At 62.6% G+C, this 115,096-nt stretch carries 96 protein-coding genes and 3 pseudogenes; 52 read left to right on the forward strand and 47 right to left on the reverse strand.

Annotated features, from left to right (window positions below):
- Both Q1M07_RS09330 and Q1M07_RS09335 read left to right on the forward strand, forming a co-directional pair.
- Window positions 1-546, forward strand: a pseudogene (locus tag Q1M07_RS09330) (IS3 family transposase); the annotation flags it as partial.
- A 214-nt stretch (window positions 547-760) separates the two neighbouring features.
- Window positions 761-958, forward strand: a complete 198-nt coding sequence (locus Q1M07_RS09335; RefSeq protein ID WP_300453266.1) for a hypothetical protein — start codon at window positions 761-763, stop codon at window positions 956-958.
- Here Q1M07_RS09335 and Q1M07_RS09340 read toward each other — a convergent pair.
- Together Q1M07_RS09340 and Q1M07_RS09345 are read right to left on the reverse strand one after the other, a co-directional pair.
- Window positions 955-1,575, reverse strand: a complete 621-nt coding sequence (locus Q1M07_RS09340) for a glutathione S-transferase family protein (RefSeq protein ID WP_300453268.1) — start codon at window positions 1,573-1,575, stop codon at window positions 955-957. The two genes, Q1M07_RS09335 and Q1M07_RS09340, sit on opposite strands and share 4 nt — an antisense overlap.
- Window positions 1,576-1,624: 49 nt before the next feature.
- Complete coding sequence (locus Q1M07_RS09345; protein ID WP_300453269.1) at window positions 1,625-2,332, reverse strand: glutathione S-transferase N-terminal domain-containing protein; 708 nt, start codon at window positions 2,330-2,332, stop codon at window positions 1,625-1,627.
- A gap of 217 nt (window positions 2,333-2,549) precedes the next feature.
- Here Q1M07_RS09345 and Q1M07_RS09350 point away from each other — a divergent pair, with 217 nt between their 5' ends.
- Together Q1M07_RS09350 and ppk2 are read left to right on the forward strand one after the other, a co-directional pair.
- On the forward strand, window positions 2,550-4,883 hold the full coding sequence (locus Q1M07_RS09350) for an SUMF1/EgtB/PvdO family nonheme iron enzyme (protein ID WP_300453271.1): 2,334 nt from the start codon (window positions 2,550-2,552) through the stop codon (window positions 4,881-4,883).
- A gap of 215 nt (window positions 4,884-5,098) precedes the next feature.
- Window positions 5,099-6,367 carry a polyphosphate kinase 2 gene (gene ppk2 / locus Q1M07_RS09355; RefSeq protein ID WP_300453273.1) on the forward strand — a complete coding sequence of 423 codons (1,269 nt, stop codon included), beginning with the start codon at window positions 5,099-5,101 and terminating at the stop codon, window positions 6,365-6,367.
- A 128-nt stretch (window positions 6,368-6,495) separates the two neighbouring features.
- Here ppk2 and maiA read toward each other — a convergent pair whose 3' ends face one another.
- From maiA to Q1M07_RS09370, 3 genes are all read right to left on the reverse strand, one after another.
- The gene (gene maiA, locus Q1M07_RS09360) at window positions 6,496-7,143 is read right to left on the reverse strand and encodes a maleylacetoacetate isomerase (RefSeq protein WP_300453275.1); all 648 of its coding nucleotides are present in this window, start codon (window positions 7,141-7,143) and stop codon (window positions 6,496-6,498) included.
- Between the two features lie 75 nt (window positions 7,144-7,218).
- Complete coding sequence (locus tag Q1M07_RS09365; RefSeq protein ID WP_300453277.1) at window positions 7,219-8,241, reverse strand: fumarylacetoacetate hydrolase family protein; 1,023 nt, start codon at window positions 8,239-8,241, stop codon at window positions 7,219-7,221.
- A 96-nt stretch (window positions 8,242-8,337) separates the two neighbouring features.
- A complete protein-coding gene (locus Q1M07_RS09370) occupies window positions 8,338-8,874 on the reverse strand; it encodes a VOC family protein (protein WP_300453279.1) in 537 nt (178 codons plus the stop codon).
- Between the two features lie 210 nt (window positions 8,875-9,084).
- Between Q1M07_RS09370 and Q1M07_RS09375 the strand changes: the two genes are divergently transcribed.
- The 5 genes from Q1M07_RS09375 (at window position 9,085) to Q1M07_RS09395 (ending at window position 17,317) form a co-directional block, all read left to right on the forward strand.
- On the forward strand, window positions 9,085-9,690 hold the full coding sequence (locus Q1M07_RS09375; RefSeq protein ID WP_300453439.1) for an ATP-binding cassette domain-containing protein: 606 nt from the start codon (window positions 9,085-9,087) through the stop codon (window positions 9,688-9,690).
- A complete protein-coding gene (gene fetB, locus Q1M07_RS09380) occupies window positions 9,687-10,490 on the forward strand; it encodes an iron export ABC transporter permease subunit FetB (protein ID WP_300453281.1) in 804 nt (267 codons plus the stop codon). The genes Q1M07_RS09375 and fetB overlap by 4 nt, the downstream gene beginning before the upstream one ends.
- 352 nt (window positions 10,491-10,842) lie before the next feature.
- Window positions 10,843-15,516: a PAS domain S-box protein gene (locus tag Q1M07_RS09385; RefSeq protein ID WP_300453283.1), complete on the forward strand. Its 4,674-nt coding sequence runs from the start codon at window positions 10,843-10,845 to the stop codon at window positions 15,514-15,516.
- Between the two features lie 136 nt (window positions 15,517-15,652).
- The gene (locus Q1M07_RS09390) at window positions 15,653-16,816 is read left to right on the forward strand and encodes a fatty acid desaturase (protein WP_300453285.1); all 1,164 of its coding nucleotides are present in this window, start codon (window positions 15,653-15,655) and stop codon (window positions 16,814-16,816) included.
- 12 nt (window positions 16,817-16,828) lie between these two features.
- Complete coding sequence (locus tag Q1M07_RS09395; RefSeq protein WP_300453287.1) at window positions 16,829-17,317, forward strand: disulfide bond formation protein B; 489 nt, start codon at window positions 16,829-16,831, stop codon at window positions 17,315-17,317.
- A 39-nt stretch (window positions 17,318-17,356) separates the two neighbouring features.
- On the opposite strand, the gene dut is transcribed toward Q1M07_RS09395, so the two are convergent.
- The 3 genes from dut to Q1M07_RS09410 form a co-directional block, all read right to left on the reverse strand.
- Window positions 17,357-17,821: a dUTP diphosphatase gene (dut, locus tag Q1M07_RS09400; protein ID WP_300453289.1), complete on the reverse strand. Its 465-nt coding sequence runs from the start codon at window positions 17,819-17,821 to the stop codon at window positions 17,357-17,359.
- The gene (gene coaBC / locus Q1M07_RS09405) at window positions 17,821-19,014 is read right to left on the reverse strand and encodes a bifunctional phosphopantothenoylcysteine decarboxylase/phosphopantothenate--cysteine ligase CoaBC (RefSeq protein ID WP_300453291.1); all 1,194 of its coding nucleotides are present in this window, start codon (window positions 19,012-19,014) and stop codon (window positions 17,821-17,823) included. The genes dut and coaBC overlap by 1 nt, the downstream gene beginning before the upstream one ends.
- 136 nt (window positions 19,015-19,150) lie before the next feature.
- Window positions 19,151-19,885, reverse strand: a complete 735-nt coding sequence (locus tag Q1M07_RS09410) for a hypothetical protein (protein WP_300453293.1) — start codon at window positions 19,883-19,885, stop codon at window positions 19,151-19,153.
- A gap of 111 nt (window positions 19,886-19,996) precedes the next feature.
- Here Q1M07_RS09410 and Q1M07_RS09415 point away from each other — a divergent pair, with 111 nt between their 5' ends.
- The 11 genes from Q1M07_RS09415 to Q1M07_RS09465 all read left to right on the forward strand — a co-directional run bounded on the left by Q1M07_RS09415 (window position 19,997) and on the right by Q1M07_RS09465 (window position 34,137).
- On the forward strand, window positions 19,997-21,415 hold the full coding sequence (locus Q1M07_RS09415; RefSeq protein ID WP_300453295.1) for a coniferyl aldehyde dehydrogenase: 1,419 nt from the start codon (window positions 19,997-19,999) through the stop codon (window positions 21,413-21,415).
- The gene (locus Q1M07_RS09420) at window positions 21,412-21,915 is read left to right on the forward strand and encodes a hypothetical protein (protein WP_300453298.1); all 504 of its coding nucleotides are present in this window, start codon (window positions 21,412-21,414) and stop codon (window positions 21,913-21,915) included. The genes Q1M07_RS09415 and Q1M07_RS09420 overlap by 4 nt, the downstream gene beginning before the upstream one ends.
- On the forward strand, window positions 21,915-23,522 hold the full coding sequence (locus tag Q1M07_RS09425; RefSeq protein ID WP_300453300.1) for a GMC family oxidoreductase: 1,608 nt from the start codon (window positions 21,915-21,917) through the stop codon (window positions 23,520-23,522). The genes Q1M07_RS09420 and Q1M07_RS09425 overlap by 1 nt, the downstream gene beginning before the upstream one ends.
- 13 nt (window positions 23,523-23,535) lie before the next feature.
- Window positions 23,536-24,483, forward strand: coding sequence for an alpha/beta fold hydrolase (locus Q1M07_RS09430; RefSeq protein ID WP_300453302.1), 948 nt, complete (start codon window positions 23,536-23,538; stop codon window positions 24,481-24,483).
- A 199-nt stretch (window positions 24,484-24,682) separates the two neighbouring features.
- On the forward strand, window positions 24,683-25,141 hold the full coding sequence (locus Q1M07_RS09435; protein WP_300453304.1) for a type IV pilin protein: 459 nt from the start codon (window positions 24,683-24,685) through the stop codon (window positions 25,139-25,141).
- Window positions 25,135-25,716, forward strand: coding sequence for a GspH/FimT family pseudopilin (locus Q1M07_RS09440; protein ID WP_300453306.1), 582 nt, complete (start codon window positions 25,135-25,137; stop codon window positions 25,714-25,716). Before Q1M07_RS09435 ends, Q1M07_RS09440 begins: the two co-directional genes overlap by 7 nt.
- 11 nt (window positions 25,717-25,727) lie before the next feature.
- The gene (gene pilV, locus Q1M07_RS09445) at window positions 25,728-26,351 is read left to right on the forward strand and encodes a type IV pilus modification protein PilV (RefSeq protein ID WP_300453308.1); all 624 of its coding nucleotides are present in this window, start codon (window positions 25,728-25,730) and stop codon (window positions 26,349-26,351) included.
- Complete coding sequence (locus tag Q1M07_RS09450) at window positions 26,348-27,424, forward strand: PilW family protein (protein WP_300453310.1); 1,077 nt, start codon at window positions 26,348-26,350, stop codon at window positions 27,422-27,424. The genes pilV and Q1M07_RS09450 overlap by 4 nt, the downstream gene beginning before the upstream one ends.
- 2 nt (window positions 27,425-27,426) lie before the next feature.
- Entirely contained in the window at window positions 27,427-27,921 is a 495-nt protein-coding gene (locus Q1M07_RS09455) for a pilus assembly PilX N-terminal domain-containing protein (RefSeq protein ID WP_300453312.1), read from the forward strand.
- Window positions 27,922-27,954: 33 nt separating this feature from the next.
- Complete coding sequence (locus Q1M07_RS09460; RefSeq protein WP_300453314.1) at window positions 27,955-33,471, forward strand: pilus assembly protein; 5,517 nt, start codon at window positions 27,955-27,957, stop codon at window positions 33,469-33,471.
- An 81-nt stretch (window positions 33,472-33,552) separates the two neighbouring features.
- Entirely contained in the window at window positions 33,553-34,137 is a 585-nt protein-coding gene (locus Q1M07_RS09465) for an energy transducer TonB (RefSeq protein ID WP_300453316.1), read from the forward strand.
- An 81-nt stretch (window positions 34,138-34,218) separates the two neighbouring features.
- Here the strand turns inward: Q1M07_RS09465 and ispH are convergent, their stop codons facing one another.
- From ispH to Q1M07_RS09490, 5 genes are all read right to left on the reverse strand, one after another.
- Window positions 34,219-35,142: a 4-hydroxy-3-methylbut-2-enyl diphosphate reductase gene (gene ispH, locus Q1M07_RS09470; RefSeq protein WP_300453318.1), complete on the reverse strand. Its 924-nt coding sequence runs from the start codon at window positions 35,140-35,142 to the stop codon at window positions 34,219-34,221.
- A 10-nt stretch (window positions 35,143-35,152) separates the two neighbouring features.
- Window positions 35,153-35,575 (reverse strand): FKBP-type peptidyl-prolyl cis-trans isomerase, encoded by a 423-nt coding sequence (locus tag Q1M07_RS09475; protein WP_300453441.1) that lies wholly within the window; start codon window positions 35,573-35,575, stop codon window positions 35,153-35,155.
- Window positions 35,576-35,640: 65 nt separating this feature from the next.
- Window positions 35,641-36,153, reverse strand: coding sequence for a signal peptidase II (gene lspA / locus Q1M07_RS09480; RefSeq protein WP_300453320.1), 513 nt, complete (start codon window positions 36,151-36,153; stop codon window positions 35,641-35,643).
- Window positions 36,140-38,968, reverse strand: a complete 2,829-nt coding sequence (gene ileS / locus Q1M07_RS09485) for an isoleucine--tRNA ligase (RefSeq protein WP_300453322.1) — start codon at window positions 38,966-38,968, stop codon at window positions 36,140-36,142. Before ileS ends, lspA begins: the two co-directional genes overlap by 14 nt.
- A gap of 8 nt (window positions 38,969-38,976) precedes the next feature.
- The gene (locus Q1M07_RS09490; RefSeq protein ID WP_300453324.1) at window positions 38,977-39,900 is read right to left on the reverse strand and encodes a bifunctional riboflavin kinase/FAD synthetase; all 924 of its coding nucleotides are present in this window, start codon (window positions 39,898-39,900) and stop codon (window positions 38,977-38,979) included.
- Between the two features lie 262 nt (window positions 39,901-40,162).
- Between Q1M07_RS09490 and Q1M07_RS09495 the strand changes: the two genes are divergently transcribed.
- The 10 genes from Q1M07_RS09495 to Q1M07_RS09540 all read left to right on the forward strand — a co-directional run bounded on the left by Q1M07_RS09495 (window position 40,163) and on the right by Q1M07_RS09540 (window position 49,360).
- A complete protein-coding gene (locus Q1M07_RS09495) occupies window positions 40,163-42,625 on the forward strand; it encodes a heavy metal translocating P-type ATPase (RefSeq protein WP_300453326.1) in 2,463 nt (820 codons plus the stop codon).
- A complete protein-coding gene (gene ccoS / locus Q1M07_RS09500; protein ID WP_300453328.1) occupies window positions 42,625-42,831 on the forward strand; it encodes a cbb3-type cytochrome oxidase assembly protein CcoS in 207 nt (68 codons plus the stop codon). Before Q1M07_RS09495 ends, ccoS begins: the two co-directional genes overlap by 1 nt.
- 326 nt (window positions 42,832-43,157) lie before the next feature.
- Complete coding sequence (gene ccoN / locus Q1M07_RS09505) at window positions 43,158-44,585, forward strand: cytochrome-c oxidase, cbb3-type subunit I (protein WP_300453330.1); 1,428 nt, start codon at window positions 43,158-43,160, stop codon at window positions 44,583-44,585.
- A 12-nt stretch (window positions 44,586-44,597) separates the two neighbouring features.
- On the forward strand, window positions 44,598-45,212 hold the full coding sequence (gene ccoO, locus Q1M07_RS09510; protein WP_300453333.1) for a cytochrome-c oxidase, cbb3-type subunit II: 615 nt from the start codon (window positions 44,598-44,600) through the stop codon (window positions 45,210-45,212).
- Between the two features lie 8 nt (window positions 45,213-45,220).
- Complete coding sequence (locus Q1M07_RS09515; protein WP_300453335.1) at window positions 45,221-45,412, forward strand: cbb3-type cytochrome c oxidase subunit 3; 192 nt, start codon at window positions 45,221-45,223, stop codon at window positions 45,410-45,412.
- Window positions 45,412-46,308, forward strand: a complete 897-nt coding sequence (gene ccoP, locus Q1M07_RS09520; RefSeq protein ID WP_300453336.1) for a cytochrome-c oxidase, cbb3-type subunit III — start codon at window positions 45,412-45,414, stop codon at window positions 46,306-46,308. The genes Q1M07_RS09515 and ccoP overlap by 1 nt, the downstream gene beginning before the upstream one ends.
- Before the next feature lie 199 nt (window positions 46,309-46,507).
- A complete protein-coding gene (gene ccoG, locus Q1M07_RS09525) occupies window positions 46,508-47,923 on the forward strand; it encodes a cytochrome c oxidase accessory protein CcoG (RefSeq protein WP_300453337.1) in 1,416 nt (471 codons plus the stop codon).
- The gene (locus Q1M07_RS09530) at window positions 47,920-48,474 is read left to right on the forward strand and encodes a FixH family protein (protein ID WP_300453339.1); all 555 of its coding nucleotides are present in this window, start codon (window positions 47,920-47,922) and stop codon (window positions 48,472-48,474) included. Before ccoG ends, Q1M07_RS09530 begins: the two co-directional genes overlap by 4 nt.
- A gap of 3 nt (window positions 48,475-48,477) precedes the next feature.
- Window positions 48,478-48,618, forward strand: a complete 141-nt coding sequence (locus tag Q1M07_RS09535) for a DUF3149 domain-containing protein (protein ID WP_300453341.1) — start codon at window positions 48,478-48,480, stop codon at window positions 48,616-48,618.
- A gap of 64 nt (window positions 48,619-48,682) precedes the next feature.
- Window positions 48,683-49,360, forward strand: coding sequence for a TonB family protein (locus Q1M07_RS09540; RefSeq protein WP_300453343.1), 678 nt, complete (start codon window positions 48,683-48,685; stop codon window positions 49,358-49,360).
- Here the strand turns inward: Q1M07_RS09540 and Q1M07_RS09545 are convergent.
- Window positions 49,340-49,897 (reverse strand): NUDIX hydrolase, encoded by a 558-nt coding sequence (locus Q1M07_RS09545; protein WP_300453345.1) that lies wholly within the window; start codon window positions 49,895-49,897, stop codon window positions 49,340-49,342. The two genes, Q1M07_RS09540 and Q1M07_RS09545, sit on opposite strands and share 21 nt — an antisense overlap.
- Window positions 49,898-50,086: 189 nt before the next feature.
- Between Q1M07_RS09545 and motA the strand changes: the two genes are divergently transcribed.
- Both motA and motB read left to right on the forward strand, forming a co-directional pair.
- Complete coding sequence (gene motA, locus Q1M07_RS09550; RefSeq protein ID WP_300453347.1) at window positions 50,087-50,944, forward strand: flagellar motor stator protein MotA; 858 nt, start codon at window positions 50,087-50,089, stop codon at window positions 50,942-50,944.
- A gap of 27 nt (window positions 50,945-50,971) precedes the next feature.
- Entirely contained in the window at window positions 50,972-51,937 is a 966-nt protein-coding gene (gene motB / locus Q1M07_RS09555; RefSeq protein ID WP_300453349.1) for a flagellar motor protein MotB, read from the forward strand.
- A gap of 118 nt (window positions 51,938-52,055) precedes the next feature.
- Here motB and Q1M07_RS09560 read toward each other — a convergent pair whose 3' ends face one another.
- Window positions 52,056-52,664, reverse strand: coding sequence for a glutathione S-transferase (locus Q1M07_RS09560; protein ID WP_300453351.1), 609 nt, complete (start codon window positions 52,662-52,664; stop codon window positions 52,056-52,058).
- 124 nt (window positions 52,665-52,788) lie between these two features.
- Here Q1M07_RS09560 and purB point away from each other — a divergent pair, with 124 nt between their 5' ends.
- The 4 genes from purB (at window position 52,789) to Q1M07_RS09580 (ending at window position 55,421) form a co-directional block, all read left to right on the forward strand.
- The gene (gene purB, locus Q1M07_RS09565) at window positions 52,789-54,156 is read left to right on the forward strand and encodes an adenylosuccinate lyase (protein ID WP_300453353.1); all 1,368 of its coding nucleotides are present in this window, start codon (window positions 52,789-52,791) and stop codon (window positions 54,154-54,156) included.
- Window positions 54,156-54,488 (forward strand): hypothetical protein, encoded by a 333-nt coding sequence (locus tag Q1M07_RS09570; RefSeq protein ID WP_300453355.1) that lies wholly within the window; start codon window positions 54,156-54,158, stop codon window positions 54,486-54,488. The genes purB and Q1M07_RS09570 overlap by 1 nt, the downstream gene beginning before the upstream one ends.
- A gap of 11 nt (window positions 54,489-54,499) precedes the next feature.
- Window positions 54,500-54,820, forward strand: coding sequence for a DUF2322 family protein (locus Q1M07_RS09575; RefSeq protein ID WP_300453357.1), 321 nt, complete (start codon window positions 54,500-54,502; stop codon window positions 54,818-54,820).
- 145 nt (window positions 54,821-54,965) lie between these two features.
- The gene (locus tag Q1M07_RS09580) at window positions 54,966-55,421 is read left to right on the forward strand and encodes a cytochrome c (RefSeq protein WP_300453359.1); all 456 of its coding nucleotides are present in this window, start codon (window positions 54,966-54,968) and stop codon (window positions 55,419-55,421) included.
- A 68-nt stretch (window positions 55,422-55,489) separates the two neighbouring features.
- Here Q1M07_RS09580 and Q1M07_RS09585 read toward each other — a convergent pair whose 3' ends face one another.
- From Q1M07_RS09585 to Q1M07_RS09655, 15 genes are all read right to left on the reverse strand, one after another.
- Window positions 55,490-56,191, reverse strand: a complete 702-nt coding sequence (locus Q1M07_RS09585) for a cytochrome b/b6 domain-containing protein (RefSeq protein ID WP_300453361.1) — start codon at window positions 56,189-56,191, stop codon at window positions 55,490-55,492.
- A 128-nt stretch (window positions 56,192-56,319) separates the two neighbouring features.
- Entirely contained in the window at window positions 56,320-57,264 is a 945-nt protein-coding gene (secF, locus tag Q1M07_RS09590; RefSeq protein WP_300453363.1) for a protein translocase subunit SecF, read from the reverse strand.
- 12 nt (window positions 57,265-57,276) lie between these two features.
- The gene (secD, locus tag Q1M07_RS09595) at window positions 57,277-59,148 is read right to left on the reverse strand and encodes a protein translocase subunit SecD (RefSeq protein ID WP_300453364.1); all 1,872 of its coding nucleotides are present in this window, start codon (window positions 59,146-59,148) and stop codon (window positions 57,277-57,279) included.
- A gap of 58 nt (window positions 59,149-59,206) precedes the next feature.
- Window positions 59,207-59,533 carry a preprotein translocase subunit YajC gene (gene yajC, locus Q1M07_RS09600; protein WP_300453366.1) on the reverse strand — a complete coding sequence of 109 codons (327 nt, stop codon included), beginning with the start codon at window positions 59,531-59,533 and terminating at the stop codon, window positions 59,207-59,209.
- Window positions 59,534-59,581: 48 nt separating this feature from the next.
- On the reverse strand, window positions 59,582-60,697 hold the full coding sequence (gene tgt, locus Q1M07_RS09605; RefSeq protein WP_300453443.1) for a tRNA guanosine(34) transglycosylase Tgt: 1,116 nt from the start codon (window positions 60,695-60,697) through the stop codon (window positions 59,582-59,584).
- A 208-nt stretch (window positions 60,698-60,905) separates the two neighbouring features.
- Complete coding sequence (gene ppdK / locus Q1M07_RS09610) at window positions 60,906-63,635, reverse strand: pyruvate, phosphate dikinase (protein ID WP_300453368.1); 2,730 nt, start codon at window positions 63,633-63,635, stop codon at window positions 60,906-60,908.
- Window positions 63,636-63,799: 164 nt separating this feature from the next.
- On the reverse strand, window positions 63,800-65,422 hold the full coding sequence (locus tag Q1M07_RS09615) for an NAD(P)-binding protein (protein ID WP_300453370.1): 1,623 nt from the start codon (window positions 65,420-65,422) through the stop codon (window positions 63,800-63,802).
- Window positions 65,422-66,435 carry a thiamine pyrophosphate-dependent enzyme gene (locus Q1M07_RS09620; RefSeq protein WP_300453371.1) on the reverse strand — a complete coding sequence of 338 codons (1,014 nt, stop codon included), beginning with the start codon at window positions 66,433-66,435 and terminating at the stop codon, window positions 65,422-65,424. The genes Q1M07_RS09615 and Q1M07_RS09620 overlap by 1 nt, the downstream gene beginning before the upstream one ends.
- A gap of 11 nt (window positions 66,436-66,446) precedes the next feature.
- The gene (gene porA / locus Q1M07_RS09625; protein ID WP_300453372.1) at window positions 66,447-67,700 is read right to left on the reverse strand and encodes a pyruvate ferredoxin oxidoreductase; all 1,254 of its coding nucleotides are present in this window, start codon (window positions 67,698-67,700) and stop codon (window positions 66,447-66,449) included.
- On the reverse strand, window positions 67,693-68,289 hold the full coding sequence (locus Q1M07_RS09630) for a 2-oxoacid:acceptor oxidoreductase family protein (protein WP_300453374.1): 597 nt from the start codon (window positions 68,287-68,289) through the stop codon (window positions 67,693-67,695). The genes porA and Q1M07_RS09630 overlap by 8 nt, the downstream gene beginning before the upstream one ends.
- Before the next feature lie 108 nt (window positions 68,290-68,397).
- Window positions 68,398-69,456, reverse strand: a complete 1,059-nt coding sequence (locus Q1M07_RS09635; protein ID WP_300453376.1) for a MaoC family dehydratase — start codon at window positions 69,454-69,456, stop codon at window positions 68,398-68,400.
- Between the two features lie 36 nt (window positions 69,457-69,492).
- Window positions 69,493-70,536 (reverse strand): CoA ester lyase, encoded by a 1,044-nt coding sequence (locus Q1M07_RS09640; protein ID WP_300453377.1) that lies wholly within the window; start codon window positions 70,534-70,536, stop codon window positions 69,493-69,495.
- Window positions 70,537-70,606: 70 nt separating this feature from the next.
- Complete coding sequence (locus tag Q1M07_RS09645) at window positions 70,607-71,827, reverse strand: 2-methylfumaryl-CoA isomerase (protein ID WP_300453379.1); 1,221 nt, start codon at window positions 71,825-71,827, stop codon at window positions 70,607-70,609.
- A 22-nt stretch (window positions 71,828-71,849) separates the two neighbouring features.
- Entirely contained in the window at window positions 71,850-73,076 is a 1,227-nt protein-coding gene (locus Q1M07_RS09650) for a CoA transferase (RefSeq protein ID WP_300453381.1), read from the reverse strand.
- Between the two features lie 23 nt (window positions 73,077-73,099).
- Complete coding sequence (locus Q1M07_RS09655; protein WP_300453445.1) at window positions 73,100-74,287, reverse strand: CoA transferase; 1,188 nt, start codon at window positions 74,285-74,287, stop codon at window positions 73,100-73,102.
- A 389-nt stretch (window positions 74,288-74,676) separates the two neighbouring features.
- Between Q1M07_RS09655 and Q1M07_RS09660 the strand changes: the two genes are divergently transcribed.
- Window positions 74,677-75,531 carry an acyl-CoA dehydrogenase gene (locus Q1M07_RS09660; RefSeq protein ID WP_300453382.1) on the forward strand — a complete coding sequence of 285 codons (855 nt, stop codon included), beginning with the start codon at window positions 74,677-74,679 and terminating at the stop codon, window positions 75,529-75,531.
- Between the two features lie 99 nt (window positions 75,532-75,630).
- Here the strand turns inward: Q1M07_RS09660 and Q1M07_RS09665 are convergent, their stop codons facing one another.
- From Q1M07_RS09665 to Q1M07_RS09735, 15 genes and pseudogenes are all read right to left on the reverse strand, one after another.
- Window positions 75,631-76,080, reverse strand: coding sequence for a MaoC family dehydratase (locus Q1M07_RS09665; protein ID WP_300453384.1), 450 nt, complete (start codon window positions 76,078-76,080; stop codon window positions 75,631-75,633).
- A gap of 289 nt (window positions 76,081-76,369) precedes the next feature.
- Entirely contained in the window at window positions 76,370-77,347 is a 978-nt protein-coding gene (locus Q1M07_RS09670) for an NADPH:quinone oxidoreductase family protein (protein ID WP_300453385.1), read from the reverse strand.
- 107 nt (window positions 77,348-77,454) lie between these two features.
- The gene (locus tag Q1M07_RS09675) at window positions 77,455-77,994 is read right to left on the reverse strand and encodes a CBS domain-containing protein (protein WP_366984054.1); all 540 of its coding nucleotides are present in this window, start codon (window positions 77,992-77,994) and stop codon (window positions 77,455-77,457) included.
- A pseudogene (gene ccrA / locus Q1M07_RS09680) lies at window positions 77,977-79,209 on the reverse strand (crotonyl-CoA carboxylase/reductase); the annotation flags it as partial. The pseudogene ccrA and the gene Q1M07_RS09675, both read right to left, overlap by 18 nt.
- 10 nt (window positions 79,210-79,219) lie before the next feature.
- Window positions 79,220-80,323, reverse strand: a complete 1,104-nt coding sequence (locus Q1M07_RS09685) for a methylmalonyl Co-A mutase-associated GTPase MeaB (RefSeq protein WP_366984050.1) — start codon at window positions 80,321-80,323, stop codon at window positions 79,220-79,222.
- On the reverse strand, window positions 80,250-82,268 hold the full coding sequence (locus Q1M07_RS09690; RefSeq protein WP_300453389.1) for a protein meaA: 2,019 nt from the start codon (window positions 82,266-82,268) through the stop codon (window positions 80,250-80,252). The genes Q1M07_RS09685 and Q1M07_RS09690 overlap by 74 nt, the downstream gene beginning before the upstream one ends.
- A gap of 2 nt (window positions 82,269-82,270) precedes the next feature.
- The gene (locus tag Q1M07_RS09695) at window positions 82,271-83,452 is read right to left on the reverse strand and encodes a MaoC family dehydratase (protein ID WP_300453391.1); all 1,182 of its coding nucleotides are present in this window, start codon (window positions 83,450-83,452) and stop codon (window positions 82,271-82,273) included.
- Between the two features lie 41 nt (window positions 83,453-83,493).
- A complete protein-coding gene (locus Q1M07_RS09700) occupies window positions 83,494-85,170 on the reverse strand; it encodes an acyl-CoA dehydrogenase family protein (protein ID WP_300453393.1) in 1,677 nt (558 codons plus the stop codon).
- A 34-nt stretch (window positions 85,171-85,204) separates the two neighbouring features.
- Complete coding sequence (locus Q1M07_RS09705) at window positions 85,205-86,647, reverse strand: aldolase/citrate lyase family protein (RefSeq protein ID WP_300453395.1); 1,443 nt, start codon at window positions 86,645-86,647, stop codon at window positions 85,205-85,207.
- 33 nt (window positions 86,648-86,680) lie between these two features.
- Window positions 86,681-87,073: a hypothetical protein gene (locus tag Q1M07_RS09710; protein WP_300453397.1), complete on the reverse strand. Its 393-nt coding sequence runs from the start codon at window positions 87,071-87,073 to the stop codon at window positions 86,681-86,683.
- A gap of 19 nt (window positions 87,074-87,092) precedes the next feature.
- Window positions 87,093-87,248: a hypothetical protein gene (locus Q1M07_RS09715; RefSeq protein WP_300453398.1), complete on the reverse strand. Its 156-nt coding sequence runs from the start codon at window positions 87,246-87,248 to the stop codon at window positions 87,093-87,095.
- Window positions 87,249-87,369: 121 nt separating this feature from the next.
- Entirely contained in the window at window positions 87,370-91,572 is a 4,203-nt protein-coding gene (locus Q1M07_RS09720) for a DEAD/DEAH box helicase (RefSeq protein WP_300453400.1), read from the reverse strand.
- A gap of 39 nt (window positions 91,573-91,611) precedes the next feature.
- Complete coding sequence (gene queA, locus Q1M07_RS09725) at window positions 91,612-92,643, reverse strand: tRNA preQ1(34) S-adenosylmethionine ribosyltransferase-isomerase QueA (RefSeq protein ID WP_300453402.1); 1,032 nt, start codon at window positions 92,641-92,643, stop codon at window positions 91,612-91,614.
- A 69-nt stretch (window positions 92,644-92,712) separates the two neighbouring features.
- Window positions 92,713-93,312 carry a response regulator gene (locus tag Q1M07_RS09730; protein ID WP_300453404.1) on the reverse strand — a complete coding sequence of 200 codons (600 nt, stop codon included), beginning with the start codon at window positions 93,310-93,312 and terminating at the stop codon, window positions 92,713-92,715.
- On the reverse strand, window positions 93,309-95,309 hold the full coding sequence (locus Q1M07_RS09735) for a PAS domain S-box protein (RefSeq protein ID WP_300453406.1): 2,001 nt from the start codon (window positions 95,307-95,309) through the stop codon (window positions 93,309-93,311). Before Q1M07_RS09735 ends, Q1M07_RS09730 begins: the two co-directional genes overlap by 4 nt.
- Window positions 95,310-95,515: 206 nt before the next feature.
- On the opposite strand from Q1M07_RS09735, the gene Q1M07_RS09740 reads away from it, so the two are divergent.
- The 3 genes from Q1M07_RS09740 to Q1M07_RS09750 all read left to right on the forward strand — a co-directional run bounded on the left by Q1M07_RS09740 (window position 95,516) and on the right by Q1M07_RS09750 (window position 98,606).
- Window positions 95,516-96,529: a TRAP transporter substrate-binding protein gene (locus tag Q1M07_RS09740; RefSeq protein ID WP_300453408.1), complete on the forward strand. Its 1,014-nt coding sequence runs from the start codon at window positions 95,516-95,518 to the stop codon at window positions 96,527-96,529.
- 80 nt (window positions 96,530-96,609) lie between these two features.
- Window positions 96,610-97,326, forward strand: coding sequence for a TRAP transporter small permease (locus Q1M07_RS09745; protein ID WP_300453410.1), 717 nt, complete (start codon window positions 96,610-96,612; stop codon window positions 97,324-97,326).
- Window positions 97,323-98,606 carry a TRAP transporter large permease subunit gene (locus Q1M07_RS09750; RefSeq protein WP_300453412.1) on the forward strand — a complete coding sequence of 428 codons (1,284 nt, stop codon included), beginning with the start codon at window positions 97,323-97,325 and terminating at the stop codon, window positions 98,604-98,606. Before Q1M07_RS09745 ends, Q1M07_RS09750 begins: the two co-directional genes overlap by 4 nt.
- A 657-nt stretch (window positions 98,607-99,263) precedes the next feature.
- Here Q1M07_RS09750 and Q1M07_RS09755 read toward each other — a convergent pair.
- Window positions 99,264-100,417, reverse strand: a pseudogene (locus tag Q1M07_RS09755) (transposase).
- 210 nt (window positions 100,418-100,627) lie between these two features.
- Here Q1M07_RS09755 and Q1M07_RS09760 point away from each other — a divergent pair.
- The 11 genes from Q1M07_RS09760 to Q1M07_RS09810 all read left to right on the forward strand — a co-directional run bounded on the left by Q1M07_RS09760 (window position 100,628) and on the right by Q1M07_RS09810 (window position 112,725).
- On the forward strand, window positions 100,628-102,583 hold the full coding sequence (locus Q1M07_RS09760) for an acyltransferase family protein (RefSeq protein WP_300453414.1): 1,956 nt from the start codon (window positions 100,628-100,630) through the stop codon (window positions 102,581-102,583).
- A 259-nt stretch (window positions 102,584-102,842) separates the two neighbouring features.
- Entirely contained in the window at window positions 102,843-103,271 is a 429-nt protein-coding gene (gene ndk / locus Q1M07_RS09765; protein WP_300453415.1) for a nucleoside-diphosphate kinase, read from the forward strand.
- A 19-nt stretch (window positions 103,272-103,290) separates the two neighbouring features.
- Window positions 103,291-104,406 carry a 23S rRNA (adenine(2503)-C(2))-methyltransferase RlmN gene (rlmN, locus tag Q1M07_RS09770; protein ID WP_300453417.1) on the forward strand — a complete coding sequence of 372 codons (1,116 nt, stop codon included), beginning with the start codon at window positions 103,291-103,293 and terminating at the stop codon, window positions 104,404-104,406.
- Complete coding sequence (gene pilW / locus Q1M07_RS09775) at window positions 104,403-105,206, forward strand: type IV pilus biogenesis/stability protein PilW (protein WP_300453419.1); 804 nt, start codon at window positions 104,403-104,405, stop codon at window positions 105,204-105,206. Before rlmN ends, pilW begins: the two co-directional genes overlap by 4 nt.
- An 80-nt stretch (window positions 105,207-105,286) precedes the next feature.
- Window positions 105,287-106,108, forward strand: a complete 822-nt coding sequence (locus Q1M07_RS09780; RefSeq protein WP_300453421.1) for a RodZ domain-containing protein — start codon at window positions 105,287-105,289, stop codon at window positions 106,106-106,108.
- Between the two features lie 23 nt (window positions 106,109-106,131).
- Complete coding sequence (gene ispG, locus Q1M07_RS09785) at window positions 106,132-107,376, forward strand: flavodoxin-dependent (E)-4-hydroxy-3-methylbut-2-enyl-diphosphate synthase (RefSeq protein ID WP_300453423.1); 1,245 nt, start codon at window positions 106,132-106,134, stop codon at window positions 107,374-107,376.
- Window positions 107,373-108,668 (forward strand): histidine--tRNA ligase, encoded by a 1,296-nt coding sequence (gene hisS, locus Q1M07_RS09790; protein WP_300453425.1) that lies wholly within the window; start codon window positions 107,373-107,375, stop codon window positions 108,666-108,668. Before ispG ends, hisS begins: the two co-directional genes overlap by 4 nt.
- A gap of 2 nt (window positions 108,669-108,670) precedes the next feature.
- Window positions 108,671-109,354 carry a tetratricopeptide repeat protein gene (locus Q1M07_RS09795; protein WP_300453427.1) on the forward strand — a complete coding sequence of 228 codons (684 nt, stop codon included), beginning with the start codon at window positions 108,671-108,673 and terminating at the stop codon, window positions 109,352-109,354.
- Window positions 109,354-110,496 (forward strand): outer membrane protein assembly factor BamB, encoded by a 1,143-nt coding sequence (bamB, locus tag Q1M07_RS09800; protein ID WP_300453429.1) that lies wholly within the window; start codon window positions 109,354-109,356, stop codon window positions 110,494-110,496. Before Q1M07_RS09795 ends, bamB begins: the two co-directional genes overlap by 1 nt.
- On the forward strand, window positions 110,493-111,965 hold the full coding sequence (gene der / locus Q1M07_RS09805) for a ribosome biogenesis GTPase Der (RefSeq protein WP_300453431.1): 1,473 nt from the start codon (window positions 110,493-110,495) through the stop codon (window positions 111,963-111,965). Before bamB ends, der begins: the two co-directional genes overlap by 4 nt.
- 250 nt (window positions 111,966-112,215) lie before the next feature.
- Window positions 112,216-112,725: a low molecular weight protein-tyrosine-phosphatase gene (locus tag Q1M07_RS09810; protein ID WP_300453433.1), complete on the forward strand. Its 510-nt coding sequence runs from the start codon at window positions 112,216-112,218 to the stop codon at window positions 112,723-112,725.
- 162 nt (window positions 112,726-112,887) lie between these two features.
- Here the strand turns inward: Q1M07_RS09810 and Q1M07_RS09815 are convergent, their stop codons facing one another.
- Window positions 112,888-113,694, reverse strand: coding sequence for a formylglycine-generating enzyme family protein (locus tag Q1M07_RS09815; protein WP_300453435.1), 807 nt, complete (start codon window positions 113,692-113,694; stop codon window positions 112,888-112,890).
- 419 nt (window positions 113,695-114,113) lie between these two features.
- On the opposite strand from Q1M07_RS09815, the gene Q1M07_RS09820 reads away from it, so the two are divergent.
- Window positions 114,114-114,731: a hemolysin III family protein gene (locus Q1M07_RS09820; protein WP_300453437.1), complete on the forward strand. Its 618-nt coding sequence runs from the start codon at window positions 114,114-114,116 to the stop codon at window positions 114,729-114,731.
- Window positions 114,732-115,096 lie beyond the last annotated feature (365 nt).

Raw genomic sequence — 115,096 nt, forward strand, 5'->3', positions numbered from 1 at the left:
CTGGTGCGCGAACGGCGAAGGCGTGGTTTCCCGGCGAGCAAGGAGCGGGGAGAGAGGTTGAGGCGCGAGAACGGGATTCACGCCCGTCACAAGCGCCGCGACAAGGTGACGACGGATTCGCGCCATGCCCTGCCGGTGGCAGACAACCTGTGGGCTCGCCAGTTCACAACCACCGCACCCCATCAGCTCTGGACCTCGGACATCACGTATTTATGGACGGATGAAGGCTGGCTGTACCTGGCTATCGTGCTGGATTTGCTCAACCGGGAAGTCGTGGGCTGGTCACTCAAACCCCGCCTGACGGCAGGCATCGTGACTGACGCCCTGACCATGGCGTGCTTCCGCCGCCGGCCTTTCCCGGGTCTGATGCCTCACTCCGACCGCGGTAGCCAGTACGCCAGCCCTGCGTTTCAGGACGAGCTCAAGGCGTACGGCATGGTCTGTTCGATGAGCCACCAGGGCAATTGCTGGGATAACGCGTTCACCGAGAGCGGATTCAACCGCTTCAAGAAGGAGCGGGTACATGGCGTACGTCATGCCAGCCATGCCGCCATGAAGGCCACCCGCGTTGAAAAACAGGTAGCATGAACCCCACCCTTTGGAAGACGAAAAACCGAGGGAAGCTCACCCGGCAAGCACTGGTGCAAGCGGCCGAGCTCTTCGCACAGGCCATGCGCGCGCTCGCCGTCGGCGACCGGGTGGCCGCCCGACGCCAGCTCGACGCCAGCTCGACGCGTCCTTGTCCTTGCGCAGGCAGCGATTGGGCGAGGCGATTGGCCAGTGGCTCGATCTCGGCGCGACCGAAGACGGGAGTCGGGAGGCGGCCGGCAGGCCAGCGCCAGAGCAGCCGCTCGTCGCCCAGTCCGGCGACATCGGAGTGGATTGGCCCGACCAGAGCGACGCGATGGTGCTGAGCGCGTCGGCCGGCGAGTCCGGTTTCTCGTCGCGCCGGCCCTAGGCGGCGGCGCTGCGGCGTTCGGCGATGCGCTCCCGGTAAGCTTGCAAGTGCGGCATGCCTTCCTCGCCCGGGCGGAACTTCATCAGCCCGCGCGCGAACTCCAGCGCGCAAAAGGCGGTGATGTCGGCAATCGTGAAGCGCTGTCCGGCAAGGTACGGCTGCGTGGCGAGTTCGCGATCAAGCCAGTGCGCCACCGCGCGCAGCTTCTCGCCCTGCGAGCGACCGAAATCGGGAAACTGCGGCTGCTCGAGCGGTGCCAGTCCGGGGTGGCAGTGACGGATCCAGTTGGCGATACCGCCAAACAGATAAAGTTCGACGCGACGATCCGCCATCTCGATGAATGCCCGCTCTTCGTAGTCGCGCCCCATCAGGTTGGGGTCCGGTGCCAGACCCTCAAGATAGGTGCAGATGGCACGCGTTTCGCCAAGACAGCGGCCGTCGTCGAGTTCGAGAACCGGAACCTTGGCCAACGGGCTCTTGGCGCGAAATTTGTCGCTCCGGTGCTCGCCAGTGGTCAGGTCGACGACTTCGTGCGTGATGCCGGACAAGCCTTTCTCGGCAATGAACATCAGTACACGGCGTGGGTTGGGTGCTCTGGGTGAGACGAAAAGCTTCATGGTGTCCTCGCGGCTGGCAGACCTGCTTTGTGAATCGGAAAGTGTCGCTTCAGACGCCGGCGTCGCGTGATTGACCGGTTTCGACCATGCGGCGTGCCTCGGCGGCGAATTTTAGCGCTTGCTCGCCGTCGGCGTCGCGATCGAGAGCCGACGGCGGCGTGCTGATCCCTCTTTGTACGGCCGGACGCGAACGAATCTGGCGGCACCAGCGGGCGAGCTGCGGCAAGTCGTCGATCTCGATGCCCGACCAGCGATGCGTGCGCACCCAGGCCCAGTTGGCGATATCGGCAATCGAGTAGTCATCGGCCAGATACTCGTGTTCCTTGAGATGGCCGTCGAGCACCCGGAACAGCCGCTTGCATTCGCCCTGATAGCGGTCGATCGCGGGCTGGATCTTCTCTAGAAAATAGCGGAAAAACACGTTGGCCTGGCCCATCATCGGGCCGATGCCGCCCATCTGAAACATCAGCCACTGGATGACGCGCGACCGACCCTTGGGGTCCGGCGGCAGAAGCTGGCCGGTCTTCTCGGCGAGGTAGAGCAGAATGGCGCCGGATTCGAAAACGGCGAAGTCGTCTGCGTCCCGATCGACGATCGCCGGAATGCGCCCGTTCGGGTTGATCGCCAGAAACCAGGGCTGCTTCTGCTCGCTGGCCGCCAGATTCAGCTCGTGTACCGCATAGGGCAGCGCGAGTTCCTCGAGGGCAATCGAGATTTTGTGCCCATTCGGGGTGGCCGCGGTGTAGAGATCGATCATGGTCATTGCCTCCTGATGGAAATAGGCACGCCAGCCAAGCGCTGCGTAGCGGGGGCATGATCGAGCAATGTCGTCGCGTTGGCAACTCCTGCCACCGGCCGCTGGCCGAGCAGGCGTTGCCATTCGGTAGAGCCTTCGGTCTGCGCGCCGTGTTCTTTCACCGGCCGATCTTTCGGGCTATCATCGTCGCAGGATGTTGCCGGAGGCTCGATCGCCAATGAGTTCGATGACTGCGCCGTCAGGCCGTGCCAGCGCCAACGTTCGGGAAGCCCTCTCGTTGCCGGCTGGGGCGGGCGCACCGGCGGACACTTCCGGCAACCCCAATCCCTACCCAGGTCTTGCCGCGTACAAACCGGAGGCGCACCACCTCTTCTTCGGGCGTGACGAGGACGTCGCGCGTGCGAGCGAACGCTTGGCACGGACTCGACTGCTCAGCGTCGTTGGCCGCTCAGGTACCGGAAAGTCGTCACTGGTCGCCGCCGGCATCGTCCCTCGCTTGCGCGAAATGCTCGGCGACATCGCCTATCGGCGCTGCGAGCCGCAGGCCGATCCATGCCGGCAGCTCGCCGAAGCGCTGTGTCGTGAGTTGCCGCGGAGTGAACGCGAGCAACAGCGCATCGACGAACTGCGGCGGGCAGTCAACGGCATCGTCGACATCGGCGCTCCCAATTCGTCCGAAGAACGTCTGGCGTCTGCCATCGAACACTTCTTCGACCAGCCCGGTGAGCGGCTGGTCTTGCTGATCGACCAGTTCGAAGGGCTTTTCACTCACGCCCCGGCTGCCTCGGGGCGGCGTTTTCGCGACCTGCTCGATGCCCTGCTCAGGGTCGATCGCCTCTATCTGGTACTGACGCTGCGCAGCGAATTCACGGCCCGCTTGATGGAGTGGCTGGGGGAGGAGCTTTTCCGCGAGTCTCTCATGGTGCTCGAGCCGATCACCGGGCGAGAGCAGTTGCACGCCATCATCACCGGTCCGGCTGAGGCGTATGGCGTGCCGGTACAGAAGGAACTGCTGGCCCGACTCGTGATGGCGGCGAGCGTCAGCAGCGGCGCGTTGCCGCTGATTGCTCTCAGTCTCGAGAAACTGTTCGAGCAGCGCGACCCCGAGCGGGGCCTGACGCTCGAAGCCTACCAGCAGATGGGTGGCCTGGAGAGCATCGTCGAGAGCGCCGCAGCGAGCATCGAGCGATTGATCGTCAGTGAGCCCGAGTTGGAGCTTGCTTGTGTTCGCCTGTTCGCCGAGCTGGCGACCGTGGTCGACGAACTGCCGACCCGCCGTACCGTCGAGATCGCGCCGCTGCGAGCCGATCCGCTGCTCGGTCGGTTGGTCGATGCCTTGCGCAGCCAGGGCTTTCTGGCCGATCCCGACGACCGGCACGTCGAGCTTGCCCACGAAACGTTGCTCAGCCATTGGCCACGCCTGCGTCAATGGTGCGACCGCTATCGTGCCAGTCTGGCGCTGCGCCGGCAGGCGAAACAGGCGGCGAGGGACTGGCTGCAGGCGGTCGAGCACGACGAGGCGTTGCCCGCCAGCGGTCAGGCCCGGCGCGCCGACGCGCTGCGTTGGGGCTGGGAAAGGCAGAGGCCGGTGCTGCTCGCCTTGCTCGATCTGGGCAACCGGTCGGCGCCCGTCGAACCGGACTTCGACGATTCCGGCATCGACGCCTGGCGGGTGCTCGAGAGCAGCTTGGAGAAAGGCTTGCGCCGTTTTCTCCAGCCGGAGCCGCTGACGCTGCTCGACGAACTGAGCGGTGACGAGACGGCGCATCATCGACGCGAGGAAATCGGTTTGCGGCTCAATCAGATGGGGGATCCGCGGCGCGGCGTCGGTTTGGCGGCCAGCGGTCTTCCCGAAATCGCCTGGGTCGACGTGACGGCCGGCGAAGTTCAGCTCGAAGGCAAAGGTAGTCAGGTTTTCGCGGTCGACGCGTTGCGTATCGCGCGATATCCGGTCACCTGGCAACAGTACAATGCCTTCGTCAATGCGGAAGACGGCTATCGTGACCGGCGCTGGTGGCGAAAACTGAAGCAAAGGAAGCAGCCCGGCGAGGCGCGCTGGGGTTTTCTGAACTACCCGGCGATCAACGTCTGCTGGAGCGACGCGATCGCCTTTTGCCGCTGGCTCAACGAGCAGTTCGGGTCGCACGGGCCAGATGTCATTCGCTTGCCGACCGAATGGGAATGGCAATGGGTTGCCCAGTCCGGCGCCGCCAGGCGGAAGTACCCATGGTCCGAAGAATGGAATCCAGCACGCGCCAACAGCCACGAAAGCGGCGTTGGCCGGACGATGGCCGTCGGCATGTATCCCGCGGGGGCGCCGGACGGATCGCTGGTGGCTGATCTGGCTGGAAACGTGTGGGAATGGTGTCTCAACGAGTATCACCAGCCGGCCAACACGCAGATTGGTGGTGATCAGCCGCGAGCGATGCGCGGAGGTTCCTGGCTCGACTATCCGGGTGATTTGCGGGCGGCCAAACGCGAGTATTTTGCGCCCGACGACCGCGACGGCGACATCGGCTTTCGCATCGTTCTGGCGCCGCCGCTTGACTAGCGCCGCGCGCGTGACGGGTGTGGCCGGCGACCCGGCGGATCGCCGGGGGGTTTTCTGCTCGTCTGCCGGAGCAACGCGAAAAAAATCTCCCAAAGACCCCTTCGATGACCGGCAAGCGATTGAACTTTCTGAGTTATCGGCGCTATCATGATAAATGCCGCCGATCGTCGATCAGGCGACAGATCTGTAGAACATATCCACTTGGAGAGAGATAGATGGACAAGAGAACGCCGCCGCCCGCACCTTCTTCCGACAGCGTCACGTCGGGCGGGACTGCACCCGTCGACGCCGTCGAGACACCGGTCGGCAAGCCGGCAGGGCGAGCGCCGAGGGCGCGCGCCGCTTCGGCGGCCACGCGGGCGGCGCAGCCACGCCGGGCGTCGGCCGGCGACGTGGCTCCGGCGCGTACGCCGGCCGCCATGGAGGCGTATGACGTTGCCGAAGCGGCCAGTTCGGCCATCGAGCAGAAGAAGGTGGCCCTGAGCGACATCATCGCCCATGTCTCGGTGGGCGATACGGCATCATTGGCCAAGACGCTGGAAGCGATCATGACCGGCTCGTCGCCGGACGATGCGCAGGCCTTGCGCAAGGCGCTGCTCGGCAAGGAAGAAGCGCCGGCGGCGAAACCGGCGAGCAGCCCGGACGACGAACTGGCGACGAGCTGGCGCGACACGAATTCCTACCCCTACCGCAACCTGATGTCGCGCCGGGCCTACGAGAAGCAGAAATACCGCTTGCAGGTCGAACTTCTCAAGCTGCAGAACTGGGTCAAAGAGACCGGGCAACGTGTCGTGATCATCTTCGAAGGGCGCGATGCCGCCGGCAAGGGCGGCGCCATCAAGCGCTTCACCGAGCACCTCAACCCGCGCGGCGGACGCGTCGTGGCGCTCGAGAAGCCGAGCGAACTGGAGCGTGGCCAGTGGTATTTTCAGCGCTACGTCAAGCATTTGCCAACAGCCGGCGAGATCGTGTTCTGCGACCGCTCGTGGTACAACCGGGCCGGCGTCGAGCGCGTCATGGGCTTTTGCACGGACGACGAGTATACCGAGTTCATGCGCCAGACGCCCGAAGTCGAGCGGACCCTGGTGCGTAGCGGCATCCACCTGATCAAGTTCTGGTTCTCGGTCAGCCGCAAGGAGCAGCGGCGTCGCTTCAAGGAGCGCGAAGTGCATCCGCTCAAGCAGTGGAAACTGTCGCCGATCGACCTTGCCTCGCTCGACAAGTGGGACGACTACACCAAGGCCAAGGAGGCGATGTTCTTCCACACCGACACGGCCGAAACCCCCTGGACGGTGATCAAGTCGGATTGCAAGAAACGCGCTCGATTGAACGCGATGCGTTACGTGCTGCATAAGCTGAACTACGTCGGCAAGGACGTCGACGCCATCGGGCCGATCGACCCGCTGCTCGTCGGTCGCCCGCACGTGGTTTACGAGCCCAGCGGTTCGGCGCTGCCGGCCGGCACGCATACGCCGATCCTGTAGTCCCGACGCTTGGTCTTGCAATGGGCATCCGGGGCGCGGGCGCGCTTCCGATGCCCGTCGTCGTTGGGCGTAGCGGCCACGATGCCAGCGTGAAGGCGCTTCCGCTGGTCTTCTTGCCCCGCGCTGGTTTATTCGCTGTCGGGTTGGCGTGCCGGGTGTGCCGCCGCAAAAGCTTCCAGTTCGACACAAAGGCGATTGATGCGGCGGATCGTCGGGTAGGGAGTCAAGTCCACCGAGAAGCGTTCGGCGTTGAAAACCTGGGGGATCAGGCAGCAGTCGGCGAGCGTCGGCTGGTCGCCGTGGCAGAAGTCGCCGGTGTGCTCGTCGCGCGCCAAATGCGTCTCGATGGCGCGAAACCCTTCCTCGATCCAGTGCCGGTACCAGGCCGCCTTTTCTTCCTCGGACACCCGCAGCGTGTTACCGAGATACTTGAGGACGCGTAGATTGTTGATCGGATGGATATCGCAGGCGACGATCAGCGCCAGCGCGCGGACTCTCGCCCGCCCCGCTGGGTCGGCCGGGAGCAGCGCTCTGCCGGGGTAAGCTTCGTCGAGGTAGTCGAGAATCGCCAGCGACTGGCTGATTGTGATCTCGCCATCCTGCAGGCAGGGCAACAGGGCCCCCGGGTTGATAGCGCGGTAGCCGGCTTGCAGGTGTTCGCCGCCGTGGCGCAGCAGATGCACCGGCATGGTTTCGTAGGCCAGATCCTTGAGTTGCAGTCCGAGGCGCACGCGGTAGGCGGCAGAGCTGCGGAAGTAGCTGTAGAGCTTGAGCATGGCCGTTCCTTGCTGGTCGATGGGTGTGGCGCCGGGCGGCCTCCCGGCGCAGGGTGCTGGCGCGGCGTGCCCGTTTCACTGCGCCGCCGCCCAGGGCGCCACGGCCTGTTCGATGGCGCCGAAAACGCTGCGACCGTCGCGGTCGAGCATCTCGATCCGGACACGGTCGCCGAACTTCAGGAAGCCGGTCTGCGGAGCGCCTTTTTCCAGGGTTTCGTACATCCGCAACTCGGCCAGGCAGCAATAGCCGACGCCGCCGTCGCCGATGCTCGAGCCATGCGTCGCCATCTGCCGGTTGGAGACCGTTCCCGACCCGATGATCGACCCGGCCTCCAGCTCGCGTGTCCGGGCGGCGTGCGCGATCAGTCGGGTGAAGTCGAATGTCATGTCGAGGCCGGCATTCGGCTGGCCGAAGAGCCGGCCGTTGATATGCACCAGCAAGGGCAGATGGACCTTGCCGCCGTGCCAGGCGTCGCCCAGTTCGTCGGGTGTCACGGCCACGGGCGAGAAGGCGGTGGCCGGTTTCGACTGGAAGAAGCCGAAACCCTTGGCCAGTTCCTCAGGGATCAGATGGCGCAGCGACACGTCGTTGGCCAGCATCAGCAGGCGGATGGCCGCCGCGCATTCGTCTGCCCCGGCGCCCATCGGCACGTCGCCGGTGATGACCGCCAATTCCGCCTCGAGATCGATTCCCCAGTCCTCGGAGAGCGCCCGTATCGGGTCGCGCGGACCGACGAAGGAATCGGATCCGCCCTGGTAGATCAGCGGGTCGCTGCGCAAAGAAGCCGGCAGTTCGGCTCCACGCGCCCGGCGCACCAGTTCCACGTGGTTGATGTACGCTGATCCGTCGGCCCATTGGTAGGCCCGCGGCAGCGGCGAATGGCAGCGCTCCTCGGCGAAAGGCTGGGCGTGCCGCGCGGCGCCGTTGTTCAGGCCGACATAGACCTCGCTTAGCTGCGGCGCGCAGTCCGACCAGTCGTCGAGGGCTTGCTGAAGCGTGCGGGCGATGCCTGCAACCGGCTGGCAGCGAGTCAGGTCACGGCTGACCACGACCAGCGTGCCATCGCGGCCGCCCGATTTCAGGGTGGCAAGTTTCATCGCTCGATTCCTCCGTTGTCTCGTCTGCTGTCCGAGGTACGGCAGCAGAGCCCTGCGCCGCCCGGCGCGGCGCACGCTCGGACCCGCGGGCGCCGCTCAGGCGCCATGACTGCCGTCGTGCATCCAGGCGGCGTGTTTCGGTGCCCGGCGCGTCCTCGCCCATTCGTTCAACATCTCCCACTTGACGGCGTCCAGCCGCTGCATCATTTCCGGCGTCGCGGTGTTCCAGGCCAGTTCGAGGCGATGGCCGCTCGGGTCGAAGAAATAGATCGACTGGAAAATCGTGTGGTTGGTAACGCCCACCACCTCGATGCCATCCGCCATCAGGCGCTCCTTGGTGGCCAGGAGTTCGTCGTGCGATCCGACCTCGAAAGCGATGTGCTGCGTCCAGATCGGCGTGTTGCGGTCGCGGTCCATCGGCGGCTTGGTCGGCAGTTCGAAGAAGGCGAGGACGTTGCCGTCGCCGGCGTCGAGAAAGACATGCATATAGGGGTCCGGTTCGCCCGTCGAGGGCACCTTGTCCTCCGCGATGGCGAGGATGAAATCCATGCCGAGGTACTTGCCGTACCACTCGACGGTCTGTTTGGCGTCGCGGCAGCGGTAGGCGACATGATGGATCTTGCGCAGCTTCATCTTCTTCTCCCGTGACGGTTGGTCGGCGCACAATCAGGCGGAATGCGGAGCGGGCGAAATCCGGTACGCGGCATTTGCCGCTCAGCCCATTAATACCGAACTCGAGTTCGGATGGCAACGTTTACGCCTACAATCGTCGCTCGCGCCGATCTGCCCGGCAAGTTCGCCGGCGCTTCGACCTTTTTTCCATCGCTTCGGGAGCACCGAGACTTGGCTGCCTTGCGTCTTCGTCAGTTCGTCACGCGGCACGTTGGTCCGATCGAACTTGCGGTCGCGGGTGGCGAATGCGTCTGTATCGAGGGGGCTTCCGGAAGCGGCAAGACGCTTTTGTTGCGCGCCATCGCCGACCTTGATCCCTGCCGCGGCGAAGCGTCGCTCGACGGCACCTCCTGCGCCAGCGTGCCACCCCCGCTCTGGCGGCGTTCGGTGGCGCTGGTCGCGGCCGAGAGCCAGTGGTGGTCGGAACGCGTAGGCGACCATTTCGAACACGGGCTAGACCCGGTTTGGCTGGAACAGCTCGCTCTGCCGGTGGCTTCGCTGGACTGGGAGGTTGGCCGTTGCTCGACCGGCGAGCGGCAACGGCTGGCCCTTTTGCGAAGCTTGATGCTCGGTCCGGCGGCCTTGCTGCTCGACGAACCGACCGCGAGTCTCGACCAGGATACGACGCGACGCGTCGAAGCCTTGCTCGACGACTATCGCCGCCAGCGGCAGGCGGCTGTGCTATGGGTCAGCCATGACGCCGGTCAGATTGGACGTGTGGCACAGCGTCGCTTCATCCTGCGCGATGGCCGGCTGGAAGAGGGCGGGTCGGCATGAAAGCGATCGTCCTGGCGCCCGTCGACCTGGCTCTTGCCGCATTGCTGATCGTTGCCCTCGCTGGGCTGTCGCGCCGAATGCGACTCGGCATCGAAGGGCAGTTGCTGTCCTCGGCGGCGCGCAGCACGATTCAGTTGCTGCTCATCGGACTGGTGCTCAAGGTTCTGTTCGACAATGCCCACTTGGCTTGGGTGGCGCTGATGGCGGGGGTGATGATCGGCGTTGCCGGGCGCGAGGTGATGGTCCGTCAGAAACTCCGATTCCTTGGCTGGTGGGGATTCGGCCTGGGAAGCCTGGCGATGTTCGTTTCCTCCTTCACGGTTACCGTGCTGGCCCTGGTGCTGGTGATCGGTAGCCACCCGTGGTATGCACCACAATACGCCATACCGCTGCTCGGCATGATTCTCGGCAACACGATGAACGGAATTTCCTTGGCGCTCGACCGTCTGACCCAGGAGGCACTACAGAAACGTCAGATCATCGAGACCCGGCTGGCGCTCGGGCAGCCCTGCCGGCAGGCGATTTCGGACAGTCGTCGCGAAGCGATCCGGGTCGGCCTGATTCCGATCATCAACGCCATGGCGGCGGCCGGCATCGTCAGCCTGCCGGGCATGATGACCGGCCAGATACTTGCCGGAACGCCACCGGTAGAAGCGGTCAAGTATCAGATTCTGGTCATGTTCCTGATCGCCGGCGGTACTGGATTCGGCACCGTGGTGGCGGTCAGCCTGGCCGCCCGACGGCTGTTCGACGAGCGCCAGCGCTTGCGCATCGATCGCCTGCGCCAGCCCGGAAGTTGATTCGGCGACGTCGACCCGCCGGTTGCTGAATGGCATCGCCTGCTGCGCGTTTGGCCGCTTGTCGGCCGGCCCCGGCGCCGGCCGGCGGGGCGAAAACGCTCCCGAACCGAAAATTGCCTTACAGTTACGGCCTGTCGCATCGTCCCGACTGCTGGAGGAGATTACGTTTGGATGGCAGATCGATCGTCGGCCCGGTGTCCGCTAGGCTTTTCGCCGCCGAGTCATCGTTCCGAATGTGCACCGCGCGGCGGCCTGCAGGCGCCTGATGGTCGCCGCGCACCGCTCACTTGAGGGCAGATCGTCGGCCCGCCCATTGTGGTCGTGGTTGGCGTGGCGATTCGCGGCGGCGGCGATGCTGCCGCTCCTGCTGGTCGCCGTGCTCGTCTTGTGCGTTCTGCTGCCACAGTTGCGGGTAGACATCGAAGCACGTCATCAGTCGCTGGCGCGCGCCGTTGCCGCGCAGATTGAAGCGCAACTGTTCGGCGCGGGACGTGAACTGTCGGCGCTGGCGGCCTATCTCGGTCGGCGAGGCGAGCGTTCGGCGTCCGTCTGGTACGAACCGCTCGATGCACATACCGGATCGGGCGACGTCTTCGCGGCGATCTACATCGTCGGCCCGGATGGTCGGGTCAATGCCGTCGGCCTGCCATCGAGGCAGCGCGACCGGCGGGCTGATCTGGTGGGCACCGACTTGTCCCGCTGGGCGGCGCTGAGCGAAGCGCGCGGGCAGCGCAAGGCGGTATGGTCCGAGGTCTTCCGGTCGACGATCAGCGGCCGGCTGGTGACGAGTTTGACGATTCCGTTGGCCGACGACGTACTGGTCGGCGAGGTCGCCATCGATCATCTGACCGAGTTTCTCCGCCGCTTGCCGAGCGCGGTGGCGAGCTTGACACTCGTTCTTGACCGCCGCGGTCAGGTCATCGCGCATTCCCAAAGCGATACCCGTGTCCAGGACATCGATCCATCTTCCCTGCCGGTGCTCGGCAACGCCCTGCTCGAGCGACTGGCGACGCAGGAACTCGAACTCGACGGCGTGCCTTTCGTCGGGACGCGGATTGCTGTGCCGCAACTTGGCTGGACTGTGCTGGTCGCGCAGACGCGGTACGAGGCGCTGAAGCCCTTTCTGTCGACCTTGTGGGTACTGGCTGCCGGTGCGCTGGTCGCCGTACTTTTGGCGGCGACTGGCACGCTGATCCTGGTGCGCGGCCTGGCTCGGCGTATCAGCGGCTACACCGATCAGGCGCAGGCGATTGCCGATGGCGACTACGACCAACCGTGGCCCGCCTCACGGATCCGTGAGTTCGAACGTCTGGCCGACGAACTCGATCGCATGTCGCGGGCGATTCGCCAGCGCGAAGGGGAACTGGCGGCCAGCGAGGCACGCTACCGGTCGGTGATCAGCAACGCGCCCGTGGTGATTTTTCAGTTTGACGAGGACGGGGTGTTCTCGCTCAGCGAAGGCAAGGGCCTGGCAAGCGTCGGCCTGGTGGCGGGGCAGGTGGTAGGCCGGTCGTTGTTCAGCCTCTACCGGGACTACACCGAGCTTTGCGAACAGGCCAGACGTGCCATCGCCGGAGAAACGCGGCACCACGTCTTGCGCATCGGCGATACCGTTTTCGATACCTATCTCAACCCAGTGCGCGATGCCGCCGGAGCAATCCAGGTGATGGGTGTCGCGGTGGACATCACCGGGCGTCTGAGGGCCGAGGAGGAACTGCGGCAAGCGAACCTGGTGGTCGAGAACAGCCCGGCGATACTGTTCCGCTGGCGGGCCGTGGAGGGTTGGCCGACGGTATTCGTGTCGCGCAATGTGAGCCAGCTTGGCTACTCGCCCGAAGACTTGCTGAACGGTTCCACCTCCTTCGTCTCGCTGATACACCCCGATGACCGGCAGCGGGTTGCCGACGAAGTGCGAGCCCATGCCGACAGCCGGACCGATCATTTCGAGCAGGAGTATCGGATTGTCACCCGTAACGGCGCCGTGCGCTGGGTGGACGACCGTACCGCCGCCGAACGGAATGCCGCTGGCGAGATCACGCACTATCAGGGTATTCTGATCGATACCAGCGAGCGCAAACGGGCCGAGGAAGCACTCCGCCAGGTCAATCGGCAGTTGCGGATGATGAGCGACTGCAACCAGGCGCTGATTCGCAGCAGCGACGAGACCGACCTGCTGAATACGGTTTGCCGGATCGTCGTGCAGACCGGTGGCTATCGGATGGCTTGGGTAGGCTACGCGCAGTACGACGCGGCACGGACGGTCGAGCCGGCGGCCTGGGCCGGTCACGAGGAGGGCTATCTCGAGGGTCTCGACACGACGTGGGGTGACGACGAACGCGGGCAAGGCGGCAACGGCACGGCGATTCGCAGCGGGATGCCTTGTGTGATTCAGAACTTGGCCAGCGATCCGCGCTTTGCGCCGTGGCACGCGCGCGCCGCCGAGCGCGGCTATGGCGCCCTGTGCTCCTTGCCGCTGCGGGCGGCGGGGCTGATTTTCGGCGCCTTGAGTATCTATTCGTCGGCCCCCGACGCATTCGATACTCAGGAAGTCGTGCTGTTGAGCGAACTGGCGGGCGATCTGGCCTTCGGCATCAACGTGCTGCGCACCCGGAACGAACGCGAACTGGCCGATCGGGCACTGCGCGAAAGCGAACTTCTGCTGCGCAGGTCGCAAGAGGTCGGCGACCTTGGCTCGTTCTGCCTGGACGCCGACTCCGGAAGGTGGGTGAGTTCGGAGAAGCTCGATCGGATCTTCGGCATCGACGAGTCTTTCCCCAAAACGCTGGACGGATGGATGGCACTGGTTCATCCCGACGAACGAGAGGAGATTCGGCAGTATCTGACTGCTCACGTTCTTGCCGGGTGGCAGCGCTTCGATCGGGAGTACCGCATCATTCGCCGACACGATGGCGACGAACGCTGGGTGCATGGACTCGGCGAAGTCGAGTTCGACGACCGAGGGGTGCCGGTCAAGATGATAGGCACGATCCGCGACATCACCCAGAGCAGGCTGGCGGAGCAGGCCCTGCATGAGAGCGAGGCGCGCTACCGCGTGCTGTTCGACAGCAATCCGCACCCGATGTGGGTCTATGACCTGAAGACGCTCGCTTTTCTGACCGTCAACGATGCCGCCGTGCGGCGCTACGGCTATTCGCGCGACGAATTCCTGCGCATGACCATCATGGATATCCGGCCACGAGAGACCATCCCACTGTTACTCGAGGATGTCGTTGCCGTCGAAGAAGGGATCGGTGACGCGGGTTTTTCCCAACACATCCGGAAGGACGGCTCGCTGGTCGATGTCGAGATTACTAGCCATACACTGACTTTCGAGGGACGACCGGCCGAACTGGTGCTGGCCAACGACATTACGGAGCGGTTGCGCTATGAGCAGGCCTTGCTACAAAGCGAGCTGAAGTATCGCGAGCTCGTCGAAAACGCGAATAGCATCATCCTGCGCTGGAACCAGCGGGGTGAGATCACTTTCATCAACGAGTTCGGACTGAAGTACTTCGCTTATCAGGAAGACGAACTGCTGGGTCGGCACGTCGTCGGCACCATCGTCCCGGGCGATGATAGCGACGGTACGGATCTGCGCCGGCTGATGGACGAAATCTGTGCCCATCCCGAACGCTTCGAGCACAACATCAATCAGAACATGCGTCGCGATGGCGAGCGCGTCTGGGTTTCGTGGACCAACAAGGCGATCCTCGATGCCAGCGGACAGGTGTGCGAGGTTTTCAGCATCGGCTCGGATATTACCGAGCGCAAGCGGGCGGAAGCCGCTTTGCGCGAAAGCGAGGAGCGCTTCGCCACGGCTTTCCGCGCCAGCCCGGCGCCGATGGCGATCACGGACATCGAGACCGGTCGTTTCATCGACGTGAACGCACAACTGCAGCGCATGTTCGGCTATGCCCGGGAAGAGTTGATCGGCCATACGTCGCGCGAACTCGGTGTTTGGGCCGACGCCGGACATCGCGAAAGGATGGTCGCCCAGTTGCGTGCCGAAGGCTTCGTCCGCGAGGCGCCGACGCGCTTCGCCACCCGCACCGGGGATATTCGCGAAGCGCTCTGGTCGGGCGAAGTGATTCGGCTTGGCGATCAAGACGTCATGTTGTCCCTGATCTTCGACATTACCGAGCGGCGGCACGCCGAGGAGCAACTCCGGCAGTACCGTGAGCACCTGGAGGAACTCGTGGCCGAGCGAACGACCGAATTGCAGCGCGCCAACGAGGAGTTGCGCCAGGCGATGGCGCAACTCGTGCAGGCCGAAAAGCTGGCGGCGCTCGGCAATCTGGTCGCCGGAGTGGCGCACGAACTGAGCACGCCGTTAGGCAATACGCGGGTCGTTGCCAGCCTGCTCGGCGAACAGTTGAGCGAATTCGCCGGTGCCGTCGAGGCGGGTGCCTTGCGTCGTTCGCAGGTCGAGGCGTTTCTTGGTCGAAGCCGCGAAGCGGTCGACTTGCTCGAGCGCAATTCGGCCCGCGCCGCCGACCTGATCGGTCACTTCAAGCAAGTGGCGGTGGACCAGAGCAGTGCGCGGCGCCGCTGCTTCGACTTGCGCCAGACGGTCGAGGAAATGCTGGTCACGTTGCGACCGTCGTTCAAGGGTTCTCGCCATCGAATCGAGGTGGACATCGCCGACGGGCTGCAAATGGACAGCTATCCGGGTCCGCTCGAACAGGTCGTCGCCAATCTCGTCGGCAACTCGCTGACGCATGGCTTTGTCGGCATAGACGAAGGCTGCATTGAACTGCGTGCCGAAACCGCCGGTGCGACGCACGTCGCTCTCCGCTGCGCCGATAACGGCGTCGGTATTTCACCGGCGACGGTGAACCGTATCTTCGAACCGTTCTTCACCACTCGCCTCGGCCAGGGTGGCAGCGGCCTGGGTTTGTACATTGTCTACAACCTGGTGACCGGAGTACTGGGCGGTACGATCGAGGTGGACAGTTCACCGGCAGGAGGAACGGTGTTCACCCTTCTGTTGCCGCGCACAGCACCGGAATGCAAACCGACGGACTAGCCCGTCGTGCCAGCGTTGTGGGGGCCACTTCTGGCTGCCGAGAGCGCTCTTCCCCGACATTTTTTCCTCCGCGGGCCGTTTGGTTCCAGAGTCCTGTTGCCTTACAATCGAGGGTCGGATCTCGGGAGGGCAAGCTATGCACGCAGGACTGGTCGATTGGCCTTGGTGGGCCTACGTCTTGACTACACTGGCCTTGACGCACGTGACCATTGCCTCGGTGACCATCTTCCTGCACCGGCACCAGGCCCACCGCGCACTTGATCTGCATCCCGTAGTGGCGCACTTTTTTCGTCTGTGGTTGTGGTTGAGTACCGGCATGGTGACCAAAGAGTGGGCGGCCATCCATCGCAAGCACCACGCCAAGTGCGACACGGCCGATGATCCGCACAGTCCCCAGATGTTCGGCATCAACCGCGTGCTCTGGGGCGGCGTTTTCCTTTACGTCAAAGAAGCGCGGAATGCCGAAACGCTGCAGCGTTACGGCCGTGGGACGCCGGACGACTGGCTGGAAAATCACCTCTACTCCCCATGGCACAAGCTGGGCATTGTGATCATGCTGGCAATCGACACGGCGGTTTTCGGTGCACTAGCCGGGCCGCTGATCTGGGCCGTTCAGATGGTCTGGATTCCGTTCTGGGCGGCGGGGGTAATCAACGGCCTCGGACATTTCTGGGGTTACCGGAATTTCAGCCCGGCCGACGCGAGCACCAACCTCTGCCCCTGGGGGATTTTTATCGGTGGCGAGGAACTGCACAACAATCACCACACCTTCGCCACGTCGGCGAAGTTGTCTATCCACTGGTACGAATTCGACATCGGTTGGCTTTATATCCGTATCCTCGCTGCCTTGCACTTGGCTCAGGTCAAGAAGGTGGCGCCGCGGCCACGACTCGGCACGCTGCGCCCGGTGGTCGATTTCGATACCCTGCAAGCGGTGATCGTCTATCGTTACGATGTCCTTTCGCGCTATGCGGAGTCGCTGAAGCAGGTTTACCGGGAAGAACTCGCCAAGCGGCATGACGGGGATCGCTTTAGGGGTCTCAAGCGTTGGCTGGCGGCCGACGCCGGGGCGGTGCCACAGGAATTGCGGGAACGCCTCGAATCCCTGCTCGGCGAGAGTCGAGCGCTGAAAACGGCGTACAGCATGCGTCAGGAACTGGCGGCGGTGTGGGAACGTTCGAATGCTTCCGGCGAGCAGCTTGTCAAGGCGCTGCAGGATTGGTGCGAGCGGGCCGAAAGCTCGGGCGTGCGCCAGTTGCGGGAGCTGTCGATGCGCTTGCGCAGCTATGCGCCGGCCTGATTGGGGCGGCTGATGGACTTTCCTCGGCGCCTCCATTTTGGTCTGTTGGCCTTGGCCGCTGTCGGGTTGACGGGCGCCGCGCTGGTAATCGGTGAAGCGATGAAGGTGCAGCCTTGTCCGCTGTGCATCTTTCAACGCCTGCTCTACCTGCTGATCGGCGGCTTGGCGCTGGCGGGCGTCGTGTTGCCCGGTTGGTGGCGTTTGTGGAGCGCGCTGCTCGGCCTCACGGCGCTCGGTGGGTTGGCGAGCGCGGGCTACCAGAGCTGGTTGCAGTACTTTCCCAGCGCGAGCAAAGAGTGCGGTTTTGGCGATCCGACGCTGATCGAGCAGATCGTCGACTGGTTCGGTGTGCGCTGGCCGGCCATGTTCATGGCCACCGGTTTCTGCTCGAGCAAGGACTGGGTTTTCCTTGGCTTGTCGATGGCCAACTGGTCGGGCATCTGTTTTGCCGGTTTTGCCGTTGCCGCTCTGCGCCTTCTGGCGAGACCCGAGCCGCGTTGAGCCGCTGCGGAGGCGTTCAGGCGTTCGCTGCGACGCGCCTCAGGATCGACCGGTGCTGCCGAAACCACCGTCGCCGCGCGGGCTGGCGGTGAATTCTTCGACGATGTTGAACGTCGCGCGCAGCACGGGAACGATTACTAGTTGCGCCAGCCGTTCGAGGGGCTGCAGCGTAAAGGCTACCGTACTGCGGTTCCAGGTCGAGACCATGATCTCGCCCTGATAATCCGAGTCGATCAGTCCGGTCAGGTTGCCGAGAACGATTCCGTGTTTGTGGCCGAGGCCGGAGCGCGGCAGGATGATCGCGGCGAGGCCCGGGTCGGCGAGATGAATCGCGATTCCCGTGGGAATCAGCCGCGTTTCGCCGGGCTTGATTTCCACGGCCGTCGCGATGCAGGCCCGCAGATCAAGACCTGCCGCGCCGGCAGTGGCGTAGTGCGGCGGCTGCTCGTGCAGGCGAGCATCGAGCAGTTTGACGTCTATCGTCCGGTGGCCGGTACTTGGCATCAGCGTTTCTCGAGTAATGCGGCGATGCGTGCCACGAGCAGGCGCGCGAGTGCGATCTTGGGCGCCGGCGGCAAGGGGTGCTGGCCGTCGTCGTCAAACAGGGTCAGCGTATTTTGCTCTCCGCCGAAGCCGTCGGCGATCAGGTTGCCGACGATCAAGGGGATACGCTTGCTGCGCCGCTTGCTCTCGGCGTACTCGGCCAGCCTTTCGCTTTCGGCAGCGAAACCGACGCACAGCGGCGGCTGGGGAAGCGCCGCGATGTCACCGAGAATGTCCGGGTTCTGCCGCAGCTCGATGGCGGGTGGCTGGGTTTGCGCTCCTTTCTTGATCTTCTGGTCGAGCGGCCGCGCGGGACGGTAATCGGCCACCGCCGCGACGGCGACAAAAACGTCGTTGCCGGCGATCTGGCGATGAACCTCCGCATGCATTTCCAGGGCGCTGGTCACGGCAATGCGTTTGACGCCTGGCGGGCAGGACAGCGCCACCGGGCCGGAAACCAGCGTCACCTGGGCGCCGGCTTCGCGGGCGGCGCGCGCGATGGCGTAGCCCATCTTTCCGGTGGACAAGTTGGTGATGCCGCGTACCGGGTCGATCGCCTCGAAGGTCGGGCCGGCGGTCAGCAGCAGCCGTTTGCCGGCCAAGTGTTTCGGCTGGAAGTGGCTGATCACCTCGCCCAGAATCTCTTCCGGTTCGAGCATCCGCCCCGGTCCCGTCTCGCCGCAAGCCTGGTCGCCGCAGGCCGGACCGAAGATGTTGACGCCATCGGCGCGCAGCGTCGCCAGATTGCGGATCGTTGCCGGGTTTTCCCACATCTGGCGATTCATCGCCGGCGCCACGTGCAGCGCGCAGTCGCGGGCCAGAACCATGGTCGTCAGCAGGTCGTCGGCCAGGCCGTTGGCCAGTTTGGCGAGACAGTCGGCTGAGGCGGGGGCGATCAATAGCGCATCGGCTGTCCGCGAGAGCTCGATATGCGCCATGTTGTTGGCGATGCGCGGATCCCACTGGTCGGTGAACACTGGCCTGCCGGAGAGCGCCTGAAAGGTGACCGGGGTGACGAAATGGGTCGCGGCTTCGGTCATCACGACCTGAACCGAGGCCCCTTCCCGGACCAGAAGGCGAACCAGTTCGGCGGCCTTGTAAGCGGCGATGCCGCCAGTCACACCGAGGACGAGGCATTTTTCGGCGAGTTCCATGGGCGGTGATTTTCAGTTCGGTGAGAAAGCCTGGTGGCGGATTCTACCCGATTCACATCGCGCGGGCCGCCGGCCGAGGCGAAGGGGCGTGGGCAAGCCACCGTCTGCCTTGGGTTGCGGCCGGTAATCGGTCGTCCTACAGCATGGCGAAAGGGTTTGGCGTACCGGAAAAGAGGTCTGCCAACAGTGCCTGTTCCTTGCCGTCGATCGAATCGAGAAACTCGGTGGCCGAACCCATGCCGCGAAAGGCGCTGAAGCCGGAATCGAGAAAAGTGTGCAAGTCGCCTAGTCCGGCAAGGTGTGCCGGACCGCGCATCAGTTTGAGGAGGGTGCTCAACAGGGGCTTTCTGGCCAGCCTGTCGAGCGCTTCTCCGGTCTGTCGTATCAACATGATTTGCCGTTCGCGCTCGGCTCGACAACCGACCCGACGGTAAGCCGCGGCGTAGGCATCCTCATCGATGGCGTCGATCATCCCGTCCCGGCAGAGTTCGGCGACCATCGCCGAATCGAGCTGCTCGGTCAGCGCATCGACTTCGACAGCCAGTGCAACGGTGCGCAGCGCCGACGCCGGCAACATGCTGATCAGCATGGGAAGGATTCGCTCGACTTCCTGGTCGCGGCTGCTGAAGTCCTTCGGACCGTAGAGGTCGGAGAGAAAAAACTGTGCTGCCGGCCCGAAGCGTTCGCTGGCCAGCAGATCGGCGTGGCTGCGCGCCAGGCGTGCCGCCTGCCATTCACGCAGCCGCAGTCGCTTGGCCGCCGCCGCGGGATCGACGTTGGCTTGCTGGCGCAGGAGTTTGGCCGCCTTGAGGTGTCGCCGCAAAGCGTCGGCACTGTGCTGCTTGGCGTTGACGTCGGTCAGTTCGTCCATGCGACCGAATTATGCGCCGCCAGGTCTACGCTGTTTAGAGGCCAGGCACTAACAGCCGGTCGCGGCAACGCCTACACTTGCTCTCGAAGCCGACCCAGAAAGGAGCCGTGCATGCCTCATCCCGATTCGCTGGCGAACCGCTTTGCGCGCTTGCAGCTTGCTGCGCGCGGCGATCCGCATCCGCTGCGGGCGGTGCGCGAGCGCCGCTTGCTGGCACTTGACCGGCTGTTGCTCGACAACGAGGCAGCGATCGCCGATGCCGTGCGGCGCGATTTCGGTCATCGTTCGCCGGCCGAGACGCGCTTGCTCGAGCTGTTTCCGAGCCACGAGGCGATTGCTTACGCGCGCCGGCATCTGGCGCGCTGGATGCGGCCGCAGGCGCGCTCGGTGTCACTTTGGTTCCAGCCAGGCAGGGCCGAGGTACGTTACCAGCCGCTCGGCGCGGTGGGTATCATCGTTCCGTGGAACTATCCGGTTTTTCTCGCGGCAGCACCGCTCGCGGCAGCGCTGGCGGCGGGCAATCGGGTGCTGGTCAAGATGTCCGAGAACAGCCCGGCAACCGCTTCGTTGTTTGCCGAACTGGTCGCCAGGTCCTTTGCCGACGACGAGCTGTCGATCGTCGAGGGCGATGTCCGCGTGGCGCAGGAGTTCGCGCAGCTCCCCTTCGATCACTTGTTGTTCACCGGGTCGACGGCCGTCGGTCGGCACGTGATGCGCGCCGCGGCCGACAATCTGACGCCGGTGACGCTCGAACTGGGCGGCAAGTCGCCGGCCATCATCGGTCCCGGTGCGGTAGCGGCTGGTCATTTCGCCCGTGCCGTCGAACGCATCGTCGTCGGCAAGTGCCTCAACGCGGGACAAACCTGCATCGCGCCCGACTACGTCCTGTTGCCCGTCGGGCACGAGCAGGCGTTCATCGATCGTGCCCGGCAGGTCGTTGCCGCCTGCTATCCGGACATCGCGCACAGCGCGGACTATTCGACGATTGTCGATCAGCGCCAGTACGTGCGCCTCGTGAGCTACATCGACGAGGCGCGGGCGCGCGGCGCGCAGGTCGTCGATCTGGCGCCGGGCGCGCTTGCCGACCCACGGACGCGCCGGCTGCCGCCGCTGGTCTTTCTTCAGGCCGGCGACGATCTGCGCGTGATGCGTGAGGAAATCTTCGGGCCGCTGCTGCCGCTCGTTCCCTACTCCAATCTCGAGGCGGCGATTGGCTACGTCAATGGTCGGCCAAGGCCGCTGGCGCTGTACTATTTCGACCACGAGCGCGTCAACATCGAGCGCGTTCTGAACGAAACGGTTTCCGGCGGGGTGACGGTCAACGACACCATCCTGCATATTGCCCAGGACGATCTGCCGTTCGGCGGCGTCGGTCCGAGTGGCATGGGCTGCTATCATGGCCTGGCGGGCTTCGAGACCTTCTCGGTACGGAAAGCGGTTTTTCGGCAGTCGCGGCTGTCCGCCGTCGGCCTGTTCAGTCCGCCCTATGGTGCCTTGTTCGATCGCTTGACGAGGATCCTGCTGCGATGATGCTCAACCGGAGGCAGTTCATCAGGGCCGGTCTGGCCGGCAGCGCGTTGCTGGCCTTTGCCGGCTGGCTCAACGCCGCTGGGCAGCGCGCGCTGAACGACGCCGAGCGCGACATGCTGGCCGCGGTGGTCAACGCATTGCTCGACGGCGCGCTGCCGGGCGACAGCGGGCAGCGTCGCCGCTTGGTGGCCTTGACGGTAGATGGTATTGCCGTCGAGGTGGCCGGTTTTTCGCTGGCCACCCAAAAGGAGATCGGCGAGCTGTTCGGCCTGTTGGTGGCCGCTCCGGGGCGGTGGCTGTTGGCCGGTGTCGGCAAGGCGTGGCGGGAAGCCAGTGTGACGGATGTTTCCGACTTCTTGCAGGCCTGGCGGACAAGTCGTCTGGACCTTCTGCAGGGTGCCTACGCCGCGCTGCACGATCTGACCTTTGGCGCCTGGTATGCGCGTCCGGAAACCTGGGAGGCGATTGGCTATCCTGGTCCACCAAAGGGGTATTTCTGATGCAAGACCCGATCAAGCTTGGCCTGGCTGCCGGCTGGAAGCACTTCGACGCTTCGGCACTGGCCAGGAGCCAGACGATCGAAGCAGACGTCGTCATCGTCGGTAGCGGGGCTGGCGGCGGAGTGAGCGCCGACATTCTCAGCGACGCCGGGTTGCGCGTCGTGCTGGTCGAGGAAGGGCCTTTGCGCTCATCGACCGATTTCAGAATGCGCGAGTCGGAGGCCTATCCAGAGTTGTATCAGGAGTCGGGAGCGCGCAAGACGGCCGACAAGGCGATCAACATCCTGCAGGGGCGCTGTGTCGGCGGCTCGACGACGGTGAACTGGACCAGCAGCTTTCGCACTCCGCCCGAGGTCTTCGCGTACTGGCAACGGCAGTTCGGTTTGCGGCAACTCAGCAGCGAGGCGATGAGTTCGTGGTTTGCGGTGATGGAGCACAAATTGTCGGTGCGCTCCTGGGATACTCCACCCAACCCGAACAACCAGTTGCTGCTTGCCGGTGGCGAGAAGCTCGGGGTCGACGTCGGCCTTATCAAGCGCAACGTCAAAGCCTGCTGGAACCTTGGCTATTGCGGTCTGGGCTGCCCGACCAACGCCAAACAGTCGATGCTGATAACGACCATTCCGGCCGCGCTGAGCCGTGGCGCCGTACTGTATTCGCGGTTGCGCGCCGAGCGTCTGCGCTTTGCCGGCAACCAGGTGGCGGCTCTCGATTGCCAGGCGCTGCAGCCGGACGGTATCCGTCCATCGGGCAAGCGGGTGCAGTTGCGCGCTCGCCACTTCATCGTCGCCGGCGGTGCCATAGGCAGCCCGGCTTTGCTGATGCGCAGCGGGGTTCCCGATCCGTATCGGCGGCTCGGCAAACGTACCTTCTTGCACCCGGTCATCATTTCAGCGGCACTGATGCCGGATCGTGTCGATGCCTACGCCGGTGCGCCGCAGTCGATCTATTCCGATCACTTTCTGCATCAGGCACCGATCGATGGCCCGCTCGGCTTCAAACTGGAAGCCGCGCCGCTGCATCCCGTGCTGTTCGCGACGACGCTGCAGGGCTATGGCCAGGCGCATGCCCGCCTGATGCGCGAATTCACCCAGGCCAGCGTCGCGCTGGCATTGCTGCGCGACGGTTTCCATCCGGCGAGCGTTGGTGGCCAGGTGCGTTTGGGGGCCAATGGTCTGCCGGTGCTCGACTACCCGCTCGGCGACGTGATCTGGGAAGCCGCCCGGCGTGCGCTGCTGGCGATGGCCGAGATCCAGTTTGCCGCCGGAGCGCGCTGGGTCACCCCGGTGCACGAATCGACTCCGGGGTATACCAGTTGGGCCGAAGCGCGCCGGGGAATCGCCGAACTGCCGCTCAAACCCTTCGTCTGCCGGGTGGTCAGTGCGCACGTCATGGGTGGCTGCGCGATGGCTGACGCGCCACAGCGCGGTGTCGTCGACCATCGCGGGCGGCACTTCTGGCTCGGCAACCTGTCCGTCCATGACGGTTCGGTTTTCCCGACCAGCCTGGGCGTCAATCCGCAACTCTCGATCTACGGACTGGTCGCCCGCAACGCCAGCCTGCTTGCCGCCGAATTGTCGGGCCGGCCGGTGCCGGCGATTCCCTGAGGACTGCCTGGCCATGCTCGCCCGTGCTCTCCGCCTGGCGCTGCTCGTCGAGGTCACGCTCTACGTGGTGCTCGCTCGGTACGCTTGCGAAGCCTCGCCCGCCGCCGCCGGGCTGCTGGCCGTGCTGGGCGTGCTGGCGCTGCGCGCCGCCCTCGTCGGGCTGACTTATGCCTACGCCTGGGCCCATCGTTCGCCGGCGCCACGGCTTGCGTGGTGGCAATGGGTGCGCATGCTGGTCGGCGAGTATGCGGCCTTCGTGTTCACTTTCGTCGTGCTGTTTCCTCTCGCAGGCGGCTGGATGCGCGCCGACTGCCTGCGGCCAAGGGCGGTGGCGAACGGCGGGCGGTCCGGGGAGAGCCCGCCGGTCCTGCTGATTCACGGCTATGGCTGTGCGCGCCCGGCCTGGTGGTACTTGTCGCATCGGCTGCAGACTGCCGGTTGGGTGGTGGCGACGATCGATCTCGAACCGGTTTACGCCAGCATCGACGACTACCTCGCTCCGCTGGCACGCCGCATCGAAACCGTCCTCGCCGAGACGGGTGCCGACCAACTGATTCTCGTCGGACATAGCATGGGCGGGCTGGTGGCCCGTGCCTATCTGCAGCGTTTTGGCATCGCGCGCGTGGCCGGGCTGGTGACGCTGGGTACGCCGCACCAAGGCAGCCGACTGGCGCACATCGGCCTGGGCAGGAACGCGTATCAGATGCGACCAGGCAGCGCTTGGCTGCAGTCCATCGCCACTTCCCCCGTGCGATCCGACACGGTGGTCATCTACAGTCCGCACGACAATTTCGTCATGCCGCAAAGCAACCTGGTACTGCAGGGCGCGCAGAACCAGCAGATCGAAGGTCTCGGTCATCTGGCGATGCTCTATTCGCCGCGCGTCGCGCGGGCGTTGCTGCTGGCGCTGGAGTCGGGCGATAAGCAGGGCAGGGCGGCGCGCTACGGCACGGCAGCCTGATCGCGATCGACCGAAACTCGCCGGCTTCGCCCGAAGATTCCTCGGCCGCTGCCGACCTGCCATTTTCCACGCCCTACATCGCGCTTGCGCGGCGAGCCGGCAAGGGTATGATTGGACGCGCGATCATTCTCCTTGAGCGGGACAATCCTGCGGCCGACCTCGCCTTGACTTTCGCCTTTTGATGGAGTAGGTTTTTTCGATGAAACACGCCTCCCAAGCCAAGCGCTCCGGCTTTACCCTGATCGAACTGATGATCGTCGTGGTGATCATCGGTATTCTGCTGTCCATCGCCGTTCCGGCCTACAGCGATTACATCCGACGCGCCCATCGTGCCGCCGCCCAGCAGTTCCTGCTCGATGTCGCGCAACGCCAGGAGCAGTATCTGCTCGACAACCGTCAGTACGCGACGGTTTTCGGCGCCGGGGCTGGCGGACTCGGAATGACTCTGCCGGCCGACATCTCACCCTACTATGCGGCTCCCAATTTCGCCGGCGTGAACAATGCGGCGACGCCTCCGTCCTTCCTGCTGTTCATGGCGCCGGTGGTGGGTGGCAGGCTGGACGGTGACGGCAACCTGGTGATCACCAACACCACCCAGAAATGGCGCGATACCGACCTCGACAATGTCTATACCGCGGGGACGGACAAGGCATGGTAGCCTTCGGCCGGCCCGCACTGAACGGTGGCTTCAGCCTGATCGAGTTGCTGATCGTAGTCGTCATCATGGGCATTCTGTTGAGCATGGCCGCACTGCCGTTCCAGGAGTTGCTGGCCAACCAGCGGCTGCGCTCGGTGACCTCCGATCTGGTGGCCGATCTTGCCTTGGCACGCGCCGAAGCGATCAAGCGCAGCAGCCGCGTCGGCATCGCGCGCACCACCGCCGATTGGACGGGCGGCTGGCTGGTCTTCGATGACCTCAATCGCGACGGTACTTTCGATCCCGAAACCGATGGCGATGGTCTGTGCGAGGCGGGCGAGGAATGCGTCATCATCTCCCGCCCGGCGCTCAACGAAACCGTCAGGGTCTGCGGCGTCGGGGCGGCCTTCGACGTTCTGACCTTCGGTGCCGATGGCGCGGTTCGCGCCTATAACGGTGGCGCCCTTTCGGCCGTCGTGCCATCGATCGCGGTCAGTTCGACGCTGGTCTCTCCGGGCGTCCCGGCGCGTGGGCTGGAGTTCAGCCCGAGCGGTCGTGTCACGGTCGTCACCTCGGGTGTTGCCGCTTGTCCGTGAGGAAGCCGCCAATGTTTTTCCGCGATCGTTCGCAGCGTGGCTTTACCCTCCTCGAGGTGCTGATTTCCTTGCTCATTCTGCTGATCGGCCTGTTGGGCATCGCGGTCCTGATGCTCCGAGGCCAAAGAGCCTCGTTCGAGGCCTATCAGCGTCAGCAGGCACTGGCCATGGCGCAGGAAATGGTCGAGAAGATTCGGGCCAATCAGGGAGCCGCGGCGTCGTATGTGACGGGGACGACCGAAGACGCGAACCTCCCCGGCGGTGGAGCGCGATTCTCCGCCTACCAGTCGCTGTCCACCGACGGGAAGTGCTTGACCGCCACTTGTACCCCGGTACAAGTGGCGCAGAACGACGTGGCGCGATGGGATGGCGTGCTTCGTGGAGCCTCCGAGACGAAGGATGCGGCGGCGAATCGTGTGGGCGGCATCATCAGTGCGCGCGGCTGCATCGAACAGCCCGACGCGACTCAGCCGCTGTTCTGGGTCAGCGTGGCCTGGCAGGGTGAGGGCGATACCGGCGCTCCGCCGGCAACCGCCTCGACCTGCGGCGCGGGCCTCTATGGCGCCGAAACACGTCGTCGGCTGGTCACCCTCAACCTCACCACCTGCCAACTCGTTGGCGGAGCATGCTCGTGAGCCGGCGCCGACCCTGCGGCCCGGCGATATCGTCGCCTCAGTTCGGCCTGACCCTGGTCGAGGTGATGGTCGCCATGGCGGTCGGCATCATCCTGCTGCTCGCCCTGGGCACTTTGTTTGCCAATTCGACGCGTATTTTCAAGGCCAATGACGACTTCTCGCGCATGCAGGAGAACGGCGCCTACGCCCTGAACACGATTGGCGCCGATCTGCGCATGGCCGGCTTCTACGGCTACCTGGCGTCGAATGGCGTCCTTATTCCGCCTGGGGCGAGCATCACCATGACCAGCGATTGCGGGCCTGGCTGGGCGACCACCTTTGGCGAACCGCTGGCGGGTTTTTTCAATGTGTCGGCGTCGGAGGCGCACACGAAGCTGGCTTGCATTCCGGCCGCCAACTTCATCACCACGGCCGCCAACCGTCCGAGCTTCATTCTTATCGTGCGCGGTGCGGCCGGCGGGCGGGTTCTTCCGGCAGATCTCGATTTGGCAACGGTTTATGTGCAGTCGGATGCGGGTGGCGGGATCGCGTTTTATGGAAAAGAGCAGTACGAGGGCTTGGCGGTGACGGCGAAGCGTTATCTCCCCGGCGCGATCGAGGCACCGATTTTCCCGTATCACGCCAGGGCCTACTACCTGCGTCCTTGCAGTCGTCCCACGGGCACCGACGGTGTCTGCCTGGCGAGCGACGACGGCAATCAGCCGATTCCCACCTTGGTTCGCCAGGAACTCGTCGGGACGATCATGACCGAACGCGCCGTCGCCGAAGGGATCGAGGCGGCACGGATACTGTACGGCGTCGACAACGGCGGTGACGGCATTCCGGACATTTACACCGAGGCCCCGACCGCCGCCCAGTTTTCGCAGGTCGTCACGGTTCGAGTTTCGGTTCTCGTGCGCTCGCCGCAGCCGGCCAACGGATACGACGACAGTAGCCGCTCGTACGATGTCGATGGCGACGGGACTGCCGAGCTGAACTGTACGGCGGACGCGCTGCCGTGCAACTATCATCGGCACGTGTTCACGCAGTCCTTTCAAGTGCGCAATGTCGCCCAACGGCTCGAAACCTTCTGACGATGAATAACAGAGCCCATCCGCAAGACGGCGTGGTCCTGGTGACCAGCCTGATCATGCTCGTCGTCATGACGCTGCTCGTTATTTCGCTGGTACGCACGAGCGTCATCGAGCTGAAGATCGGGGGCGCCAATCAGGTGGCCGCGCAGAATCTGGCTAACGCCGAAGCGTCGATCTGGGCCTTCATGAACGCGAACCAGGGAAAGTTTGCCCACAACGCGACCTTCCACCCGGTTGGCGGTCAGGTCGATTTCTCCGGCGACTACAGCCCGAGCGTAGCCAAGTACGCCTATCTGAAATCGGATCGGCTGATCATGACGGTCACCGAGGTGGGCTGTGGTCCGGATGCTGCCCGGGGAAGCGGCCACGACCCGACGACGGCCCCGCACGCGGTCCTTTTCGATGTCCGGGCGGAGGCCCGGGACGTGGTTTTTGGCGGACGAAGCGTCGTCCATCAAGGCGTGCGATCCATTTTGCCACCCGGTTCCTGCCCTTAGAGTGCACCCATTGACTGTGAGCGAGGTCTGACCATGCGGAATACCGACCCTTCACCAGCTACCACCCTGCGGCCATGGCAACGGCGTCTCGCGTGGACGCTGGTCGCCGCGTTGACCAATCCGGCGAGCGTTCTGCCGTTCTCCTTTTATTCGTCAGTGGCTTCGGCGCGAGATACCGACATCTACCTGTCGACGACCTACGCCGGTAGTACGGCCGAGCCGGCGATCATGCTGATCCTCGACACCTCGGACTCGATGAACGTAACCGAGGGATGGCGCGAGTATCCCGGCGCCTACGACTCGCATGTCGAGTATCTGTGGAACGACATCAATGTCATCAGCAACAGCGAGGTGACGGCGGCGGACGCCAACCGGATCAGCACGGCGGCCGCGCCGGTGTTGACCACGTACGGATCGTGGGCCGGCGAGACGCTGGCGCAGCGCCAGGCGTTGTGGACCGCAGCGAAGAATTACGCCAACGCGACCGAGGCCGGTGATCCCGGCGCGCGCAACACCTATCGCAACTATAACAACGCCAACTGGATTTTCTGGTTGCCGGCCGGTACCGATGAGTCGGACAAGCGACTGTGGTCGAACGCTTTCAATCGTTGGGCCGGCGGGGTCCAGCAGAGCAATTTTCCGGCCCAGGTGCGTGGCGGCATCGATTACGGGAGCGCCAGCGATTGGCGCTCGTACAACAAGTGCACCGATTCGCTGGAGAAGCTCCTTCCCTCGACGGTTTTTGCGCCGACGCCCTATCCGCGCAATACCGGCAAGTATTTGAACCAGCAGTGGCAGCGCTGGGAACGTTTCCTCGATCTGACCGACGGGCGGGCGTTCAACGGTGACACGACCTACCCGACGACCCTTGGCGCAACGCAGATCCCGAGCGCCACCGGTACGCTGACGATATCGGCCGGCAGCACGGTCGGCTCAGTGGGCAGCAACATCCGGGCGCGCAGCGAGTTCCTGGGTACGGCGGGTGGTGTGGCGCCCTACCCGGTGCGTGACAGCTATCCGCGCTCCTCTTCCGCCACGCCGGCCCTCGGCACCTATTTCGGCAACAATACCGATATCGGTGACCAGGGGCAGCCGATTCGTACGCAAGCCACCGCCTCGCGCTCCGGATGGACCGATCTGAAGGCCGACCTGGGCGGTTTCAATTTCCAGCCGTTCGTCAATGGCCTGGCGGCCGCTCAACTGGTCAACGTGCTCAACCTCTACGACATCGCTTCCGATACGACGACGGCGAAGCACAAGGCCTGGAAAGGCAATCGCGACGCCAGTCCGGCTCCGGCTTTCGGCAAGGTGACGGGAACACCGGCTTACTACGATTTCCCGGGATCGCTGCTCAAACTGCCTGCCGGGACGTCGACCTCCACGACGCTGTGCACCCGTACCTGCGAAATCGATGCCGATCCCGTAGCCGCCGGCAAGCAGACGGTTTTTTCGGCACACGATTCGGGTACGCCGCCCAGGGATGGCGCCAACGCCACCAAGTATTGGGTCAAGAGCGGCGCCACCTGCGTCAGCACGAGTGTCTCCGGTAGCGACTGCAGCACCGAGCCGGCCGCCTGTGCGGCTATTCCCGGCCTCAACAATACGTATACGACGAGCAACGCCACCGCTTGCCAATGGTCGGGTCGCAGTTCGATCAACGTCGAGGGCGTGGGTACCTATTATTATGGCGGCACCTGCAGTGGCTCCTGTCGTGGCCAGGGTAACGTCCTTGGCGCGGCGACTTGCACGTCCGGAGCGACGAGCAGCGACTACTGCACCGAAAGCCTTCCCGACTTGACCATCGGTTCGACCGTTTACCCGAACGCGGCGCTCTCCAGTGGCAATGGCTCGACCAACGGGTGCACCGACAAGGCTGATACGACAAGCACCTGCGAGGCGCGCGAGGGTTCCCCTGCCTGTCGTTACGTCGGTTCGACCAACACCTGCGTCAACCAGGTGAGGAGCTTGACGAGCCCGGACCCCGGAACAGCCGATTACACGGTCTACCCGATGGCGGCCAGAACCGATTACCTGGAACACGATTGCAAGGCGGATAACGGAACCGCCGGCAACCCCGGCAGCGGATATCTGACCGCCGCCACCAATCGCAACTTCGGTCAGATCTGGAACGCCACCAGCTCGTCCGGTGGGACGACGGCGTCCTATACACCGAGCGACCCGTCGGCGAGCTATCCGGCGGTCGATATGTATTCGGTCAACTATCTCAACTGGAAGTTCGGCCCGAAAGGTCCGACTGGCGCTCCGATCGGCCGCAAGACGCGTTTGCAGATCGCCAAGGATGCCTTGACCGATCTGGTCACGACGACCAACGGCGTCCGCTTCGGCCTCACCGTTTACAACCGGATGCCGAACGATGTCGGAGTCAAGCTCACCGAGGGCAGCCAGGGCGGCAACGTCGCCTACGCGATCCGTCGCATGGGCGTCGACGCGGCGGACACCGACTACGGCAATCGCGCCACGCTGGCGGCCGCCATCAACGCCGTGGTGGCGACGGGAACGACGCCACTGACCGAAGTCATGTACGAAACTTACCTCTATTTCCGCGGCGAAACTCCGGCGTTCGGGACCAATACGACGGCCGCCGTCGGCGGCGGCCAGGTTTCCGCCGGCAGGGATCTGACAGCGATCGGTACCGATGGAAAATACAAGTCGCCGATGATGAGCAACCCGAATACCACGGAACCCGCGGCTTGCCAGAAGAACTATGTCGTCCTGGTTTCGGATGGCGGTCCCGAGAACGACAATCAGGCCGACACCCGGGTGCGGGCGCTGACGCAGGGCCCGCCTTTCCTCGCAGCCACGGTCAGTACGCTGCAGGCGACTACGACGCAGCAGTTCGAGGATGACTCTGGCATACCGTACGGCCCGACCGATATCGTTTACAACACGAACTACATCTGGCTGGACGAACTGACCTACTTCATGGCCAATGCCGACATGTCGCCCGGCGGAGGCTCCGCCGCTGACACACTGACTGGCCTGCAGTCGGTCAACACGTATACGATCGGTTTTGCCGGCGGCAATTCGCCTGTACTCGTCAACGCCGCGACGCGCGGCAAGGGCGCGAATTATCTGGCCGAGGATAGCGCCGCATTGGCGGCGGCGCTGACCGCCGCCATCGTCGCCATCCGCGACTGGAATCCGACTATCGCTGCACCGGCGGTGCCGATTTCGCCGACCACAGCCTCGGAAAACTCGGACGATGTCTTCCTGTCCTTCTTTGGTCCTTCCTTGCAGAAATGCTGGGACGGCACGGTCAAGAAGTTCAAGCTGAGCAACGATCCGGTGAAGTGCGGGACGGACCTCGACGGCAAAACTATTCCGTTGTGCATGATCGGGCAGACGGCCGTTTCGGGTAGCGTGATGAACGTCGTGGAAGAGTCCATCGACGCGAGCGGGAGGACGGCGAAGATACGTGATAACGCGGTGAGTTTCTGGAGCGACCCGACGAGTCCGGATGCTGGGAAAGCGAACAAGGGTGGCACCGGTCATGTGCTGAAGACGGCGGCCGGCTCAACACCCGCAACGCGAAACGTCTACACCCATCTTTCGAGCAGCGTCTCCACCGATCTGACAGCCGCCAGCAACGCGGTAGCGGAAACCAACACCGCGATTACCAAGACAGTGCTCGGCGACGGCGCGATGACCGACGAAGCCAGGGCAGGGCTGTTGAATTTCGCGCGTGGAGGAGATCCGGCAAGCGCCGCATGTAACGACGCCGACCCGTCCACCACCTGTACGGCATGGCGCCTCTGGCCGCACGGCGACGTGCTGCATTCCACGCCGGCTACCCTGGCTTACGAGAAAGACGCCGACGGTGCGCCGAGCACGGTCGATCCGGTGGTCTACCTGTTCTACCTGTCCAACGATGGCGTGCTGCACGCCGTGGATACGGAGACGGGCGTCGAACAATGGGCTTTCATGCCGGAAGAAAACCTCCCGCGATTGCAGGAGATGAAAGTGAACGCCGTAGGCGAGCATCTGATCGCGGCCGACGGCAGCCCAAGGATTTACGCTGTCGATGTCGATGGCGATGGGCGCATCACGTCTGGCGACAAGGCCTATCTGCTTTTCGGCATGCGTCGCGGTGGCCGTTCGATCTATGCGCTGGATATTTCGGAACGTGCGATACCGAAGTTCATGTGGAAGGTCGACAACACCACGACAGGTTTCGAGGAACTCGGCGAGACCTGGTCGAACCCCACTTTTGCCAGAATGCGCGCCAGCGCCGACCCGGTAGCCGTCTTCGGTGCCGGCTATGACGCGGTGGCCAATGACCAGTTGACGGTGACGCTGACGCGCACCGGAACGACGGCAACGGTCACCACTCCGGTCGATCACGGGTATCTGAATGACCAGTCCGTACAGGTGTCTGGGGCCAGGGAAGCGGCATACAACGGGGCCAAGACGATCGTCGTGACCGGAGCCCGGAGCTTTACGTTCCCGGTGTCCGGTTCTCCGGCCACACCGGCGAGCGGGACGGTGCGGGTCGAGAGCAATGTGGCCGCTACCATGGGACGTGGGGTTTACTTCGTCAATGCACGCACCGGCGTGCTGATCAGAAGCTTCACGCCGGCGGCCAGTGCGGGCGACAACACGCAGGTTCCGGGAATGGATTTCAGCATTCCGTCGGATACCAGGCCGGCGAACATGGACCTCGATGCCGTGGGTTACGTCGATCGCCTGTACCTCGGTGACCTGGGGGGGAACGTCTGGCGCTTCGACATCGACAGCGCCTCGCCGTCCGCCTGGACCGCGGTCAAGTTTGCCGACCTGACCAACGGCGCAATACCCAGGCGAAGGATTTTCTTCTCGCCCGCCATGGTCAAGCAGGATTTCCTGGGCCAGGTCTTCGATGCGGTCTACGTGGGTACCGGTGACAGGGAGAATCCCTTGCGTACCGACAACGTCGACTATATGTTCATGATCAAGGATACGAACATTGGTCTGACGATGCCGGCAACCTGGACGCCGATCGCTTTCAGCATCGGGCCGGGCAACTTCTACGATTTGACCAGCAATCTGATTCAGGTCGGCACGGCCGCCGAGCAGGCGGCCGCGCAGGAAGCACTCAAAGCTGCCAAGGGCTGGGTGATGCGACTGGAGATCGGTGGCGTCGTGGGCGAAAAGGTCGTCAATACGCCTTCGGTGTTTCGGAACGTACTGCGTTTCGGCACGTATAGCCCGTTGGCCACGTCATCTGCCTGTGTGCCGCCAGGCAAGGGAACGACCTACACCATGAGCGCGCTGGATGGCCGTATCGTCTCCGATACCAACCACGACGGCGTGGTGACGACGAGCGACTCCCGGAATAGTGCCGACTCGATAAAGGGCTATCCGTCCGATAACGTTGTCATCTTCAAGAAGAATTTCATTGACCCCGGTGACCCCGATGAACCCGGTGGCGGCGGTGGACCATGCGGTACGACGGTCTACGCTCAAGCATGTGCCGACGGTGTATGCAAGCCGGTACCGATCGGCACGGCTTGTTCGGGCCAGCGTGTTTTCTGGTTCCAGGAACCGGAGTGACGAGAGATCGGTCGTGAGTACCCGTTTGACAGGTCGCCGCTGCTGACACGCCAACTGGCGGCCTGTCTGCTTTTGTCGGCCATGCTGCATGCCGCCGTACTTTCCGGGCTGGGGCCCGCAAGGACCCCGGGCCTTCTGCTCGTCGGTCGCCTGGAGGTCAGGATCAAGGAATCCCCGCGGACAGTGCTCGCCGATCCCGAGCCGTCGGCCGAGACGGTTGCCGACCTGCCGACGCCAGCGGCGCCGAGCGTCGAAGCGGTCAGTGAAGCGCCTTCCGATTTGCCCGAGACGTCGTCACCGATCGAACTGCCGCTTCCCCCGGAGGTTTTCTTCAAGTCGTCGGAACTGGATCAGCAGCCGTATCCTTTGGTGGCCGTCAAGCCGGCCTATCCGCCACATGCCCGGGTACTCGAACTGGAGGGCTGGGTTCGGTTGTTGCTGCTGATCGACGAAACGGGACGGGTGATCCAACTCGAAGTGCTCGAAGCCAGTCCGGAAGGCATTTTCGATGAAGAGGCGCAGCTTGCCTTCCGCAGCGCGCCGTTTTCCCCAGGGCGCCGTGGAGGAGAGGCGGTCAAGAGCCGGATGATCGTCAAGGTCGAGTTCAAGAGTGAGGATAGGCAAACCGAGCGGGCGGAACAAGGCCGCCCGCGACAAGTTCCGTAGGCGAGGCAAGCGGGCTGTGTGGCGAGGCACCTCGTGGGGTGGCGGTCGGCAGGAGGGGTTACCGGATTCGGCGCCCCGTATTCAGGACTGCAATTCCCGCGGCAGCGCGAAAGTCACGTTTTCTTCCGCCCCGTCGAGCTGCGACACGCTCTCGTGATCGCCACCAGAAAGCCGCCGGGCGACATCCTCGACCAGCACCTCGGGTGCCGAGGCGCCGGCCGTGACGCCGACGCGGCTGGCGCCCGCCAGCCACGCCGGGTCGATCTGCCCAGCCTGGTCGATCAGGTAGGCGCGGGCGCCGATCAGTTCGGCAACCTCGCGCAGACGGTTGGAATTGGAACTCGACTGGCTGCCGACGACGAGGACGACATCGCTGATCTTCGCCAACTCCTTGACGGCATCCTGACGGTTCTGCGTCGCGTAGCAGATGTCGTCCTTCTTCGGGCCGACAATCTCCGGAAAGCGCTCCTTCAGGGCAGCGACGACCAGCGCCGCGTCGTCGACCGACAGCGTCGTCTGCGTGACGTAAGCCAATCGGGACGGAAACTCGACCTGCAACTGCCGGGCATCGGCCACGGTTTCGACGAGATACATGCCATCGGCGCTCTGACCCATGGTGCCCTCGACTTCCGGATGTCCCTTGTGGCCGACCATCACGATCTCGCGCCCTTCCTTGCGCATCCTGGCGACCTCGACGTGTACCTTGGTGACCAGCGGGCAGGTGGCATCGAAGACCTTGAGACCGCGTGCTGCGGCCTCTTCGAGAACGGCCTTGGCGACGCCGTGCGCGCTGAAGATTACCGTGCTGCCGGTCGGGACTTCGGCCAGCTCGTTCACGAAGATGGCTCCCTTGGCGCGCAGATTGTCGCAGACGAAACGGTTATGGACGACCTCGTGACGCACGTAAATCGGTGCGCCGAGTCGCTCGATGGCGCGCTCGACGATGGCAATGGCGCGCTCGACGCCGGCACAGAAGCCGCGCGGGTTGGCAAGAAGGATTTGCATGCCGTGCTCCTTACAGGATAGCGATGACTTCCACTTCGAAACGGATGGCCTTGCCGGCGAGCGGATGGTTGAAGTCGAAGAGCGCGCTGGTTTCGCTGACTTCGCGCAGGAAGCCCGCGAAACCACCGGTACCGCCGGGCGAGCTGAACTCGATCAGCGAGTTGGCCCGCAGTTCGATGTCCGGCGGCAGTGCGCTGCGCGCGATACGTTCGACGAGGCGCGGGTTGTGCGGGCCGAATGCCTGTTCGGCGGTGAGCTCGAAGACATGACGCCCACCTGCTGCCAGGCCGAGCAGGCAATGCTCCAGCGTTTCGGCAAGCTGACCGACGCCCATTTGCAGGGTCGCCGGCGACAGGTCGAAAGTGCTCACGTGCTCGTTGCCGTCGAGGTCCGACAGGCGGTAGTGCAAGGTCAGGAAGCTGTCCTCGCCCACCGTGTCGGTGGCTTTCGCCTCGGACTCCTCGTGGGGTGAGGCCGGCGGAACGATCGGCTGGCCTCTCACGGCTGCTCGTCCCGGCCAGCCTGGCGTTCGTCATGCCGCGCGGGTTTGGCGGCGAACTGGTCCCAGGCCATCAGGACGGCTCCGACGCTGATTGCCGAGTCGGCGAGGTTGAAGGCTGGCCAATAGAATCCCGCGGCATGCCACTGGATGAAGTCCACCACGGCGCCGAAGCGCAAGCGGTCGACGACGTTGCCAAGCGCGCCGCCGAGGATCAGCGTCAGCGCCAGCGACAGGCGGAACTCGCTGCTGTGCCGTGGCAGGAGGGTGACGATCCAGGCCGAGACGCCGAGCGCCAGGGCAGTGAAAAACCAGCGCTGCCAGCCACCGGCGTCGGAGAGAAAGCTGAACGCGGCGCCGGGGTTGAAGGTCAGAACCCAGTTGAAGAAGGGGGCGACGTAGATGCTGTCACCGGGCTGCAGCCAGGCGAGCGCCAGCCACTTGCTGATCTGGTCGAGGACGATGATGACGCCAGCCAGCCACAGCCAGCGGTCGATCTTACGCGCAGGCACGCGCTTCACCTTCGCCGTAAAGGTTGCTCACGCAGCGCCCGCACAGTCCGGGGTGCTCGGGCTGTCGCCCGACATCGTCGCGCACGTGCCAGCAGCGCTCGCACTTGGCGTGCGGCAGCGGTGCGCAGAACAATTGCTCGGTGGCGTCGTCGATCACCGCGGTCTGCGAGCAAATGAGGACGAAGCGCAGGTCGTCACGGAGCGAAGCCAGAATCGCGTATTTTTCGCCGTGGCAATGCAGGCGGACTTCGGCCTGCAGCGACGAACCGATCTTGCCGTCGATGCGAAGATCTTCGAGCGCGCGCAGAACCTCCGCGCGATAGCCGCGGATCTTGCCCCATTTGTCGAGTAAGTCGCCTTCGTTGGCTGGCGCCGGCAACGGCTGCCAGGTCTGCAGCATGATCGACGGCGCCTGGCCGCCGCCCGCGAGCTGCCAGATCTCTTCGGCGGTGAACGAAAGAACCGGCGCCATCAGCTTGACGAAGCATTGCAGGATGTGCCACAGGGCACATTGCGCCGAACGGCGCGCCGCGGACCCGGCGGCCGTGGTGTAGAGCCGGTCCTTGAGGATGTCGAGATAGAAGCCGCCAAGGTCTTCCGAACAGAAAGTTTGCAGCGACTGGACGACGCGGTGGAATTCGAACTTTTCGTAATCGGCCGTGCACTGCGCTTGCAGCTGCCGCGTCATGGCCAGCGCGTAGCGGTCGATTTCCAGCCACTCTTCGATCGCCAGCATGTGCCGCGCGGGGTCGAAGTCGGAGGTGTTGGCGAGCAGAAAGCGCAGCGTGTTGCGGATGCGTCGATAGGCTTCGACGACGCGTTTGAGAATCTCGTCGGAGATCGACAATTCGCCCGAGTAGTCGGTGGCGGCGACCCAGAGACGCAGAATGTCGGCGCCGAGCGTGTCGACGATCTTTTGTGGGGCGATCACGTTGCCCTTCGATTTCGACATCTTGAGGCCCTTGCCGTCGACCACAAAGCCGTGCGTCAGCAAAGCCTGGTACGGCGCGCGGCCATCCATCGCGCAGCCGATCAGCAGAGAACTCTGAAACCAGCCGCGATGCTGGTCGGAACCTTCGAGGTAGAGATCGGCCGGGTAGGCCAGTTCGGCCTCATGCGAGCCGCGCAGGACGCTCGAGTGCGTGGCGCCGGAATCGAACCAGACATCGAGCGTATCGTTCATCTTGCGATAGAGCGCCGCTTCGCTGCCCAACAGTTCGCTCGCTTCGAGGGCGAACCAGGCTTCGATGCCTGCCTTCTCGACACGTTGCGCGACGGCTTCGGTCAACTCCGCCGTACGCGGATGCAAGGCACCCGTTTCGCGATGCAGGAAGAAGGGCAGAGGAACCCCCCAGTTGCGCTGGCGGGAAACGCACCAGTCCGGGCGCGTCCTGATCATTGCTTCGAGACGCGCGCGGCCCCAGGTCGGGAAGAACTGCGTCTCGTCGACTGCCCGCTCGGCACACCAGCGCAGCGTCGGAGCTTCCTCATCGCAAGGTGACGACGACTCGCCGTGCGAAGTCGGCCGGTGCTCCATGCCGACGAACCACTGTGTCGTCGCCCGGAAGATGATTGGCGTCTTGTGCCGCCAGCAGTGCGGGTAGCTGTGCTGGATCTGCTCCGTATGCAGCAGGCGTCCATTGGCCGCAAGCTCCTCGATGACCAAGGGGTTGGCGTCCCAGACGCTTCTTCCCGTGAGTTCGCCGACGCTCAGGGCCGGCGTGCCAGCGACGAAGTTGCCGTCGTCGGCGACCGGGTTGTTGACCGGAAGTCCGTAGGCTTTGCCGATCAGGTAGTCGTCGGTACCGTGCGCCGGCGCCGTATGCACCAGTCCGGTTCCCGCCTCGAGCGTCACGTGTCGGCCGCAAATGATCGCCACGTCGCGCGACTGGAAAGGGTGCTTGAGCAGGATCTGTTCGAGCGCCGTGCCTTTCGCCGAACCGAGCACCATCCCGGTCAGCGAGTAGCGTTGCAGGCAGGCGCCGGCCAACTCGCGCGCCAGGATCAGCGCTCCTTTGCCGGTGTCGATCAGGTCGTAGTCGAAGTCGGGGTGGACGCTGATCGCCTCGTTGGCCGGCAAGGTCCAGGGAGTGGTCGTCCAGATCGGGGCGAAGGCCGGACCACGCAGGTGGGTCAGGCCGAAAGCCCGCGCCACCTTGTCGGCGTGATTGGCGTGGACTTCGAAGGCGACGTCGATGGCGGCCGATGTCTTGTCTTCGTACTCGACTTCCGCCTCGGCCAGCGCCGAACGGCAATCGAGACACCAGTTGACCGGTTTGAGGCCCTGGTAGAGGTAACCTTTGTCGAGGATCCGGCCGAGCGCACGGATTTCGTCGGCTTCGGTCCTGAAGTTCATCGTCAGGTAAGGCTGGTCCCAATCGCCGAGCACACCGAGGCGGATGAAATCCTTCTTCTGACGTTCGATCTGCTCGCCAGCGAAGGCGCGGCAAAGTTCGCGCACTTGCACGGCAGGCAGGTGCTTGCCGTGCAGTTTCTCGATCTGGTGTTCGATCGGCAGGCCATGGCAGTCCCAGCCCGGGACGTAGGGTGCGTCGAAGCCGGCCAGGGTTTTCGAACGGACGATGATGTCCTTGAGAATCTTGTTGACCGCGTGCCCGATATGGATGTCACCGTTGGCGTAAGGCGGACCGTCGTGCAGAACGAAGCGCGGGCGCCCCTGCGAGGCTTGGCGGATGCTCTGATAGATTTGGTTTTCCTGCCAGGCGGCGACCCAGCGCGGCTCGCGTTTGGCGAGGTCGCCGCGCATCGGGAAGGGCGTGTCGGTCAGGTTGAGGGTTTTCTTGTAGTCGGCCATAGGGGTTCTCACAACTGGAAGTAGGCTTTCGCCGCTTCGACGTCGCGCGCGATCTGCGCTTTCAGTGCGTCGAAATCGGGAAATTTTGCTTCGTCACGCAGCTTGTGCAGGAAGCGGACGTTCAGATGAGCGCCATAGATGTCGCCACAGAAGTCGAGCAGGTGGACCTCGAGCAACGGGCGAACGACCTGGTTGGCCGTTGGCCGGTAGCCCAGGTTGGCGGCACCGCGCAGGGGTCCGCCGGGGAGTCCCTTGACTTCGACGGCGAACACGCCCTGCAGCGGCGGTCGCTCGTGCTTGATGCGGATGTTGGCCGTGGCGAACCCGAGTTGCCGCCCGAATTTGTCGCCATGGACGACGCGGCCGTCGATCGAGTAGGGCCGGCCGAGCAGACGCGCGGCATGTTCGAGCCGGCCTGCCTGGAGCGCATCGCGGACCGCCGAACTCGAAGCACGCTCGCCGTCCAGCGTGACGCTCGCCATGGCTTCCACTTGAAAGCCATGGTACTCACCGGCCTCGCGCAACAGCGCGAAATCACCGGATCGCCGGGCGCCGAAACGAAAGTCGTCGCCGACGATCAGATGCCTGACGCGCAGGGAATTGACCAGCACACGCTCGATGAACTGCTCGGGGCTCAAGGCGGCAAAACTCGCGTTGAAGTGGCAGACGCAAGCCAGATCGACCCCGTCGTCGGCGATCAGTTCGAGTTTTTCCCGCAGTGTGGACAAGCGCGAAGGCGCCGATTCGGGCGCGAAGAACTCCCGTGGGTGCGGCTCGAAAGTCAGCACGGCTGCCGGCAGGCCAGCCGTCGCCGCCACGGCCGTCAGGCGGGCAAGCAGCGCGCGGTGGCCGAGATGCACGCCATCGAAATTTCCTATGGTGAGTACGGTGGCACCGGGCGCTGCCTGTGAGAAGCCACGATAGACAAGCATTGGAGGCTGGAGGCGACGGACAAAACATGCGATTATAACCGGCTTTACACGCCGCCGACGTGTATCGAGACGATGCCTCAGCGCTGCTCCGGGTGTTTCAGCACCACGGGCGGCCGGTATTTTTGTTGTCCCGCCAACGGTAACGGCGAAGCTGGACGCTCCCGACGATGAGAACCATGCCGCGTTTCGGTCATTCTGCCAAGCGCTTTTCCGCCAGTGGGCAAACGGCGTTCCCAGAGCCGCTTTGGCGGCTCGCCGATTCATGACGATTGGCAATTGTTACCATTGTGGTCAGGCCGTGCCAAGCGGCGTCGAACTTGCCGTCAACATCGACGGTGAGCAGCGCCTGGTGTGCTGCGGCGGTTGTCAGGCAGTCGCCCAGGCGATCGTGGCGAACGGGCTGGCGGACTACTATCGGCACCGTGACGCCTTGCCCGATGCGCCGCGTGAGGCGCTGCCGGCGATCGTCGACCGCCTGCAACTCTATGATCACGCCGATTTCCAGAAGAGTTTCGTGCGTCTCGTCGCGGACGGTAGCGGCGAGCGTGAGGCGGCGCTGATTCTCGAAGGAATTACCTGCTCGGCCTGCATCTGGCTTAATGAGCAGCATCTTTCTCAACTCGTCGGCGTCACCGCGGTCGATATCAACTACGCGACGCGGCGTGCCCGGGTGCGCTGGGACGAGCAGCGCATCAAGCTGTCAGCGATCCTGGCGGCGATCGCCGCGATCGGCTACCGCGCCTACCCCTACGATGCGGCAAGAAGCGAGGAACTGGCGCGCACGGAGCGACGCAAGGCGTTATGGCGGGTATTCGTCGCTGGTTTCGGCATGATGCAGGTCATGATGTACGCCGTTCCGGTGTATCTGGCCGGTGACGGTGAGATGACGCGGGAGGTCGAGCAACTGATGCGCTGGGCGAGCCTGGCGCTGACGCTGCCGGTTATCGGCTATTCAGCGGCGCCCTTTTTCGGCAATGCCTGGCGCGATCTTCGGCTGCACCGTGTGGGCATGGACGTCCCCGTTGCTCTGGGAATCGGTGCCGCCTTTGCCGCCAGCGTATGGGCGACGCTGACCGCCAGCGGGGAGGTCTATTTCGACTCCGTGACGATGTTCATCTTCTTCTTGCTCAGCGGGCGTTTTTTGGAAATGACCGCTCGTCAGCGCGCGGTCAGCGTTACCGAGTCCTTGGCCAAGCTGAGGCCGAACATGGCGACGCGCCTGCCGGGCTTTCCCGCGCGACGCGAGGGCGAGCAGGTCGTGGCGGCCGATTTGCAGCCGGGGGACATCGTTCTGGTGCGGCCCGGCGAGACGATTCCGGCCGACGGGCAGGTGCTCGAAGGCGAGAGCCGCGCCGACGAAGCGCTGCTGACCGGCGAAAGCGTACCAGTCCGCAAGCGTCCGGGGGACGCCGTGACCGGTGGTGCGCTCAACATCGAAAGCCCTTTGCTGGTCGAAGTCACGCAGGTCGGCGAGGCGACGCGTCTGTCGGCCATCGTTCGTCTGATGGAGCGCGCGGCGACCGAGAAGCCCCGGATCGTCGAGCTCGCCGACCGGATTGCCGGTCGTTTCATCGTCAGCTTGCTGGTCCTCGCGACCGTCGTGGCGATTGTCTGGTCGTACGTCGATCCGGCACAGGCGCTGTGGGTAACCGTTTCCGTTCTCGTCGTGACCTGTCCCTGCGCGCTGTCGCTCGCCACCCCGGTAGCGCTAACGGTCGCCACGGGTGCGATGGCGAGGAGCGGCTTGCTAGTGACACGCAGTCATGCCGTCGAGACGCTGGCGCGCGCCAATCATTTCGTCTTCGACAAGACCGGCACGCTGACCAGCGGCCGCATGCGATTGCTGTCCGTCCTGACGCTTGGCAAGCTCGACCGGGAGGCTAGCCTGGCGCTGGCGGCCGCTCTCGAGCAGGCGTCGGAGCATCCGATAGGCGCCGCGCTGCGGGAGGCAAGCCTGGGGCGTGACTTGCCGAAGCTCGATTCGCTGATCAACGAGCCCGGTTGCGGGATCAGCGCCATCCATGACGGTCGCCACCTTCGCCTTGGCCGGACGGATTACGTCGGTGCCTTGCACGACGAACCCCTGCCGGAGGCCGCACAGATCATGCTCGGACTGGGCGACACAGTGATCGCTCTGGGTGACGAGGCGGGGTGGATGGCGCTCTTTCGCTTGGGTGACGAATTGCGGCCGGAAGCGGCGGGCATGGTCGCGGCTTTACGGCAAGCTGGTCTGCGGGTGGCCTTGCTGACTGGCGACGCAGCGCCGGCTGCCCGCCGCGTAGCGCTGGCGCTGAGGATAGACGAGCTGCAGGCGGAGGCGTCGCCACAGGCCAAGCAGGACTACGTCCGCCGCTTGCAGGCAAACGGCGCCATCGTGGCGATGATCGGTGACGGCGTGAATGACGCGCCGGTGCTGGCACAGGCGCAGGTGTCGGTGGCCATGGGCAGCGGCTCACAGTTGGCGCGTACGCAGGCCGACCTGGTGCTGCTTTCCGAAAACCTCGATCACCTGCGCCGAGGTTTGCTCCTGGCTCGCCGGGCGCTGCGGATCCTCCGGCAGAATCTGATCTGGTCGTTCGTTTACAATCTGGTAGCACTGCCGCTCGCGATGACCGGCTTCATCACGCCATGGATGGCAGGCATAGGTATGTCTGCGAGTTCCCTGCTGGTGGTGGCGAATTCGCTACGCTTGCAGAAGATCGGTGGCCGCAGAATCGATTGCTGATGGAAACACTGTACCTGTTGATACCCATTTCGGTGCTCCTCGTCTTTCTGATCGGTATCGCGTTCTGGTGGTCCTTGCGTAGCGGTCAGTTCGACGACCTGGAAGGGCCAGCCTACCGCATCCTGATGGACGACGATCGACCGCCAACGGAATCGTCGACGGATCCGCCGGCCCAGTCGTTCGATACGCGGCGCGAAGCAGACTGAAGGCGGCCGCCGACAGCAATCGGAGCATCTCTTGACCTAGGTCAAGACCTGTCGCCGCTTGGGTCGGGATAATCCGCCCCATTGTCAGCGTCGTTGTTCCGCTTTTGGTCGCTGGGGTGGTAGAGGTCTTTCTCTGTTGGGGTTCGGGTGCGTTTCGACGCACCCCTTTTTTTGCCTGCCCGTAACCCTTGCCTTGCGGTCGGGTCGCTTGATCTGTGTCAAATTGGCTTCCTGAAGGGTAGAATAGCATCTCTAAAGTCAGTGCTCAGGATAAGGGCATTTGGGGCGGTGAAAGCCGGTTAATTGGTCGAGAAAGAGGTGAGTCCATGTCGGTAACTCAGTCAACATACAACTACAAAGTCGTGCGGCAGTTCGCCGTGATGACCGTCATCTGGGGAATTGTCGGAATGCTGGTCGGCGTCATCATCGCTGCCCAACTGGTCTGGCCCGAGCTGAATTTGGGTTGGCTGCATTTCGGTCGACTACGCCCACTTCATACCAATGCGGTGATTTTTGCCTTCGGTGGCAGCGCGCTCTTTGCGACCTCTTACTATGTTGTCCAGCGCACCTGTCACACACGGATCTTCTCGGACGGCCTGGCGGCTTTCACTTTCTGGGGTTGGCAGTTGATTATCGTTCTGGCCGCCGTGACGTTGCCGTTGGGTATCACGTCCGGCAAAGAGTATGCCGAACTCGAGTGGCCGATCGACATCCTGATCACTCTGGTCTGGGTTGCCTACGCCGTCGTTTTTTTCGGCACCATTGCCAAACGCAAGGTCAGCCATATCTACGTCGCCAACTGGTTTTACGGCGGCTTCATTCTGGCCGTGGCTCTGCTGCATGTCGTCAATAGTGCCGCCATCCCGGTTTCGCTGACCAAGTCTTACTCGGCCTACGCCGGGGTACAGGATGCGATGGTTCAGTGGTGGTATGGCCATAATGCGGTCGGCTTTTTCCTCACCGCCGGCTTTCTCGGCATGATGTACTACTTCGTCCCGAAGCAGGCCGGGCGGCCGGTGTATTCGTATCGCTTGTCGGTGGTTCACTTCTGGGCGCTGATCTTCACCTACATGTGGGCCGGTCCGCACCACCTGCACTACACCGCGCTGCCTGACTGGACCCAGTCCGTCGGCATGCTGTTCTCGCTGATTCTGCTCGCACCTTCATGGGGCGGCATGATCAACGGCGTAATGACTCTGTCGGGCGCTTGGCACAAGCTGCGTGACGATCCAATTCTCAAGTTCCTGATCACGTCGCTGTCGTTCTACGGCATGTCGACCTTCGAAGGCCCGATGATGGCCATCAAGACCGTCAACGCCTTGTCGCATTACACCGACTGGACGGTCGGTCACGTGCATTCGGGCGCCTTGGGTTGGGTGGCGATGGTTTCCATCGGCGCCATTTACTATCTCCTGCCGCGTCTGTTTGGCAAGCCCGAGATGTTCAGCGTCAAGTTGATCACCGTGCACTTCTGGGTTGCGACGATCGGCGTCGTGCTGTACATCGCCTCGATGTGGATTGCTGGCGTCATGCAGGGACTGATGTGGCGGGCGGTCAACATCGACGGCACACTGACCTACAGCTTCGTCGAATCGGTCAAGGCTTCGTATCCGTTCTGGGCGATCCGTTTTCTCGGGGGCCTTCTCTTCCTGGTCGGCATGTTGATCATGGCCTACAACATGGTCAAGACGATCGCCGGTGGCCGGACAGTCGATGATGCGCTCGTCCTGCAACCCGCCGCTCATCACGCCTGAGAGGGAATCGAAATGAAACTTACGCAAGATGCAATCGAACGCAATGTCGCGTTGATGGTGCTTCTGGTCCTTCTCGTCGTCAGCGTCGGTGGCCTGGTCGAAATCGTGCCGCTTTTTTTCCAGAAATCGACCACCGAGCCGGTGACCGGGCTCAAGCCCTATGACCCGGTCCGCTTGACGGGGCGTGACGTCTATATCCGCGAAGGCTGCTTCCTTTGCCACTCGCAGATGATTCGTCCCTTCCGCGCTGAAACCGAGCGCTACGGGCACTATTCGGTGGCCGGCGAGTTCGTCTACGATCATCCGTTCCAGTGGGGTTCGAAGCGTACGGGTCCCGATTTACACCGAGTCGGCGGCCGGTACTCCGATGAATGGCACCGCGCCCACCTGATCAACCCGCGTGACGTCGTTCCGGAATCCAATATGCCCGCGTTCGCTTTCCTTGAGAAGGCGCCGGCTGACGCAAACAGTATCGAGGGCAAGATGCGTGCCCTACGTGCGGTCGGTGTTCCCTATTCCGACGAGGAGATCGCCGGAGCCAGGAAGCAGCTCGAGGGCAAGAGCGAACTCGACGCCCTGGTGGCCTACCTGCAGGGTATGGGCCTCGAAATGAAGAACGTGAAGTAGGCGCGCGCATGGACATCAACGATCTGCGCTCGATCGTAACAGTCGTTTCACTGTTGACCTTCCTGGGTGTGGTTTGGTGGGCCTACGGTGTGAAAGGCAACAAGCAGCGCTTCGAAGAGGCGGCCCAGCTGCCGTTCTTGGATGAGGCCGCGGACCGGGCCGAACTCGGCCTGGATCGCAACGGACAAAGGAAAGCATGATGAACGACTTTGTGAATCAGTTCTGGAACTGGTACGTAATCCTTTTGGTGCTGCTCAGCATCGTTGCCTGTGGCGTGATGCTATGGTCGCAAAGTACTCCGCCACCTGCCGAGGTCGATACCACCGGGCACGTTTGGGACGAAACGCTCGAGGAATACAACAACCCGCTGCCGAAGTGGTGGATGTGGCTGTTCTATCTTACGGTCATCTTCTCGTTGGTTTACTGTGCCCTCTATCCGACGCTCGGCAGTTACCAGGGTGTCTTGGGCTGGTCTTCCAGCGGGCAACTTGCCAAGGAAGTCGCTAAGGCCGAGGAACAGACCAAACCGCTCTACGACAAGTACATGAAGATGGATTTGCCGGCGCTGGCCGCCGACAAGGAAGGAGTAGAGACCGGCAAGAGACTCTACCTGACCTACTGCATGCAATGTCACGGCGCCGATGGGCGCGGTTCGAAGGGCTTTCCGAATCTGGCCGACAACGACTGGCAGTGGGGTGGCGAGCCGGCGGCGATCGTCGAAACGATCAGCAATGGCCGGATGGGCGTCATGCCGCCGCACGCCCAGCTCGGTGCCGAAACGGTGAAAGATCTCGCCCACTACGTACGTTCGCTGTCGGGCCTGCCGGCGGATTCGGTGCGCGTCACCAAGGGGCAGGAGGCTTTCGGTACGGTGGGATGCTCTGGCTGCCACGGTCCGGACGGCAAAGGCATGCACGCCGTGGGAGCACCCAACCTGACTGACAAGATCTGGCTTTACGGTAGTTCGGAAGCAACGATTATCGAGACGATTACCAAAGGGCGTACGAACCAGATGCCAGCGTGGAAAGATTTTCTCGGTGAGGGCAAGGTGCATGTTTTGTCCGCCTACGTCCTTAGTCTGAGCGGCGGCAAGTAGGCGGGAGCGGGATCGACGGAGCGGCGGGGGACACCCCAAACCGCTCCGTTTTTTTTGTTCAGCGTACTTTCGGTATAGCCTCTAGGGTGGCAAGGCGGTGTGGCAATTGCTCCGTGGCTGATTCATATCAAGATCATAATCGCGCCAAGAGGTAGTATTAGAGTTTGGTGTAATTCTGAAATGGATCGGAGCTGAGATCATGGACCAAGCGGCCGGCAGCAAGGCCAAGACAATTCCCATCAAGGTCGACGGTTTGTACGAGAAGCACAAGACCGTCTACGCCCGCAGCGTCACAGGGGTCTTCAACAATTGGCGCTGGGCGATGGTTCTTCTTACCCAGGCCTTGTTTTACGGGTTGTGCTGGATCGACTGGGGTGGTCGGCAGGCAGTCCTCTTTCATCTCGTTGAACGTAAGTTCTACATTTTTGGCCTCGTTTTCTGGCCACAGGACGTAATTTACCTGGCCGTACTGCTCGTGATCTCCGCCTATGGCCTGTTTCTCGTCACGGCCGTCGGCGGCCGCCTGTTCTGCGGCTATGCCTGTCCGCAGACGGTTTACACCGAGATCCTGATGTGGATCGAACGTAAGATCGAGGGCGAACGCCCGGCGCGCATCAAGCTTGACGCACAACCGATGAACGCGCGAAAGTTTCGACTCAAGCTCCTTAAGCATTCACTCTGGCTGCTGATCGCCCTTTGGACGGGCATTACCTTTGTCGGGTATTTCACCCCGATCAAGGAACTCCTCGGCGAGTTCGCCGCTTTCAATCTGGGACCTTGGGAGGCTTTCTGGATTTTCTTCTACGCTGGCTTTCTCTACCTGATGGCCGGCTTCATGCGCGAACAGGTGTGCAAGTACATGTGTCCCTATGCCCGCTTTCAGGGGGTGATGTTCGACCCGGACACCCTGATCATCAGCTACGACCCGGAGCGAGGCGAGCCGCGCGGTTCACGCAGGAAAGGTGTCGGCGCGAAAGCCCAGCCTGTGGGTGATTGTGTCGATTGCAGCATCTGTGTTCAGGTCTGCCCGACGGGAATTGATATCCGTAACGGTCTGCAACTCGAGTGTATTGCCTGTGCGGCGTGTATCGACGCCTGCGATCAGGTGATGGATAAGGTCGGTTCGCCGCGTGGTCTGATTCGCTACTCGACCGAGAACGCGCTGGAGAAGCACTACACGTCACGCGAGATGTTTGCGCACCTGTTGCGCTTCAGGACACTTCTGTACACCAGCATTCTCCTGGCGATCATCCTGGCGACAGCCTGGAGTCTCGCGCATCGTGTGCCGCTCAAGGTCGATGTCCTGCGTGACCGTTCGACCCTATCGCGAGAGGCCGACGATGGAAGGATAGAGAACGTGTTCCGCCTGGTCATCTCGAACATCGACGATTCGACGCACCGCTATTCGATCGCGGTGAGCGGTATCGACGGCATAGACATCGTTGGCCAGCGTACGGTCGAGGTTTCCGCCGCCTCATCGACCACCGTCGCGCTTTCAGCACGTGTCGAACCGGGAACGGGCAAGAAAGGATCGAACCCGATCTTCTTCGACATCCGAGCGGATGATCGCGAGACCATCGCTGTGCGCGAAAAAGCGAGTTTTTTCCTGCCATGAGTGGCAAACCGAAGGCTGACGTCCAACCCTGGTACCGCGAACCTTGGCCGTGGTTGCTGATGCTCGGCCCATTGGTAGTGATCGTCGCCGGGGTGATCACCACCTATTTGGCGGTGGTCAGCAACGACGGGCTGGTGGAGGACGACTATTACAAGCAGGGACTGACGGTGAATCAGCGCACTGAACGCGATCGCCGTGCCGGCGAGTTGGGTGTGGCGGTCGAGTTCGTTCTGAGTGGCGATGGCCAACGAATCAGGGCCTTGCTACGCGCTCGAGAAGGAGTGGCTTTGCCGGACGCGCTTGCCTTGCGCATCACGCATCCGACGCGTTCGGGTCTTGACCAAAGCGTCATGCTGCAAGCGGAAGGCGCTGGCCTCTACACTGGTGCGTTGTCCCCCTTGCCTGATGGTCGCTGGCACATCAGTGTCGAGGACGACAAACGCCAATGGCGTCTGTTAGGGGATTGGGTCAGGCATGGACAGTCGGGACTGCAGTGGACGGCGTCAGCCAGGGTGAAGTCCGAGGTCGATTGGCGTACTAACGGGAGATAGGAGATGGCTTGGGATCTGTTGTTTTCGAGTGACTACGGGCTGTTCAGCCTGTTCGTGATCGTTTTCGTGATCGGCATGGCGTTCTGGTTTTCGTCGTTTTACAGCAAGAAAATGCGTGAGGACGAGGCGCAAGCCAGAAAGTAGGCTGGCCTTCCGCTGCCGGTGACCGGCACTTGATGGCGGTAGCAGGACGGCGGCACGAAGAGCCATGCTTGGTCAGCCGATGCGCCGCCTGTGGCTGGCGCTGGGCGTGTCCTTGCTGGCGCATGTCGCGCTCCTCGTGGGCTTGCCCACGGTATTGCCGTTGCGCTTTGCCGCAGCGGGGAGCGGTATCCAGGCGTCAATCAAGGTTCGCGATCGGGCGATTGCCGGCGAGACGCCGCAGCCGGTGCCGATTGGCGTCACACCGGCGCCTTCTCCCATGGCCGCGCGTGCCAAGGCGCCGGTGCACTCGCCAGGCGGCGGGAAATCGCTTCGCCAGCCAAAGCCTGCTGCCTCGGCGACAGCCGTTGCTGGGCAAGCACCGCTGTCTGCCGTCACTCCCGCGCTCGGTGGCCAGGCGGTAGCGCGTGCCGAGGTCAACCCCGACGATCTGCGCCAGTATCGCGTCGCCCTGGCGGTCGCCGCCCGCCGCTTCAAACGCTACCCGCCGCTGGCACGGGAGAATGGCTGGCAAGGTAGGGTCGAGGTTGAACTCAGCATGAGTGTTGGGGAGTATGTTCCTGCGCTGTCGGTGGCGCGTTCCAGTGGGCGGAGTGTACTCGATAGGCAAGCGCTGTCGATGATCGAACAGGCAAGCGCTTCTACGGTGCTTCCCGAAAGCATGCGAGGCAGAAGCTTTCGGCTGCTGTTGCCGATCGAGTTCTCACTTGATCCCGGCGACTAGACCACCCGGGGGCCAGAGTTCGTCTTCGTGAAAGGTGAAGCGCCCGGCCTTGCGGTCGGCGAAGTAGGCTTGCAGGCAGCGGGTGACGGTCTGGAAGGCCAGATTTTGCCACGGGATCGCTTCTTCCTCAAAAAGCGCCGTTTCCAGGGTTTCGAGACCGGCGGCGAAGTCTTTATGGCGCAGTCTGGCGCGGTAGAACAGGTGTACCTGGTTGATGTGCGGCACGCTGAGCATGGCGAAGGGCTGGCGGATCTCGACCTGAGCGCACGCTTCTTCAAGAGTCTCTCGCCGAGCGGCGGCGGCCGTCGACTCACCGTTCTCCATGAAACCGGCGGGCAGTGTCCACAGGCCATATCGTGGCTCGATCGACCGCCGGCAGAGCAGGATCTGATCGTGCCATTCGGCAATGCAGCCGACGACGAGCTTGGGGTTCAGGTAATGGATTGCGCCACACTTGCCGCACACGTGGCGAGGCAGGTTGTCTCCGTCGGGAATCAGCACGCTGAGCGCCGCGCCACAGTGACTGCAGAACTTCATTGGCGAAACTCCCTTGCACCTTGCTTGATCGTGTGCGGCTAGTTTATCCATGATTGCGCCGCGAAGAAACCAGCCCTTGTGTCGTCGCCCACTAGACGCCTGGTACGCTGCCTGAGTTGCCCAATCTCGCTACAATGTTGATCTTCGGCGAGTGCTTTTTTCAGCGCACGCAGTGACAAGGGGAAGTGGATGTTTCTGATCGTAGGCTACGTGGTTATTCTGGCGGCGGCCCTGGGGACTTACTCGGTGCACGGCAGCCTGGCGGCGCTTTGGGTGCCTCTCGAATACATCGCCATCGTTGGCCTGACGATTGGTGGCTTTGTCGCGTCGAACGATATCAAGGTCATCAAAACGACGGTGGGTGCGTTGCCGGGGATTTTCAAGGGATCGAAGTTTACCAAGGCGCTCTATGTCGATCTGTTGGCGATGCTTTTTGAGATTCTCGCCAAGGTGCGCAAGGAAGGGCTGATGTCGATCGAGAACGATGTCGAAAACCCGCACGATAGCCCGATATTCAGCAAGTACCCGTCGCTCGCGAGCGACCATCACGTGATGGAGTTCATCACCGACTACCTACGCATGATGGTTGGCGGCAATCTCAATGCGATCGAAATCGAGAACCTGATGGATATCGAAATCGAAACGCATCATCACGAAGTGGAAACGCCCGGCCATGTGGTTTCCAAAGTGGCGGATGCCGTTCCGGCTTTCGGTATCATCGTAGCGGTGATGGGCGTGGTCAACGTCATGGGGTCGGTCGGCGAACCGCCAGCGGTGCTCGGAAAGATGATTGGCGGGGCGCTCGTAGGTACTTTCCTCGGTATTCTGATTGCTTATGGCTTCGTCTCACCGGTGGCCAGTCTCCTGGAACAGAAGGCGCAGGATGGAGCCAAGATCTTTCAGGTGATCAAGGTGGTCTTGCTGGCCTCGATGTCGGGCTACGCGCCGCAGGTGGCGGTCGAGTTTGGGCGCAAGACACTCGTTTCCGGGCTTCGTCCGACATTCCGCGAACTTGAGGACGAACTCAAGGCGCGCAAGGGCAAGTGAAGCGTGTTGCTGCTTGAGCAGGAGTGAGTGATGGACGATGTACGGCCGATAGTCATCAAACGAATCAAGAAGGTCGCCGGCGCTCACCACGGTGGCGCGTGGAAGATCGCCTATGCTGATTTCGTGACCGCAATGATGGCCTTTTTTCTTCTCATGTGGTTGCTCGGTTCGACGTCCAGTGGTGATCTCAAAGGGATAGCGGATTTTTTTCAGAATCCGCTGAAGATCGCGTCGAGTGGAGGTTCCGGAACGGGCGACAGCTCAAGCGTACTGAAGGGCGGCGGCAAAGACTTGACGCGCCGTTCGGGCCAGGTCAAGAGTGGCGATATCGAGGCAAAGAGCAAGACGGTAAACCTCAAGGAAACCAATGCCGAGCAGATGCGCAAGGAGTTTGAGGAACGTGAGAAGGCGCTGCTCGGCGAACTCAAAGCGAGCATCGAGAAGCTCATCGAAAGCAATCCGGCGCTTCGGCAGTTCAAGAGTCAGCTCTTGATCGACATCACCAGCGAAGGTCTGCGAATTCAGATTGTCGACGAGCAGAACCGCCCGATGTTTGATACCAGTAGCGCCGAGCTGAAGCCACATGCGCGAGTGATCCTGCGCGAGATCGGCAAGGCGCTGAATGCGGTACCCAACAAATTGAGCCTCTCTGGCCACACCGATGCGGCACAGTACGGGGGAGGCGAGAAGGGCTTCTCGAACTGGGAGCTTTCGGCGAATCGTGCGAACGCTTCCCGGCGCGAGTTGATTGCGGGTGGCATGGACGAGCACAAGGTGTTGCGTGTCGTTGGCCTGGCTTCCACCGTGCTGTTCGACAAGAACGATCCCCTGAGTTCGATCAATCGACGAATCAGCATTATCGTGCTGAACAAGCGCGCAGAAGAGTCTCTGTTACAGGAGGACAACAAGTCCGATGCGGTGGACGTCGGTGGTCAAGACAAAGACGCTTCGGTGACCGACTCGCCGGCGATGGCGGGCCACAAGGGCGGGTGAATCAGGGTTCGCCGGGCGTTTCCGAGCGGTTTGCTCTATCGCCTCAGGCGTGTGGCCCCCTCCGCTCGCGTGGGAAATCGGGCACAGGGTGGTAGGCAGAACGGTGTGGAATTGGCGCTCAGGCCTGCGGGACGGTTTCCACGAAAGCAGAACGCCGCATCAGCTTGTCGTACAGGCGTGCGAGGTTGGAGTGCTTGTTCTGCCAGTCGATTTCGGGAAAGCGAAACCTCAGGTAGCCCAGTGCGCAACCAACGGTGACATCGGCGAGCGAGAAATGTGTCCCCATGCACCAGCCGTTTTCACCAAGCTCGTCGGACATGAACTCAAGGCTACGAATGATCTTGTCTTCCTGCCGAGCGATCCAGTCGGAGCTCTGCTGGATCGGCGGCCGCTTTTTCTCGAGAAAGACCAGGGCAGCCGCGTCGCATACGCCGTCCGCCAGAGCTTCCCAGCGTTTGATTTCGCTTCGCTCGCGATTCGGACCGGGCATCAACTTGTTGTTGGGGGCAACGTTGTCGAGGTACTCGACAATGACGCGTGAATCGAAAAGGACGGTGTTGTCGTCGAGAACGAGAATCGGGATCTTGCCCAGCGGATTGACGTTGGTCACCTCGGTTTCTGGTGCCCAGGGAGAGTCGACCTCGAAATCGTAGTCGATCTTCTTCTCGGCCAGTACGATACGCGCCTTGCGGACGTAGGGGCTGGTCAATGATCCAATAAGCTTCATGTGCTTCCTGACTGTGGAACCTGAAGGGAATTATAGCATTGCTGTCGCATCCAGTTTACGGGCGGACTGCTCACACGCGTAAAATACGAGCCTGCCCAGTTCTCGCTGCAAGGATGCCCCGGATATGTCCCCGTCTCCGCTGACCGCTCTCTCACCGCTGGACGGCCGCTATGCCGTCAGGCTGGATGCGCTACGCTCCGATCTGTCGGAATATGGACTGATCCGTCGCCGTCTGCAGGTCGAGATCGAATGGCTCAAGAGCTTGGCGGTGGAGCCGCATTTTACGGAGATTCCAGCCTTTTCTTCGGCTACGCTGGCCGACCTGGACGCTCTGCTGACTGGTTTCGATAGGCAGGCGGCGAGCGAGGTGAAAGCGATCGAGGCCGTGACCAATCACGACGTCAAGGCGCTGGAGTACTGGATCAAGCAGCGCTTGGCGGGCAACGCCGAAGTTGCGCGTGTTGCCGAGTTCATCCACTTCGCGTGTACTTCGGAGGATATCAACAACCTTGCACACGCTCTCATGCTGCGATCGGCGCGCGACGAAACGATGCTGCCGACACTCGATAGGCTCCTCGAGCGGCTACGCGATCTTGCGCATGAGTTCGCCGAACTGCCAATGATGTCGCGTACGCACGGGCAACCGGCAACGCCGACGACACTTGGCAAGGAGATGGCCAATGTCGCTTACCGGCTCGATCGGGCCCGCTCGACGATCGCCGGGGTTGCACTGCGCGGCAAGATGAATGGCGCGGTGGGCAACTACAACGCTCATTTGACAGCCTACCCGGGCTACGACTGGGAGGGACTGGCGAAGCGTTTCGTCGAATCGTTGGGGCTCGAATTCAATCCATACACGATTCAGATCGAGCCACACGACGCGCTGGCGGAATTGTTCGACGCCTTTGCGCGTGCCAACGGGATTCTGGTCGACCTGAACCGCGATCTCTGGGGCTACATCTCGCTCGGCTATTTCAAGCAGAAGATTAAGGCCGGCGAGATAGGTTCCTCGACGATGCCGCACAAGGTTAATCCGATAGACTTCGAGAATTCCGAGGGCAATCTGGGCCTGGCGAACGCGTTGTTGCGCCACCTCGCCGAGAAACTGCCGGTCTCGCGCTGGCAGCGCGACCTGACTGACTCGACCGTCTTGCGCAACATGGGCGTCGCTCTCGGCTACACCTTGCTGGCCTACGATTCCCTGTTGCGCGGCCTCGGCAAACTCGAGGCCGATTCCGAGCGTCTGCAGGCCGATCTCGAGGCCAACTGGGAACTTCTGGCCGAAGCTGTACAGACGGTGATGCGTCGCTACGGTGTGGCGAATCCCTATGAAAAACTCAAGGAACTCACCCGAGGCAAGCGGGTTTCTCGCCAGGACATGCAGCGTTTCGTGGTATCGCTGGAGATTCCCGAGGCCGCCAAGGCCGACCTGCTTGAGTTGACCCCATGGAGCTACACCGGCATGGCTGCCGCTCTAGCGAGGAGAATCTGATGCGTACTGAGGGTGGGTCGTTCGATGCCGCGCCACATTCGACCGTTCGGACGGCTGCCGAAACGATTATTTGCCCAAGTTGCGAGCGGCAAGTCGCGGCTGGCTCGCTGTACTGCCCCTACTGTTGTGGCGAGGACGGGCGGCGCGGCGCGACGAAGCGGGGCGCTTTCGTCGGTGGCGTCTTCGGGTTGCTGGCTGGCGGCCTGCTGACCGCCCTCTGGTCGTCGGTCGTCGGACCTGAAAAGGCGACTTGGGGAGTCGTTTTCGCGATCACTATTGGCGGTGGAGTCTTCGGGATGGTCGTCGGGGCGATCAGCAATCGTTGGCGATAAGGATAACGCAGGTGACACGGTTTTCCGACAATATCAAGAAACTTCCCGGAATTTCGCACCTCGCCGCGATTCGACTGCTCAATGCCGATGGTCAGGTGCTGGCAGCCATCGAGAACAAATCCGGTAGTCAGGGGTCGCTGGCGGTCTACAATCATCTGGCGCAGACTTTCGGAGCGATTACTCCCGAGGCGGCAAGAATGGGTCTGGAGATATTCGCCGAACAGGCCGAGGATGCTCGTGCCAACCCCGGAAAGCACCCCAACATCGATCGCCTGCTGACCTTGCTGGAGGAACGGAAGACTTTGCTTACCAAGCACGTCTTCGTCGTTTGATGTGGTAGCTTGGCGCTCGGTAGACTCTTCGGTGACCCCGGTCACTGACGGTTGTTGTGAAGTTCTATAGAATCCAGATTCGATGGGATATCCCGCCGCCGGTGTTTGTTGCCCATCTTGTCGTCAACCCTAATGGAGAGAAAAGATGAAAAAAGTCGTGGCTGCCCTGATGCTTACCAGTTTTGCCGGCACTGTTCTCGCGCAGCAGGCCTTGAAGCCGGAGGAAATGATCAAGTACCGCAAGGCGGGCTACAGCTTCATGGCTTGGAACATGGGCAAGATCAAGGCCAATCTCGAAGGGACGTACAACAAGGAACAGGTTATCGCGGCGGCCAATGTCGTTGCCGCAACGGCAAATTCGGGAATGGGTGCGCTCTTTGGTCCAGGGACCGACAAGGAGGTCGGTGGTCAGAAGACGCGCGTCAAGCCTGAATTCTTCAAGGAGCAGGACAAGGTCAAGGAACTAGCGATGGCTTACATCAAGGAAGCCAACGAATTGCAGAAGGCCGCCGCCAGCGGCGACGCCGCTGCCGTCAAGGTGCAGTTCGGGAAGACCGGTGAAAGCTGCAAGGCCTGTCACGACAAGTACCGCAACGACTGAATCCTGAGCCACACGGTAGCGCTGGCGCGGCGAAAGGCGGCAACTTAGGCGTAGGCGCTGCCTTTTTTCTACCAGGCCGGCGTAGTGCTCGGTGTGGCTACTGGCGACGACGGTGTCGGCAGCCAAGCGCCCGAGCCACCATAGACCGCCGCGACAGCGACCAGCAGGGCAACGATGAGGGCCAGCGGACCACCACCAGTCGCCGATCCGCCTTCGCCAGGATCGACCTCCTTCCAGCCCGTCAACATGGGCTTGACCAGATTGTCCTTCTTGACGCGGGCGTAGAACAGAATGGCGGAGACATGCAGTGCAACGAGGGCGATCAGCAGGTTTACGGAAAGCTTGTGCCAGCCCGTCAGGCGGTCGCTCAGATCCTTGCCGATCAGATCGTACAAGTAACCGCGGAAAGCGATGTCGTCGTTGCCGAAAAGGCCGCTAACGACCTGGAAAGCGAGTAGGCCCAATAGGCCGAAGACCGAGAACGCGCCAAGCGGGTTGTGGCCCAGGCCTCGCCATTCGCCGCGGAGATACGCAGCCACGGTCGCCGGTGTAGGGAAAAAGCTGGCAAAGCGTGCATAGGTCGAGCCGACGATCCCCCAGATCAGACGAAAGGCCAACAGGCCGAGAATCGCAAGGCCGCACTTGCCGTGCCATTCCATCGCGTTGCCACCGATCTTGCCGCTGATGAAAGAAGTCAGTACGAGCATGACCAGCAACCAGTGGAAGAGGCGGGTTGGCAGATCCCAAAGCCGAATCCGTTGCTTGTTCATGAGCTTCTCCATCCGAGTGTTCAAAGGTTTCCCGAACAGTCCTGCCGTTGTGCCCGCCTCGTACGTTCCTCGATCAGGTCGGTATCACGGGCACGAACGTGCTTGACCGACGAGGTCAGCGCAGGTTGTTAGACCACGGCGCCATCCTCGTTGGCCCCTTCGATCTGCTTCTTCGGCCTGACGAACTGCTCGCGCGAGACGCCAAGCCACATCACCAGCGGGCTCGCGACCAGCACCGACGAGTAGATTCCGAAACAGATGCCGATGGTCAGCGCCAGCGCGAAGTAGTACAACGTCTCGCCACCGAAGAGCAGCATCGAGAGGACCATCATCTGGGTCGAACCGTGCGTGATGATGGTACGCGAGATGGTGCTGGTAATGGCGTGGTCGAGGACCTGTGGCGTCGTCAGTCCGCGCACTTTCCGGAAGGTCTCTCGGACGCGGTCGAAAACGACGACCGACTCATTGACGGAATAGCCAAGCACGGCGAGCACCGCTGCCAAGACCGAAAGCGAAAATTCCCACTGGAAGAACGCGAAGAAGCCCAGGATGATGATCACGTCGTGCAGGTTGGCGATGATGGCCGAGACCGAAAAGCGCCACTCGAAGCGGAACGCCAGGTAGACAACGATGCCTATAACGACCAACAAGAGCGCCAGGGCACCATTTTCCGCCAGTTCCTTCCCTACCTGAGGGCCGACGAACTCGACCCGGCGCAGCGAAGCTCCCGATGCCTCGGCGTCGAGGGCCTGCAATACCGATTCGCCGATCTTGGTCGTGTTCTGATCCGCGCGCAGCGGTAGACGGATCAGCACGTCCTGACTGGAGCCGAAGTTTTGCACCGAGAAGTCGCTGTAGCCGGCCTTGCCGAGGCCTTCGCGGACTTTTTCCAGGTCTGCCGCCTGCGTGTAGCTGAGTTCAATCAACGTTCCACCGGTGAATTCGACCGAAAGATGTAGGCCGCGACTGACGAGGAAGAACACGGCGAGCAGGAAAGTGAGTAGCGACACGACATTGAACACCAAGGCGTGACGCATGAACGGGATGTCTTTGCGGATGCGGAAGAATTCCATCTGGATGCTCTCCTATTGCGCGGCGGCCGTGTTACCAGGTTTCCAGATCTGGCCGATGGCCAGCGACTCGATCTTGCGGCGGTTGCCGTAGATCAGGTTGATCATGGCGCGCGAGACGACCACCGCCGAGAAAAGTGAGGTCAGAATTCCGAGGCAGTGTACGACGGCGAAGCCGCGTACCGGGCCAGAGCCGAAAATGAGCAGGGCGATGCCGGCAATCAGGGTCGTGATGTTGGAATCGAGAATGGTGCCAAAAGCTCGCTCGTAACCCGTGTGGATCGCCAACTGCGGCGACGAACCGTTGCGCAACTCCTCGCGGATTCGCTCGTTGATCAGAACGTTGGCGTCGATGGCCATGCCGAGCGCGAGGGCGATGGCGGCGATACCGGGCAAGGTCAGCGTGGCCTGCAAAAGCGAGAGCAGGGCGACCAGGAAGAGCAGGTTGGCGGCCAGGGCGACCACCGATACGAGCCCGAACAGTAGATAGTAGGCGGTCATGAAGACGGCGATCGCCGCGAAACCCCACATCGTCGAGTGGAAGCCCTTCCGAATGTTTTCGGCTCCGAGGCTGGGGCCGATCGCCCGTTCCTCGATGATTTCCATCGGTGCGGCGAGCGACCCGGCACGCAGCAAAAGCGCCGTATCGTTGGCTTCCATGGTGCTCATCCGGCCGGAAATCTGTACTCGGCCGCCGCCGATCTCCGCCCTGATCACCGGCGCCGTGACCACCTCGCCCTTGCCTTTCTCGATCAGCACAATCGCCATACGTTTGCCGACGTTGTCGCGCGTGACATCCTTGAAGATACGTGCGCCGGCGGAGTCGAGAGTCAGGTGGACGGCCGGCTCCTGAGTCTGACTGTCGAAACCCGGTTGTGCGTCCGTCAGTCGGTCGCCGGTCAGCACGACTTGTTTCTTGACCAGCAGCGGAACGCCACCGCGTTCGACGTAGAGCTCGGCGCCAAAAGGAACTTGCCCGGCTTGCGCCGCCTCGAGCGCACCCGCCGTCTCGTCGACCATGCGGATTTCGAGGGTCGCCGTACGGCCGAGGATGTCCTTCGCCTTGCCGGGGTCCTGTACGCCCGGCAACTGTACGACGATGCGATCGGCGCCTTGCTGCGCAATGACCGGCTCGGCGACGCCGAGTTCGTTGATCCGGTTATTCAGCGTTCCCATGTTCTGTTTGACCGCGAATTCCTGGATGCGCTTGATCGCCTCCGGCTTCAGCGTCGCGACCAGCCTAAGGTCGTCGCCTTCTCCCTGCTCGGCGAGTGATAGATCGGACTGGTTGCTTTCCAAAACACTGCGCGCTTTGCTTCGAATGTCGTTGTCGCGGAAGCGAATGATCAGCCGGTCGCCCTCCCGGTTGATTCCCGAGTGACGAACATTCTTGTCGCGTAGCAGACTGCGCAGGTCACCGCTGATCGAATCGAGGCGCTTGGTCAGCGCGCCTTTCATGTCCACCTGGAGAAGGAAATGCACACCGCCACGCAGGTCGAGGCCGAGGTACATCGGCAGGGCATGCAAACTCGTCAGCCATTGCGGCGAACTGGAGAGCAGGTTCAGCGCGACGACATACTGGGGGTCAGCCGGGTCGGGATTGAACTGTCGCTCCAGAATATCCTTCGCTTGCAACTGGCTGTCCGAGTTGTGCAGGCGAACCTTGACGCCGGTAGCGTCGAGGAAGATGCCGTTGATCGCGACGCCGGCGCTCTGCAAGGTGATGGCGACACGCTCGCGGGTTTTTTCATCGACCTTGAGCGTGGCCTTGGCGCTGGAAACCTGGACGGCGGGCGATTCGCCGAAAAAATTCGGCAAGGTATACACCAGGCTGACTAGCAGCGCGACGGCGACGGTGACGTATTTCCAGAGCGGATAGCGATTCATGGAGGCAGACAGTCGGATGTGGACGGCGCTGCCTGAGGGCAGGCAGCCCGGCGGGTGATTAGAGCGCTTTCAGCGTGCCCTTTGGGAGTAGTAGCGTAACGGCCTGTTTCTGAACCTGGATTTCCACTGTGTCAGCGACCTCGAGGGTGATGAAATTGTCACTGACCTTGGTGATCCGGCCGGCGATTCCGCCACCGGTGACGATTTCGTCGCCTTTGGTGAGGGCCTCGATCAGAGCTTTGTGTTCCTTGGCCCGCTTCATTTGCGGTCGAATCATCAGGAAATAGAGAACGACGAACATCAGAATGATCGGCAACAGTTGCATGAAACCACCGGTCGGATCGGTGGCTGCAGCCGTTTGGGCGTGGGCGGTGCTGATCAGCACATCAGTCTCCTAAAGCAGGTTGTTTGAATGGAACCGATAATTGTACCACTAGCCTCCCGCCTGCTCGGCACGTGCGCTGTGGAAGGTGGCGACACTCCTGGCCAAGGTTCCGGTCGCGATCGCCGTGCGCAGCTCGCCCATCAGATCCTGGTAGTAGTGCAGGTTGTGCAGAGTAGCGAGCTGCGCACCGAGAATCTCGCCGACCCGATTGAGGTGATGCAGATAGGCACGCGAGAAATTGAGGCAGGTGTAACACTTGCAGGTTTCGTCGAGCGGACGCGGGTCGTTTTTGTGGCGCGCGTTGCGAATCCGGATGTCGCCATGACGGGTATAGAGGTGGCCATTGCGCGCGTTGCGCGTTGGCAGGACGCAGTCGAACATGTCGATGCCCTTGCTGACCGCGGCAACGAGATCTTCGGGCGTGCCGACTCCCATCAGATAGCGCGGCTTGTCGGGCGGCAGGCGAGGCGCTGTGTGCGCCAAGATGCGGGTCATTTCGGCCTTCGGTTCGCCGACTGACAGGCCGCCGATCGCAAAGCCGTCGAAACCGATGTCGATCAGGGAGGCTAGTGATTCCTCGCGCAGGTCTTCGTACATGCCACCCTGGACGATACCGAAGAGCGCGTTAGGGTTGCCGAGCTGGTCGTGCTTGTGACGCGAGCGCTGCGCCCAGCGCAGCGACAGACGCATCGACGCCGCGGCTGCCCCATGACTGGTGGGGTAGGGAGTGCATTCGTCGAGGATCATGACGACATCGGAATCGAGCACGTGCTGAATGTGCATCGACCCCTCGGGCGTCAGAAACAGGCGGTCACCATTGACCGGTGACTGGAAGCGGACTCCCTCCTCGCTGATTTTGCGCAGGGCACCGAGTGAAAACACTTGAAATCCGCCGGAGTCCGTGAGAATCGGCCCGTTCCAGCACATGAAGCGGTGCAGCCCACCGTGAGCGGCGATCACGTCGAGCCCTGGGCGCAGCCAGAGATGGAAAGTGTTGCCGAGACAGATCTGGGCCCCGGTTTCGGTCAGGTCGCGCGGAGTCATCGCTTTCACGGTTCCGTAGGTGCCGACCGGCATGAAGGTTGGCGTGTCGACGCTGCCGTGAGTGAAACGGAGGCGGCCGCGGCGAGCCGGGCCGTCGTGGGCCAAGAGTTCGAAATCCATATCTTCAGAGTAGAGAACGCCGGGGTAGGCGCCCACTCGAGGGTTCGTCGAGTGGTTTGTCCGTAGTCGTTTCTCGTCGAGCAAAAAAGAGCACCCCCGGCGAGCCGGGGGTGCATCACTGCGGCAAACGCCGGTCGCTTCCGATGCGGTCCTTCTCCCGACTACCGGAGTGGCCAGGAATGGTGCCAGGAAGCGTCCGACCGGCGCCTTACGGGTTGTTGATCGACGATTGAGCCGCGGCCAAGCGGGCGATCGGAACCCGGAACGGCGAGCAACTCACGTAGTCGAGACCGGTGCGGTGGAAGAAGTCGATCGACGTCGGATCGCCACCGTGTTCTCCACAGACCCCGAGCTTGATTCCCTCGCGTACCGAACGGCCTTTCTCGACCGCCATCTTGACCAACAAGCCGACACCTTTCTGGTCGATCGACTGGAAAGGGTCGCGCTCGTACATGCCGTCTTTCAGGTAACTCGGCAGGAATTTGCCTGAGTCGTCGCGCGAGAAGCCCATGGTCATTTGCGTCAGATCGTTCGTCCCGAAAGAGAAGAACTGCGCCTGTTGGCCGATGCTGTCGGCGATCAGCGCGGCACGCGGGGTCTCGATCATCGTTCCGAGAAGGTAGTCGAGCGTTTCGCCACGTTCATTGAAAACGGCTGTCGCTGTCTGGCGGATGACGCGCGCCTGAGCATTGAATTCGCGTACCGTGCCGACCAGCGGAATCATGATTTCGGCTTTCACGTCGTATCCCTTGGCCTTCATGTTGAGGCCGGCCTCGAGGATCGCCCGTGTCTGCATTTCGGTGATTTCCGGATAGCTGATGCCGAGGCGGCAGCCGCGATGACCCATCATCGGGTTGAACTCGTGCAAATCGTCGACCCGCATCTTGATTACACCGAGCGGAACGTTCATCTCGTGGGCCATGATCTTCTGGTTGGCCTCGTCGTGCGGAACGAATTCGTGCAGCGGTGGATCGAGCAAACGGATGGTGACCGGAAGCCCGCTCATCTCGCGGAACAAGCCTTCGAAGTCGGCACGCTGCATCGGCAGTAGCTTCGCCAGCGCCCGCCGTCGCCCGCTTTCGTCGTCGGCGAGGATCATTTCGCGCACCGCCTTGATGCGATCGCCCTCGAAGAACATGTGCTCGGTGCGGCACAGGCCGATGCCCTTGGCGCCGAAGACGCGTGCCGCCTTGGCGTCCTCGGGGGTGTCGGCATTGGCGCGCACCGCCAGCTTCTTGTAGCGATCGGCAAGTTCCATGAGCGCTCCGAAGTCGCCGGTGAGTTCGGCTTCTTTCGTCGCCACCTGCCCCAGGTACACTTCGCCGGTCGATCCGTCGAGCGAAAGCCAGTCGCCTTCTGCCCAGGTTTCACCACCGACCGACATCGTGCGTGCATGGTAATCCACATGCACTGCTCCGGCCCCGGATACGCAACACTTGCCCATGCCGCGTGCAACGACCGCCGCATGCGAGGTCATGCCGCCACGGGCGGTGAGAATTCCCTGGGCGACGCTCATGCCCCGCAAATCTTCGGGCGATGTTTCCTGGCGCACCAGGATGACTTTCTTTCCTTTTCTTACCCATTCTTCGGCTTCGTCGGCAAAGAAGACGATTTGGCCGGTCGCCGCACCCGGGGAGGCGGGCAGTCCGTGCGCGATCGAACGTGCCTTCTTGATCTCGGCCGGATCGAAAACCGGGTGCAAGAGCTCGTTCAGCCGCTCCGGGTCGACGCGACGCAAGGCTTCTTTTTCATCGATGATTCCCTGGCGCAGCATTTCCATCGCGATGCGCACCATCGCCGACCCGGTACGTTTGCCGTTGCGGGTCTGCAGCATCCAAAGGCGGCCTTCCTGGATAGTGAACTCGACGTCCTGCATGTCCGAATAGTGCTTTTCGAGCTTGGTTTCGGCCTGCAGAAGCTGTTGGTAGATGTCCGGCATGAGTTCTTCGAGGGAAGGGAACTTGGCGCGCCGTTCTTCCTCACTGACCAAGGCCAGCTTCGCCCAGCGGCGTGAACCCTCGAGGGTGACTTGCTGTGGAGTGCGGATGCCGGCGACGACGTCTTCGCCCTGGGCATTGACCAGAAACTCACCGTTGAACAGGTCTTCACCGGTTCCGGCGTCACGCGTGAAAGCCACGCCGGTACCACTATTCTCGCCGAGGTTGCCGAATACCATGGCCTGAACGTTGACGGCGGTACCCCAGGAATCCGGGATGTCGTTCAGTTCGCGGTAGACTTTGGCACGGTCGTTGTTCCAACTCTGGAAGACCGCCATCACCGCGCCCCACAGTTGCTCCCACGGGTCAGTCGGAAAATCGCGGCCGACGCGGGCACGAATGAGCCCCTTGAAGCGCAACACGAGTTCTTTCAGGTCATCGGTGTCGAGGTCGGTGTCGAGTTCGACGCCTTTTTTCTCTTTGAGCATGTCGATGACCACTTCGAATGGATCGTGGTCTTCTTTCGATACGGGCTTCAGCCCCATGACGACGTCGCCGTACATCTGCACGAAGCGGCGATAGGAGTCCCACGCGAAGCGTTCGTTGTTGGCCTTGCGAGCGAGACCGACTACCGCTTCGTCGTTGAGACCGAGATTCAAAATGGTATCCATCATGCCCGGCATCGACGCGCGCGAACCCGAGCGCACGGACAGCAGCAGCGGATCCGACGCATCACCGAACTTCTTCCCCATTTCCTGTTCGATGAAGGCTACGCCCTGCCGAACTTCGGCCTCGATGACCTTGAACACCGCGTCCTTGCCCTGTTCAGTATAGATGGTGCAGGCTTCGGTGCTGATCGTGAAGCCAGGCGGCACGGCGATTCCCAGGCGGCACATTTCGGCCAGGTTGGCGCCCTTGCCTCCGAGAGTGTTCTTCATCTTGGCGTCGCCATCGGTTCGGGCGGCACCAAATACATAGACGTTTTTCGTTTCAGTTGGCATAAATACCTCGCGGGTTGGGGAAGAGAGGAAAGACACTCCGAGCGCAACGCTCGAAGTGTCGCTACAGTGGGCGACCCGGATGTCCGCACCGGGCCGGGGTTGTTGTTGCGCGCTTACGGTGACGGAAAACCGAGCGGTGCAGCCGTCACGGACGAGGCCTCAGCTCAGATCTCTTCGGCCTCCATCTTGATCGCGCCGCACGGGCATTCGGCGACGCACACGCCGCAGCCCTTGCAATAATCGTAGTTGAACTCGAACCGCTTGCCGGGACCGAGCTTGATCACTGCATTGTCGGGGCAGACGCCGTAGCAGTTGTCGCATTCGAAGCAGTTGCCACAGGAGAGGCAGCGGCGGGCTTCGAAGAGGGCGTTGCTCTCGTCGAGTCCACCTTGCACTTCGTCAAAAGTCGATTGGCGGCGAATAATGTCGAGCATCGGCCGGACGGTTTTCGGCGCGTCCGCGTAATACCAGGTGTTGAGGTTTTCGAACACCGCCACCTCGCGCTGAACCGGCGGCACGTACTGCTCACCGCGCAGCCAGGCGTCGATGTGCCGTGCTGCCTGTTTGCCGTGGCCAATGCCGACGGTGACATTGCGCTCGGCGGGGACCATGTCGCCGCCAGCGAAAATGCCGGGGTGGCCGGTCATCATGTTGGGCGCGACCTCGACGACGCCATCCGTCACTTGCAGTCCCGGAACGCCCTCCAGTAATCCGAGATCGACATCCTGGCCGAGCGCGAGGACCAACGAATCGGCTTCGATGGTCTCGAATTCGCCGGTCGGTTGGGGAAAGCCTTTGTCGTCCAGTGCCATCTTCTCGATGGTCAGCGAGGATTCATGGGCTTGTTTGATGGTCGACAGCCACTTCACCATGATGCCTTCCTGGAGTGCCTCCTCGACTTCGAAGTCGTGCGCCGGCATCTTTTCACGCGTCCGGCGGTAGACAATCAAAGGCTCGGCGCCCATGCGTTTGGCGGTACGCGCGACGTCGATGGCGGTGTTGCCACCGCCGTAAACAACGACACGACGTCCGAGCAGCGGCTTCTCTTCGCCTTCCATGCTGCGTAGCAGCGAGATGGCGTCGATGATCTTCGCCGCGTCGCCAGCGGGAATACGGGCTCGTTTGCCGATATGCGCGCCTACGGCCAGAAAGGCCGCGTCGAACTTGCCGTCGCGCATCGTGTCGAGGATATTGTCGACCTTGCTGTTCAGCCGCACCTCAACGCCGAGGTCCACGACACGCTGCATTTCCGCCTCGAGGACGTCGCGCGGCAGGCGGTACTTGGGAATGCCGAAGCGCATCATCCCGCCGAGCAAGGGGCCGGCTTCGTAGACCGTGACACTGTGGCCGAGCCGTCGCAGGTGATAGGCGGCCGACATGCCGGACGGACCGGCGCCGACGACCAGGATCCGCTTGCCCGATTCGGCGGCCGGTGCGCTGAGTTTCCAGCCGCGCTTAAGGGCCTCGTCGCCGAGGAAGCGCTCGACCGAATTGATGCCGACCGGCGCATCCAGTTGCCCGCGGTTGCAGGCACCTTCGCAAGTGTGATAACACACGCGTCCCATGATCGCCGGGAAGGGGTTGTCTTTCGTCAGGTGCCGCCAAGCACTCTCGTAGTCGCCCGACTCGGCGTGGAAGAGCCAGCCCTGAATGTCCTCGCCGGCCGGGCACTGTTTGTTGCAGGGCGGCAGCCGGTCAACATACACCGGGCGCGAGGTACGCCACGAACCCGTGTGATTGGCCAGCGACGAGCCGGGATCTAGAGTAATGGCAAAGGGTTTGTCCATCAGTTTGCCTCCTGGTCGAGCAGTCCGTATTTGCGAATGTTCTTGTCTGCGGCCGCCTGCAGGCGAGCGATCGTTTCCACTGCCGGCTTTTTGCCGAACAGGTGCGCGTAGCGCTTCTGCAGTCGCAGGTACTCCTCGACTGGTTGTGGCCGGCGGATCTTCAACACGCCGGTCACCTCGCCACGTTCGGCTTCGAAAACCGGGAATATGCCGGTTTCCTTGGCCAGGCGCGCGAGTTTGATGGTGTCCTGCGAGGCCGCGCCCCAGCCGAGCGGGCAAGGCACCAGGATATGGATGTAGCGCGCGCCGCGCATTCCCATGGCCTTGGTCACCTTGTATTCCAGGTCGCGCAGGTCGGCGACGGTGGCCGTCGCCACGTACGGGATCTCGTGCGCCATGGCAATCGCCGGGACGAACTTGCCCTGCCCGAAGGCATTGCCGGGCTCGGGTCCAACCGGCATCGTGGTCGCCGTGCGGGCCGCAGGTGGCGTGGCCGAACTGCGCTGGACGCCGGTGTTCATGTAGCCGCCGTTGTCGTAGCAGATATACAAAACGTCGTCATTGCGTTCGAACATCCCGGACAGGCAGCCGAAACCGATGTCGGTCGTGCCGCCGTCGCCTCCCTGGGCGACAACGCGCACATCGCCCATCTGGCCCTTTTGTCTTTTCACCTTGATCGCGGCGGCGATGCCCGTGGCAACGGCTGCGGTGTTGCCGAACAGCGAGTGGATCCACGGGATCTGCCACGAGGTTTCGGGATAGGGAGTGGAGAAAACCTCCAGGCAGCCGGTGGCGTTGGCGGCGATCAGGCGGCCGCGCGCGGCATTCATCGCCGCGTCGATCGCGTAGCGCGCGCCGAGAGCCTCGCCACAGCCTTGGCAGGCGCGGTGCCCCGAGTTGAGGGAGTTGGTACGTTCCATGTTGGCCTGGACACTGCGTTCTTCCTGCGCCAACAGGCGGTTGCCGACGGTAAACGTACCGGTCTGATAGAAATGGACGGGTTGGAAGCTCATTTTCGGTCTCCTCAGCCTATACGGGCAGCAACGACGCCGACATCACGCAGCATGCTTTCGGCAGCCGGACCAGAGCGGCGCTTGGTGCGTTCGCGTTCGAGCTGTTTGTTGACCACGTTCCAGTCGAGATCGAGGAAGGTGAGGTGGCCCAGTTCGCCACGGATCGCCTTGCCAAAGAGCGCGCGCAGTGACTTGCGGGTGATTGCCCGGCCACCGAGTCCAGCGACGACCGTGTGTCCATGGAGTTGCAGCCCCGACATCGCCATGCGCACGTCGGTTGATAGGACACCGCCAATGCCGACGGCCAAGCTCTTCTCCAGAACGACAACGCGCTGCGCGTTCTGCAGGGCGGTGCGCACGCTCTCGATCGGGAACGGACGGTAGGAGGTGATGCCCAGCACGCCGATTTTCTCGCCGGCGCTGCGCATGTCGTCGACTGTGTCCTTGATCGTTCCCAGCACCGAGCCCATGGCCACGACGATGGTTTCGGCGTCGTCCACTAGATAGGAATGCGTCAGGCCACCTGAATCGCGACCAAATATCTGCTTGAACTGCTCGGCCATTTGCGGGATAAGTTCAAGCGCCTGCATCTGTTTGGCGTGCGCGAGATAGCGTACTTCCGAGAACGCCTCGGGACCGACCATGGCGCCGATCGACACCGGCTCCGTTGGATCGAGCACCTGCCGCGGTTCGTAAGGTGGCAGGAAGGCATCGACCTGTTCCTGTGTCGGCACGTCCACCCGTTCGTAGGCGTGCGTCAGGATGAAGCCGTCCATGCAGACCATTACCGGCAGGCTGACTTCTTCGGCCAGCTTGAAAGCCTGAATGTGCAGGTCGAGGGCTTCCTGGTTGGTTTCGGCGAAGAGTTGAATCCAGCCGCTGTCACGTTGCGAGAGCGCGTCGGTGTGGTCATTCCAGATGTTGATGGGAGCGCCTATCGCTCGGTTGGCGACCGTCATTACGATCGGCAGGCCCAGACCGGAAGCGTTGTAGACCGCTTCGGCCATGAACAGCAGACCCTGTGACGCCGTCGCGGTATAGGTGCGGGCACCGGTTGCCGACGAGCCGATGGCGACGCTCATCGCGGCGAACTCGGATTCGACGTTGATGAACTCGCAGTTGGCAATCTCGCCCGCCTTGACCATTTCGCCAAGGCCTTCGACGATGTGCGTCTGCGGTGAAATCGGGTAGGCGCAGATCACTTCGGGCCGGCACAGCCCGACGGCTTCGGCGACGGCGTGTGAACCTTCGGTTTGCTTAAGCATGTGCGGCCTCCTGATGACGTGCCGCGGCAATTTCGTCGGCAACGAACTGATACGCTTCGGTTGCCGCAGCGATATTGCTGCTCGCTACCTTATCGGAAAACTTGGCGCTGATCGCCTTGATCACCGATTCGAGGCGGATGATGCCGGATGCCGCGGCGAAACCGGCCAGCAGAGGGACATTGGGCATCGGGCGGCCGACATGCTTGCGGCTGAGGTCGGTGGCGGGGACAGTGCATAGCCTCTCCGGCGGCCAGTCCCGGACGTAGTCGCCGAGGCCCAGTTCGTCGAACGAGCGGCTCGTGTTGATCAGTATGTATCCGCCTTTCTTCAGTCCTGAGAAGACGTCGACCTGGAGCAGCAGCGTCGGATCTTGAATGATCAGCGCATCGGGTTCCATGATCGGTTCGCGCAGTCGGATCTCCTGGTCGGCGATGCGGCAGAAGGCAACTACCGGGGCACCGGTTCTTTCCGAACCGAAACTCGGGAAGGCCTGGGCATGGCGGCCTTCCTCAAACGCAGCAATAGACAGCATCTCGGCGGCCGTTACCACGCCTTGGCCACCGCGACCGTGTATGCGGACTTGGAACATGTTTCCTCCATTGTTTTCCATCGTTTTTTTGACGCCTGCGCAGCATAGCTTAGTTCCAGTCCATTGAAAACAACGATACCTTGGCGTATGGCCAACCGCCGAACGGTTCTACGCGCGTCTCGGTATCAGGACCGTGTAATCGAAGTCGAGAAGGACGCTCGGATCGTAGCGACCGTCGCTGGTCTGGTAGGGAAAGTCGGCGCAGGGGCGGTCCTTGGTCGCTACGGTGCGCAGGCGCAAGGCGCCGAGGTCGTTGCGGCCCGGGAGGGTCAGTTTGTCGATCACTTCCGACCAAGCGTAAACAGTGTCGCCGGCAAAGGTTGGATTGACATGCCGGCCGCCGTTGATCGCCGTAACGAGAAAACCATTGGCCAGGCCATTGAAGGACAGCGCACGCGCCAAGCCTATGATGTAGCCACCGTAGATGAGGCGGCGGCCAAAACGTCCAGCCTGTTCGGCATGCTGATTGAAGTGCACGCGGGCGGTGTTCTGGTAGAGTCGGGTGGCCATCATGTGTTCGCTTTCCTCGATGGTCATACCATCCACGTGATCGATTCGTTCACCAACCTGATAGTCGTCCCACAGGCTGGGGCTGCCCGAAAGTCCGCAGTCGTACTGGTCGACACGGATCCCCGCCGGAACGACCAGATCGCTTGCCGCGACCGCATCGGGAAGCTCGGGAACGACCGCTTCGGGGGCCGGAGACGCGTGATCTCGCTTGCGCACCATGACCCAGCGGCAATAGTCGAGAGCGATCTGCTGGTGCTGGTTGACGCCGCGCGAGTGCACATAGACGATGCCCGTTTTGCCGTCCCGGTTTTCCTTGAGGCCGATTACCGTCGAATCGGCCGTCAGCGTATCACCCGGATAGACTCGGTGGCCGAAGCGGCCTGCGGAGTAGCCCAGGTTGGCGACGGCGTTCAGGGAGATGTCGGGTACCGTTTTGCCAAAGACGATGTTGAACGTCAGCAGGTTGTCTACCGGCGCTCGCGCGAAGCCCAGGCTGTGTGCGAAGGTGTCGGCCGAAGTGATGGCGAAGCGTGAGCCGGTCAGTGCCGTGTAGAGCGCCACATCGCCTTCGCTGATCGTTCTCGGGGTCGCATGGGCGATCGATTGTCCGACGCGGAAATCCTCGAAGAAATTTCCCAATCCTGTTTTGTCGCTCATCAAACTTTCTCCTTGTGGTGCCAAGTTACGGATCGCTTACCAGCCATAGGCGGCGGCCAGTTCCGGATCCCTTCTGGCGACCAGACGCGCCAGGTCGACGATGACCTTTGCCTGCTTCCAGGTGGCATCGTCCTGCATCTTGCCGTCGATCGTTGCCACGCCGCTGCCGTCGGGCATCGCTTCGAGGATGCGCTTGGCGAACAGCACTTCCTTGGCATCGGGGCTGAAGACCCGCTTGGCGATCGCGATCTGGTTGGGGGCCAGCGACCAGGCACCCGAACAGCCCATCAGAAAGGCATTGCGGAACTGAGCTTCGCAGGCCGCCTCGTCCTTGAGATCGCCGAACGGCCCGTAGAAGGAGCGCAAACCGTGTGCCACCGCGGCGTCGACCATACGCGCCACCGTGTAATGCCACAGATCCTGCTGGAAAAAGGCGCGTTGATCCTTTCCCGCCTCGGGATCGGCGAGGACGCCGTAACCCGGATGACCACCACCGACGCGGGTCGTCTTCATGCCGCGTGAGGCGGCAAGATCGGCGGGACCGAGGCTCAAGCCATGCATGCGTGGACTGGCGCGGCAGATCGCCTCGACGTTGGTGACACCCTGAGCTGTTTCGAGCAGGGCGTGCAGCAGAATCGGCTTCCTGATGGCGTATTTCGCTTCGAGCAGCGAGACGTATTGATCGACGAAGTGAATGTCCCAGGGGCCTTCGACCTTGGGAATCATGATTACGTCGAGCTTGTTGCCGACGTGTTTGATGATCTCGTTGAGGTCGTCGAGTACCCACGGGCTGTTGAGGGCGTTGATTCGCACCCACATGCCGGTGTCGCCGAAGTCGTTCGCGGTCAGCAGTTCGATGAATCCCGCGCGTGCTGCCTCCTTGGCTTCGATCGGGATGGCGTCCTCAAGGTTGCCGCACATCACGTCGCACTGTCTGGCGGTTTCGGGCGCCTTGGCGCGGATTTTGTCGATGTGCGGGGGAAAGAAATGAATCATTCTTTCCGGTCGTACCGGCAACTCGCGCAGCGGTTGCGGCGCACCGATGGCGAGAGGTTTGTAGAAGTGTACTGGTAGCTTCATGGCATGTTCCCTGGTCAAAAAGAATGCGTCGGGTACTTCGGCGCTGGCCAACGTGTGGCTCGCCGCTATTTCAGGTTGGTCCGGCGACGACGCGTGCATCGTGCAGGCGGCCGACCTCGGCCTCGCTCAGGCCGAGGACGTCGAGCAGAATCTCGTCAGTGTGTTCGCCGAGCCGCGGGGCCGGCATTGCCGGCAGGCGCGGCACGCCGCTGAAGTCGAGCGGCGACGACGGCATCAGGTAGGTGCCGACGCCGGGCTGGGCGGCGAGCGTGAACATGGGGTTGTCGGCCGAGCAGTCGGGGTCGGTGGCAATTTCTTCGCGCACGCTGCGATAGGGGCCCCAGGTGACACCGTGTGCATCGAGAGTCAGCGCGGCTTCGGCGAGCGTGCGCGCGTGGAACCACGGTTCGAGGAGCGCGGCGATTTCTTGGCGCGCCCGATAGCGATTACCTTCGTCGTCGAAGTCGAGCCCTAGCCGGGTCGAAAGCGCGCCGATCGACTCGCGCAGGCCGGTGGCTTTGGTCAGCCGGCGCCACTGCATGCCGGTCAGTCCCACGACCATCAGGCGCTTGCCGTCGAGCGTCGCGAAGTCGCGACCGAAAGCACCGTAGAGGTAGTTGCCTTGGCGCGGTCGGTCCGTGTCGTTGACCGCCGCTTCGGCTAGCATGCCGAAGTTGCCGAGCATTGCCAGCGCCACATCCTTCAGCGCCAGACGAACCAGCTGTCCTTCGCCGGTCAGCCGGCGGTGCCTTTCGGCTGCCAGAAGACCGATGGCGATCAAGTGACCGCTGATGAAGTCCCAGGCCGGGAAGACGTGGTTGACCACCTCCGGTGAACTGTTTGGCCCGGTCATCATGGGTAGGCCGACCTGCGGGTTCAGAGTGTAATCGACTTCTGAGCCGCCGTCGCGGCGCCCGGTGAGGTTCACCATGATCAGATCCGGACGGTGTTCCTTGAGCGATTCGTAGGCCAGCCAGCCTTTGGCGGGAAAGTTGGTGCTGAACAGGCCCGCGTGTTCTCCCGGCGCACAGATCAGCCGAGTGAGCAGTTCCTGCCCGCGCGGCAGGCGGAGGTCGACGGCGATCGAGCGTTTGCCCTTGTTGAGCCCCGCCCAGAAAAGGCTGTGCTTGCCGTCGAGGGTGAGTGGCCAGCGGCGGTAGTCGAGGCCGCCGCCGATCGGGTCGAAGCGTATGACCTCCGCTCCGAGCTGGGCCAGGGTCATGCCGCCGAGCGGCGCGGCGACAAAGGCCGAGCCTTCGACGATGCGCAGGCCCTTGAGAATTCCGTCCATTCCTTCCCTCCCAGAGTATGGCTCAGATCACGCGTTTGTCGCGCAGTTTGGCGATTTCGTCGGTGGTCAGCCCGAGAAGATCCGAAAGTACTTCTTCGGTGTGCTGTCCGAGACGCGGTCCAAGATGCTTGATTCGTCCCGGTGTCGCCGATAGGCGCGGGAGTACCGACGGAACGATGACCGTCTCGTCGATATCCGGTTCGTCGATGGCCACCAGATTGCGCCGGGAGTGGAACTGTCGGTCGCCAAAGATATCGGCAATGCTGTTCAGCGGGCCGGCCGGTGCGCCGGCGGCGAAACAGCGGGCAAGAAGGTCTTCACGGTGTAGCGACCCGCACCAGTCGCGGACAATCTCGTTGACGTCGTGACGATTTTCGAGGCGGGTCTTCTGGTTGCCGTAGACGTGCGGTGCGGCGAGTTCCGGGCGGCCCATGGCGATTGCCAGGCGCTCGAAGAGCTTGTCGGTGACGCACGAAATGGCGACCCACTTGCCGTCGTCCTTGGTCGGGAAGTGACCGTGCGGACAAGCGAAGTCGTTATGTGTCGGTCCGTGCCGCTCGCGCACCCGGCCGAACATGCCGTAGGCCGGCGCCAGTTCGTCGGTGCAGCGAAAGACCGATTCGTACAGCGCGGCGTCGATGTATTGTCCTTGGCCGGTGCGTTCACGGTGACGCAAGGCCATCAGGATGCCGAGACAGCCATAGAGGCCGGTCAGGTAGTCGCCGAGAGTCGTCGAACCCGGTGTCACTGGCGTACCGCGCGGCATTCCCGAGAGGAAGGCAATACCGCCGACGGCATGCGCGACGCGGGCGAAACCGGGTCGGTCGCGGTAGGGGCCGGTTTGTCCATAGCCGGTAACGCGCAGCATGATCAGACCGGGGTTGATCTTGCGCAGCACGTCCCAGCCCAGTCCCCACTTTTCGAGGGTTCCGGGCCGGAAATTCTCGCACAGGACGTCCGATTTCTCGATCAGCTTCTTGAACAGCTCGACACCGTCCGGCAGGTGCAGGTCGAGCGTTACGGAGCGTTTGTTGCGTGCCTCGCTGAGCCAGGTCAGCGTATCCTTGCGACGGGTCGGGGTGCCGAAATGGCGCAACGGGTCGCCGCCTTTGGGGTTCTCGACCTTCAGTACGTCGGCGCCGAATTCGCCGAGGATGCTCGCGCTGTAAGGCGCGGCAATGACCGTTGCGGCATCGACGACCCGGATTCCGGCCAGTGGCAAACGGGTTTCTGACTGCTCAGTGGGCATGAATCTCCTGGCGAAAAGCCTGTTCAAATGATCTTGCGTTGCCGAAGCCGCTTGATTTCCTGTGCCGAAATGCCGAGCAGTTCGCGCAGGACCTCATACGTCGCGTTGCCCAGTGGCGGCCCGAGGTTGGAAATCCGGCCTGGCGTCTCGGAAAGCGTTGGCACGACACCCGGAATCACGACCTCGCCGAGGCCTTCCTCGGTCAGCCGGGCGAGATTGCCGCGTGCCTTGAAATGCTCGTCCTCGAACATGTCGGCGATACTATTGAGTTTACCGATCGGTACTTCGCGATCGATGCAGCGTTTCATGACTTCGTCGCGGGTCAGGGACCCGACCCATTCGATGACCATGCGGTTCACTTCGTCGCGCGCCGCGAGGCGCTTGCGCTGCTCGCCATAACGCTCGGCCGACGCGAGTTCGGGTCTTTCCATGGCTGTGGCAAAGCGCTCAAACATCTTGTCGGTGGTACAGGCAATTGCCACCCATTTGTCATCAAACGTGCGGAAGTGCCCGTGCGGAACGGCGACGAAGCTGCCCGCGCCTTCGCGCTCGCGAACCTTGCCGAACAGGCCGTAGGCGGCGGCGATTTCGTCCATCTGGCGAAAAACGGCTTCGTAGATGCCGATATCGACCATCTGGCCTTCGCCGGTCGCTTCGCGATGGCGCAGTGCGAGCAGGATGCCGATCGCGCCATAGAGGCTGGAAAGGTAGTCACCGAGCGGCGCCGTACCGGGCAGTACGGGCGTTTCGCCAGGGAAGCCGGCGAGGTAGGACAGGCCGGCAAAACCGTGTGCGATGTGCGAAAAGCCCGACCGTCGGCGGTACGGTCCGCTTTGCCCGTAGCCGGATACCCTTAGCATGACCAGAGCGGGATTGGCCAGGCGCAGTTCCTCCCAGCCGAGCCCCCATTCCTCCATCGTTCCGGGGCGGAAGTTCTCGATCAGGACATCGGACTTGGCGACCAGCTTGAGAAACAGTTCGACGCCTTCGTGTTGGCGCAGGTCGAGAGTGACCGATTTCTTGTTGCGCCCTTCGCTGAGCCAGGCTAGCGTCGCGTCGTGACGCTTCGACGCCGTTCCGAAGCGGCGCATCGGATCTCCGGCGATCGGGTGCTCGACCTTAAGGATCTCGGCACCGAACTCGCCGAGTATCGACGCCGCGTAGGGGCCAGCGAGAAAGGTTCCGACGTCGATGACGCGCAGACCGCTCATCGCCAGACGGTCGCTTTCGGGTGAGTGTTCCTGATCCTGATCTTCTAGGGCCCGGCGAGTGCCGGCGGCCGATTTCGCAGCGCTGGCCGGCGCCTCGTTCGCTGCGCCCGCGAATTCGGGTCGCGGCGGCGAGGCTGGCGCCGAAGCTGCTTCCTCTCTCATGGCTTATCCTCCCGATGGCCGGGCCGGGAAATCTGACGACTATTTCATCTTCACGCGCCAAGCCCGGTACCGACCTAAGCGACACAGTATATGGGCAAACGTCGCGCTTGGCGCAAGATTCGAGCACGCCGGCGAGTGGCTGTGGCCAGCCGGCGAAGGCTTGAGTTTGTTCGTTGGCTGTGCTGTACTTGCTGGACGGACTCGAAAAACACCGGAAGGAGTACAGCATGGACGACTCGGCAGCGGACTACGCGCAGTGGATTGGTCGCCGCGAGGTGACCGAGGATGAACTGTCGCTGGCGCCGGCGCTGGCCGCCGCGGCGACCTTCGACGACACCCTGACGCCGTTTGCCAAAGGCTTTGAGCTGCCACCCTTGTGGCACTGGTTTTATTTCCTGCCCAGGGCGCCACTGGCCCTCCTGGACGTCGATGGACATCCGCAGCGTGGCGGCTTCATGCCGCCGATTCCCTATCCGCGAAGAATGTTTGCCGGCGCGCACCTGCGCTTCCATCGGCCCTTGATCATCGGCCAGCCAGCGCGCCGCGAAGCCTTGATTCGCGACATTCGGCAGAAGTCTGGCCGCTCGGGATCGCTGGCCTTTGTCTCGGTGCTCTGCCAAATTTTCCAGAACGAACGGCTGTGCATCGAAGAGGAACAGGACATCGTTTACCGGGAACCAGGGCCGCCGCTAGCCGCGCCTCGCCCCAGCGACTGGCCTCCGCTTCCGGCGAGCGCCTGGTCTCGTGTCGTCACGCCGGACCCGCGACTCCTGTTCCGTTTTTCGGCATTGACCTTCAACGCCCACCGGATCCACTACGATCGCCCCTACGCGGTCCAGGAGGAGGGCTATCCCGGCTTGGTTGTGCACGGCCCGCTGACGGCAGTCCTGCTGCTGGAACTGGTTCGCCGGCAGATCGCGCAGCCGGTGCGCGAATACAGTTTCCGTGGTCTGGCGCCGCTGTTCGACCTGGCGCCTTTCCGTCTCGTTGCGACCGCTGACCAAGGCCGGGTGTCGCTCGAGGCGCAAGGACCGGACGGTACGGCGGCAATGCGCGCCGACGCTGAACTGACGCCAGTCTGAGCGCCGCCGCTGTGGCGAGCGAGTCGTGTCGGCCAAGCTGCGGCCGCCGGGGCCACCCGGACAGGCCGGGTTTTTACGCCGGCGCGGCTCGCTGGTCGCTTATTTGCCGGCGGCTTCCCGCTTTCGCTTCGAGGTAGTCATCAGTGTGGCTTCTCCATCGATGACTACCTTGTCGCCAACGGTGCAGACGGTATCGACCATCACCCGGCATTTGTCGGCGACGACTTCCTTCACCGTCACCCTGGCGTGAACCGTGTCGCCCGGGCGCACCGGTGCGCGGAAGCGCAAGGACTGGCTCAAGTAGATCGTTCCGGGGCCTGGCAGGCGATTGCCCAGTACCGCGGAAATCAGGCTGGCGGACAGCATGCCATGTGCGATGCGGCCGCCGAACATCGTCGTCTTGGCGAAGTCCTCATCCATATGAACCGCATTTACGTCCGTCGACACGCCAGCGAAAAGGACGATGTCCGCGTCGGTAATGGTTTTTGCGATTTCGGCGCTCATGCCGACAGACAAGTCTTCTATGTCGTAACCGTTTTGGGGATTCATGACAGTCCTTTCTCGTGATCATTAACACGGCATGGCCGCGTCCAAGGGATAGGCACTCGTTGTGGCGGGCGCCAGGCGATTTTGTCGAGCTTTCCGGAAGTCGCCAGCTTGATGTCGGGAGGGCAGGGATGACAGACCAAGCGGACGACAAGCAGTATAAAGGTGGACCTTGGCCAATAGCCAGTTCCGATCGTCGAAGTGCCGAGAAATAGACCCTCTGGTTTCTCGTCTGGCGTTTTTCTGCGGCGGACTAATGGCTTTCGGTCCATTGGCATGGCATTATAATGGCCTAATTCGGATTAATGACGACTTTGCCGGTCGATTTGCGATTAAGAACCAGATTGAGCGCTTCGACAGCACTTTGCAGCGGATACACCGCGGTCACATGCGGTTTGATCGCCCCGTCGAGATACCATTGAATCAAGGTTCGGAAACTCTCATTCAGACGTTGTGGATTTAATTCCACGTAGGCCGGCCAGTTGAGGCCGATGACGTCCACATTCTTGACCAGGAGATGATTGGCGGGGATCGGCGGGACCTTGCCGCTCGCAAAACCGACGACGAGGAGGCGCCCTTCGAAAGCGATGCTGCGCAAAGAAGCGCTGAACAACTCACCGCCAACCGGGTCGTAGACCACGTCAGCGCCACGACCGGCGGTGAGTTCCCGGATCCGTTCCGTCAAATCCACGCGGCTGCTGTCGATCAGGTGATCGGCGCCGTGCCGCCCGGCCACTGCCAGTTTTTCTGCGCCGTTGGCCGTGGCAATGACCGTCGCCCCCAACTGTTTGCCGATCGCCACGGCAGTCAATCCGACACCACCCGATGCGCCGTGTACAACCAGGGTTTCACCAGCGCGCAGGCGGGCCCGGTGCCACAGGGCGACGTGCGATGTACCGAACACCACCGGAAATGCCGCGCCGTCTTCCCAGGACATCGCCGCCGGTATCGGCACGCAGCGTCGGTGTTCGACGACGACCTGTTCGGCATAGCCACCGTGTGGTGTGATCGCGATCACCCGGTCGCCGATGGCGATTCCCTGTACGTCGGCACCCAATTCCAGAACCTCGCCGGACACTTCGAAGCCAGGGCTGAACGGTGGTTGCAGTTGATTTTGATATTGCCCGCGGATAATCAGGCCGTCGGCGAAATTTACCCCACAGGCACGGACCCGCAGACGTACCTGACCGGGTCCGGGACGTGGTTCGGGGACCTCGTCGAGGCGCAAAGCAGAAGGCCCGGAAAGCTCATGGCAGACGATGGCTTGCATGGCGACAACTCCTCGATCGCAGAAACCCCTTCCCCACCTTGAGGGGTGGGAAGGAGCGCGTTCCCTCCCCGAACGAGGGCGGGGAGGGGCGCGACGCGCTGCGGTGCTTACTCGCCGATGATCTTGCGTACCACGTCGGTCATCGAGATCACGCCGACGGGTTGGCCGCTCTCGGTTACCACGAGGCGATGCATGCGCCGGCCCGTCATCAGGCTGACCGCTTCGCTCAACAGCATGTCGGCGTCGCAGGTCGCGCAACCCGGAGTCATGATCTCCCTGGCACGCATCGACCGCGCCTCGTCCGGCGTCCGGCCTTGCCGTGCCAGCACCATATCTGTTTGCGAGACGACGCCGATCGCCTGGTTGTCGTCTCCCATTACCACCACGGCGTGAATTTCGTTACTGACCATGATCTTGGCGACTGTTCCGACGGTATCGTCCGGCGTGCAGGAAATGATGCCATGGTGCATCAGATCGCGAACCTTGGTGCCGTCGTCGGCGATGGTGAGCGCCTCGCCCTCGGCGATGTCGGGCAGCGGCGTAGACATGGGATACGGCGCCGGCGTGGTGTGTACGTCGCCCTTGGGAAGCGTCGGATGAACGATGGTCACCGGCGCTTTGCCGCTCGCACCAGTGCCGAATTCCATGGCGTTGATCAGAACGGACATGTTGCCGTGCGGGTGCTTGTTGTCGTGCATCAGTTGATGGGCCGTCGGCAGTTCTTCGTAGGTGAAGGCCCGCGACATGCAGGGATCCAGCAGGCCACGCAGAGCCAACTGGTTCATTTCGTTGGACTGCACCGCGTTGGCGAAGTGCGAACCTTGCAGGCGTTTCTGCCGCATCCACAGGTAGCGCAGGTCGACTGTGGCATTATAGCCAGTCGTGCCGGCGCAGACGACGACCATGCCGCCCGTCTCACAGACGAAGATTGAGGTCGGAATCGTCGTTTCGCCGGGATGTTCGAAGACGATGTTCGGCGCACGCTTTTCGCCCAGCACTTCCCATATCCTCGCCCCAAAGGAACGTACTCCTTTCAGCCACTTGGCGTAGCCGGCGTTGTCCTTCCAGTGCGGCAGCATTCCCCAGTGATCGAAGTCATTGCGGTTGATGCAGCCTTTCGCGCCCAGTTTCATGCAGTAGTCGTACTTGTCTTCGCCCGATACGACAGCCACCGAGGTTGCCCCGACCGCCTTGGCGATCTGTATCGCCATCGAACCCAGGCCGCCCGCGCCACCCCAGATCAGCGCCACGTCGCCCTTCTTGATCGAGCTGCTACCCCAGCCATGCAGCATCCGCCAGGCAGTCGCCGCGACCAGCGTATAGGCCGCTGATTCCTCCCAGTTCATGTGTTTGGGCTTCGGCATGCACTGATGACCTTGCACCTTGGTGAATTGGGCGAAACTGCCGAAATTGGTTTCGTAACCCCAAATCTTGAACGATGGCGAGTACATCGGGTCGCCGCCGTTCCGGACCCATTCGCAATGGCGATTCCACTGGCCGCAATGCATGACGACCTCGTCGCCTACCTTGACGTTGGTCACGTCCTTGCCGATGGCGTAGACGATGCCCGAGGCGTCGCTGCCGCCGATGTGGAAATCTTCAGGTTCGCCTGCTTTGTTGCGGGCGCCGATCACATTGACCGGGATTCCCAGGGCGGCCCAGACGTTGTTGTAGTTGATCCCCGCTGCCATGACCAGGACCAGTACCTCGTCGTCGGCGATTGACGGCGTGTTTACGACTTCTTTCTGAAACGCCTCGGTCGGTTTGCCGAAGCGGTCCTGGCGGATCAGCCAGGCATGCATTTTTTCCGGAACTTCACCCAAGGGAGGCTTGTCGCCCAGTTCATATAATGGTTTAGTCATTAGAATGCTCCTATGTGGTTGGACTGCCTGGTTGGTTTATCGATATGAACCTGGAAAAAATATGCTTTCGCATACGTTCATATTCTGCAAATTGATGCGATGGGTTTTCGCTCAGTCGCTGACCGATAAGGTGGCGACCTCCGAGGAGCTCGAGGCCAAATGTCCCGAACTCTTCCTTCAGCAGACGCACTACCCAGGCGCGCTGATGGCGCAGGCGTAGTTTGTCCAGCCAGCCGGCATTGGCGAGAAAACTTCTGTGTCTGTCGCAATGCTCTAGCATGGCCGTGATGCCGGTATGCGTCGTGGCGCTCACCAGACATACCGGATAATCCCAGTCCTCGCGGCGGTCCTGCCGCGGTGCGCTGCGGCCGATTTCGCTGGCCGTTTTATGCGCTGCTGCGCCAAGATCGGCTTTATTGACGGCGAAGATGTCCGGAATCTCGATGATGCCGGACTTCAGATACTGGATCGTGTCGCCCGAGGCCGGCTGCGCGACATAACAAACCGTGTCGCCGATCTCGGCAATATCAATTTCCGTCTGACCGACACCGACCGTTTCGATCACGACGATATCGAAGCAGGCCAACATCAGCCAGCTCATCGGCCAGACTTCGTTTGCCACGCCGCCCAGTTGATTGCGATTGGCCAGCGAGCGGATGAACAGTCCCTCGTCGTAGGACGCGTGCTTGATGCGGATGCGATCACCGAGCAGGGCGCCGCCGCCCAGCTCCGGTCGGCTCGATGGATCGACCGCAAGTACGCCAACGCTTCTGCCCGACAGGCGCCACTCGCGAATCATTGCGGCGACGAGTGACGACTTGCCGGCGCCGGGCGGGCCGGTGATGCCGATCAAATGACCGTCCTTGAGCCAGTGCTCGCCGGCCAGCGCCGCCAGCAGACGAGCGGAGCGGTTGCGCGCTTCGGCCAGCTTGTTGTCGAGCAGATTCAGGCCGCTGGCTACCGCCGCCCGCTCCCGGCGCAGGATCCGTAAAGCCAGCTGCTCGGGATCGGGAAGATCGACGATCTGAGTCATTTGCCGGTCAATGCAGCAAACCCAGCCGTTCCAGCCCGTTGCATTCGCGGACCAGGTCGACGATATCCCCCATGATGGCATTCAGACTGAAGTCCTTCGGCGTGTAGACGGCGCGCACTCCCAACGCGACCAGTCGTTCGGCATCCTCGCGTGGGATGATCCCGCCGGCGATTACCGGCAGGTTGGCGAGATCGCGCGAGCGCAGTTCCTGCAAAACCGATTCGACGAGCTCCATATGGCTTCCCGAGAGTATCGACAGGCCGACCACATGCACACCTTCTTCCTGCGCCGCCTGGGCGATCTGTTGCGGAGTCAGCCGGATGCCGTCATAGACGACTTCGAAGCCGACATCCCTGGCCTTTACCGCCACCTGTTCGGCGCCATTCGAATGGCCGTCCAGCCCGGGTTTGCCGACCAGCAGTTTCAGTGGACGGCCGATCGCGTTGCCGGTGCGGGCGACGCGCTCCCTGAGCTCGCTGACCTGGTCTTTCTTGCCAAGTACTTGGCGGCTGTCGATGGCGATGTCGATGCCTGTCGGTGGCCTGAACTCGCCGAACACGGCGCGCAGGGTGTCGCCCCATTCGCCGGTGCTGACTCCGGCCAGGGCACAGCGAATCGAACCGGGCATGACGTTCTCGCCGCTTTTTGCGGCGTCGGTCAGAGCCTGCAAGGCGGCTCGCACCTCCGCGTCGTTGCGGTTTCTGCGGTGCGCCTGCAGTCGTTCGATCTGTTCGCGTTCGGCGGCCGGATCGGTCTTCATGATGGCGCCGTCGCCGCCCAGGGTCAGCGGCGATTCGGCGGTTTCCTGGAAGCAGTTGACGCCGATGATTTTCAGGTCGCCCGATTCGATGGCGCGTAGGCGGTCCATATGGCTGCCGACCAGTTCGCGCTTGATATAGCCGGATTCGATCGCGGCGATGATCCCGCCCTGAGCCTCGACGTTCTCGATTTCGCGGCGCGCGCCCTCGATCAGCTCACTGACCTTGGCGGCGATGACCGGCGAGCCATCGAGAATGTCGCCGTACTCGAGCAGGTCGGTTTCGAAAGCCATCACCTGCTGCATGCGCAGCGCCCATTGCTGGTCCCAGGGGCGCGGCAGGCCCATGGCCTCGTTCCACGCTGGAAGCTGGATGGCACGAGCTCTGGCACGTTTCGAAAGGACCACCGCCAGCATTTCGAGAACGATTCGTTGGACGTTGTTTTCCGGTTGCGCTTCGGTCAGCCCCAGCGAGTTCACCTGGACGCCATAGCGGAAACGGCGAAGCTTGGGATCCGTCACCTGGTAGCGGGTCAGCGTCAACTGATCCCACAGTTCGCCGAAGGCCCTCAGCTTGCAGCACTCTTCGACGAAGCGGATGCCGGCGTTGACGAAGAACGAAATCCGCTCGACGACCTGGGGAAATGCCTGCGCTTCAATCTCGCCAGACGCCTTGACGCGGTCGAGGACCGCCATCGCCGTGCACAGTGCGTAGGCCAGCTCCTGAACCGGCGTTGCTCCCGCCTCTTGCAGGTGATAGCTGCAGACGTTGGTCGGGTTCCACTTCGGCACGTGTTTGACGGTGTAGTTGATCGTGTCCGCGATCAGGCGCATCGACGGGCCGGGCGGGTAGATGTAGGTGCCGCGCGAAAGGTACTCCTTGATGATGTCGTTTTGCGTGGTGCCGCTCAACTGGCTCGGGGCTATGCCCCGGCGTTGCGCCAGTCCGACGTAGAGTGACAACAACCATGCCGCCGTGGCGTTGATGGTCATCGAGGTGTTCATCTTGTCGAGCGGGATCTCGGCGAACAATTGATCCATGTCCTCGATGTGCGAGATCGGTACACCGACCTTTCCCACCTCGCCTCGCGCCAAGGGGCTGTCGGCGTCGTAGCCGGTTTGCGTCGGCAGATCGAAAGCCACCGACAATCCCGTTTGACCTTTGGCGAGATTGGTTCGATAGAGCTCGTTGGAAGCTTTGGCGGAGCTGTGACCGCTATAGGTTCGCATCAACCACGGTTGATCGCGATCTTTCGGGGCGGCAGGCATGACTATCTCCTTTTTCTGATCAAGAGACGCCTCTCGATCTCAAAAATCTTCGCTTCGATTTTCTCCTTGCCCTTGTCTTTTTTGTCGTTTTCCTTGATGAACAAGTCCTCGCCATAGTCGGCAAGCGCCTGCGAAGCACTGACGTTCTTGACGCCGATGAGCTGAAAACCGACGATGCCGAGCTGCTCGGCGAGTTCGCCGGGGGCTTCCTCGGTCGCCAACACACGCGACAGGGCGGCAACAGTATCGCCGGTGACCGCCGGTTGCGTGTGGTAACCTTCGGTAAAGCCAAGTTCCCAGACGCTGTTTTCGCTGACATCGCGGCTTGCCAATCCTTCCAGCCAGGCGAAAACCAGCCCGCCATAAACGATGGGGGCACCGCTCATCTTGCCCGACAAGCCTGAGCTGAAGACCTGGTCGAAATGCAGCGGATGGGTGTTGCCCACGGCATAGGTCAGCGCCAGATGCTCATCGGTGATTGTCCGGCCGTTGGCATGCACGATGATGTCGCCGACGGAAAAGTCCTCGAAGAAAGAATTCGGTCCCGTCAGGCCGGAAGGGAGCGACTCCGGAAACTGCGGCAGAACGACTTCGGCCTCCTCGGCCCAGGGAAAGTCCGGCCGTCGTGCCGCCTGCGGCAAGGGAGTGGTCGCTGGCCGGTCCCCCTGGCTGGCGACCATGATCTTGCGCTCATACTGCAGCACCACCTCGTCGTTCTGGTTGATGCCCATTGTCCGGATGGTCACGATACCCGGCTTGCCGGCACCGCGTTCCTTGCGCTCGACGACTTTGGTCAGCGAGCGGATCGTATCCCGTGCGTAGACCGGCGAGAGATACTGGGCATCGTAATAGCCGAGGTTGGCCATCGCCTTTTCCGAATCGTTCTGGACTCCCAGCGAAAGAACGACGTTGAAAACCATCTGCGGTGAGGCCGGTAGACCGGAAAAGCCTAGGGCTGTGGCGTACTCCTCGTTGAGATACAGCGGATTGCACTGCATGTAGGTTCTGGCAAAAGCCTCCATCTGGGCACGCAGGAAGGTAAAGCCACGTGGATGAACGAACACCTGGCCGGGCACGAACTCCTCCAGGTAGCGGCCGTAGTGCGGATGGCGCGCCCTGCCCAGGTCGACCAGGACCTTGTCGGCCAGTTCGACCTGCGGTCGGAAACGAATAGCCTGCAACATGAGATTTTCCCCTTGGCGTCTTTGTTTGGCTTGCCGGCACCCTAGACGGCATCGATGAGCGACCGCGCGATGACCTTCAGGGCCAGCGTTTCCTCGGCCCCTTCGAAAATGGACAGCACGCGCGCATCCAGGAAATAGCGGCTGACCGGCGACTCTTCGGCATAGCCCATGCCGCCGTGGATCTGCATCGCTTCGCGCGTCAGCCATTCGGCTGTCCGACAGGTGAACAGCTTTACCATGCTGGCTTCCATTTGCCCGCGGCCCTGGTCCATCAGGCGACCGACGGCGTAGGTGAATTGCCGGGACACGGTCAACAGAGTCGCCATGCGCGCCAGCTTGACGCGTGTGAGTTGAAAGTCCCCGATCGGTTTGCCGAAGGCCTGGCGTTCCTGGGAATAGGAAACCGCTCGTTCGAAAGCGGCCTGCATGACGCCGATGGCTCGTGCCGCCGTTTGAATCCTCCCGCCGGCAAAACCGGCCATCGTGAAGTAGAAGCCTTTTCCTTCGCCGTCCGGTCCGCCGACCAGGTTCTCGTCCGGGACGAAGAAGTGGTCGAAGAAAACCTCGTAGGAGTGCATGCCGCGATAACCGATGGTCGAAATCGCACGGCCGGTGAGTACGCCACCTTGCGCTTGCCGATACTCGAAATCGTGCCCGTCGTACGCGTCCTTTTCGACCAGGAACATGCTGAGCCCCTTGTGGCCCAGCGAACGGTCGGGATTGGAGCGCGCCAGAACCAACAGGAGTCCTGCCTTGCCGGCCATCGTGCACCAGGTCTTGACGCCGTCGAGAATCCAACCGCCGTCGCACTTGCTCGCCCTGAGGCGCATGGCGGCGACATCGGAGCCGGTATCCGGTTCGGTGACGGCGATGGCGCACAAGGGCTCGCCCATGGCGACCCGTGGCAACCATTTCTGCCGCTGTTCTTCGGTTCCTCCCTTGAGCAGAGCCCGGCTGAGAATCTCCGGACGGGTGATCAGGCTGCCCGCAGCGCCTAGCGAGCCGCGCGACAGTTCTTCGGTGACGACGATCATCCCCATGTTGTCCTCGTGATCGTCGCTCTGGATGCCGCCGTAGCGTTCGGGAATCGACAGACCGAAGCAACCCATTTCGGTCAGCGGGTCGAGAATTTCCCGCGGAATGATGCGGTCGTGCCGATGAATTTCCTCGGCCAGCGGCATCACGACATTGGTCGCCAGCTTGCGGAACGAGTCCTGCATCATCATCGCGTCGTCGCCGAGCAGGTAGGCGCCGCTGGCGCCATTCAAGGCGACGACCTGCCGTCCAAGCGCCTCCAGATGGCTGGCCGCCAGTTGTGACTGGCAGAAACGGTTCACGGTCGTGCTGCCGAGCGCCGCCAGGTCCGCGTCGTCCAGACCGAAGCTCTGTGGCCGCGCCCGCAAACGCTGGTGGATGTTCTGCAAGGCCTCGGCGCAGAACACCTGGGCCATCCGCTCTTCCAGACAAGTGCCGGTACCCGACGGCTGCGTGCTGGCCACTTTGCCGGCATAGTCCGCCGCGAAGCGCGCCGCCGTCGATTCGGCGGCACACCAGGCCAGGTCGAAGCTGGCCATCTGATGCTCGTCCAGTTTCTCGTTCGAGACCCCCTTGCCGCCAGCGCACTGCTGCTTGATCCAGTGCAGCGACTTCCTGATCAGCCCGTCGGCTGATTCGAGATGCGTCAAGGCGCCTGGCATCCCGCTATTGACCTCAGTCATGGTTCTCCCTTTCCTTATGTCCGGTCAGCCGGCCCTATTTCCTGGTCCGATTAGTTACGATGCGCACGAACGATCGGGAACGCAATTCGTCCAGCGTAATTCCGGTGGCCAGCACTTCCCGCTCGGTGATCGCTCCGCATGCCATGCCGCGCAGGAAGAAGTTCAACAGCCCCTGGCCGGTCGCCGCATCGTCGAAGGTATTGCCGACCAGCGTTGCCTGTGCCGCCTTGTTCAGAAAAGCATTCAGCCGCGCCGAGGCATCCTGCAGGCCACTCAGGAAAAAGGTGTCGACTGCCGCATAGCGCACCGGCAACTGGCCGGGATTCAGGTCCCAGCCCTGGTAGTACGCGTGACGCATCGAGTGCATGATGTTGTCGAAATGGAGCTTCCAGGCGCCATGCACGACGGCGCGATTCTCGTCCATCTGCTGGGGGGAAAGCGCCGCATTCCCGGTCGCCTTGTGCGGCCCGATCGGCATGCTGGTGGTCGCGCCGTCGCTGATCGTGATGCCGGTTCCCGCTAGGCTGACCTGCAACACGTGGCGTGCGAAATCGCAGGCCGGGTGAGTGTGGCTCTGGTGGGCAGCCGTGATGTTGCACGACGCCGTGTAGTCGTAGGTGCCAAAAATGGCCGAGCGACAGCGGCCGGCGGCGGCGGCCACCAATAGCGGCACCGTGTTCTCGCCTTTGTGGTTGATGATCGACTGCGTGGTTTCGATCATGATTTCCATCTTCAGGGAATCCCGTGCGAAGCCCAGTTTGGCTTCGAGATTCTCGAGAATTTTCGCGCAAGTGGACACTTGCGTCGGGGTGGTCACTTTGGGCAGTGTGATGATGAAATTCGGTGGCAGCTTGCCATCGGTTTGCGCGGCCAAACGGCTCAGGAAGATGTCCAGCGTGCGAATAGAGCGCCGCTTGCACTCGTCGGAGAAGGTTTTCACGCGGATACCGATGAACGGCGAGAGAATTTCCTCACTCATCCCTCTTGCCACCTCGTCAGCGGCGGCGACGGCATGGGCGTCTTCCTCATCGTCGGGACGATTTCCGTAGCCGTCCTCGAAATCGATACGGTTGTCCTCGATCGGCTCGCTGCGCAGCTTCTTCAAAACCCGGTTGTAGACCGTGAAGGCCAGCCAGGCGGCCGGTTTGATCTCGCGCACCTGCTCTGGGTCGGATTCCAGCGCCCGCGTCAGACTGTCGAGCTCGACGGCGTTGGTCGGCAAGGTATCGGCTCCCGGCAGATCCAGCACGCGAGCAAAAACGTGGTAGTTCGGCGCGTAGGTGTCGAGCGTGCGCAGCGCCACCTCACCCAGCTTGGCGGCGAAGCCGGCCTTGAACAGATTGGCGCCTCCGTACACCGTGTGCACCGGCTGCCGCTCGAAGGAATCCGCCGGGTAATGCGACTTGAAAGCCGCATTGGATTCGTGCAATTCGCTGCAATAGTCCTCGAGTTCGTCATGGGTCAGCGTGAGCTTCATGTGTTGCCTCCGTAATCATTGCTAAGAACACAGTTACACCAGTAGGTTGGGTTGGCAGAGTTTGTCCAGGGCGCGGCGCGAAGTGCGGCGAGGGTTGCGCACAACGCCGGCGCTGGCCGCGCGGCCGACATCGGCCAGCGACTCGTCGAACGGGCAAGAAGCCTCGCGCCCGGTGCGGAGCCGACGGCTGGGAAATGAGGTGATAGCGAGGTGATAGCGCTCGCTGACGAGGTCGGCGCCGAGGGCGCCAGGAGCGTCGTGGACGATCGGTAGCGAGGGGAAACGGGAGACGGCAGGAGACGGGATGGAAGCGTCGTCGGTCAGCCGATGGTATTGCGGTTCGAAGTCGGGAGCCAGTGCAGGACTGCGCTGTGGATGGGCTGCGGCGCGGGATAACCCTGCCGGGACGCAATCTTGATGGAGCATGGCGCCCGATTCCGCGTGCTCAGTCGACGCGCGCCATACCACGCCAAGCGTGGTTCGGAGGGCTGTTGAGCCGAGCGAGTTCGACCTGCGGTACCACCGTGCCACGGCAGCAAATGCGGCTGCGCAGCGGCTGGCGCCGAGGGGTGAGGAACTGCAGCCATTTCGCTTCGCTCATCGGATACTGCTCCTCACGATACGCTATTGCCAGGCAACGCCTGAAAACCGGGATCGACGATACAAATTCTAGCGCCTGACGAGCTTTCTCCGCAAGTCAGTTGTGGGTTTTCCGGCCGGGTTCATTGGCCGCGAATCAGTGCCACCAGATCTTCGGTCGAGGGCAGGGCGCTGGCTTCGCCTTCGGCGAGAATGCTGTCGGCGAGCGCACGCTTCTCGTGGTGCAGATCGACGATGCGCTCTTCGACGGTGCCCCGGGTGACCAGGCGGTAGACCGTCACCGGTCGTCGTTGTCCGATGCGGTGCGCGCGACCCATCGCCTGGTCTTCGGCCGCCGGATTCCACCACGGGTCGGTGATGACGACATAGTCGGCGGCGGTCAGATTGAGGCCGAAGCCGCCGGCTTTTAGACTGATTAGGAAAAGGTCGCCGTCACCAGCCTGGAAGGCCGCAACCCGGCGGCTACGCTCGGTGGCAGGCGTGGTCCCGTCGAGATACTGATAACGGACTCCGGCCTCGTCGAGGGGTTCACGCAGAACCTGCAGGAAGTCGACGAACTGGCTGAAGATCAGCGCCTTGTGGCCGTTGGCGATCAGTTCGCTGGCCAGTTCCGCGAACGCTTGCACCTTGGCGCCGGTGATTCCGAACTGCGGGTTGCACAGTCGTGGGTCACAAGCGGCTCGGCGCAAACGGGTAAGTTGAGCCAGAATGTTGAAACGTGCTTCGGCCTCGGGTGCGTCGCCCAGCGTCCGATCGATCTCGTCCGCCGCGGCGCGGCGCAGGGCTTCGTAGTGGGCGGCTTCGGCCGCTTCCGGGGCGACGGTCAGAATCAGTTCGGTGCGTGCGGGCAAGTCCTGCAGCACCTCCGACTTGGTGCGCCGCAGGATGAACGGGCCGACCAGGCGTTTCAGGACATGCTGCGCCTCGCGGTCACGTTGGCGCTCGATCGGGCCGGCGAAGCGCTCGTTGAAGCGGTGGACGCTGCCCAGCAGTCCGGGGTTGGCAAAGCGCATGATCGACCAGAGGTCGGCCAGGCGGTTTTCGACCGGCGTTCCCGTCATCGCCAGGCGAAAATCCGCCACCAGATCGAAGACCGCCTGCGAACGTTTGGCAGCGGCGTTCTTGATTGCTTGCGCTTCGTCGGCCACCAGCGTGTGCCAGCGGCGCCCGGCGAAACGTTCCTGTGCCAGCAGGAGTAGCGTGTAGGAGACGATCAGTACGTCCTGGGGTCCCGCCTGGCTGACCAGTTCGTCCCGTTCGCCGTCGGCCGCTTCGCCGTAGAACCGGACGTTGAGGGTCGGAGCAAAACGCTGCGCTTCGGCCAACCAGTTGCCGCACACTGAGGTCGGTGCGATGACCAGTGCCGGCCCGCCGGCGGCGCGCTCGAGCAGGACGCCGAGCGCCTGCAGCGTCTTGCCGAGGCCCATGTCGTCGGCCAGGCAGCCGCCCATGCCGGCCGTCGCCAGGCGGATCGCCCACTGGTAGCCGTCCTCCTGATAGGGCCGTAGCGTCGCCTGCAACAAGCTCGGCAGCTTTGGCTCGATAGCCAAGGCGCTGCGCAAGCGGTCAATCGCCTGGCGGAAATCCTTGCTCGCTTCGGTTTCGGTGCCCTCGAGAACTTCGTCGAGCCAGGCGGCGGCAATCGTCGGTACCTTGTCGCCGTTCTTGTCCGTTTCGAGCACGGCGGCCAGTTCGCCCAGCTTCTGTCTGAGCGAACGTGTCAGTGCCGCATAGACGCCGTTGCCCATGGGCACGAAACGTGTTTTCGCGTGCGCCGCGCCGAGCAGGGCTTCGAGTTCCAGGACCAGACCTTCGTCAAGCCTGGCCTGCCCCGACAGCCGGAACCAGTCGCGTTCGCGACGGATGCGCATGCCGAGTTGCCGGGTGTCGACGGTGATGACGCGAACGCTCTTGCCCTTGGGCCATTCGACGGCAGCGATGGCGGGTAGCGTGGGCAGCGTTTCGACAAGGTCGAGCGCTTGTTCCGGGTCTTCGATCAACCACTCGTTGACGCCCTCGCCGCTCTCGAGGAAAGGCAGCGCGTCGAGTACCGAATCGAGATGGCGACGCTCGCTGGTCAGATCACGTTCGGTGCCGACCGTCTCGCTTCCCTGTACGGCCAGCAGGCGAAGCCGGCCGGTAGCCGGTGGCAGGCGCGGTCCTTCCACGCCGAGAGGTGCGACCACCAAGCGCAGGGACAGGTCGTCGCCGGTCGGCGAGAGCTCGGCGTGCAGGCGCGAATCGCTGCTTACCTGGCGGGTCGCCTGTGTCGAGTCGGCGTGTATCCGGAAATGTACGGCCAGGGCGTGGAGGGTCCGTTCGAGCGCCGGCTGTGCCTCGGGTGCGTCGGTCGGCACGGCGAAGCGGCCGGCAACGAGTTGCGCCGCTTGCCTCTGAATCGCTGTGAAACGCACCAGTTTCAAACGCTGCGGTCCGTCGGGCAAGACGGTGATAAGGCTCAAGGCCTCGGCCTCGCGGCGCTCCTCGGCTGTCGGCGGATATCCGGTGGCGTCGTCGGACAGGCGCAACGGGGGATCGACGCGCATTACGAAGCGGTCGCCCTGTTGAATCAGTTCGAGTTCCGGCGCCGCTTCGGTCAGGTCGACGGGCTGGTCCGGCGACTCCGCCAGGACGACACACGGGTGACCGACCAGGGCGACGATCGCGACAGCGAGGTCGAGGCGGTAGCGATTGCGGTACACAGGCCCGCTGCGCAACGCACGCGCCACCTTGGCATCCCAGGTCGGCAGCTTCCCGTTGCCGGCGATCCGGGCAAGACCGATGGCCCGCGGGCGGCTCCAGCCGCGCGCGCCACGCTTCTGCTCGAGCGGATTGATCGCCAGCAGCTTGCCTTGCCGGTCGATCTCGAGTGCCCAGAGCAGGCGCGTCGCTTCGCCGCCGGCGTCTACCGCCTGCTCGTCGCCTAGCGATTGCAAGGCCGCGAGAACCTCCCGCCATCGCTCACCAAGGCCGGCAATGAAGAAAGCGCTGGGCGGATCACGCCCCTCGAGTACGGCTTGCCCACCGTCGACCAGGCGCAGCAGGGTATTCAGCCGGCAGTCGGACAGTTGCTTGCGCAAACCGTCTATCGTGTCGCGCCAGTCGATAGCCGGTAATCCCGGGTCGCCTGGTGAGATCACTTCGCTGCCCAGCCAGGCTGCCAGCAACATCGTCCATAACGAGTGGAGTGACAAGCGCCCGCCGGAATAGGCGGATGGGCGGAAGGCGTAGCTGACGACAGCACTTCGGCCGAGGCGCACGTCGATCGCGTGCGCCCAGATTCCCCACTTGTCGTAGGGCTGAGGCTCGCGTCGGCCGGATTCGGCCAGGCAGAACTTGCGCGCCGCTTCGAGATGTTTGGGCGTCTGTTGGGCGAGCAGCGCCAGCGGATAGAACCAGGCGTAGCTGTTCGGCAGAAACTGTTTGTTGCCGCCGATTTCGCCCTTGCGCTGCTTGAGCGCGGCTTCGAAGGCGAGCTGTGCCGCGGCCCACTGGCCATCGATGGCGAGTTGCGCTGCGCGCATGGCGTTCGCCAGGCCATAGTCGAGTCCTCGTACGGCCAGTTCGAAGGCCGTACGATCACCGCACTGCAGCGCCAGATCGCCGAGCACCTCCCGCAGGTCGGTGGTCAGTTCCTCCGGGTGCTCGGCGAGTTGCGCGAAAGCCCAGTCGGCGACCGGGGCGTAGTCGTCGGCCCAATAAACGCAAATCGTCGCTACGGCCTGGCAAGCGATCTGCCAGCGCCAGGACGGTTCGATGCGGGCGAAGCTGGTGCCGTCGAAAGCCGACAGGAGGGCTTGGCTGACGACGGATCCCCAGTCTGCGGAGCGGGCGACAACGTTTCTGAGGTGGGTGAGTTCTTCGCTCGGTGCGCCGGAGAGGAACTTGGCGCGGACATAGGCGATGCTCGTCGAAGGAAAGCCTGGTGACCAGCGGTGACCCAATTTCGCCAGAGTGTGGTCGCTGCCGTCGATTCGGGCGACCACTTGAGCCAGTCGGTCACCTTCGTGCGTCTCGAGCAATTGCCGATACAACGGCACGCGCAGCGAGTCCGCCAGTTGAAAGGCGGCGGGCCGCTGGCGGTCGTCGACCAGCAGCGCGTTGTCCCGCAGTTGGTTGACGGCGGCTTTTACGTCGCCGGCCGAAAAGGCTTTGCCGGCATCGGTCGACAACCCGCTCAGACTCATCAAGCGATGCAATTCGGTCTGATTCCGGGAAGTCCATAAGAGCGCGCTGCCGAGTGCCACCTTGTAGGTGTCGGGACGGAGTCCGTGTCGCTCGAGTGTCGCAAGAGCCGACGCATTGAGTGTCGCATTATTATTCATGGGTGGGGTCTGGGAGCCGGTCTGGGGCAGGGGGTCGGATCAGGCGCGATGCAACAGCATCGCATCGCCATAGCTGAAGAAGCGGTAGCCTTGGCCGATCGCATGCCGGTAGGCGGAGCGGATGGCGTCGATGCCGGCGAAGGCCGAGACGAGCATCAGCAAGGTCGATTTCGGGAGATGGAAGTTGGTGATCAGCCCATCAACGACCTGGAAGCGATAGCCGGGGATGATGAAGATATCCGTTTCGGCCGCGCCGGGGCGCAAGTCGCCGGACTGGGCGGCGGCCTCGAGCGCACGCAGACTGGTTGTCCCGACGGCGATCACCCGATTGCCCCTGGCGCGCGCGCGGGCGATGGCGGCAATCGTCGGTGGCGGAATTTCGAAACGCTCGGCATGCATGCGGTGCTCGGCAACGGCCTGCACGCGTACTGGCTGGAAGGTGCCGGCACCGACGTGCAACGTGAGCCAGGCAAGATCGATCGATCGTGCCGCGAGTTGCTCGAGCAGCGGCAGGTCGAAATGCAGGCCCGCCGTGGGCGCCGCGACGGCACCCGGATGGCGGGCAAAAACGGTCTGGTAGCGTGCCTCGTCGTCGCCGTCGGCCGCATGCGTGATGTAGGGGGGTAGCGGTAGTCGACCATGGCGTTCGATCAAAGCCCAGAGGTCGCCGTCACCGACGAGCTCAAGTGCGAACAACTCGCCCTGATGGCCGCAACGTTCGCGTACTTCGAGCACGATGGTGTCCTCGAGAACGATCCGGCTGCCGGGTTTCGGTGACTTGCTGGCCCGCACGTGCGCCAGTGCGCGGCGCGCGTCGACGATGCGTTCGATCAGAACCTCGATCTCGCCGCCGCTCTCCTTCCGACCGAAGAGGCGCGCCTTGATGACGCGCGTATCGTTGAGCACCAGCAGGTCGCCAGGCGCGAGCAGTTGCGGAAGATCGCTGAAACAGCGGTCGTACAAGGTTCCGTCGGCAAGCTGCAACAGGCGGCTGGCCGTCCGCTCGGCGGCCGGATGCTGCGCAATCAGGGCGCTGGGCAGTGCGAAGTCGAAATCGTCGAGGGTGAGCATCTAAGGACGGAAAGTCGCCAGGTTTAGGGAATTCGTCGTTCGGCGGCATCGTCGCCGGGCGCATTGCGCCTAGCGCTTGCCGGCCAGCCGTTGCGCCAGTTCGACGGCCGTGCGAACGCCCATTTTCTCGAAAAGGTTGGCGCGATGGACTTCGACCGTACGCATGCTGATCTGCAGTTCGTCGGCGATGACTTTGTTGAGTTTCCCGGCGAGGACCAGTTCCATGACTTCGCGCTCGCGCGTCGTCAGCCGGTTGACCAGGCTGTTGACCGAATCAGCGTCGGAGGCCGCGACGCGCTGATTCTCGTCGAGTTGCAGCGCGGCGATGACGCGATCGACGAGTTCGTTGTCGTTGCACGGTTTTTCGACGAAGTCGAAGGCCCCCTTCTTGAGCGCCGAGACGGCCATCGGGACGTCGCCGTGACCGGTCAGGAAAATCACCGGCAGTTTGCTGCCGCGCTCGTTCAGGATATCGAAAAGCTCGGGTCCGCTCATACCGTCCATGCGGATGTCGAGTACCAGACAGCCGGCGAGCGAAGGCTCCCAGGCGGCGAGGAAATCCTCGGCCGACGGGTAGCTCAGGCAGGGCACGCCCCGCGATTCGAGCAGCCAGCTCAGCGAATCGCGGATGGCGTCGTCGTCGTCGATCAGGTAGGCGTGGGCGGTCATGGTCGGTCGATGGGCAAGGTAATGACGAAAATCGAACCGCCTTCCGGGTTGGCCTCGACCCACAGGCGGCCATGGTGAAACTCGATGATCGACCGGCAGATGTTGAGCCCCATCCCCATGCCATCGGCTTTGGTCGAGAAGAGGGGGGTAAACAGCTTTTCCGCTACTTCGCGAGAAATCCCTGGGCCGCGATCGATCACCCGTGTTTCCATCTGATTCTCGATGTGGCTCAGTTTGATCGTCAGCCGCCGCCGTTCGGCCGGTGACCCGCTCATCGCTTCGATGCCGTTGCGCATCAGGTTGAGCAGCACCTGTTCGAGCATCACCTGGTCGGCCATCAGTTCGGGACGCATGCCCTGAATCTCGCGCACGATACGCACGCCGCGGCTCTTGGCGGCACCTTCGATGAAACCGATGCTGTCGTCAATGACTTCGGCCAGGTCGCAGGGCGCCAGTTTGGGTTCGCTCTTGCGCACGAAGTCGTGTACGCGGCGAATGATGTGGCCGGCACGCTGTGCCTGCACGGCCAGTTTGCCGAGCGCTTCCTTGATCTTCTCGGGGTTGAAATCGCCGGATTCGAGCTTGTTCAGGCAGCCGGCGTTATAGCTGGTGATCGCCGCCAGAGGTTGGTTCAGCTCATGCGCCAGCGTCGAGGCCATCTCGCCCATGGTCACCAGGCGCGCCGTGCTCTGCAGTTTTTCATGCTGTTGGCGGGCCAGTTCCTCGGCATGCTTGCGCGCCGTGACGTCAATGATCGATCCCATCCACCCGGTCTGTCGGCCATCGGCGTCGATCAGCGGCGCCTCGTAAACCAGTGCGTCAAAGCGATTGCCGTCCTTGCGCATCAGACGGATTTCGAAGCCCTCGTGCGGCGCGTTGCCCTCGAGCACATTGTTGTGCAGCAGGAGCGTCTTCTCCATCTCTTCCGGAGCCCAATACGGCATCGGCGGTTCCTTGCCGATCAGTTCGTCGGCGCTGAAGCCGACCATCTGCAGGAAGGCGGGGTTGACATAGGTGACTCGCCCATCGAGGTCGCGTGCCCGCATGCCGACCATCAGCGAGTCCTCCATCGCCTTGCGGAAGGCATATTCCGAACGTAACGCCTGTTCGGCCGAAAGGCGTCGCTGAATCAGTCCGCGTACCGCCCACAGGCTCCAGAAAACGGCCGCCGCGAGGACGATGATCAGTGTTGCGATCAAGGTCTGCGCGAGGCTGCCGGCACCACGGTAGGCGATCACCTGAAGGACCATTCCGTAGCCGGGCGGGTCGAAACTGACCGGGTAGCTGAGCGTCGTCGGCGAGGCGTCGATCTTGGATTTGCTGGCCAGCAGGTTGCCGTTGCCATCCACCAGGCGAACCTGATACTTCTCGGCGAACCACCACGGAACCTGTTGCTTGAGCAGCCCATTGAGCGAATAGACGCTCAGCAGCGTGCCGCGATACCGCCCGTCATCCAGGATCGGCACATAGACCTCGAACTGCGCGGCCTCTGCACTGCGGTAGGCGTCGCTGTAAATGGGTTTGCCGAGGCGCGCGAGTTCGGTCGAGCGACGGATGGGATTTTCGCCCGAGGCATCCTCGGTGCGCGGCAGGCCGGGTGTCGGCATGCCGTGCAAGGCTCGGGCGGAGGGGTCCAGCCAGAGAAGCTGCCGGACTTCCGGGTTGTTCTTGAGAATGTGACGGGCGCGCAGATTGAACAGCTCGTTCGGGTTCCTCGCTCGGGCGAGGTCGAGGGCGAGTTGCTGCAATTGCTCGGCGTTGCCTTCGAGGTGGAAGCGCAGGCTCTGCTCGAGCCAAAGGACATCGGCGATCAGCGTCGACCGCTGTTCGTCGATTTCGTTGCGGTGCAGCAACCATAGCAACGTGATCAGCAGGACGAGCAGCGAACCCACCGCCAGCTTGAGGATCGACAGGTACCAGTTTGACCACTTGAGCGACGCGGGTCGGCGGCGATCGCGTCGGCGCTCGCAGGGATAGGGGACGGTGGCGGCTTTCATGGCAGATCATCTTACCGAAGTTCCCGTAGCGGGTGGGTTCGGCGAAAGCGAGCGGCCAAGCGTCGGCGACTGCGCGTCAGCCTTGGTCGACTACCGCCTATTGCGGATTTCCACAATATGCGCCGGAGGTTTTTCTTGTGATATTGGCGGCCGCAGCACGGGCTTGGCCCATTTTCCAAACAAGTGTTCACTGGAGGAGACAAACCATGAAGCTTTCTACCCTGCTTTTCGGCCTCGTTGCCGGCGCTCTGTCCGCCTTACCGCTGACCGCCGTCGCGCAGCAGCCGATCGTCATCAAGTTCAGCCACGTCGTGGCGCTCGACACACCTAAGGGGCTGGCCGCCGAGTTCTTTGCCAAGCGGGCGAACGAACTGACCAAGGGCAAGGCCAAGGTCGAGGTGTACGCCAACTCGACGCTGTACAAGGACAAGGAGGAGATGGAAGCGCTGCAACTTGGCGCGGTGCAAATGCTCGCGCCCTCGCTGGCCAAGTTCGGGCCACTCGGCGTCAAGGAATTCGAACTTTTCGACCTGCCCTACATTTTCGACAACACGGCCGAGTTGCACAAGGTGACGCAGGGTCCAGTCGGCCAGATGCTGCTCAAGAAGCTGGAACCCAAGGGCATCGTTGGCCTGGCGTTCTGGGACAACGGCTTCAAGTCGTTTTCGGCCAATACGCCGATCAAGATGCCGGCCGATCTCAAGGGCAAGAAGATCCGCATTCAGTCGTCCAAGGTGCTCGAAGAAGAAATCCGGGCACTTAGCGCACTGCCGCAGGTGATGGCCTTCTCGGAAGTCTATCAGGCGCTGCAGACCGGCGTCGTCGACGGCGCGGAGAACCCGATTTCCAACCTTTACACGCAGAAGATGTATGAGGTGCAGAAGCATCTGGCATTGACCGAGCACGGCTATCTTGGCTACGCCGTGATCGTGAACAAGAAGTTCTGGGAAGGACTGCCGGCCGACGTGCGCGGACAACTCGAGGCCGCGATGAAGGAAGCGACGGCGTACGCCAACAAGATCGCCAAGGAGCAGAACGACAAGGATCTGGAAGCCCTGAAGAAGACGGGCAAGACGCAGGTCCACACGCCGACCGCCGAGGAGCGTGCGGCGTTCAAGAAGGCGCTGGCGCCGGTGCACGTGAAGATGGAATCGCGCATCGGCAAGGACTTGCTGCAAGCGGTGTACAAGGAAACCGGTTTCGATCCAAGCAAGTTCTGAGCGCGGAGGACGAGAGAAACGGCCCGTTGGGACGCCTGACCCGACGGGCTTTTTTTCAAGCAGGCGGAGGAGCTTTCTGAATGAAGATACTCGATCACCTCGAGGAATGGCTGATCACCTTCCTCATGGGCGCGGCGACCTTGATCATCTTCCTGTCGGTCATGCACCGCTACCTTTCGGGGTACGACATTCCCGGTTTGCAGGACTGGCTGTTGTCGCTGAACTTCGGTTGGGCGCAGGAACTGTGCATCATCATGTTCGTCTGGATGGCCAAGTTTGGTGCAGCTTATGGTGTGCGTACGGGCATCCACGTCGGCGTTGACGTGCTGATCAACCGCATGAGCGGCCGCTTGCGCGCCAAGTTCGTCGTCCTCGGCCTACTTGCCGGCGCCCTGTTCACCGGCATCGTCGGTACGCTCGGTGCCCACTTCGTCTGGGAAAACGGCTTTCACTACGCTTTGTATACTGCTCTGGGTTGGGATCTGGTCGATGTTCCCGAGGGGCCGACGACACCCGATCTCGAATGGCCGACCTGGATCGTCTATAGCGCCATTCCGCTCGGCTCCACGCTGATGTGCTTCCGCTTCCTGCAGGTGGCGGTGAGCTTCATGCGCACCGGCGAGTTGCCGCACCATGATCACGGCCATGTCGACGGAATCGAAGAGGAGCCGGTTGCCGACCAGGTCAGTGCTTTCCAGATGGAGGACAACCTGCACCCGCATGACCTGACCTACAGGAAGCGTCACCCCGAAGAGACGTCGGGCAATGCTGTCGATAAGGGAGGTAAGTCGTCATGAACGCCGCGATCATTTTCCTATTGCTGTTGTGCCTCATGCTGACCGGCATGCCGATCTCGATCTCGCTTGGCCTGACGGTGCTCAGCTTCCTCTTCATGTTTACCCAGGTGCCGCTCGAATCGGTCGCCCTCAAGCTGTTTACCGGTATCGAGAAGTTCGAGATCATGGCCATTCCGTTCTTCATTCTGGCCGGGAATTTCCTGACCCATGGTGGGGTGGCGCGACGAATGATTGCTTTCGCTACTTCGATGGTCGGCCATTGGTACGGTGGCCTCGGCCTGGCCGGTGTTCTGGCCTGCGCCCTGTTCGCCGCCGTCTCCGGCTCGTCGCCGGCGACCGTCGTGGCCATCGGCTCGATCCTGCTCCCGGCGATGGTCAAAGCCGGTTTCCCGAACCGGTTCGGCGCTGGCGTCATCACCACCTCCGGTGCTCTCGGGATCCTGATTCCGCCTTCGATCGTCATGGTCATGTACTCGGTGGCGACCAACACCTCGGTCGGCGCCCTGTTCATGGCCGGTGTGATTCCCGGAATTGCCCTGGCCTGCGTTCTTGGCGGCGTCACCTGGTATCGAGCCAAGAAATTCGACTACCCGCGCTTGCCGAAATCGACCTTTGCGCAGCGCCTCAAGGCGTTCCGCGAGTCGGTTTGGGGCTTGCTGCTGATCGTCATCGTCATGGGAGGCATCTACAGCGGCTTGTTCACGCCGACCGAGGCGGCCGCGATGAGTGCGGTCTACGCCTTCTTCGTCGCCGTGTTCGTGTACAAGGACCTGTCGATGAGTGACGTGCCGCGGGTGCTGCTCAACTCGGCCAACATGTCGGCGATGCTGCTCTACATCATCACCAACGCCGTTCTCTTTTCGTTCATCATGACTAACGAAAACATCCCGCAGGCGCTGGCCGACTGGATGCTGGGCCACGGCTTGGGGGTGATCGCTTTTCTGCTGGCAGTCAACATCATCCTGCTGCTGGCTGGCAACTTCATGGAGCCGTCGTCGATCGTGCTGATTTTTGCGCCGATTCTGTTCCCGGTAGCGATGAAACTGGGAATCGATCCGGTTCATTTCGGCATCCTGATGGTGGTGAACATGGAAGTGGGAATGTGCCATCCGCCGGTTGGACTTAACCTTTACGTCGCTTCGGGGATCACCAAGATGGGTATCACCGAACTGACCGTTGCCGTCTGGCCATGGCTGCTTTCGATGTTGGCCTTCCTGCTCGCCGTGACCTACGTGCCGATCCTATCGACCTGGCTGCCGCAGAAGCTCGGCATGATGTAGCGAAGAAGATCGGTTAGCCCGGACACCGAGCGCGCCTACGGGGAAGCCCGTAGGCGCGCTTTTTTGGTTTGCAGGGCGTTTGGGGTTTTTACATCATGGCGATGGTAAGTGTACTCGAGCGCGGTTGGCGGCGATGGGAAGCCGTTGCAGGTTGCGCCGACCCGTAGCCTGCCGGGTGGTCCGATTCCCGGGTGCGAGACGTGGTCGATCGGGATTGCTGGTTGAACTGACAAGGCGGCGCCAGTCGCCGCTGGTTGCCCCAAGCCGAGTGCGCGAACAGGCTTGGCAAGGCTGTTCGCGGCCTGTTCGTCTCAGTGCGGCTGGATGGTGAAAGCGGTCAGGCAAGCCTGGCAGCAACTCCTTTCTTACGCTAGGCTCGTATCCAGCCATCGCTTCTCTCCTTTGGCCGATCAACGCATTGACAACGTGATCTTGCCAAACTGAACCGGTGGTTGCCAGGCCACCCGATTGAGCCTTTTGCAAAACTTCCCGCGCGCGAGTTGCTGCGCTGCAGCATTCATCCTCGGGGAGCGATTTGTCTGGTGCGAGAGGTTTCGGTTGCCGATTGGCTAACCTGATGGCATAGTTTTTATCCTTCGGCGCGAACCTCCTCCTGCATCATCGAATGCACAGTAGCCGGAGAGGGAAAGCAGGAGCTCATTGTCGTAATCGCATCAACTGATCCGCGGGCAGCGCCAGGATGCCGAACATCAGGTGGGCCATCACTTTGGTAGTGCCCTTAACCCGGAGGGACTGACCGCCGATTCGTCCTTGAGCCGCGCGTTGCGGCGCTCGGCGGCGGTACGTTCGTTGTAGCGGATTGCTTCGGCTGGCGGGAATTCGATCTTCGTGCCACGATGTGGATTGTGATCGATCAAGGGAACGTGGCCAAGACTCTGGCTGTGCTCAGGCAATTCGCTGCGGCAATAAGCGGCATCCATGAAGTCGTACAGGTGGGTCAGGCGCTTGGCGCTGATCGGCGACAGCGGTATGGCCGCCAGGGTGTCGTGTATCGAGGCGCTGGAAAGCAGCGCCGCAATCGGTACGCCACAGTTGGCGGTGTCGAGATGCCGCTTGTCGCCGCGCCAGCTGTTCTTATAGCCTTGGGCATTTCACTTCGTACCGCGATCACACGCGGTGGGAATCTCGTTGAGCATTTGCGCCAACGCTTGCCCGCGTTGGCGCTTGATCGGGGACTCTTTCGCTGCCGAACGCGCTTCATCACGCCGCGGGCGGCCCCGCTTTCTTGCCGGTGCCGGCGTTTCAAGCACCGGCGTTTCGCCAGGGCCCTCTTCCGCCGGCAACAGGGCAGTTTGTGCCGTGGCGGCTGATTCCGCTGCGCGCGCTTCTTTTCGGGAGCGGTGTTCGCGAGCTTCGATGGTCGTGCCGTCGCGACTGACATGCCCGATCCGCTGATCCCCGAGATGTTCCTTGATCAGGGCTTCATGCACGCGTGGGCCCAGGCCGGCTTCGGCAAACTCGTCGAAGGCGCGCGCGAAGGTGGCCTCGGAAGGCAGTTTCGTGCACAGGGGGAAACCACAGATCCGGCGCAGCGAACGATCGATCATCAGCCGCTCAAGCAGCCCCGCCGTCGTCGCCAGCCCCAACACCGCCTTGGCCACAATAGCGTTCGCCAGCCACGCTCGCTCGAAGGGCGGACGTCCCACCTCACACCATGATGTTCCCGTGAATTCCTCGATGCGTACCCATTCCAGCGTGTGGATCACCTTCTCCAGTTTCGGCGTCAGTCCGCCGAATTGCTCCGCCAACTCGGGCAGCCGCTCGTGCTGAATCACGTGCCACCGTTGCATGATCTGTCGCGCTTGGGTAGTATCCGTTGGGGGGGGCGTTATGATGTTGGTCTCGATGACCGCATCATGCCAGAAGTGGCCGCCCGCGTCCTCCGCTGCCGCCTTCAGCCGCGAAAGATCTGCCCCGCAGGGCGAGTTCTGCAAGACGCTCGATTTACTGTAGTTTTCGGACTTGATCCTCATGCCATCGCTTGATTGCCCGTGACTTCAGTGAGCGCACATACCTACCGCCCAGAGATCGACGGTCTGCGCGCGCTGGCCGTACTGCCAGTGATCTTGTTTCATGCCGGCATACCGGGCTTCGGGGGCGGTTATGTGGGTGTGGACATCTTCTTCGTGATCAGTGGCTTTCTGATTACATCGATCATCTTGGCTGAACGCCAGAGCGGGCGCTTCAGTCTGGTGGCTTTTTACGAGCGGCGGGCTCGGCGCATTCTTCCAGCGCTATTCCTGGTGATGCTCGTTTCGCTGCTGGCCGCCTGGTTCTTGCTGATGCCCAAGCAGTTCAAGGAGTTCGGCCAGAGCCTGGTGGCCGTGTCCATATTCGGTTCCAACGTGCTGTTTTGGCTGACCAGCGGCTATTTCGACGCAGCTGCCGAAGAAAAGCCGCTGCTACACACCTGGAGTCTGGGCGTGGAGGAGCAGTACTACCTGCTGTTCCCGCTGCTGGTTATGCTGATCTGGCGTCTGGGCAGGCGCCGCCAGATGGCGGTTCTCTCTGCCGTGCTGCTGGCCTCGCTGGCCTGGTCCGTGTGGTTGCAGCCGCGCGATGCTCTGGCGAATTTCTTTCTGGCACCGTCGCGGGCGTGGGAGCTACTTATTGGATCTTTGCTGGCTTTCGTCTCGCAGACGCAGCCGCTCCATCAGCGTGTCAGCAAGTCGGTGGCGCAACTGCTCTCGCTGCTGGGCCTGGCACTGATTGCCGCGGCGGTTTTCTGTTTCGGCAGCGAAACTGCGGTGCCGGGGCTGCCGGCCTTGCTGCCGACTTTGGGCACGGCCCTGGTGCTAGGCTATGCCGGCCCTGCAACGCTGGCCGGACGGGTGCTGTCACTGCGTACGGTGGTGGGGGTGGGGCTGCTCTCCTACAGCGCCTACCTTTGGCACCAGCCGCTATTCGCCTTTGCCAGACTCTGTCTGATGGAGCAGCCGGGAGGCGGCATGTTCGCTGCACTATCGGTGCTGAGCCTGGTCCTGGCCTATTTCACTTGGCGTTATGTCGAGGTACCGTTGCGCAATAGGCGACGAATCGGCCGGCGTGCCATCTTCGTACTTTCGTTTGCCGGCTCGTTGAGCTTCATCGGTGTGGGCCTGCTGGCGCATGCCGGCCAGGGGCTTCCCAGCCGGCTCGACGGCGCGACCAGACGTCTTGCGGCGACGGCGGTGCCGAGTCCGATGAGGGCCGACTGTGATACTCGGGGCAGGAGCTTCCGGGATCCACGTGAGGCCTGCCGTTATTTCGGTGCCGACATCCGCTGGGCCGTGCTCGGCGACAGCCATGGGATCGAGCCGGCCTATGCACTGGCGGAGGTCCTGCGTGCGAGCCAGCAGGGCGTGCTGCACTTAAGCTTCAGCGGCTGCCCGCCGGCGCTGCTGAGCGTGGTCGGACTGCCGGGTTGCACGGCTTGGCAGAACCGGGCGATCGAGCGCATCGAGGGCGATGCGGGCATCGAGAATGTGCTGGTGGTCTTTCGCTATAACCAGCATTGGTTCGGCAATCAACTCGACGGGTACCCCCGCTTGCCCGATGGCGGTCTGCGCATCGATGGGCATGATGCTGCGGCTTCGCGCGAACTGCTGTGGCACAATTTCGAGGCACTGCTTGCCCGACTACAGCGGGCCGGCAAGCGTGTCTTCGTGATGGGGCCTATCCCTGAGTTGGGACGCAGTGTGCAGAAGCATCTATTTGCCAGCCGCTTCGCCGACAGCCACTTCGAGCGCGGTACCTCCATCGGTTATTTCCAGGCCCGCAGCGAGTACATCCATGCGCGTTTGCGCAGCCTGCCCTGGAGCGAGAGGCTGATCGAGCTTGATCCGGCGCGGCAGCTGTGTGACGCGTCCTTCTGCTATGCGGTATTGGACGGCGCGGCCATGTACTACGACGACAATCATCTGAGCCTTGACGGCGCACGCCGCGTGCTGGCACCGCTCGCGCCCTACTTACGCTGAGCGACCAGCGCCGCCAGCGCAGGCCAGCATCAACCAGTCTTGTTAAGCAGGCAGCGGCGCGCCAGCGTGCTGAGGAGCAGCAAGCCGGTCAGCACCATCGTCCAGTGGTTGGCTTCGGGCACGGCAGCCATAGGGAGTGCAGGTTGGACAAGGCTCAGGCTGGGCATTCGTGCGCGTCTCTTGGTATAATCTAAGGTTATGTTTATAGAGATATGATTTCTCGTCGTTTTCGACCCCCACCGTGCTTGGAGAATGAATCATGGCCATCGAACGTACCCTGTCCATTATCAAACCCGATGCCGTCGCGAAGAACGTGATCGGCAAGATTTACTCCCGTTTCGAGACCAATGGCCTCAAGGTCATTGCCGCCAAGATGGCCTGGTTGTCGCCGCAGGAGGCTGGGGCCTTCTACGCCGTACATAAAGAGCGTCCGTTCTTCAAAGACTTGGTTTCGTTCATGATTTCCGGGCCGGTGATGATCCAGGTACTGGAAGGCGAGGGAGCGATTGCGAAGAACCGCGAACTGATGGGCGCCACCGATCCGAAGAAGGCCGAGCCGGGAACGATCCGCGCCGATTTCGCCGAGTCGATCGACGCCAACGCCGTGCATGGTTCGGATGGCGAAGAAACGGCGAGGGTCGAGATCGCTTTCTTCTTTCCGGCCATGAGCGTTTATTCCGGCCGCTGAGCCCAGGCATTCGGTTCTCGTGACGGTCAACCTGCTCGATCTGGATGCTGCGGGCCTGACGGCTTTTTTCGCCGGACACGGTGAGAAGCCTTTTCGCGCCAAGCAGGTGTTGCGCTGGCTGCATCGTTTCGGGCAGACCGATTTCGGCGCCATGACCGATATTGCCAAAGGTCTGCGCGAGAAGCTGCAGTCGATGGCGGTGGTATTGCCGCCTAAGCTGATCGGGGACAGCGTCTCGGACGATGGGACGCGCAAGTTTCTTTTCGACGTCGGCGGTGGCAACGCCGTGGAGTCCGTTTTCATTCCCGAAGCCGGGCGAGGCACGCTGTGCATTTCTACGCAGGCCGGCTGCGCGCTCGACTGTTCCTTCTGTTCCACGGGCAAGCAGGGCTTCAACCGCAATCTGACGGTGGGGGAGATTGTCGGCCAGTTATGGCAGGCCAGACACGCGCTGGGTGCGCGGCACGCTTCGGGCGACGACGAGCGCCTGATCAGCAATGTCGTGTTGATGGGCATGGGCGAGCCGTTGGCCAACTTCGAGCGGACGGTCACCGCGCTACGCCTGATGCTCGATGACAACGCCTATGGCCTGTCGCGCCGTCGGGTGACGGTGTCCACCGCCGGTCTGGTACCGGCGATCGACCGGCTGCGCGACGAGTGCCCGGTCGCTCTGGCGGTATCGCTGCACGCGCCGAACGATCGGCTGCGCGATGAACTGGTGCCGCTCAACCGGAAGTATCCGCTGCACGAGTTGATGCCGGCTTGCCTGCGCTATCTCGAGCGGGCGCCACGCGATTTCGTGACTTTCGAGTACGTCATGCTGGACGGAGTCAACGACGCCGACGCGCAAGCGTGCGAGTTGCTGGACCTGACCCGCGACGTGCCATGCAAGTTCAACCTCATTCCCTTCAATCCGTTTCCTGGTTCACCGTACCGTCGTTCGCCGTCGCCGCGCATCCGCCGCTTTGCCGAAATCCTGATCGATGCCGGAGTGGTGACGACGACCCGTAAGACACGTGGCGACGATATTGATGCCGCTTGTGGTCAACTTGCCGGACAGGTCCTCGACCGAACGCGGCGCACTGCGCCGCGTGGCTTTCTGCTGCGCTTCGACCAGCAACAGGTTTCCCGATGAGAGAGATCGTCCTGGCGGCCGCCGGCTTGCTGTTGCTGGGTGCCTGTTCGTCGGCCGGCATATTGCCGGTCGCTAAGCCGCAGGTGGTCGAGGAAGAGACCGACTCTCGCCGGCCGACCGCGCCTCGCGATGCCCGCACGCGAGCCAAGCTGCATACCGAGTTGGGTGCGCTCTATCTGCAGAGCGGCAACCTCGCGGTAGCCCTCCAGGAGTTGCTGATTGCCATCGACATCGATCCGAACTATGCCAAGGCTTACAGCACCCGCGGTTTGGCGCACTTCGGTATTCGCGAGATGAGCCTCGCCGACCGGGATTTCCAGCGTGCGCTGAGTCTTGATGGAGCCGATCCGGAGATCAGCAACAACTACGGGTGGTTTCTCTGTCAGATCGGCAGGGAAAAGGAAGGTATCGGCTATCTGCAGCGCGCGCTCAAGAATCCTCTTTACGAAACACCGGAGAGGGCCTACTTGAATGCCGGGGCCTGCTACGCCAAGCTTGGTGACCTTGAAAGCGCTGAAACCTTCGTTCAGCAGAGCCTCCGCCTCACGCCGGGAAACCCGCAGGCCCAGTTGCAGCTTGCCGGCATCAACTACCGGCGCGGTGATCTGCAACTGGCCAGTGAACAGGCCTCGGAACTGGTGCGCAAGGCCGAGCCAAGCGCCGAGGCACTGTGGTTGTTGGTCAGGATCGAGCGGAAACTGGGCAATCGTCAGGCCGAGGCGCGCTGGACTTCGCAACTGCGGCGCCGCTTTCCGCTCTCGCCGGAGGCCGAGGAACTGCTGAAAGGCAACTTTGAATGACTGAACAATCCAAGCTTCCAGAATCGGCTGAGTCAGGGCCATCGACTCTGGCATCGGTGTCATCGTCGTCGGCATTAAACGTGTCGGTGCCAGACGCTGGCCGGGTTGGCGAGTGGCTGCGCGCGGCGCGCGAGTCACGGGGCCTCACGGTGGCCGAGGTCGCGCTGTCGCTCAAGCTTGGTCCGCGGCAGGTGGAGGCACTGGAAGCTGAAGATTGGGCGTCCTTGCCAGGGAATACGATGATCCGCGGTTTCGTTCGTAACTATGCCCGCCTTTTGAATCTCGATCCCGGCGCGCTGATGCAGGCGCTCGACGCCGAACAGTTGCCGCAGACGGTGCAGCTCGAAGTATCGGCCGGGACGTCGGTCAGTCTGCCGCAGTCGACGAGACGTGTGGAACGGCGTGACTTGCTGGCGATTCTTGCCGGCGTGGTCTTGCTGGTGCTCGTCGTGCTGGCCTACTTCTTCGTCCCGGCGGACGCTTGGCAGTGGCAGCTGAACAAGCTGATCGGTGGCCGCATGGCTTCCGTCGCAGACGAAAGGACCGCGCTCCAGCCGGCGCCGGTCGAGGCCAGCGCGCCCAAGGCGGCGGCCGGCGAATCGGTCACCGTGCTGGTGGCTCCGAAAGCGACGGTGCTGTCTGAAGTCTCGCCGACGCCGCTTGCCGGTGATGGCCTGAAACTCGGTTTCGTGCAGCCCTCCTGGGTGGAAGTGCGCGATGGGGCCGGCCAAATCCTGCTGTCCGAGGTGGGTTCGGCCGGTAGTCAGCGGCTCGTCGAGGGACAACCGCCGTTTTCGCTGGTGGTGGGGAACGCGACGCAGGTGACGGTCCAGTACCGCGGTCGGGCGATCGACCTGGCGCCGTACAGCAAGGGTGATGTTGCGCGGCTGACGATCGAATGACCGCGGGTTGGGCGGGCGGAACTGTGAGCAGGCCACTGCCCGGCGTCGCGCGGCGGTCGACGCGCCTGGTCCAGGTGGGCCATGTCCGGGTCGGCGGCGGCCTGCCTGTGGTCGTACAGTCGATGACCAACACGGACACGGTCGACGTACTCGGGACCGCGATTCAATGCGCGGAACTGGCGCGCGCCGGGTCCGAACTGGTGCGCATCACCGTTAACACGCCGCAAGCCGCCGCGGCGGTGGCGCCGATTCGTGCCCACCTCGACCGGATGGGACTTGATGTGCCGTTGATTGGCGACTTCCACTACAACGGCCATCGCCTGCTGGCGGAACACCCGTCTTGCGCACTGGCGCTGGCCAAGTACCGGATCAATCCGGGCAATGTCGGACACGGGCGAAAACGCGACGAACAGTTCGTCCAGATGATCGAGATTGCGTGTCGCTACGACAAGCCGGTACGTATCGGCGTTAACTGGGGGAGCCTCGATCAGGACTTGCTGGCGCGGATCATGGACGAGAACGCGCGCCGGAAGCCGCCGCATGATGCGATCGAGGTGATGCGCGAAGCGATGGTCACTTCGGCACTCGAGTCGGCGGCGAGGGCCGAGGAAATCGGCCTGCCGGGCGACCGTATCATTCTCTCCTGCAAGGTTTCGGGAGTTCAGGATCTGATCGCCATTTACCGGGAGTTGTCGCGCCGCTGCGACTATCCTCTCCATTTGGGTCTGACCGAGGCCGGCATGGGCTCCAAGGGGATCGTCGCTTCGGCTGCGGCGATGGCGGTCCTGCTGCAGGAAGGCATAGGCGACACGATTCGTGTCTCGCTGACCCCGGAACCGGATGGTCCGCGAACGCAGGAGGTGATCGTTGCGCAGGAGTTGTTGCAAACCATGGGCCTGCGCGCCTTTACTCCGATGGTCGTCGCCTGCCCGGGCTGCGGCCGGACGACCAGCACTTTCTTTCAGGAGCTGGCGCAATCGATCCAGGAACATGTGCGTCGGCGAATGCCACACTGGCGGCTCGAACACGACGGCGTCGAGAACATGACCCTGGCCGTCATGGGTTGCGTGGTCAATGGGCCGGGCGAGAGCAAGCACGCCAACATCGGCATCAGCCTGCCGGGTACCGGAGAGGCCCCGGCCGCACCGGTCTTCGAGGACGGCGTGAAGACGGTCACCCTGCGCGGCGACCGCATCGCCGAGGAATTCATCGCCATCGTCGAATCCTACGTGGCACGTACTTACCGGGGAAAGTCGGCTGCCCAATGACTGCTGCGAAAATCCAGTCCGTGCGCGGAATGAACGACATCTTGCCCGATGAAGCGGAGTTCTGGGAGGTGTTCGAGGAGACCATACGTTCATGGCTCAAGAGCTACGGCTATCGCCCGATCCGCTTGCCGGTCGTCGAGCCGACACCGCTTTTCAAGCGTGCGATCGGCGAAGTCACCGACATCGTCGAAAAGGAGATGTATTCCTTTGTCGACAGCCTCAATGGCGAGCCATTGACGCTCCGCCCCGAAGGTACGGCCGGCTGTGTACGCGCCGCTATCCAGCACAACCTGATGGCCCAGCAGGCGCAGCGGCTGTATTACTTCGGCCAGATGTTCCGTCACGAGCGTCCACAGAAAGGGCGCTACCGGCAGTTCCACCAGGTCGGTGTCGAAGCTCTCGGCTTTGCTGGCCCCGATGTCGATGCCGAGCAGATTCTGATGGGTGCCCGCCTGTGGAACGACCTCGGGCTGGACGGCATCGCGCTGCAGATCAATACCTTGGGCGAGCCGGCCGAAAGGGCACGCCACCGTGCCGAGCTGATCGACTACTTCGAACGTTGCCGCGATCTGCTCGACGACGATGCCCGTCGACGCTTGCACACCAACCCGCTGCGCATCCTGGATAGCAAGAACCCCGCCTTGCAGGAGCTTATCGCCGGCGCGCCGAAACTGTTAGACCACCTCGGCAGGGAGTCGATGGCGCATTTCGACGGAGTGCAGCAGGTGCTGCGCGACGTCGGCCAGCCATTCACCATCAACCCGCGACTGGTACGTGGCCTCGATTACTACAACTTGACGGTTTTCGAGTGGGTGACCGATCGTCTCGGCGCGCAGGGAACGGTTTGCGCCGGCGGTCGTTACGATGGCCTGGTGCAGCAACTGGGCGGCAAGCCGGCGCCGGCCTGCGGCTTTGCGATGGGTGTCGAGCGGCTGATCGCGCTGATTCGCGAGGCGGGCGGTGAAGCCAAAGCGGCGGCGGTCGATGTCTATGTGGTGCATCAGGGAACGGCTGCTTCACGCCTCGCCGTTCGGGTCGCCGAAAGTCTGCGCGACCAGGGAATCGATGTCCTGTTTCACTGCGGTGGTGGCAGCTTCAAGGCGCAGATGAAAAAAGCCGACGCTTCGGGGGCCAGTTTCGCCATCATCGTCGGAGATGACGAAGCCAACGCCGGTGAAGTGACGCTGAAACTTCTGCGTACACCGGGTCAGCAAACGGGCGAGCAGCGGCGGGTTCGTGTAGACGGTGTCGCCGATGCCATCATGAGTCACATTGTGGATTGGGAAGAATAGTCATGGCTACCTACGACCTCGAGGAACAGGAACAGATCGCCGAAATCAAGGCATGGTGGAAGCAGTACGGTAACCTGCTGCTGGCTATCGTGACCGTCGTTTCGATTGGCGTCATCGCCTGGCAGGGCTGGAACTGGTACCAGCGCAACCAGGCCGCACAGGCATCCATGATCTTCGGCGTCCTGCAGAAAGCCGTACGGGAAAACGATTTGCCGCGTATCAAAGCGACAGCCGGTGAACTGCTGGAGAAATTCGGTCGTACCGCCTACGCTCCGATGGCCGCGCTGACCGCCGCCAAGGCGATGTCCGATGCGGGCGACGCGAAGACCGCGAAACTGCAGTTGGTCTGGGTGGCCGAGAACGGCAAAGCCGAACTGCGCGATGTGGCACGCTTGCGTCTGGCGGCGCTGCTGCTCGACGAAAAGGCCTACGACGAAGCACTGAAGCAACTCGACGGGAGCGCTACAGCCGGCTTCGCGGCGCGCTTTCTCGACAGTCGGGGCGACATTCTCAGCGCCCAGGCGAAGAATGGCGAAGCACGCGCCGCGTACCAGGCGGCCTTGGCCAAGCTGGACGAATCGGAGCCCGGTGGCAAGGGCAAGAACACGTTGCAGGATCGGCAGGCGAACGCCGCCTATCGCGAGATGCTGCAGCAGAAGCTCGACGCGCTTGCGGAGAGCAACTGATGAACCGTTTTCTGCTCGTCGTATTTCTGCCGCTGCTGGTGGCTGGCTGTTCGGTACTCGATGCGCTCAATCCGTTTTCCGGCAGCGGGCCGAAGATGGCGGAACTCCGGGCCATCGAGACGACCGCCGAAGCGCGCGTGCAGTGGCAGGAGAGCGTCGGCAGGAGTGACGACAACGCCTTTACTCCTGCTGTCGTCGGTAGCTCGGTCTACGCGGCGGCCGGCGACGGAACGATCATGCGCCTCGACGACGGCCAGCCGGTCTGGCGAGTCAAGGCCGAACAGCGGCTTTCCGGTGGGGTCGGCGCGGACGGGCGACTGGTCGCGGTGGGGACGGCCAAAGGGGATCTGCTCGCCTTTGATGCGGCCGATGGCAAACTGCTCTGGAAATCCCGGGCGAGCAGCGAAATCATATCGCCGCCAGCGGTTGGCGCGAGCATCGTGGTAGTGCGCAGCGGGGATCATCGTCTCGCCGCCTATGACATTGTCGACGGCAAGCGCAAGTGGATCTACCAGCGGCCGGCGACGCCGCTGTCACTGCGCGTGACGGCCAGTCCGTTGATCGTGGAGCGTTATGTCTTCGTCGGTTTTCCCGGCGGCAAGCTGCTCGCGGTGAGCGCCGACAACGGTGCGCCGCTGTGGGAAGGGACGGTTGCCCTGCCCAAGGGCGCCACCGAACTCGACCGAGTGGCCGACGTGACCAGTGTTCCTGTGATCGACGGGCGGATGATTTGCGCCGCTGCCTTCCAGGGGCGTGTTTCGTGCTTTGACCTGGGTAATGGAAACCTGATCTGGGGGCGCGACATTTCGAGTGCCGCCGGGTTGTCGATCGACAGCCGCTACGTGTATGTGACGGACGACAAGGGCGCCGTGCATGCGCTCGACAAGGCCAGCGGTGCCAGTATCTGGAAACAGGACAGACTGTTTCTGCGCAAGCTGACGGCGCCGCTGGTGCGCCGCAACCTCGTCGTCGTCGGCGACGTGCAAGGCGTGGTTCATTTCCTGAGCCGGGATGACGGATCCTTCGCCGCTCGCCTGAACACCGACGGCAGCCCGATTCAAGCCCCCCTGCGACCCTTCGGCAGCAACGCCCTCGTCGTGCAGACGCGCAACGGGCGCGTACTGGCGATCGAGGCGCAATGAAAAGCAGCATCGTCCTCGTCGGGCGGCCGAACGTCGGGAAATCCACCCTTTTCAACCGATTGACTCGGACTCGCGACGCCCTCGTCGCCGATCTGCCAGGCCTGACGCGCGACCGGCACTACGGGCACGGACGCCTGGGCGGCAAACCCTATTTCGTAGTCGACACCGGCGGCTTCGAGCCGCTGGCCAAAGACGGCATCATGCACCAGATGGCGCGTCAGACCGAACAAGCGATCGACGAGGCCGACGTCGTGATTCTTGTCGTCGACGGGCGTAGTGGCCTCACCGCGCTCGACAAGGAAATCGCCAAGCGCTTGCGCAGGGCAGGGCGGCGAGTCCTGGTGGCGGTCAATAAATCAGAGGGCATGAACCTCGGGGTGGTCCTTTCCGATTTCCACGAACTGGGGCTGGGCGAGCCGCTGGCGATCTCGGCGGCGCACGGGGATGGCGTACGGGAGCTGGTCGATCTGGCCCTCGAGCCCATGGCGGAAGTCGCCGAGAGCGAGTCGGTGAGCGAGATCATCAAGGTGGCCATCGTCGGGCGGCCCAACGTTGGCAAGAGCACGATGGTCAACGCGCTGCTCGGCGAAGAACGGGTCATCGCTTTCGACCAACCGGGGACGACACGGGATGCGATCGAAGTCGACTTCGAGCGCGCCGGCCGCCGCTACACCCTCGTCGATACCGCCGGTCTGCGTCGTCGTGGCAAGGTTTTCGAGGCCGTCGAGAAGTTCTCGGTGATCAAGACGTTGCAGGCGATCGAGGCGGCGCAGGTAGTGGTCCTGGTGCTCGACGCGCGTCAGGACATTGCCGAACAAGACGCCCATATCGCAGCTTTTGTCCGCGAGTCGGGGCGGGCGCTGGTGGTCGCGGTAAACAAGTGGGATGGGCTCGACCCCTATCTCAGGGCGCAGATCAAGGAATCGCTGGAAAGTCAACTCGGCTTCATCGATTTTGCCCGGTTTCACTATGTCTCGGCGCTCGAAGGCCAGGGTCTCGAGTCCCTTTTCCGCTCGGTCGACGCGGCCTACCAGGCGGCTACCACCGACCTGCCGACGCCGCAATTGACGCGTACGCTGAACGAGGCGGTCGCCAGGCAAGCGCCGCCGCGCAGCGGACTGTTTCGGCCGAAGCTCCGCTATGCGCATCAGGGTGGTCGCAACCCGCCGCTCATCGTCATTCACGGCAACGCCCTGGACAAGGTACCCGAATCGTATCGCCGCTACCTCGAACACACGTTTCGCGAGGTCTTCAAGTTGCAGGGAACGCCTTTGCGGATCCAGTTCAACGTTTCCAACAATCCTTTTGCCGATCGAAAACCGGAACTCGGCCGGGGGCAGCCGCCGGAAAACAAAGTAAGAACGCGCAGCGCCAAGGGGAGTGGCGAAAGGAAGGCCGGGGCCAGACCGACCAAGAGCGGAGCACTGAAATCCGGAGTCAGGGCACGGCCTTCAGGCCGTAGCCGCTGACCGCGACCTTTCCCGATCGCTTGCCGGGCGCTACAGTACTCCGGCTGGCAAGCCTCTGGTGGCGGCCAATTCGCCAACCCGCTCCGGCTTGCCCAGTTGCGCTGAGCGTCTTTTCGACGGATGATGGTAGCCTCGCAGCCGGCGCCGCGCTGGCTTGCCTCGGGGACAAGCCCTCGATGACTCGAGACCGTTGCCCACCGGTGGAAGCTGGAGCACAAGCAGAGCAATGAACGTATCTGGAAGACCGAAGGTGATCAAGGTTCTATTCGTCTGCATGGGAAACATCTGCCGCTCGCCGACCGCCGAGGGCGTCTTTCGGCACATTCTGCGGCAGAAGGGCCTCGACGACAGAATTGAAGTCGATTCGGCCGGTACGCATGGCTATCATGTCGGCGAGGCGCCCGACCAACGCACGCAGCGTGCCGCGGCGAGCCGCAACTACGATCTCTCGGACATGCGGGCGCGCAAGGTGGCAGCGCAGGACATGGAGTATTTTGACCTGATCCTGGCGATGGATCAGAACAACCTCGATGTCCTCAGACGTGTCTGCCCGCCCGACAAGCAGGACCGTTTGGGCTTGTTCATGAGCTACTCCAAGAACTTCGACGATGACGAAGTTCCCGATCCCTACTATGGTCTCGGACATGGCTTCGATCTGGTGCTGGATATGGTCGAGGATGCCGCCAATGGTCTGCTCGAAAGTCTCGAGCAACGTCTGCGTGAGGAGTCCGACTCGCTGTCGCCCAAGAAGCGAGCGTAAGTAGGCGCTCGTGCCGTACCACTAATTCCCTCTGCCGGGGTCGGCCGGCAAGTCGGCGGGCGGTGAATTGGGCGGCGTTGTTGCGCGAGCTTCAGTGACTGGACGCGGGTTCGATCGGCCCGCCCATGCACTGCCGTACCGATAGTGCCCCTTGTATTCCGCTCAACGGTATCCCAGTGCCAGCCGAAAACCAGTGCTCAGCGGCCGGTAGACGGGCTCAATGCGGCTGCGGGTGGCTGATCGCGCATAACGTGCTGGGTCGCTCCAAGTGCCGCCGCGGAGTACCCGCATCTTGCCGAACGTCGGGCCACGGGGGTCGGTCTGCGCCGCCGAGGGGTAGTCGGCATACCAGTCGGCGCACCATTCCCAGACGTTACCGTGCATCTCGTGAAGGCCCCAGGCGTTGGCCGGCAACGAAGCGGCAGGTACGGTACCCTGCCGATGGCTGCCTTTTTCTCCGCCAGCGTAGGGGTAAGCTCCGTGGTAGTTCACCTGCTCGGTGGTGATCTGTTGGCCAAAAGAAAACGGCGTTTGGGTGCCGGCCCGACAGGCGTACTCCCATTCGGCTTCGCTTGGCAGGCGGCTATCCAGCCCGGGCAGTCGCCTGTTCAGCTCGGCGATGAAGCGCTGTGCGTCGTGCCAGGCGACATTCTCGACCGGGTTCTGGACGTCGTCCTGGAAGTGGCTCGGGTTGACTGGCCAGACACTCATCCAGAACGCTTGGGTACAGGCGGTATCGGCGAGCCAGAAGCCGTGGCTCAGCGTGACTTCGTGCAAGGTCTCGACACTTCCCCGTTCGGGCTCGTCGACCGGTGATCCCATCAGGAAGCGTCCCGGCGGCAACCAGCGAAAAACCTGACGCACCTTGGCCACTTCCAGGGAGATCGATATGCCGTACTCATCTTCGACGAAGTCGCTGGTCCACGGGACGCGAAATGGGTCGGTGGAGGGGGCCGGTTGTCTCGTCAAGATGAAGTCAGGAGGCATCGTTGTTCGTTATTGCCGGCTGGCCTGTCGCGGGCACAGGCTGACGCAGCATGTCTGACCATCAGGTGACACTATACCTCAACGACGCCGCGACGGGTGGCTCTCCAAGCAGGGTTGTCGCTGGTCGAGGCCGGACGCGTTGGCTGCGGTTTTGCCGACGGTCGCCAAGGAGCTTGCGCCTGCCGCTGTGGCTGACACCCCCAAGGTTTGCACAGGGCAGCGCGAACTTGCTCCTTCAACAACTCGCGGCGCCGTGGAGGACGTCCCTTGGTCGCACCAGCCGCCCTGCTTGCTTGGCGCCACCGGATTCCGTGACACAATGCACTGCTGTCCGGCAATTCGGCATACCTGCCGAGCTGGGTTTCGGGCCGGGCGGCCCATGTGCTCAAGGCCGATGACGTATGTACTACGGAGAAAAACTCAACGCCTGGACTCATTTGGTCGGCGCCGTATTGGCGCTCGCCGGTGTGATCGTTCTGGTGGTTCTGGCGACACTCGGAGGCGACCCGTGGAGGATCGTCAGCGTTTCGATCTATGGTTTGACACTCGTCCTTCTCTACAGCTTTTCGACGCTGTACCACAGCCTTCGTGGGCGTGCCAAAGATATCCTGCGTACCCTGGACCACCAGGGAATATATCTGTTGATTGCCGGCAGCTACACGCCGTTTTGTTTGGTTACGCTACGCGGTCCGTGGGGATGGTCGCTATTGGGCGTGGTTTGGGGGCTGGCGGTGATCGGTAGCTTGCAGGAGCTTTGGCCGCTCGGCAAGGCGAGAATCCTTTCAATGGTGATCTATTTGTTGATGGGTTGGGTGATTCTGGTCGCTTTACTTCCGCTTTTACAGGCGCTTGGAGTTGCCGGTTTCGTCTGGCTTGCGGTGGGCGGCGTGCTGTACACGGTCGGCATCGTCTTTTACGTGCTCGACACACGGCTGACCCACGCACACGGAGTTTGGCATCTGTTCGTGATGGGTGGCAGTACGGCACACTACTTTGCCATCCTGCTTTACGTTCTTTGACACGGCGCATCGAGCATTGGCCAGTGTCGCTGTGCATGGAAGATTGAGCTCTTTTGGAGGGTTGTGCGCGCTGAGAATTGGAGAAGATGCGAGCGATACTGGGTCGCGCCTCACTGGCGGTAGCAATCGCCGAAATCTGGCGCAGTTATTACCCGGCCCTATAATTCACGACGCCGCGTAAAGCGCGGCGGGGTGCCTGAAATAGGCTCGAACCTTTTCCGGCAACCGGGTCAAGCCATTCATGAACACCAGGGCCTTTTCGAGCAGGGTAGCCTTGTTTGTGCTGACCGGCCCGGAGCTCAGGGTTTTTGAGTTGGTGCAACATGCTTTCTGTAAATTCGTAGTTTTCTGGTTTTGCGGTGCTG

Origin of the sequence: Accumulibacter sp. (assembly GCF_029255285.1) — a bacterium.
GTDB lineage: Bacteria > Pseudomonadota > Gammaproteobacteria > Burkholderiales > Rhodocyclaceae > Accumulibacter.

Excerpts from the sequence above, each read along its gene's own strand:
- Q1M07_RS09340 (WP_300453268.1), bottom strand. The coding sequence starts at position 1,575 with ATGAAGCTTTTCGTCTCACCCAGAGCACCCAACCCACGCCGTGTACTG.
- Q1M07_RS09345 (WP_300453269.1), bottom strand. The coding sequence starts at position 2,332 with ATGATCGATCTCTACACCGCGGCCACCCCGAATGGGCACAAAATCTCG.
- Q1M07_RS09350 (WP_300453271.1), top strand. The coding sequence starts at position 2,550 with ATGAGTTCGATGACTGCGCCGTCAGGCCGTGCCAGCGCCAACGTTCGG.
- ppk2 (WP_300453273.1), top strand. The coding sequence starts at position 5,099 with ATGGACAAGAGAACGCCGCCGCCCGCACCTTCTTCCGACAGCGTCACG.
- maiA (WP_300453275.1), bottom strand. The coding sequence starts at position 7,143 with ATGCTCAAGCTCTACAGCTACTTCCGCAGCTCTGCCGCCTACCGCGTG.
- Q1M07_RS09365 (WP_300453277.1), bottom strand. The coding sequence starts at position 8,241 with ATGAAACTTGCCACCCTGAAATCGGGCGGCCGCGATGGCACGCTGGTC.
- Q1M07_RS09370 (WP_300453279.1), bottom strand. The coding sequence starts at position 8,874 with ATGAAGCTGCGCAAGATCCATCATGTCGCCTACCGCTGCCGCGACGCC.
- fetB (WP_300453281.1), top strand. The coding sequence starts at position 9,687 with ATGAAAGCGATCGTCCTGGCGCCCGTCGACCTGGCTCTTGCCGCATTG.
- Q1M07_RS09385 (WP_300453283.1), top strand. The coding sequence starts at position 10,843 with ATGCTGCCGCTCCTGCTGGTCGCCGTGCTCGTCTTGTGCGTTCTGCTG.
- Q1M07_RS09390 (WP_300453285.1), top strand. The coding sequence starts at position 15,653 with ATGCACGCAGGACTGGTCGATTGGCCTTGGTGGGCCTACGTCTTGACT.
- Q1M07_RS09395 (WP_300453287.1), top strand. The coding sequence starts at position 16,829 with ATGGACTTTCCTCGGCGCCTCCATTTTGGTCTGTTGGCCTTGGCCGCT.
- dut (WP_300453289.1), bottom strand. The coding sequence starts at position 17,821 with ATGCCAAGTACCGGCCACCGGACGATAGACGTCAAACTGCTCGATGCT.
- coaBC (WP_300453291.1), bottom strand. The coding sequence starts at position 19,014 with ATGGAACTCGCCGAAAAATGCCTCGTCCTCGGTGTGACTGGCGGCATC.
- Q1M07_RS09410 (WP_300453293.1), bottom strand. The coding sequence starts at position 19,885 with ATGGACGAACTGACCGACGTCAACGCCAAGCAGCACAGTGCCGACGCT.
- Q1M07_RS09415 (WP_300453295.1), top strand. The coding sequence starts at position 19,997 with ATGCCTCATCCCGATTCGCTGGCGAACCGCTTTGCGCGCTTGCAGCTT.
- Q1M07_RS09420 (WP_300453298.1), top strand. The coding sequence starts at position 21,412 with ATGATGCTCAACCGGAGGCAGTTCATCAGGGCCGGTCTGGCCGGCAGC.
- Q1M07_RS09425 (WP_300453300.1), top strand. The coding sequence starts at position 21,915 with ATGCAAGACCCGATCAAGCTTGGCCTGGCTGCCGGCTGGAAGCACTTC.
- Q1M07_RS09430 (WP_300453302.1), top strand. The coding sequence starts at position 23,536 with ATGCTCGCCCGTGCTCTCCGCCTGGCGCTGCTCGTCGAGGTCACGCTC.
- Q1M07_RS09435 (WP_300453304.1), top strand. The coding sequence starts at position 24,683 with ATGAAACACGCCTCCCAAGCCAAGCGCTCCGGCTTTACCCTGATCGAA.
- Q1M07_RS09440 (WP_300453306.1), top strand. The coding sequence starts at position 25,135 with ATGGTAGCCTTCGGCCGGCCCGCACTGAACGGTGGCTTCAGCCTGATC.
- pilV (WP_300453308.1), top strand. The coding sequence starts at position 25,728 with ATGTTTTTCCGCGATCGTTCGCAGCGTGGCTTTACCCTCCTCGAGGTG.
- Q1M07_RS09455 (WP_300453312.1), top strand. The coding sequence starts at position 27,427 with ATGAATAACAGAGCCCATCCGCAAGACGGCGTGGTCCTGGTGACCAGC.
- Q1M07_RS09460 (WP_300453314.1), top strand. The coding sequence starts at position 27,955 with ATGCGGAATACCGACCCTTCACCAGCTACCACCCTGCGGCCATGGCAA.
- Q1M07_RS09465 (WP_300453316.1), top strand. The coding sequence starts at position 33,553 with ATGCTGCATGCCGCCGTACTTTCCGGGCTGGGGCCCGCAAGGACCCCG.
- ispH (WP_300453318.1), bottom strand. The coding sequence starts at position 35,142 with ATGCAAATCCTTCTTGCCAACCCGCGCGGCTTCTGTGCCGGCGTCGAG.
- ileS (WP_300453322.1), bottom strand. The coding sequence starts at position 38,968 with ATGGCCGACTACAAGAAAACCCTCAACCTGACCGACACGCCCTTCCCG.
- Q1M07_RS09490 (WP_300453324.1), bottom strand. The coding sequence starts at position 39,900 with ATGCTTGTCTATCGTGGCTTCTCACAGGCAGCGCCCGGTGCCACCGTA.
- Q1M07_RS09495 (WP_300453326.1), top strand. The coding sequence starts at position 40,163 with ATGACGATTGGCAATTGTTACCATTGTGGTCAGGCCGTGCCAAGCGGC.
- ccoS (WP_300453328.1), top strand. The coding sequence starts at position 42,625 with ATGGAAACACTGTACCTGTTGATACCCATTTCGGTGCTCCTCGTCTTT.
- ccoN (WP_300453330.1), top strand. The coding sequence starts at position 43,158 with ATGTCGGTAACTCAGTCAACATACAACTACAAAGTCGTGCGGCAGTTC.
- ccoO (WP_300453333.1), top strand. The coding sequence starts at position 44,598 with ATGAAACTTACGCAAGATGCAATCGAACGCAATGTCGCGTTGATGGTG.
- Q1M07_RS09515 (WP_300453335.1), top strand. The coding sequence starts at position 45,221 with ATGGACATCAACGATCTGCGCTCGATCGTAACAGTCGTTTCACTGTTG.
- ccoP (WP_300453336.1), top strand. The coding sequence starts at position 45,412 with ATGAACGACTTTGTGAATCAGTTCTGGAACTGGTACGTAATCCTTTTG.
- ccoG (WP_300453337.1), top strand. The coding sequence starts at position 46,508 with ATGGACCAAGCGGCCGGCAGCAAGGCCAAGACAATTCCCATCAAGGTC.
- Q1M07_RS09530 (WP_300453339.1), top strand. The coding sequence starts at position 47,920 with ATGAGTGGCAAACCGAAGGCTGACGTCCAACCCTGGTACCGCGAACCT.
- Q1M07_RS09535 (WP_300453341.1), top strand. The coding sequence starts at position 48,478 with ATGGCTTGGGATCTGTTGTTTTCGAGTGACTACGGGCTGTTCAGCCTG.
- Q1M07_RS09540 (WP_300453343.1), top strand. The coding sequence starts at position 48,683 with ATGCTTGGTCAGCCGATGCGCCGCCTGTGGCTGGCGCTGGGCGTGTCC.
- Q1M07_RS09545 (WP_300453345.1), bottom strand. The coding sequence starts at position 49,897 with ATGAAGTTCTGCAGTCACTGTGGCGCGGCGCTCAGCGTGCTGATTCCC.
- motA (WP_300453347.1), top strand. The coding sequence starts at position 50,087 with ATGTTTCTGATCGTAGGCTACGTGGTTATTCTGGCGGCGGCCCTGGGG.
- Q1M07_RS09560 (WP_300453351.1), bottom strand. The coding sequence starts at position 52,664 with ATGAAGCTTATTGGATCATTGACCAGCCCCTACGTCCGCAAGGCGCGT.
- purB (WP_300453353.1), top strand. The coding sequence starts at position 52,789 with ATGTCCCCGTCTCCGCTGACCGCTCTCTCACCGCTGGACGGCCGCTAT.
- Q1M07_RS09570 (WP_300453355.1), top strand. The coding sequence starts at position 54,156 with ATGCGTACTGAGGGTGGGTCGTTCGATGCCGCGCCACATTCGACCGTT.
- Q1M07_RS09580 (WP_300453359.1), top strand. The coding sequence starts at position 54,966 with ATGAAAAAAGTCGTGGCTGCCCTGATGCTTACCAGTTTTGCCGGCACT.
- Q1M07_RS09585 (WP_300453361.1), bottom strand. The coding sequence starts at position 56,191 with ATGAACAAGCAACGGATTCGGCTTTGGGATCTGCCAACCCGCCTCTTC.
- secF (WP_300453363.1), bottom strand. The coding sequence starts at position 57,264 with ATGGAATTCTTCCGCATCCGCAAAGACATCCCGTTCATGCGTCACGCC.
- secD (WP_300453364.1), bottom strand. The coding sequence starts at position 59,148 with ATGAATCGCTATCCGCTCTGGAAATACGTCACCGTCGCCGTCGCGCTG.
- tgt (WP_300453443.1), bottom strand. The coding sequence starts at position 60,697 with ATGGATTTCGAACTCTTGGCCCACGACGGCCCGGCTCGCCGCGGCCGC.
- ppdK (WP_300453368.1), bottom strand. The coding sequence starts at position 63,635 with ATGCCAACTGAAACGAAAAACGTCTATGTATTTGGTGCCGCCCGAACC.
- Q1M07_RS09615 (WP_300453370.1), bottom strand. The coding sequence starts at position 65,422 with ATGGACAAACCCTTTGCCATTACTCTAGATCCCGGCTCGTCGCTGGCC.
- Q1M07_RS09620 (WP_300453371.1), bottom strand. The coding sequence starts at position 66,435 with ATGAGCTTCCAACCCGTCCATTTCTATCAGACCGGTACGTTTACCGTC.
- porA (WP_300453372.1), bottom strand. The coding sequence starts at position 67,700 with ATGCTTAAGCAAACCGAAGGTTCACACGCCGTCGCCGAAGCCGTCGGG.
- Q1M07_RS09630 (WP_300453374.1), bottom strand. The coding sequence starts at position 68,289 with ATGTTCCAAGTCCGCATACACGGTCGCGGTGGCCAAGGCGTGGTAACG.
- Q1M07_RS09635 (WP_300453376.1), bottom strand. The coding sequence starts at position 69,456 with ATGAGCGACAAAACAGGATTGGGAAATTTCTTCGAGGATTTCCGCGTC.
- Q1M07_RS09640 (WP_300453377.1), bottom strand. The coding sequence starts at position 70,536 with ATGAAGCTACCAGTACACTTCTACAAACCTCTCGCCATCGGTGCGCCG.
- Q1M07_RS09645 (WP_300453379.1), bottom strand. The coding sequence starts at position 71,827 with ATGGACGGAATTCTCAAGGGCCTGCGCATCGTCGAAGGCTCGGCCTTT.
- Q1M07_RS09650 (WP_300453381.1), bottom strand. The coding sequence starts at position 73,076 with ATGCCCACTGAGCAGTCAGAAACCCGTTTGCCACTGGCCGGAATCCGG.
- Q1M07_RS09655 (WP_300453445.1), bottom strand. The coding sequence starts at position 74,287 with ATGAGCGGTCTGCGCGTCATCGACGTCGGAACCTTTCTCGCTGGCCCC.
- Q1M07_RS09660 (WP_300453382.1), top strand. The coding sequence starts at position 74,677 with ATGGACGACTCGGCAGCGGACTACGCGCAGTGGATTGGTCGCCGCGAG.
- Q1M07_RS09665 (WP_300453384.1), bottom strand. The coding sequence starts at position 76,080 with ATGAATCCCCAAAACGGTTACGACATAGAAGACTTGTCTGTCGGCATG.
- Q1M07_RS09670 (WP_300453385.1), bottom strand. The coding sequence starts at position 77,347 with ATGCAAGCCATCGTCTGCCATGAGCTTTCCGGGCCTTCTGCTTTGCGC.
- Q1M07_RS09675 (WP_366984054.1), bottom strand. The coding sequence starts at position 77,994 with ATGGAATTCGGCACTGGTGCGAGCGGCAAAGCGCCGGTGACCATCGTT.
- Q1M07_RS09685 (WP_366984050.1), bottom strand. The coding sequence starts at position 80,323 with ATGCCATCATGGGGGATATCGTCGACCTGGTCCGCGAATGCAACGGGC.
- Q1M07_RS09690 (WP_300453389.1), bottom strand. The coding sequence starts at position 82,268 with ATGCCTGCCGCCCCGAAAGATCGCGATCAACCGTGGTTGATGCGAACC.
- Q1M07_RS09695 (WP_300453391.1), bottom strand. The coding sequence starts at position 83,452 with ATGTTGCAGGCTATTCGTTTCCGACCGCAGGTCGAACTGGCCGACAAG.
- Q1M07_RS09700 (WP_300453393.1), bottom strand. The coding sequence starts at position 85,170 with ATGACTGAGGTCAATAGCGGGATGCCAGGCGCCTTGACGCATCTCGAA.
- Q1M07_RS09705 (WP_300453395.1), bottom strand. The coding sequence starts at position 86,647 with ATGAAGCTCACGCTGACCCATGACGAACTCGAGGACTATTGCAGCGAA.
- Q1M07_RS09710 (WP_300453397.1), bottom strand. The coding sequence starts at position 87,073 with ATGCTCCATCAAGATTGCGTCCCGGCAGGGTTATCCCGCGCCGCAGCC.
- Q1M07_RS09715 (WP_300453398.1), bottom strand. The coding sequence starts at position 87,248 with ATGAGCGAAGCGAAATGGCTGCAGTTCCTCACCCCTCGGCGCCAGCCG.
- Q1M07_RS09720 (WP_300453400.1), bottom strand. The coding sequence starts at position 91,572 with ATGAATAATAATGCGACACTCAATGCGTCGGCTCTTGCGACACTCGAG.
- queA (WP_300453402.1), bottom strand. The coding sequence starts at position 92,643 with ATGCTCACCCTCGACGATTTCGACTTCGCACTGCCCAGCGCCCTGATT.
- Q1M07_RS09730 (WP_300453404.1), bottom strand. The coding sequence starts at position 93,312 with ATGACCGCCCACGCCTACCTGATCGACGACGACGACGCCATCCGCGAT.
- Q1M07_RS09735 (WP_300453406.1), bottom strand. The coding sequence starts at position 95,309 with ATGAAAGCCGCCACCGTCCCCTATCCCTGCGAGCGCCGACGCGATCGC.
- Q1M07_RS09740 (WP_300453408.1), top strand. The coding sequence starts at position 95,516 with ATGAAGCTTTCTACCCTGCTTTTCGGCCTCGTTGCCGGCGCTCTGTCC.
- Q1M07_RS09745 (WP_300453410.1), top strand. The coding sequence starts at position 96,610 with ATGAAGATACTCGATCACCTCGAGGAATGGCTGATCACCTTCCTCATG.
- Q1M07_RS09750 (WP_300453412.1), top strand. The coding sequence starts at position 97,323 with ATGAACGCCGCGATCATTTTCCTATTGCTGTTGTGCCTCATGCTGACC.
- ndk (WP_300453415.1), top strand. The coding sequence starts at position 102,843 with ATGGCCATCGAACGTACCCTGTCCATTATCAAACCCGATGCCGTCGCG.
- pilW (WP_300453419.1), top strand. The coding sequence starts at position 104,403 with ATGAGAGAGATCGTCCTGGCGGCCGCCGGCTTGCTGTTGCTGGGTGCC.
- hisS (WP_300453425.1), top strand. The coding sequence starts at position 107,373 with ATGACTGCTGCGAAAATCCAGTCCGTGCGCGGAATGAACGACATCTTG.
- Q1M07_RS09795 (WP_300453427.1), top strand. The coding sequence starts at position 108,671 with ATGGCTACCTACGACCTCGAGGAACAGGAACAGATCGCCGAAATCAAG.
- bamB (WP_300453429.1), top strand. The coding sequence starts at position 109,354 with ATGAACCGTTTTCTGCTCGTCGTATTTCTGCCGCTGCTGGTGGCTGGC.
- der (WP_300453431.1), top strand. The coding sequence starts at position 110,493 with ATGAAAAGCAGCATCGTCCTCGTCGGGCGGCCGAACGTCGGGAAATCC.
- Q1M07_RS09820 (WP_300453437.1), top strand. The coding sequence starts at position 114,114 with ATGTACTACGGAGAAAAACTCAACGCCTGGACTCATTTGGTCGGCGCC.